Origin of the sequence: Streptosporangium sp. 'caverna', from assembly GCF_003203775.1 — a bacterium.
Classification (GTDB): Bacteria; Actinomycetota; Actinomycetes; order Streptosporangiales; family Streptosporangiaceae; genus Streptosporangium; species Streptosporangium subroseum.
In genome coordinates, this window is sequence record NZ_CP029711.1 from 8,358,002 (window position 1) to 8,471,008 (window position 113,007).

The 113,007-nt window shown below is 68.1% G+C and carries 107 protein-coding genes, 1 tRNA gene, 1 pseudogene and 1 riboswitch (2 of these 110 only partly in view); of the genes and pseudogenes, 53 read left to right on the top strand and 56 right to left on the bottom strand.

What is annotated here, in order from left to right:
- The 3 genes in view from DKM19_RS35950 to DKM19_RS35960 are tightly spaced (each overlapping or abutting the next) and all read right to left on the bottom strand, a layout consistent with a single transcriptional unit that may run on beyond the window.
- A protein-coding gene (locus tag DKM19_RS35950; RefSeq protein ID WP_110701984.1) for a CdaR family transcriptional regulator crosses the window boundary here: on the bottom strand, positions 1–942 show its 5' portion. Its footprint begins 213 nt before the window's first position; 942 of the gene's 1,155 nt are visible here — the first part of the coding sequence; it begins with the start codon at positions 940–942; the stop codon falls past the left edge of the window.
- Positions 942–1,742, bottom strand: a complete 801-nt coding sequence (locus DKM19_RS35955) for an ABC transporter permease subunit (RefSeq protein WP_110701987.1) — start codon at positions 1,740–1,742, stop codon at positions 942–944. Before DKM19_RS35955 ends, DKM19_RS35950 begins: the two co-directional genes overlap by 1 nt.
- Complete coding sequence (locus DKM19_RS35960; RefSeq protein WP_110701989.1) at positions 1,723–2,631, bottom strand: ABC transporter ATP-binding protein; 909 nt, start codon at positions 2,629–2,631, stop codon at positions 1,723–1,725. Before DKM19_RS35960 ends, DKM19_RS35955 begins: the two co-directional genes overlap by 20 nt.
- Positions 2,632–2,786: 155 nt before the next feature.
- On the opposite strand from DKM19_RS35960, the gene DKM19_RS35965 reads away from it, so the two are divergent.
- The 3 genes from DKM19_RS35965 (at position 2,787) to DKM19_RS35975 (ending at position 5,189) form a co-directional block, all read left to right on the top strand.
- Positions 2,787–3,620 (top strand): patatin-like phospholipase family protein, encoded by an 834-nt coding sequence (locus DKM19_RS35965; protein WP_110701991.1) that lies wholly within the window; start codon positions 2,787–2,789, stop codon positions 3,618–3,620.
- Positions 3,621–3,656: 36 nt separating this feature from the next.
- Complete coding sequence (locus DKM19_RS35970) at positions 3,657–4,691, top strand: 1-acyl-sn-glycerol-3-phosphate acyltransferase (RefSeq protein ID WP_110701993.1); 1,035 nt, start codon at positions 3,657–3,659, stop codon at positions 4,689–4,691.
- Between the two features lie 114 nt (positions 4,692–4,805).
- Complete coding sequence (locus DKM19_RS35975; RefSeq protein WP_239513764.1) at positions 4,806–5,189, top strand: VOC family protein; 384 nt, start codon at positions 4,806–4,808, stop codon at positions 5,187–5,189.
- 97 nt (positions 5,190–5,286) lie between these two features.
- Here DKM19_RS35975 and DKM19_RS35980 read toward each other — a convergent pair whose 3' ends face one another.
- Complete coding sequence (locus DKM19_RS35980; RefSeq protein WP_110701997.1) at positions 5,287–5,490, bottom strand: SHOCT domain-containing protein; 204 nt, start codon at positions 5,488–5,490, stop codon at positions 5,287–5,289.
- A 10-nt stretch (positions 5,491–5,500) separates the two neighbouring features.
- Positions 5,501–7,015 (bottom strand): cobyric acid synthase, encoded by a 1,515-nt coding sequence (locus DKM19_RS35985; RefSeq protein WP_110701998.1) that lies wholly within the window; start codon positions 7,013–7,015, stop codon positions 5,501–5,503.
- Positions 7,016–7,406: 391 nt separating this feature from the next.
- Between DKM19_RS35985 and DKM19_RS35990 the strand changes: the two genes are divergently transcribed.
- Complete coding sequence (locus tag DKM19_RS35990; protein WP_110702000.1) at positions 7,407–8,024, top strand: disulfide bond formation protein DsbA; 618 nt, start codon at positions 7,407–7,409, stop codon at positions 8,022–8,024.
- Positions 8,025–8,238: 214 nt separating this feature from the next.
- Here DKM19_RS35990 and DKM19_RS35995 read toward each other — a convergent pair whose 3' ends face one another.
- The gene (locus DKM19_RS35995) at positions 8,239–8,910 is read right to left on the bottom strand and encodes a DUF998 domain-containing protein (RefSeq protein ID WP_110702002.1); all 672 of its coding nucleotides are present in this window, start codon (positions 8,908–8,910) and stop codon (positions 8,239–8,241) included.
- A 345-nt stretch (positions 8,911–9,255) separates the two neighbouring features.
- Here DKM19_RS35995 and DKM19_RS36000 point away from each other — a divergent pair, with 345 nt between their 5' ends.
- Together DKM19_RS36000 and DKM19_RS52185 are read left to right on the top strand one after the other, a co-directional pair.
- A complete protein-coding gene (locus DKM19_RS36000; protein ID WP_110702004.1) occupies positions 9,256–9,588 on the top strand; it encodes a YciI family protein in 333 nt (110 codons plus the stop codon).
- Between the two features lie 270 nt (positions 9,589–9,858).
- Positions 9,859–12,042, top strand: a complete 2,184-nt coding sequence (locus DKM19_RS52185; protein ID WP_110706233.1) for a sigma-70 family RNA polymerase sigma factor — start codon at positions 9,859–9,861, stop codon at positions 12,040–12,042.
- Positions 12,043–12,159: 117 nt separating this feature from the next.
- Here DKM19_RS52185 and DKM19_RS36010 read toward each other — a convergent pair whose 3' ends face one another.
- The 5 genes from DKM19_RS36010 to DKM19_RS36030 form a co-directional block, all read right to left on the bottom strand.
- Entirely contained in the window at positions 12,160–13,176 is a 1,017-nt protein-coding gene (locus tag DKM19_RS36010; protein ID WP_110702006.1) for a cobalamin biosynthesis protein, read from the bottom strand.
- The gene (locus DKM19_RS36015; protein WP_110702008.1) at positions 13,160–13,960 is read right to left on the bottom strand and encodes a phosphotransferase enzyme family protein; all 801 of its coding nucleotides are present in this window, start codon (positions 13,958–13,960) and stop codon (positions 13,160–13,162) included. The genes DKM19_RS36010 and DKM19_RS36015 overlap by 17 nt, the downstream gene beginning before the upstream one ends.
- Positions 13,961–14,257: 297 nt before the next feature.
- Positions 14,258–15,079, bottom strand: coding sequence for an ABC transporter permease (locus DKM19_RS36020; protein ID WP_110702010.1), 822 nt, complete (start codon positions 15,077–15,079; stop codon positions 14,258–14,260).
- Complete coding sequence (locus DKM19_RS36025; protein WP_110702012.1) at positions 15,076–16,026, bottom strand: ATP-binding cassette domain-containing protein; 951 nt, start codon at positions 16,024–16,026, stop codon at positions 15,076–15,078. Before DKM19_RS36025 ends, DKM19_RS36020 begins: the two co-directional genes overlap by 4 nt.
- 292 nt (positions 16,027–16,318) lie before the next feature.
- A complete protein-coding gene (locus tag DKM19_RS36030; protein WP_110702014.1) occupies positions 16,319–16,960 on the bottom strand; it encodes a PadR family transcriptional regulator in 642 nt (213 codons plus the stop codon).
- 225 nt (positions 16,961–17,185) lie between these two features.
- Here DKM19_RS36030 and DKM19_RS36035 point away from each other — a divergent pair.
- Positions 17,186–17,259 (top strand) — tRNA-Arg (locus DKM19_RS36035).
- A gap of 761 nt (positions 17,260–18,020) precedes the next feature.
- On the opposite strand, the gene DKM19_RS36045 is transcribed toward DKM19_RS36035, so the two are convergent.
- Genes DKM19_RS36045 through DKM19_RS36050 form a run of 3 tightly spaced genes read right to left on the bottom strand, consistent with a single transcriptional unit; the run spans position 18,021 to position 19,617 of the window.
- Positions 18,021–19,076, bottom strand: a complete 1,056-nt coding sequence (locus DKM19_RS36045) for a tyrosine-type recombinase/integrase (RefSeq protein WP_110702016.1) — start codon at positions 19,074–19,076, stop codon at positions 18,021–18,023.
- On the bottom strand, positions 19,073–19,195 hold the full coding sequence (locus DKM19_RS52635; protein WP_255415457.1) for a hypothetical protein: 123 nt from the start codon (positions 19,193–19,195) through the stop codon (positions 19,073–19,075). The genes DKM19_RS36045 and DKM19_RS52635 overlap by 4 nt, the downstream gene beginning before the upstream one ends.
- Positions 19,192–19,617 (bottom strand): plasmid replication, integration and excision activator, encoded by a 426-nt coding sequence (locus tag DKM19_RS36050; protein ID WP_110702018.1) that lies wholly within the window; start codon positions 19,615–19,617, stop codon positions 19,192–19,194. The genes DKM19_RS52635 and DKM19_RS36050 overlap by 4 nt, the downstream gene beginning before the upstream one ends.
- Positions 19,618–19,873: 256 nt before the next feature.
- Between DKM19_RS36050 and DKM19_RS36055 the strand changes: the two genes are divergently transcribed.
- A complete protein-coding gene (locus tag DKM19_RS36055) occupies positions 19,874–20,674 on the top strand; it encodes a DUF4190 domain-containing protein (protein ID WP_110702020.1) in 801 nt (266 codons plus the stop codon).
- Here DKM19_RS36055 and DKM19_RS36060 read toward each other — a convergent pair.
- The 6 genes from DKM19_RS36060 to DKM19_RS50095 form a co-directional block, all read right to left on the bottom strand.
- Positions 20,656–21,477 (bottom strand): integrase, encoded by an 822-nt coding sequence (locus DKM19_RS36060; protein ID WP_110702022.1) that lies wholly within the window; start codon positions 21,475–21,477, stop codon positions 20,656–20,658. The two genes, DKM19_RS36055 and DKM19_RS36060, sit on opposite strands and share 19 nt — an antisense overlap.
- 1 nt (position 21,478) lies before the next feature.
- A complete protein-coding gene (locus DKM19_RS36065) occupies positions 21,479–22,321 on the bottom strand; it encodes a sigma factor-like helix-turn-helix DNA-binding protein (RefSeq protein WP_110706234.1) in 843 nt (280 codons plus the stop codon).
- Positions 22,322–22,733: 412 nt separating this feature from the next.
- Positions 22,734–23,141, bottom strand: a complete 408-nt coding sequence (locus DKM19_RS36070) for an ATP-binding protein (RefSeq protein ID WP_110702024.1) — start codon at positions 23,139–23,141, stop codon at positions 22,734–22,736.
- A 96-nt stretch (positions 23,142–23,237) separates the two neighbouring features.
- Complete coding sequence (locus tag DKM19_RS36075) at positions 23,238–24,077, bottom strand: helix-turn-helix transcriptional regulator (protein WP_162642017.1); 840 nt, start codon at positions 24,075–24,077, stop codon at positions 23,238–23,240.
- 251 nt (positions 24,078–24,328) lie between these two features.
- Positions 24,329–25,831, bottom strand: coding sequence for a TIR domain-containing protein (locus DKM19_RS36080; RefSeq protein WP_162642018.1), 1,503 nt, complete (start codon positions 25,829–25,831; stop codon positions 24,329–24,331).
- Positions 25,832–28,019: 2,188 nt separating this feature from the next.
- Positions 28,020–29,537 carry a HEPN domain-containing protein gene (locus tag DKM19_RS50095; RefSeq protein ID WP_162642019.1) on the bottom strand — a complete coding sequence of 506 codons (1,518 nt, stop codon included), beginning with the start codon at positions 29,535–29,537 and terminating at the stop codon, positions 28,020–28,022.
- A 936-nt stretch (positions 29,538–30,473) separates the two neighbouring features.
- On the opposite strand from DKM19_RS50095, the gene DKM19_RS36100 reads away from it, so the two are divergent.
- Positions 30,474–31,355 carry a hypothetical protein gene (locus DKM19_RS36100; RefSeq protein WP_162642021.1) on the top strand — a complete coding sequence of 294 codons (882 nt, stop codon included), beginning with the start codon at positions 30,474–30,476 and terminating at the stop codon, positions 31,353–31,355.
- Between the two features lie 271 nt (positions 31,356–31,626).
- Here the strand turns inward: DKM19_RS36100 and DKM19_RS50100 are convergent, their stop codons facing one another.
- The 4 genes from DKM19_RS50100 to DKM19_RS50105 form a co-directional block, all read right to left on the bottom strand.
- Positions 31,627–32,154 (bottom strand): hypothetical protein, encoded by a 528-nt coding sequence (locus tag DKM19_RS50100; protein ID WP_162642022.1) that lies wholly within the window; start codon positions 32,152–32,154, stop codon positions 31,627–31,629.
- A 42-nt stretch (positions 32,155–32,196) separates the two neighbouring features.
- Positions 32,197–32,820 (bottom strand): hypothetical protein, encoded by a 624-nt coding sequence (locus tag DKM19_RS36110; protein WP_110702040.1) that lies wholly within the window; start codon positions 32,818–32,820, stop codon positions 32,197–32,199.
- Between the two features lie 272 nt (positions 32,821–33,092).
- Positions 33,093–33,575 (bottom strand): lamin tail domain-containing protein, encoded by a 483-nt coding sequence (locus DKM19_RS36115; RefSeq protein WP_110702042.1) that lies wholly within the window; start codon positions 33,573–33,575, stop codon positions 33,093–33,095.
- A gap of 360 nt (positions 33,576–33,935) precedes the next feature.
- Positions 33,936–34,076, bottom strand: coding sequence for a hypothetical protein (locus tag DKM19_RS50105; RefSeq protein ID WP_162642024.1), 141 nt, complete (start codon positions 34,074–34,076; stop codon positions 33,936–33,938).
- Between the two features lie 226 nt (positions 34,077–34,302).
- Between DKM19_RS50105 and DKM19_RS36120 the strand changes: the two genes are divergently transcribed.
- Positions 34,303–35,133, top strand: coding sequence for a helix-turn-helix transcriptional regulator (locus tag DKM19_RS36120; protein ID WP_110702045.1), 831 nt, complete (start codon positions 34,303–34,305; stop codon positions 35,131–35,133).
- Between the two features lie 659 nt (positions 35,134–35,792).
- Here the strand turns inward: DKM19_RS36120 and DKM19_RS36125 are convergent.
- On the bottom strand, positions 35,793–36,398 hold the full coding sequence (locus tag DKM19_RS36125; protein ID WP_110702047.1) for a hypothetical protein: 606 nt from the start codon (positions 36,396–36,398) through the stop codon (positions 35,793–35,795).
- A gap of 583 nt (positions 36,399–36,981) precedes the next feature.
- Here DKM19_RS36125 and DKM19_RS36130 point away from each other — a divergent pair.
- Positions 36,982–37,503, top strand: coding sequence for an orotate phosphoribosyltransferase (locus DKM19_RS36130; protein WP_110702049.1), 522 nt, complete (start codon positions 36,982–36,984; stop codon positions 37,501–37,503).
- Positions 37,504–37,548: 45 nt separating this feature from the next.
- Here DKM19_RS36130 and DKM19_RS36135 read toward each other — a convergent pair whose 3' ends face one another.
- Positions 37,549–38,712, bottom strand: coding sequence for a MalY/PatB family protein (locus DKM19_RS36135; RefSeq protein WP_110702051.1), 1,164 nt, complete (start codon positions 38,710–38,712; stop codon positions 37,549–37,551).
- A gap of 436 nt (positions 38,713–39,148) precedes the next feature.
- Here DKM19_RS36135 and DKM19_RS36140 point away from each other — a divergent pair, with 436 nt between their 5' ends.
- Positions 39,149–40,204: an STM4015 family protein gene (locus DKM19_RS36140; RefSeq protein ID WP_239513767.1), complete on the top strand. Its 1,056-nt coding sequence runs from the start codon at positions 39,149–39,151 to the stop codon at positions 40,202–40,204.
- A gap of 165 nt (positions 40,205–40,369) precedes the next feature.
- On the opposite strand, the gene DKM19_RS36145 is transcribed toward DKM19_RS36140, so the two are convergent.
- The gene (locus tag DKM19_RS36145; RefSeq protein WP_110702053.1) at positions 40,370–40,900 is read right to left on the bottom strand and encodes a GNAT family N-acetyltransferase; all 531 of its coding nucleotides are present in this window, start codon (positions 40,898–40,900) and stop codon (positions 40,370–40,372) included.
- 195 nt (positions 40,901–41,095) lie between these two features.
- Positions 41,096–41,917, bottom strand: coding sequence for a helix-turn-helix domain-containing protein (locus tag DKM19_RS36150; RefSeq protein ID WP_110702055.1), 822 nt, complete (start codon positions 41,915–41,917; stop codon positions 41,096–41,098).
- A 339-nt stretch (positions 41,918–42,256) separates the two neighbouring features.
- Here DKM19_RS36150 and DKM19_RS36155 point away from each other — a divergent pair, with 339 nt between their 5' ends.
- Positions 42,257–42,958 carry a hemerythrin domain-containing protein gene (locus tag DKM19_RS36155; RefSeq protein WP_110702057.1) on the top strand — a complete coding sequence of 234 codons (702 nt, stop codon included), beginning with the start codon at positions 42,257–42,259 and terminating at the stop codon, positions 42,956–42,958.
- 199 nt (positions 42,959–43,157) lie between these two features.
- Complete coding sequence (locus DKM19_RS36160; RefSeq protein WP_110706236.1) at positions 43,158–44,066, top strand: TIGR03619 family F420-dependent LLM class oxidoreductase; 909 nt, start codon at positions 43,158–43,160, stop codon at positions 44,064–44,066.
- Positions 44,067–44,293: 227 nt separating this feature from the next.
- Here DKM19_RS36160 and DKM19_RS36165 read toward each other — a convergent pair whose 3' ends face one another.
- Positions 44,294–45,136 (bottom strand): LLM class flavin-dependent oxidoreductase, encoded by an 843-nt coding sequence (locus tag DKM19_RS36165; protein WP_239513768.1) that lies wholly within the window; start codon positions 45,134–45,136, stop codon positions 44,294–44,296.
- A gap of 246 nt (positions 45,137–45,382) precedes the next feature.
- A complete protein-coding gene (locus DKM19_RS36170; protein ID WP_110702060.1) occupies positions 45,383–46,402 on the bottom strand; it encodes an aldo/keto reductase in 1,020 nt (339 codons plus the stop codon).
- A gap of 163 nt (positions 46,403–46,565) precedes the next feature.
- On the opposite strand from DKM19_RS36170, the gene DKM19_RS36175 reads away from it, so the two are divergent.
- Positions 46,566–47,153, top strand: a complete 588-nt coding sequence (locus tag DKM19_RS36175) for a TetR/AcrR family transcriptional regulator (protein ID WP_110702062.1) — start codon at positions 46,566–46,568, stop codon at positions 47,151–47,153.
- Between the two features lie 62 nt (positions 47,154–47,215).
- A riboswitch (TPP riboswitch) is annotated at positions 47,216–47,314 on the top strand.
- A complete protein-coding gene (locus DKM19_RS36180; RefSeq protein WP_110702064.1) occupies positions 47,302–47,988 on the top strand; it encodes a TenA family protein in 687 nt (228 codons plus the stop codon). (Overlaps the previous riboswitch by 13 nt.)
- 261 nt (positions 47,989–48,249) lie before the next feature.
- On the opposite strand, the gene DKM19_RS36185 is transcribed toward DKM19_RS36180, so the two are convergent.
- Entirely contained in the window at positions 48,250–50,463 is a 2,214-nt protein-coding gene (locus DKM19_RS36185; protein WP_110702066.1) for a phosphocholine-specific phospholipase C, read from the bottom strand.
- Between the two features lie 424 nt (positions 50,464–50,887).
- Here DKM19_RS36185 and DKM19_RS36190 point away from each other — a divergent pair, with 424 nt between their 5' ends.
- Positions 50,888–51,325, top strand: coding sequence for a Fur family transcriptional regulator (locus DKM19_RS36190; protein WP_110702068.1), 438 nt, complete (start codon positions 50,888–50,890; stop codon positions 51,323–51,325).
- A gap of 33 nt (positions 51,326–51,358) precedes the next feature.
- Positions 51,359–53,590: a catalase/peroxidase HPI gene (katG, locus tag DKM19_RS36195; protein ID WP_110702070.1), complete on the top strand. Its 2,232-nt coding sequence runs from the start codon at positions 51,359–51,361 to the stop codon at positions 53,588–53,590.
- Positions 53,591–54,141: 551 nt separating this feature from the next.
- On the opposite strand, the gene DKM19_RS36200 is transcribed toward katG, so the two are convergent.
- On the bottom strand, positions 54,142–55,578 hold the full coding sequence (locus DKM19_RS36200; RefSeq protein ID WP_239513769.1) for a cell wall metabolism sensor histidine kinase WalK: 1,437 nt from the start codon (positions 55,576–55,578) through the stop codon (positions 54,142–54,144).
- A gap of 409 nt (positions 55,579–55,987) precedes the next feature.
- Complete coding sequence (locus tag DKM19_RS36205) at positions 55,988–56,851, bottom strand: aldo/keto reductase (RefSeq protein ID WP_110702072.1); 864 nt, start codon at positions 56,849–56,851, stop codon at positions 55,988–55,990.
- 248 nt (positions 56,852–57,099) lie between these two features.
- On the opposite strand from DKM19_RS36205, the gene DKM19_RS36210 reads away from it, so the two are divergent.
- A complete protein-coding gene (locus tag DKM19_RS36210; RefSeq protein ID WP_110702074.1) occupies positions 57,100–57,849 on the top strand; it encodes an SDR family oxidoreductase in 750 nt (249 codons plus the stop codon).
- 215 nt (positions 57,850–58,064) lie between these two features.
- Here the strand turns inward: DKM19_RS36210 and DKM19_RS36215 are convergent, their stop codons facing one another.
- The 4 genes from DKM19_RS36215 to DKM19_RS36230 form a co-directional block, all read right to left on the bottom strand.
- Complete coding sequence (locus DKM19_RS36215; RefSeq protein WP_110702076.1) at positions 58,065–58,442, bottom strand: barstar family protein; 378 nt, start codon at positions 58,440–58,442, stop codon at positions 58,065–58,067.
- A gap of 8 nt (positions 58,443–58,450) precedes the next feature.
- Complete coding sequence (locus DKM19_RS36220) at positions 58,451–58,864, bottom strand: ribonuclease domain-containing protein (protein ID WP_204358389.1); 414 nt, start codon at positions 58,862–58,864, stop codon at positions 58,451–58,453.
- A 149-nt stretch (positions 58,865–59,013) separates the two neighbouring features.
- The gene (locus tag DKM19_RS36225; protein ID WP_110702078.1) at positions 59,014–60,102 is read right to left on the bottom strand and encodes a transcriptional regulator; all 1,089 of its coding nucleotides are present in this window, start codon (positions 60,100–60,102) and stop codon (positions 59,014–59,016) included.
- Positions 60,103–60,382: 280 nt separating this feature from the next.
- Positions 60,383–61,105 (bottom strand): hypothetical protein, encoded by a 723-nt coding sequence (locus DKM19_RS36230; RefSeq protein WP_110702080.1) that lies wholly within the window; start codon positions 61,103–61,105, stop codon positions 60,383–60,385.
- A gap of 185 nt (positions 61,106–61,290) precedes the next feature.
- On the opposite strand from DKM19_RS36230, the gene DKM19_RS36235 reads away from it, so the two are divergent.
- The 3 genes from DKM19_RS36235 to DKM19_RS36245 all read left to right on the top strand — a co-directional run bounded on the left by DKM19_RS36235 (position 61,291) and on the right by DKM19_RS36245 (position 63,418).
- On the top strand, positions 61,291–61,890 hold the full coding sequence (locus DKM19_RS36235; RefSeq protein WP_110702082.1) for a DUF1707 domain-containing protein: 600 nt from the start codon (positions 61,291–61,293) through the stop codon (positions 61,888–61,890).
- A 237-nt stretch (positions 61,891–62,127) separates the two neighbouring features.
- Positions 62,128–62,844, top strand: a complete 717-nt coding sequence (locus DKM19_RS36240) for a polyprenol monophosphomannose synthase (RefSeq protein ID WP_089205772.1) — start codon at positions 62,128–62,130, stop codon at positions 62,842–62,844.
- A gap of 196 nt (positions 62,845–63,040) precedes the next feature.
- Positions 63,041–63,418 (top strand): VOC family protein, encoded by a 378-nt coding sequence (locus DKM19_RS36245; protein ID WP_110702084.1) that lies wholly within the window; start codon positions 63,041–63,043, stop codon positions 63,416–63,418.
- Between the two features lie 329 nt (positions 63,419–63,747).
- Here the strand turns inward: DKM19_RS36245 and DKM19_RS36250 are convergent, their stop codons facing one another.
- Positions 63,748–64,398, bottom strand: coding sequence for a TetR/AcrR family transcriptional regulator (locus DKM19_RS36250; RefSeq protein WP_110702086.1), 651 nt, complete (start codon positions 64,396–64,398; stop codon positions 63,748–63,750).
- A 97-nt stretch (positions 64,399–64,495) separates the two neighbouring features.
- On the opposite strand from DKM19_RS36250, the gene DKM19_RS36255 reads away from it, so the two are divergent.
- The gene (locus tag DKM19_RS36255) at positions 64,496–65,470 is read left to right on the top strand and encodes a zinc-binding dehydrogenase (protein ID WP_110702088.1); all 975 of its coding nucleotides are present in this window, start codon (positions 64,496–64,498) and stop codon (positions 65,468–65,470) included.
- Positions 65,471–65,979: 509 nt separating this feature from the next.
- Here DKM19_RS36255 and DKM19_RS36260 read toward each other — a convergent pair.
- Together DKM19_RS36260 and DKM19_RS36265 are read right to left on the bottom strand one after the other, a co-directional pair.
- A complete protein-coding gene (locus DKM19_RS36260; protein WP_110702090.1) occupies positions 65,980–67,050 on the bottom strand; it encodes a glycerophosphodiester phosphodiesterase family protein in 1,071 nt (356 codons plus the stop codon).
- A gap of 301 nt (positions 67,051–67,351) precedes the next feature.
- Positions 67,352–68,140 carry an inositol monophosphatase family protein gene (locus DKM19_RS36265; RefSeq protein WP_204358390.1) on the bottom strand — a complete coding sequence of 263 codons (789 nt, stop codon included), beginning with the start codon at positions 68,138–68,140 and terminating at the stop codon, positions 67,352–67,354.
- A gap of 64 nt (positions 68,141–68,204) precedes the next feature.
- On the opposite strand from DKM19_RS36265, the gene DKM19_RS36270 reads away from it, so the two are divergent.
- On the top strand, positions 68,205–68,654 hold the full coding sequence (locus DKM19_RS36270; RefSeq protein ID WP_110702094.1) for a helix-turn-helix domain-containing protein: 450 nt from the start codon (positions 68,205–68,207) through the stop codon (positions 68,652–68,654).
- A gap of 39 nt (positions 68,655–68,693) precedes the next feature.
- Entirely contained in the window at positions 68,694–69,122 is a 429-nt protein-coding gene (locus DKM19_RS36275) for a VOC family protein (protein ID WP_110702096.1), read from the top strand.
- A gap of 150 nt (positions 69,123–69,272) precedes the next feature.
- Here DKM19_RS36275 and DKM19_RS36280 read toward each other — a convergent pair whose 3' ends face one another.
- Complete coding sequence (locus DKM19_RS36280; RefSeq protein WP_204358391.1) at positions 69,273–70,328, bottom strand: hypothetical protein; 1,056 nt, start codon at positions 70,326–70,328, stop codon at positions 69,273–69,275.
- Between the two features lie 141 nt (positions 70,329–70,469).
- Between DKM19_RS36280 and DKM19_RS36285 the strand changes: the two genes are divergently transcribed.
- The 8 genes from DKM19_RS36285 to DKM19_RS36320 all read left to right on the top strand — a co-directional run bounded on the left by DKM19_RS36285 (position 70,470) and on the right by DKM19_RS36320 (position 81,982).
- Positions 70,470–71,588: a sensor histidine kinase gene (locus tag DKM19_RS36285; RefSeq protein ID WP_110702100.1), complete on the top strand. Its 1,119-nt coding sequence runs from the start codon at positions 70,470–70,472 to the stop codon at positions 71,586–71,588.
- Positions 71,585–72,220: a response regulator transcription factor gene (locus DKM19_RS36290; RefSeq protein WP_110702102.1), complete on the top strand. Its 636-nt coding sequence runs from the start codon at positions 71,585–71,587 to the stop codon at positions 72,218–72,220. The genes DKM19_RS36285 and DKM19_RS36290 overlap by 4 nt, the downstream gene beginning before the upstream one ends.
- A 289-nt stretch (positions 72,221–72,509) precedes the next feature.
- Complete coding sequence (locus DKM19_RS36295) at positions 72,510–72,992, top strand: hypothetical protein (RefSeq protein WP_110702104.1); 483 nt, start codon at positions 72,510–72,512, stop codon at positions 72,990–72,992.
- A 38-nt stretch (positions 72,993–73,030) separates the two neighbouring features.
- Positions 73,031–73,768: an aspartate/glutamate racemase family protein gene (locus DKM19_RS36300; protein WP_239513770.1), complete on the top strand. Its 738-nt coding sequence runs from the start codon at positions 73,031–73,033 to the stop codon at positions 73,766–73,768.
- 298 nt (positions 73,769–74,066) lie between these two features.
- A complete protein-coding gene (locus tag DKM19_RS36305; protein WP_162642025.1) occupies positions 74,067–77,057 on the top strand; it encodes a BTAD domain-containing putative transcriptional regulator in 2,991 nt (996 codons plus the stop codon).
- A 958-nt stretch (positions 77,058–78,015) separates the two neighbouring features.
- Complete coding sequence (locus DKM19_RS36310; RefSeq protein WP_110702108.1) at positions 78,016–79,371, top strand: MFS transporter; 1,356 nt, start codon at positions 78,016–78,018, stop codon at positions 79,369–79,371.
- 217 nt (positions 79,372–79,588) lie between these two features.
- Positions 79,589–80,812: an SfnB family sulfur acquisition oxidoreductase gene (locus tag DKM19_RS36315; protein WP_110702110.1), complete on the top strand. Its 1,224-nt coding sequence runs from the start codon at positions 79,589–79,591 to the stop codon at positions 80,810–80,812.
- A gap of 12 nt (positions 80,813–80,824) precedes the next feature.
- Complete coding sequence (locus tag DKM19_RS36320) at positions 80,825–81,982, top strand: LLM class flavin-dependent oxidoreductase (protein ID WP_110702112.1); 1,158 nt, start codon at positions 80,825–80,827, stop codon at positions 81,980–81,982.
- A 78-nt stretch (positions 81,983–82,060) separates the two neighbouring features.
- Here the strand turns inward: DKM19_RS36320 and DKM19_RS36325 are convergent, their stop codons facing one another.
- On the bottom strand, positions 82,061–82,606 hold the full coding sequence (locus tag DKM19_RS36325; protein WP_110702114.1) for a hypothetical protein: 546 nt from the start codon (positions 82,604–82,606) through the stop codon (positions 82,061–82,063).
- Positions 82,607–82,928: 322 nt separating this feature from the next.
- Complete coding sequence (locus DKM19_RS36330) at positions 82,929–83,126, bottom strand: hypothetical protein (RefSeq protein ID WP_110702116.1); 198 nt, start codon at positions 83,124–83,126, stop codon at positions 82,929–82,931.
- 199 nt (positions 83,127–83,325) lie between these two features.
- On the opposite strand from DKM19_RS36330, the gene DKM19_RS36335 reads away from it, so the two are divergent.
- Positions 83,326–84,342: an alpha/beta fold hydrolase gene (locus tag DKM19_RS36335; RefSeq protein WP_110702118.1), complete on the top strand. Its 1,017-nt coding sequence runs from the start codon at positions 83,326–83,328 to the stop codon at positions 84,340–84,342.
- Here DKM19_RS36335 and DKM19_RS36340 read toward each other — a convergent pair.
- Positions 84,339–86,687, bottom strand: a complete 2,349-nt coding sequence (locus DKM19_RS36340; RefSeq protein WP_110702120.1) for a family 2 encapsulin nanocompartment cargo protein terpene cyclase — start codon at positions 86,685–86,687, stop codon at positions 84,339–84,341. The two genes, DKM19_RS36335 and DKM19_RS36340, sit on opposite strands and share 4 nt — an antisense overlap.
- Before the next feature lie 210 nt (positions 86,688–86,897).
- Positions 86,898–87,821 carry a 4-hydroxy-3-methylbut-2-enyl diphosphate reductase gene (locus DKM19_RS36345; RefSeq protein ID WP_110702121.1) on the bottom strand — a complete coding sequence of 308 codons (924 nt, stop codon included), beginning with the start codon at positions 87,819–87,821 and terminating at the stop codon, positions 86,898–86,900.
- A 452-nt stretch (positions 87,822–88,273) separates the two neighbouring features.
- Here DKM19_RS36345 and DKM19_RS36350 point away from each other — a divergent pair, with 452 nt between their 5' ends.
- Positions 88,274–89,488, top strand: coding sequence for a cytochrome P450 (locus DKM19_RS36350; protein WP_110706240.1), 1,215 nt, complete (start codon positions 88,274–88,276; stop codon positions 89,486–89,488).
- A 140-nt stretch (positions 89,489–89,628) separates the two neighbouring features.
- On the opposite strand, the gene DKM19_RS36355 is transcribed toward DKM19_RS36350, so the two are convergent.
- From DKM19_RS36355 to DKM19_RS36365, 3 genes are all read right to left on the bottom strand, one after another.
- Positions 89,629–90,102, bottom strand: coding sequence for a hypothetical protein (locus DKM19_RS36355; RefSeq protein WP_204358392.1), 474 nt, complete (start codon positions 90,100–90,102; stop codon positions 89,629–89,631).
- Between the two features lie 23 nt (positions 90,103–90,125).
- Positions 90,126–90,803: a hypothetical protein gene (locus DKM19_RS36360; protein ID WP_110702123.1), complete on the bottom strand. Its 678-nt coding sequence runs from the start codon at positions 90,801–90,803 to the stop codon at positions 90,126–90,128.
- A gap of 144 nt (positions 90,804–90,947) precedes the next feature.
- On the bottom strand, positions 90,948–91,613 hold the full coding sequence (locus tag DKM19_RS36365) for a hypothetical protein (protein WP_162642027.1): 666 nt from the start codon (positions 91,611–91,613) through the stop codon (positions 90,948–90,950).
- Between the two features lie 91 nt (positions 91,614–91,704).
- Here DKM19_RS36365 and DKM19_RS36370 point away from each other — a divergent pair, with 91 nt between their 5' ends.
- Positions 91,705–91,917 (top strand): hypothetical protein, encoded by a 213-nt coding sequence (locus tag DKM19_RS36370; protein WP_110702127.1) that lies wholly within the window; start codon positions 91,705–91,707, stop codon positions 91,915–91,917.
- Positions 91,918–92,035: 118 nt separating this feature from the next.
- A complete protein-coding gene (locus DKM19_RS36375) occupies positions 92,036–92,320 on the top strand; it encodes a hypothetical protein (protein WP_239513771.1) in 285 nt (94 codons plus the stop codon).
- Positions 92,321–92,524: 204 nt separating this feature from the next.
- Here the strand turns inward: DKM19_RS36375 and DKM19_RS36380 are convergent, their stop codons facing one another.
- Positions 92,525–93,181, bottom strand: coding sequence for a uridine kinase (locus DKM19_RS36380; protein ID WP_239513772.1), 657 nt, complete (start codon positions 93,179–93,181; stop codon positions 92,525–92,527).
- 308 nt (positions 93,182–93,489) lie between these two features.
- Between DKM19_RS36380 and DKM19_RS36385 the strand changes: the two genes are divergently transcribed.
- Positions 93,490–93,897 carry an isoamylase early set domain-containing protein gene (locus DKM19_RS36385; protein ID WP_110702131.1) on the top strand — a complete coding sequence of 136 codons (408 nt, stop codon included), beginning with the start codon at positions 93,490–93,492 and terminating at the stop codon, positions 93,895–93,897.
- Positions 93,898–94,048: 151 nt separating this feature from the next.
- On the opposite strand, the gene DKM19_RS36390 is transcribed toward DKM19_RS36385, so the two are convergent.
- Complete coding sequence (locus DKM19_RS36390; RefSeq protein WP_110702133.1) at positions 94,049–95,179, bottom strand: acetate/propionate family kinase; 1,131 nt, start codon at positions 95,177–95,179, stop codon at positions 94,049–94,051.
- Positions 95,180–95,446: 267 nt separating this feature from the next.
- On the opposite strand from DKM19_RS36390, the gene DKM19_RS36395 reads away from it, so the two are divergent.
- The 4 genes from DKM19_RS36395 (at position 95,447) to DKM19_RS36410 (ending at position 100,872) form a co-directional block, all read left to right on the top strand.
- Positions 95,447–95,815, top strand: a complete 369-nt coding sequence (locus DKM19_RS36395; RefSeq protein ID WP_110702135.1) for an STAS domain-containing protein — start codon at positions 95,447–95,449, stop codon at positions 95,813–95,815.
- Between the two features lie 417 nt (positions 95,816–96,232).
- Positions 96,233–96,583, top strand: coding sequence for an STAS domain-containing protein (locus tag DKM19_RS36400; protein WP_162642028.1), 351 nt, complete (start codon positions 96,233–96,235; stop codon positions 96,581–96,583).
- A gap of 696 nt (positions 96,584–97,279) precedes the next feature.
- Complete coding sequence (locus tag DKM19_RS36405; protein WP_204358393.1) at positions 97,280–97,933, top strand: TetR/AcrR family transcriptional regulator; 654 nt, start codon at positions 97,280–97,282, stop codon at positions 97,931–97,933.
- A gap of 65 nt (positions 97,934–97,998) precedes the next feature.
- Positions 97,999–100,872: an AAA family ATPase gene (locus DKM19_RS36410; protein ID WP_110702141.1), complete on the top strand. Its 2,874-nt coding sequence runs from the start codon at positions 97,999–98,001 to the stop codon at positions 100,870–100,872.
- Positions 100,873–100,999: 127 nt separating this feature from the next.
- Here DKM19_RS36410 and DKM19_RS36415 read toward each other — a convergent pair whose 3' ends face one another.
- On the bottom strand, positions 101,000–101,209 hold the full coding sequence (locus DKM19_RS36415; protein WP_110702143.1) for an EF-hand domain-containing protein: 210 nt from the start codon (positions 101,207–101,209) through the stop codon (positions 101,000–101,002).
- A 155-nt stretch (positions 101,210–101,364) separates the two neighbouring features.
- Here DKM19_RS36415 and DKM19_RS36420 point away from each other — a divergent pair, with 155 nt between their 5' ends.
- The 3 genes from DKM19_RS36420 to DKM19_RS36430 all read left to right on the top strand — a co-directional run bounded on the left by DKM19_RS36420 (position 101,365) and on the right by DKM19_RS36430 (position 103,902).
- On the top strand, positions 101,365–101,847 hold the full coding sequence (locus tag DKM19_RS36420; protein WP_110702145.1) for a GNAT family N-acetyltransferase: 483 nt from the start codon (positions 101,365–101,367) through the stop codon (positions 101,845–101,847).
- Positions 101,848–102,189: 342 nt separating this feature from the next.
- The gene (locus tag DKM19_RS36425; protein ID WP_110702146.1) at positions 102,190–103,275 is read left to right on the top strand and encodes a lytic polysaccharide monooxygenase; all 1,086 of its coding nucleotides are present in this window, start codon (positions 102,190–102,192) and stop codon (positions 103,273–103,275) included.
- Between the two features lie 144 nt (positions 103,276–103,419).
- Complete coding sequence (locus DKM19_RS36430; RefSeq protein WP_239514512.1) at positions 103,420–103,902, top strand: cellulose binding domain-containing protein; 483 nt, start codon at positions 103,420–103,422, stop codon at positions 103,900–103,902.
- 303 nt (positions 103,903–104,205) lie between these two features.
- Here the strand turns inward: DKM19_RS36430 and rpmF are convergent, their stop codons facing one another.
- The 5 genes from rpmF to rpmG are packed head-to-tail and all read right to left on the bottom strand — an operon-like array spanning position 104,206 to position 105,358.
- A complete protein-coding gene (gene rpmF / locus DKM19_RS36435; RefSeq protein WP_110702150.1) occupies positions 104,206–104,364 on the bottom strand; it encodes a 50S ribosomal protein L32 in 159 nt (52 codons plus the stop codon).
- Positions 104,365–104,409: 45 nt separating this feature from the next.
- Positions 104,410–104,709 (bottom strand): 30S ribosomal protein S14, encoded by a 300-nt coding sequence (gene rpsN / locus DKM19_RS36440; protein WP_089205812.1) that lies wholly within the window; start codon positions 104,707–104,709, stop codon positions 104,410–104,412.
- Positions 104,709–104,945, bottom strand: coding sequence for a 50S ribosomal protein L28 (gene rpmB, locus DKM19_RS36445; protein ID WP_089205813.1), 237 nt, complete (start codon positions 104,943–104,945; stop codon positions 104,709–104,711). Before rpmB ends, rpsN begins: the two co-directional genes overlap by 1 nt.
- Positions 104,945–105,190, bottom strand: a complete 246-nt coding sequence (locus DKM19_RS36450) for a type B 50S ribosomal protein L31 (RefSeq protein WP_089205814.1) — start codon at positions 105,188–105,190, stop codon at positions 104,945–104,947. The genes rpmB and DKM19_RS36450 overlap by 1 nt, the downstream gene beginning before the upstream one ends.
- Before the next feature lie 3 nt (positions 105,191–105,193).
- Positions 105,194–105,358, bottom strand: a complete 165-nt coding sequence (rpmG, locus tag DKM19_RS36455) for a 50S ribosomal protein L33 (protein WP_110702151.1) — start codon at positions 105,356–105,358, stop codon at positions 105,194–105,196.
- An 84-nt stretch (positions 105,359–105,442) separates the two neighbouring features.
- Here rpmG and DKM19_RS36460 point away from each other — a divergent pair, with 84 nt between their 5' ends.
- The 8 genes and pseudogenes from DKM19_RS36460 to DKM19_RS36495 form a co-directional block, all read left to right on the top strand.
- Positions 105,443–106,594 carry a GTP-binding protein gene (locus DKM19_RS36460; RefSeq protein WP_110702153.1) on the top strand — a complete coding sequence of 384 codons (1,152 nt, stop codon included), beginning with the start codon at positions 105,443–105,445 and terminating at the stop codon, positions 106,592–106,594.
- Positions 106,591–106,815 carry a 30S ribosomal protein S18 gene (gene rpsR / locus DKM19_RS36465; protein WP_110702155.1) on the top strand — a complete coding sequence of 75 codons (225 nt, stop codon included), beginning with the start codon at positions 106,591–106,593 and terminating at the stop codon, positions 106,813–106,815. Before DKM19_RS36460 ends, rpsR begins: the two co-directional genes overlap by 4 nt.
- Before the next feature lie 159 nt (positions 106,816–106,974).
- Positions 106,975–107,499, top strand: a complete 525-nt coding sequence (locus DKM19_RS36470; RefSeq protein WP_239513774.1) for a hypothetical protein — start codon at positions 106,975–106,977, stop codon at positions 107,497–107,499.
- Between the two features lie 57 nt (positions 107,500–107,556).
- A complete protein-coding gene (locus tag DKM19_RS36475; RefSeq protein ID WP_110702160.1) occupies positions 107,557–108,402 on the top strand; it encodes a DUF4097 family beta strand repeat-containing protein in 846 nt (281 codons plus the stop codon).
- A gap of 212 nt (positions 108,403–108,614) precedes the next feature.
- Positions 108,615–108,824, top strand: coding sequence for a hypothetical protein (locus DKM19_RS36480; protein ID WP_110702162.1), 210 nt, complete (start codon positions 108,615–108,617; stop codon positions 108,822–108,824).
- Between the two features lie 415 nt (positions 108,825–109,239).
- Positions 109,240–110,961 (top strand): sialidase family protein, encoded by a 1,722-nt coding sequence (locus DKM19_RS36485; protein WP_162642032.1) that lies wholly within the window; start codon positions 109,240–109,242, stop codon positions 110,959–110,961.
- Between the two features lie 18 nt (positions 110,962–110,979).
- Positions 110,980–111,279: pseudogene (locus tag DKM19_RS36490) on the top strand (Ada metal-binding domain-containing protein); the annotation flags it as partial.
- 124 nt (positions 111,280–111,403) lie between these two features.
- Positions 111,404–113,007, top strand: the 5' portion of a protein-coding gene (locus tag DKM19_RS36495) for a Tex family protein (RefSeq protein WP_110702166.1). 778 nt of this gene lie beyond the right edge of the window; the window shows 1,604 of its 2,382 coding nt (coding positions 1–1,604); its start codon is at positions 111,404–111,406; its stop codon lies beyond the right edge, outside the window.

The following is a 113,007-nucleotide window of genomic DNA, read 5'->3' on the forward strand; positions in this document are numbered from 1 at the left end:
CAGCGGCCCGGGTCCGCCCCTCGCCTCCAGCAGCGAGCAGAGCACGGTCGTCACCAGATCCTCGATGGCCGCCCGATCGCGCAGCAGCACCGGGAACACCAGCAGGTCGGCGGCCTTGAGCACGGGTGCCCGCAGACCCAGCCGGTCACCGAACTCGATGGCGTTGGCGCCCTCCCTGTAGGAGGTGACCACCCCGCCGGGGCCTCGATGCGGCCGGCCGAGACCGATCCGCCAGCCGGGCGAGAACATCTGCCTCACGTGATGGGTGAACTCCCCGGTCGCGACGGCGAGACTGCCCGGTGCGACGCAGACGAGCATCCCGTCGCGGACGGCGATGAGCACGTTGTGCGAGCCGAACCGGGTGACCATCGCCTCCTCGATCCGCCGGGCCAGCGCCCCGTCGCCCTCCGCCGGCCGATCGTGCGCCGGACCGGCCGCCATCAGAGCATCGGCCATCGGACCGGCCCTCCCCCGACCGGCCGGCACCGAACCGGCCGTTCCCGGATCGGCCCTCCCCTGACCGGCCGGCACCGGGCCGGTCGTCATCGGACCGGCCGGGCGGGCGACCGCGACCACGTAGGTCTCGGCCAGCCGGAGGCCGAAGTGCTCGGCCCGCTCGGCCAGTCTGTCGGCCCTGCCCTGGAGCAGGTCGTTCACGAACTCCCTGCGCGCCTCCCCCTCGTGGCGCAGAGCCGATCTCTGGGCGTTCTCGTAGCCCTCCATCAGGGCGGAGACCGTACGCCTGAGGGCCGGGAGCGGAGCCGTACGCAGGGATTCGGCCATGACCAGGGCGGCCTCGACCAGGGCACGCACGGACAGACCCTGCTCGGCGGCTCGTGCGCCGGCGGCGCGGCAGTCGTCCAGCTCGGTCCGATCCGGCAGCCTGCCGGTGGCGGCCGCCTCCCGTAACGTCCGGAGGTGGCCCCCGAGGAGCTCGTCCATCAGACTCCTACGTCACGCCGATCGAAGGCGAGCATCGCGGTCAGCAGGAGCACGATCGTCGCACCCGCCAGAACAAGGTAGTCCCCGGTGGGAAATCCCTGGTAGACGGGCCTGCCGTCCAGGTAGTAGTGGAACGGCGAGAGCCAGCGCAGCCAGGAGATGGCCGCCACGTCACGGCCGAGGGTATCCACCACGTAACCTCCCACCGCCCAGGCCCCGGCGATCCCCATGGACAGGCTCTTGCGCCCCGTGGCCGCGCTCACGGTCACGGTCACGGTGCCGAAGAACAGCACCAGGAGATAGAGCCCGGTATGCGCGGCGACGATGTTGACGAGGGGAACGCCCATGTCGAGCGCCGAGGCCATCCCGGCAACGAGCACGAAGGTGATGAGCGCGATGCCGAGCAGGCCCAGGACCAGCGCGGCGAACCGCTCCAGAAGCAGCCTTCTCCGGTCGATCGGCAGCGCGAGGGTGAGTTCCAGCGTCCCCCGCTCCTCAGGCTGGGCGATCACCTGGTTGCCGAGGATGACCGCGCACATGGTGAACAGCAGCGGGCCGAACATCTGATAGGCCACGGCCTGGAGATACCCGGCACCGCTGGTGAAGTTGTCCAGTCCTCCCATCAGGTCCTTCAACGGCCCCGGGAACTTGGCCAGCGCGGCCGGGCCGTAGATCTCCGGATCCGCCACGATGGAGGAGTAGACCGACAGGTAGAGCAGCATGAAGGCGCTGATGCCGATGGTCCAGCCGATCAGCCCCCTGCGGTAGTCGCGCAGACTTTTAGACACCAGCGCGGGCATGACGCGCCTCCTCGTCGCTGTAGTAGGCCAGGAAGATCTCTTCGAGGTCGGGCTCGGCGCTGACCATGTGCACCACGGTGAACCGCGCCGCGGCCTTGATCAGCGCGTCCGGGCGGCCGTCGATGGTGCAGCTCACCGCGGCCCCTTCCACGCGCAGGTCCCGCACGCCGGGCAGGTTCTCGAACGCCTCGCGGGGCACCTGGGCGTCGAAGTGGAACTCCACCCGGTGCACCGCCTTCTCCCGCAGCGCGGAGATGTCCTCCACCGCGACCAGCCTGCCGGCGCGGACGATGCCGACCCGGTCGGAGACGTGCTCGACCTCGGCCAGCACGTGGGAGGACATCAGCACGGTCCGGCCCGAGGCCCGGACCTCACGGACCATCGCCAGGAACTCCTGCTGCACCAGCGGGTCCAGGCCGCCGGTCGGCTCGTCCAGGATCAGGAGCTCCGGCTCGTGCATGAACGCCTGGATCAGCCCGACCTTCTGCCTGTTGCCCTTGGAAAGCTTGCCCATCGGCACCGACAGGTCGGCTTCCAGCCGCTCGGCCAGCGCCCCGATCCGGGCCTTGGGCACGCCTCCGCGCATCTTGCCCAGGAAGGCGAGGTAGTCCCTCGCCCTCTCCCTGCCCTCCAGGAACAGATCTCCGGGCAGATAACCGATCCGGCTCCGCACGCTCGCGTCACGAGGGTCTGTCCCGAGCACGGTCATCCGGCCGCTGGTGGGCCGGATGACGTCCAGGAGCAGCCGGATCGTGGTCGTCTTTCCCGAACCGTTCGGGCCGAGATACCCGAACACCTCTCCGGGGTGGATCACGAGGCTGAGATCCTCGAGTCCCCGGCGCTTACCGTAGAACTTGGTAAGTCCCTCGGTCTCCACTACCGCTGTCATGCCTTCGATGGTGCCCGTTGCCCCTTTGCCGGGCCATGACCGAACCCTGACAGTTGAACGCCCCTTCGTTGCCAGAACCCGGAACCCGTCGCTCTCCCGCGGAGCGGGTCTTCCACCGTGACGCCAGGGTCCCCGATGCGGTCTATGGTGATCCCATGAGCGTGGACACGGCCTTCGTACTGGGCGGCGGGGGCGTCCTCGGCGCCCATGAGGTGGGCATGTTGCAGGCGCTGGACGAGGCGGGCATCAAGCCCGACCTGATCGTCGGCACGTCCGTGGGCGCGCTGAACGGCGTCATGCTCGCGGCCGCCCCGGGCGACGCCGTCTCACGCCTGACCTCACTGTGGAAGTCCGATGTGGTCCGTACGGCTTTCGCCGGTTCGTGGGTGACCCGCCTGTCCACCCTCGCCAAGACCGGCACCCATCTCCACTCCGCCGGCCCGTTGCGCGGCCTGCTGGCCGAGATGCTCCCGGTCGCCCGGATCGAGGACCTCTCCGTGCCGTTCCAGTGCGTGGCGGCCTCCGTCGAACGCGCCGCCGCACACTGGTTCACCAAGGGTCCGCTGGTCGACGCGGTCCTCGCCTCCTGTGCCGTCCCCGGCCTGCTGCCCCCGGTCCGCATCGGCGACGACCATTTCCTCGACGGCGGCCTGGTCCACAGCATCCCGGTCGGCCGCGCCGTCGCCCTCGGCGCACGCCGCGTCTACGTGCTGCACGTCGGCCGGATCGAACGTCCCCTGGTCGTGCCGCGGAAGCCGTGGGAGGTCGGCCTGATCGCCTTCGAGATCGCCCGCCGCCACCGTTTCACCGAGGAGATGGCCACGCTTCCCGCCGACATCGAGGTCCACGTCATGCCCGCGGGAAGCATCTCCCGCCCCGGAGTGGATCTCTCTCAGCTGCGCTATCGGGATTCATCGCATATATCTGGATATATAGAACGTGCTTATCAGGCCTCGTCCCACTACCTGGCTCAACGCTCGTCCACCTGACCAACCTGAGCCGCGCCATAAAGGCAGGAGTCACTTGTGCTCCCTCCTCGTTTCATCCGCCGACTGGTCCTCGCTCCCATGGTGCTCGTGCTCACCGTGGTGGCAGTGATCACCCTGCCGATCTGGCTGGTGGTGGTGACCGCCGCCTCGCTGCGCCTGCCGGTCCCGCAGCGGCGCGGCACCCGGCTGGTCTGGTTCGCGCTGGCGTGGCTGACCCTGGAGTCGATGGCGCTGGTCGCCTCCCTGGGACTCTGGGTGGCCGCCGGACTGGGCGGACGGCTCAACAAGGACGAATACCAGGAACGGCACTACGACCTGATCCAGTGGTTCCTGTCCAAGGTGTACACCGTGGCCGTACGGATCTTCCACCTGAGCGTCGAGATCGACGAGCCGACCCCGACCTCCGACGAGCTCTCCCGCCGCCTCACCCGCCCCGTCATCGTCCTGTCCCGCCACGCGGGCCCCGGTGACTCGTTCCTGCTCATCTACCACCTTCTCGCCCGGTACGGCCGGCGCCCGAGAATCGTGATGAAGGCGGCGCTGCAGTTCGACCCCTCACTGGACGTGGTGATCAACCGTCTTCCCAACGCCTTCGTCCCCCGCAAGACCGCCGAGAGCGGCATCATCGCCGAGATCAGCCGCCTGTCCTCCGACATGGACGCCGACGACGCCCTGGTGATCTTTCCCGAGGGAGGAAACTTCACCCCCAAGCGCCGCTGGCGGGCCATCCTGCGACTTCAGCAGAAGGGCCTGACCGAGGAGGCCTCCCGGGCCCGCAAGATGCACTACCTCCTCCCTCCCCGTCCGGGCGGGGCCATCGCCGCCATCGACGCCTGCCCGGCCGCGGACGTGGTCTTCGTCGCCCACACCGGCCTCGACGACCTGATCACCCTTGGAGACATCTGGCGCAGGCTGCCGGTGCGCGCCGAGATCAAGGCCAAATGGTGGCGCGTGCAGGCCGCCGACGTCCCCCGCGACCGCGAGACCCAGACCCGCTGGCTCTTCGACCAGTGGGAGGAGATCGACGCCTGGATCGCCGAGAACCGCCCCGCTCCGGCCGCCAGGACCTGAGGACGAGAGCCGCGGACCTCCCTGGTCGATCACGTCGTGACCCGGGGGCGTGCGCGCATCGCGGCATGGATGCGCTCCGTAGACGTGGCCGGACCGCCGCGACAATATACGAGCATGCGATCTCGAACGGCCGGCATGTGGTGGGGCACCGCTGTCGAAGCGCCCGACCCCGGCGCCCTGGCGCGCTTCTACTCCGAACTGCTCGGCTGGCCCATCGGACACGAGGAGCCGGGAACGGCGATCGTCGCGGCTCCCCAGGGAGCCGTCTATCTGGTGTTCCAGCAGGCCACCGATTACCGAGCCCCCGTCTGGCCGCCCGTCGACGGCGAACAGCGCCCGATGATGCACTTCGACTTCCAGGTCGGCGACCTCGACACCGCCGTTGCCGACGCGGTCGCCCTGGGAGCCTCGCTGGCCGCGGCCCAACCGCAAGAGAACGTCCGAGTGCTCCTCGACCCGGCCGGCCGCCCCTTCTGCCTCTGCCTCGACGAGGACTAGCCGGGCTTGGTCAGGCGGGGACGGCCTGGGCGTGCCTGAGCGACGCTCGGCGGCGGATGGGGACGGGCCGGCCCGGCAGGCCAGGAGCAGCCGGCGCCTACCAGTCCTGGGAGAGACCCGACATGCGGCGGAGGTATTCGTCCTCGTCGATCTCGCCGGCCGCGTAGCGGCGTTTGAGGATCTCACGGGGTTCTTCGAGAGCGGGTTTGACCGCCCTAGAGCCACGGCCCAGCAGAGCGACGCCGATGATCACCGCGGCGATCACAGCCATGATGAAGAAGACCAGCACGATCCGGCCCATCGTTCACCTCCTACGTTCCATTGTGCGAGAAATCGGGGGCTTCGCGCAGAGCCCCGCCGGGTGGCAACAGCGGCAGCCCCCGCGGGGCGCCTCCCTCAAGGAGCCTGAGCAGGGCGTCGGTGTCCACGTTCCGCTCGATCAGGTCGCCCAGGGCGTCCAGCCGCTCCTCGCGCATCGCGGCGAAGGAGACGTCGGGAGCGGGAGTGAAGTCGCGGCCGGAGACGGCCGCCACGTCGGCGAGGAACGCCCGGCGGAAGTCGTCGTTCTCCAGGGCGCCGTGCCAGGTCGTGCCCCAGACCGATCCGACGTGACAGCCGTCCAGGAAGGGCTCGCCGCCCTCGGCCGTCACGACGCCGTGGTGGATCTCGTAGGCCGCGACGCGGCAGCCGTACGCGGTGCCGACCGGACGCCCCAGCGTCTTCTCCGCCGCGAACTCCACCGTCGCGGGCAGCAGTCCGAGCCCCTCGACCCGGCCCGCCCCCGACTCGACGTCGTCGTGGATGGTTCCGGCGAGCATCTGGTAGCCCCCGCAGATACCCAGCACCGCCCGGCCGGGCAGGGCGTCGGCCAGACCGGTGACACGGAGCCACGCCAGGTCGGAGACCGTGGCCCGGGAGCCGGGCAGGACCACCAGGTCCGCGTCCTCAAGCTCGGCGGGAGAGGTCACGAAGCGGACCGTGACGCCGGGCTCGGAGGCCAGTGCGTCCACGTCGGTGAAGTTGGAGATGCGCGGCAGCCTGACCACCGCGACCCGCAGGGTCTGCCTGCCGTACGGCGTGCGCGTGCCGATCGTGGGCCGGTTGTCCAGGGCGAGGGAGTCCTCGACGTCCAGCCAGAGGCCGTCCAGCCAGGGCAGCACGCCGTACACCTCGCGGCCGGTCAGCTCCCTGATCATGTCGAGGCCGGGTTCGAGGAGTTCGGGCGCCCCCCGGAACTTGTTGACCACGAAACCGGCGATCAGGGCCTGGTCCGCGGGCTCCAGCAGGGCCACCGTCCCGTACAGCGCGGCGAAGACCCCGCCCCTGTCGATGTCGCCGACCACGATGACCGGCAGGTTCGCGGCGCGAGCCAGGCCCATGTTGGCGATGTCGCCCCTGCGCAGGTTGATCTCCGCCGGGCTGCCCGCACCCTCGCAGATCACCACGTCGTACGAGCTTCGCAACCGCTCCAGCGCATCCACCGCGACCTGGCGGAGCCGTTCCTTGACCTGCCAGTACTCCATCGCGTCGACCTCGGCCAGCGGCTTGCCCATGACCACGACCTGGCTGCGCCGGTCGCTGCCCGGCTTGAGCAGGATCGGGTTCATGTCCGCGCTGGGCTCCAGGCCGCACGCGGCGGCCTGCATCGCCTGGGCACGGCCGATCTCGGCGCCGTCGGCGGTGACGAAGGAGTTGAGCGACATGTTCTGCGCCTTGTACGGCGCGACCTTCACGCCCTGCCGGGCCAGCCAGCGGCAGATCCCGGCGGTGACGACGCTCTTACCCGCGTCGGAGGTGGTCCCTGCGACCAGCAGCGCCCCCCTCACGCTCTCACCGGGCACGACTCGACGAGCGGTCCGCCCACATGGGTAAGTGCTTCGGCACGGGCAGACGCTTCGGAACCGGCAAGCACTCCAGCGCGGGCGAACGCTCCGGCGCTGGTCACGACCGGCCCTGTGACACCGGGACCGGTCGAGACCACGGGTAGCTCTCGGGGGGAATCGACCATCATGGTGACCAGCATGACGCGCCGCATGCCGTACCGCTCACCGGGACCACCCCCGGCGGTGCCGGGAGCGAACGTGAGACGTGAGCACATCGGTCCAATCATTTTGACCCTCATTGGAACTTACGACCGGCCAATCCACCGCCGGACAATGGCTCTGCCCACCCTCTGCCGGGGCCTTGAACAGCGAATTCTCGTGAGGAGAGACTGATATGACGATCGCCCACATGTGGTTCGACCCCAAATGCCCCTGGGCCTGGATCACCTCCCGCTGGCTGCTCGAAGTGGAGCAGGTCCGCGACATGCGGGTGCGTTTCCACGTGCTGAGCCTGTCGGTGCTCAACAAGGACCGCGAAGGGCTGGAGGACTGGTACCGGCAGTGGCTGGACACCGGCTGGGGCCCGGCGCGGGTCGCGATCGCGGCCGAGCAGAAGTACGGCAACGAGGTGCTCCGCGATCTCTACACCGCGCTGGGCACCCGGATCCACCACCGGAAGACGCCGATCGACCGTGACCTGTACCTCGCCGCGCTGGCCGAGGCCGGCCTTTCGCCGGAGCTGGCCGACGCGGCCGAGTCCACCGACTACGACGAGGCGCTCCTGGCCGGAAACCAGGCGGGCCTGGCCCCGATCGGCGAGGATCTCGGCACTCCGGCGATCCACGTCCCCGGACCTGACGGCGAGTTCGTCGCCTTCTTCGGGCCGGTGGTGACACCGATCCCGCGCGGCGAGGCGGCCGGGAGGCTCTGGGACGGCGTGCTGCTGGTCGCCGGCACCGACGGGTTCTACGAGCTGAAGCGCAGCCGCACCCGCCGGCCGATCTTCGACTGAGGATGGGGCCGACACCGGAGGCGGCCGTGCCCGGTGTGAACGGATCCGGTCACGCCAGACACGCGTGACCGGATCCGGGTCGTGCTGGGGGTCGCCGACGCCCAACACGACCCGGCTCCGGTCATGGCCGGTCTTGGCCCAACGTCCGGAGTCCACCTCGCAACTGAAAGGGCCGGGCCCCCATCGCGAGGGGGCCCGGCCCGTAAGGGTGTCTCTAGCGGAGCGCGGCCCGTTTGTCCGCCGCCACCACGGCGACCCACACCATGGCGGTGATCGCGCCGACGCACAGGGTCAGGGACCCGGCGTATCCGCCCGACATCGCCCAGCCGTCGCCGAGGGCGAAGACCAGGCCGCTGAGCCGCGAGGCCACGGCGAAGCCTGCGCGGCCGGTGCGGGAGAAGTGGCGGCCCAGGATGAAGCAGGCGACGATGAGCGCGGTGAACCCAATGGACCCGGCGACCATGTGCATGAGGCCGTGCCAGCTCATCGCGGTCGGCTGGCCCAGAGGGGTGCCAACGGGGAAGCCGTCGCCCGGATCCATGACGAAGACCGCGGCGGCGGCCATCGCGACGCCGCTGACCAGGATCAACCGAGGCGCCCACGTGCCACCGGGGGTGCCGCGCATGACGCGGCGCAGACCGATCGCCCCGGCGACCGTCAGAGCGCCGCTGACCAGGAAGTTGGCCATCTGGAGCCAGCCGAGATCGCCGGTGCTCAGCATGCTCAGGGGGTGGCGCATCAGGTCGAAGCCCTCACGGGTGAAGGCCTGTGCCAGCGACACGACCGCGAAGAGGGGCGCGGAGATGACGGAGCCGGCGAGCAGGACGCGCGTCGCGGGGGTGGCGGAGCCGACGGGGGTGACGATGCCGGGCTGAACGGTGGTCATGGTCGTTTCCTTTCCGGTGCGACGGGATCCGTCGCCGGGTTGTGATGCGACGAAGGTCGCCGGGTTCTGGTGCGACGAAGGTTCGTCGCCGGGTGGGGGCCGCCGGGTTCGGCCGGCCTCGCTGACGCGTCGAACGAGGAGAGCCCGACTCGACATCGCCACGCCATCACGTCCCTGAGCTGCGAATATGCGAGCCGGCGCGCATTCCCTGTCACATCGCATTCCCTGTCACATCCGGCTGCCGCCCTGGTCAGGCGACGCGTGTCGATATCCGCCGGGTCCGTTCGACGCGTAGCCGGAGACCGGCGAGGATCGGTCATCCGACCACCGTGAGGAGACACCGAAATGCGATTCCTGATGACCACCAAGGGCGGCGACCTGGCACCCCCGACCGAGACGGTCATGGCCGAGATGGCCGCCTTCGTCGAGGAGATGACCCAGGCGGGGGTGCTGCTGGCGACCGGCGGCCTGGACCCTGCCGGCACCCATGTCTCGGCCTCCGGCGGCAAGCTCACCATCACCGACGGGCCGTTCACCGAGGCGAAGGAGGCGATCGTCAGCTTCGCGCTCATCGAGGCGCGCTCGAAGGAGGAGGCCGTCGAGCTGTCCCGGCGCTTCTGGAAGATCATCGGTGACGGCGAGGGCGACATCCAGCAGGTCTTCGGCCCGGAGAACTGATCGGACGCTCGCGCACCCGGCCAGGCGCCCTGCCCCATCGGGCCTTTGACCCGAAGAACCGCCTGAGCGCTCGCACACCCGGCCGGGCAGGCGCTCCGCTCCGACAGATCTTCGGTCCGAAGAGTTGACCGGGCACTCGCACACCGGGCCGAGTGCCCTGATCAAGGCCCGGAGAACTGATCGGGCGTTTGCATATCCGGCCGGGCGGATGCTCTGATCGAGCACGTGACATCCCAGGACACCCACCGCGCGGTCGACGCGGTCTGGAAGATGGAGTCGGCGAGGATCATCGCCGGACTCGTCCGGATGGTGGGCGACGTGGGACTGGCCGAGGAGCTCGCGCAGGACGCGCTGCTCTCCGCCCTCCAGCAGTGGCCGGAGTCGGGCGTGCCGGACAACCCGGGCGCCTGGCTCATGGCCGTCGCCAAGCGTCGCGCCGTCGACCACCTGCGGCGCGGCGAGCGGCTCGACCGCAGGCACGAGCAGCTCGCCCACGAGATCGCCACCCGGCAGGACACCTCCGAGGCCGACCTCGACGAGGCCCTCGACGACCTCGACGATGCGGTGGGCGACGACGTCCTGCGCCTGATGTTCGTCTCCTGCCACCCGGCTCTTCCCGCCGAGTCCCGGGTGGCTCTGACGTTGCGGCTGCTCGGCGGCCTGCGCACCGAGGAGATCGCACGCGCGTTCCTCGTCTCCGAGCCGACCGTCGCGCAGCGCGTCGTCCGGGCCAAACGCACCCTCGCCGCCCTCCGGATCCCCTTCGAGATCCCGGTGGGTCCGGACAGGGCGGCGCGTCTGTCGTCGGTTCTCGAGGTCATCTACCTGGTGTTCAACGAGGGGTACGCGGCGACCGCCGGTGACGGCTGGATGCGCCAGGACCTCTGCCACGAGGCGCTGCGCCTGGGCCGCCTGCTGGCCGGACTCGCGCCCGGCGAGGCCGAGGTGCACGGCCTGGTCGCGCTGATGGAGCTCCAGGCGTCACGGTCTGCCGCCCGGACAACGTCGTCGGGGCAGCCCATCGCGCTGCACGAGCAGAACCGCGGACGCTGGGACCAGCTCCTCATTCACCGCGGCTTCGCGGCCCTGCTGCGCGCCAGGCAGTGCGGCGGACCCCTCGGCCCCTACGTGCTGCAGGCCGCCATCGCCGTGTGTCACGCGCGGGCCCGTACGGCGCAGGAGACCGACTGGACGCAGATCGCCACCCTCTACGAGTCCCTCGCCAAGGTGCTGCCCACGCCCGTCGTGCAGCTCAACCGCGCGGTCGCGCTGGCCATGGCGTACGGACCCGAGGCGGGACTGGCACTCGCCGACACCCTGATCGCCGAACCGGCGCTCAAGGACTACCACCGCCTGCCCAGCGTGCGCGGCGACCTTCTGGCCAGGCTCGGTCGCCACGAGGAGGCCCGGCGGGAGTTCGAACGCGCAGCCGCCCTCACCCTCAACGGGCCCGAACGCACGATCCTCCTCGAACGCGCCGCGGCCTGCGCCGAGGCGGCTCCCCCGGGGACGGCCGTCACCCTGGCCGAAGCCGCGAGCGCCTTCCTCTCCCGTGACGATCTGGACGCCGCGACCGTCCGCTCCTACGGCCAGACCATGAGCCGGCTGCGCCGCGCTCTCGGCGACGGCATCCCGCTACCGGACGTGAGCGCCGCGCAGGTCGCCGACGTCTTCACCGCGGCGTGGGGCGGCGCCGCCCCCGCGACCTGGAACCGGCACCGCGCCGCCGTACGCTCCTTCTCCACCTGGGCCGCCACCCAGGGCCTGCTAACCGGTGCCCCGGCCAGTGCCCCGGCAGGCGACCCGGCCCGTGATCCAACTCGTGCCCCAACCCGCGACCTCCCCCGCGACCCGGCCCATGACCTAACCCGCGACCTGACCCGAGACCCGGCCCGTGACCTGACCCGAGACCCGGCCCGTGACCTGACCCGAGACCCGGCCCGTGATCTGACCCGTGACCCGGCCTGTGATCTGACCCGTGACCTGGCCGCCGGGCTCGGTCGGCGGCCCGAACCTCGGGGACGCACCCGCCCCATCGATCGGCCGCACATCGAGGCGCTGTGGCAGCGTCCGGACCTCGCCCTGCGCGAACGAACCCTGTGGCTGCTGCTCCACGAGAGCGCGGCCGGGGTCGGCTCGGCGCTGGCGCTCAACGTCGAGGACCTCGACCTGGCCGAAATGCGCGGGAGAGTGGCCGCGCGAGCGGGAAGGGAGTCCTCCGGGTCCCGCTGGATCCGGTGGCGGGCCGGCACCGCCGAGCTCATCCCCCGCCTCGTCGCGGGCCGCGGCCGCGGCCCCCTGTTCCTGTCCGACCGCAGGCCCGGCCCCGGCCGGCCCCCCGCCCCCGGCGACCTGTGCCCAGAGACCGGCCGCCGCAGACTCTCCTACGAACGGGCCGAGTATCTGTTCAAGCAGGCCACCGGCTACACCCTCGACCAACTCCGGACCAGGTAGGGGCCCGTGCCATACCGGCGGAGCACTTCATCGAAAGATCGGCGGCCGACACCTCGGCGGCGACAGGTCGGCCACGCTTGGTTCGGCCCCCGGTGCCCGTCGGTCCGGTCCCGGTAGCTATCGGCGGGTGCCCCGGAGCGCGGCGAGAACGGCCAGTCCGGCGGCGGCGAAGCCCACCGCCCGTGCGAGCCGTACGGACCTGCGGATGTCCTGGACCTCTGGTTTGGGTCCCCTGCCCATCTCCGGGCGGTGCTCCACGCGGGAGCCGTAGACGTTGGTGCCACCGAGCGTGACGTCCAGCGCCCCCGCGAAGGCCGCCTCGCACCGGCCCGCGTTCGGGCTCGGGTGGCGGTGGCCGTCCCTGCGCAGTACGGCCGCCGCCTCGCTGACCGAGCCCCCGGCCAGGGGGGCGGCGAGGACCGTGAGCAGTCCGGTGATCCGGGCCGGAACGAAGTTGGCCACGTCGTCGAGCCGGGCCGCGGCCCAGCCGAAGTGCTCGTAGCGCGCGTTGTGGTGGCCGACCATCGCGTCCAGCGTGTTGATCGCCCGATAGGCGAGCAGCCCGGGCACGCCGGCCACCGCGCCCCAGAACAGCGGCGCCACCACGGCGTCGGAGGTGTTCTCCGCGATCGACTCGACGGTGGCCCTGGCCAGCTCCGGCGCCTCAAGCCGGGACGGGTCTCGCCCGCACAGGTGGGACAGCCTCCCTCGCGCCCCCTCGAGGTCGCCGTCCTCCAGGAACTCCGCCATGGCCACGCCCTCGCGGCCCAGCGTCGTGCCGCCGAGGACCGACCAGGTCGTCACGGCGCTCAGCACGCCTCGCACCACCGGGTTTCCCCCTCGGGTCGCGGCGTATCCGAGCAGCGCCACCGGGCCGACGCACAGGCCCACGTAGAGCACTCCCCTGCTCCGGGCGTCGCCGTACACCCGCTTCTCCAGCGCGGCCGCGGCCGTCCCGAACAGTGCCACCGGATGCCCTCGCCGGGGGTCGGCGAACGCGGCGTCGATCGCGACCCCGGCGAGCATTCCCAGCGCCTCGGCCCACCTCGCCTCACGCCGCGCGGACTTCGACCGCCCAGACTTCGACCGTCCGGATAAGCCAGATGACCCGGACCGGCTAGATGAGATGCTCATGGAGCTCATCCTGGTGGGTCTCGAGCCAGGCGCTGGCCCGGCGGATGCGCGTGCCCGCCCCCCCGGCCCACATGCGGGCCCAGCCGCCGCCGATGGTGAGGGCGTTGTTGCGCATGGCGTGGTAGGAGCGGTCGAAACGGAGCCGGGCGAGATCCAGGAGGTGGCGGCGGTCACGGGGCGTGAGGCCGTACGCGTCGCAGAACAGGCGCAGTCGCGGGCCGATGTCCAGGCGGCGCTGGAGCGGCTCCAGATCGAGGGGGTCGGCGATCGGAGCCCAGTGGCGCAGGGTGGTCACGATGTCGAACAGCCGGGTCGTCGGCCGGGCCATGTCGAAGTCGATCAGCGCTGCGGGGAGCCCGTCGCGGAAGATCACGTTGTCGAGGTTGACGTCGCAGTGGCCGATCAGCTCCGGGGGCGCGTCGTCGTTGGACCCGGCCTCCCAGACGGCGTCCGGCGGCGGGACGAAGCTCGCCGAGGCGTCGTGGAAGCTCCGCATCAGGCGGGCCAGCGCGGCCAGGGACTCGTCGGTGAGCGCGTAGGCGGGCAGCGGCCTGAGCGCGGAGTCACCCTCGACGTAGGTCAGGGCCTCCCTGTCCCGCTCGTCCAGGCCCACCACGCGAGGCGCTCCGTCGAACCCCTCCGCCTCGAGGTGCCGCAGCAACGCGTGCACGGAGTGCGTGGAGGCCCTGACGGGTCTGCGGACGGTGTCGCCGACCCGCACCACCCCGTCGGTGACATCACCGCCCACCAGGGGGATCTCTTCCTGGAGTGTGACGACGAACATGGCACACGAGCCTAGACCGGTCCACCCACCGCACAGAACGGTTTCGGGTGGACCGGCCCGTACTCGAAGTGAACTCTCAGAGAGGGCGCCGACGGGACCGAGTGACGAAATCCCCGGTGGGAGCGCTCAGCGGGATCTTCCGGCAAGGCCCCTCAGGGAGCGCCGGCCGGCTCTCAGGAAGCGTCGGCCGAGCCCTCTCAGAGAGCGCCGGCCGGACTCTCTGGGAGGGAGGGTCAGCCGGACTCTTTCCGAGGGAACACCGGCAGAGCTCTCAGAGGCAGCACCGGCAGGGCTCTCTCAGAGGGAGCGCTGGTAGGAACCGAAGGCCCTCGTGCCCAGATATCCCAGGACGAGCGCAACCGCCGCCAGCCCTCCGAGATTCGCCCAGACCGTACCCCAGTCGGGCGAGGCCGCCAGGGACTCCCGGGCGGCGACGACCGCCCAGTTCACCGGGTTGTACGCGGAGGCCGTCTGGATCCACTCCGGGGCTGCCTCCTGAGCCATGATCGCGGTGGACAGGAACATCAGCGGCAGCGTCAGGAACTGGGACAGGCCGATCAACGCCTCGTTGGTACGCAGCAGCAGCGCGAGGGCGTTCGACATCGAGCAGAACCCCGCCGTCAGGAGCATGGCGGCCAGCAGGCTGGTCGCGATGCCCGGCAGGCCTCCCGGGTAGGTCGCCCCGGACAGCCGGCCCACCACGAACACGATGATCCCCTGGACCAGCAGGGAGAGCATGTTGTAGGAGAGCGAGCCGATGATGATCGCCCCTCGCCGCACCGGGGTGACCAGCACCCGGTCCATGATTCCCCGGTCCATCATCTCGATGAACCCGGTACCGCTCCACGCCCCGATGAAGAGCGCGTTCATGGCGACCACCCCGGGGACGAGGAAGTCGATGTAGTTGACGCCGCCGAAACCGGGCAGCTCGACGATCCGCTTGAACAGCTGCCCGAACAGCAGCAGCCAGACCATCGGCTGGACCAGCATGACCGCCACGTACAGCGGCTGCCGCCACAGGGCCCTGATCGACTGGAGGGTGAAGTAGGCGGAGTGTACGAGGAGCGAGCCCCTGTTCCTCCCCGCGCTCACGTCCGCGGGAATCGTGATGGTCGTCATGCCGCCACCTCCTCGAAGGTCCGTCCGGTGTGACGCAGGTAGACGTCGTCCAGGGACGGGCGGGCGACGGTGATCGCCCCCACCTTCACCCCGGCCGCGTCCAGGGCGGCCAGCACGGCCGGTACGGCCGCCGCGCCGTCGTCGACCCTGGCCCGGAGCACCCGCCCCGCCGTGGTGATCTCTCTGGCGCCGTGCACCCGGCGCAGGGCCTCCTCGGCCTGCGGGATCTTCTGGGAATCGACGAGCTCGGCGACGATCGCGTCACCGCGAAGCTGGCTCTTGAGCTCGTCCGGGCTACCGGTGGTCACGACCTTTCCCCTGTCCACGATGGCCAGGGCTCCGGCGAGCTTGTCGGCCTCCTCCAGGTAGTGCGTGGTGAGGAGGATGGTCAGCCCCTCCTCCGCGGCGAGCCTGGCGATCTCCGTCCACATCGCGGCCCTGGCCTCCGGGTCCAGGCCGGTGGTCGGCTCGTCGAGGAAGAGCACCCGGGGGCGGTGGATGAGGCCCATGGCGACGTCGAGCTTGCGCTGCATGCCGCCGGAGTAGGTGCGAGCCTGACGGTCGGCCGCCTCGACGAGGTCGAACCTGTCCATGAGCTCGCCTGCGCGGAGCCTGAGCTGCCGCCTGGACATCCCGTACAGGGCGCCGTGCAGGAGGAGGTTCTCCCGCCCGGTGGCCTGGGGGTCCACGCTGATCTTCTGGGTGACGCAGCCGATGGCCGCGCGCACCTGGTCCGGATTTTTCCGTACATCAATGCCCGCGACCCGGGCGTTCCCGGCGTCGGGCCGGGACAGGGTCGTCAGGATCTTGACCGCGGTCGACTTACCCGCGCCGTTGGGGCCGAGCAGGCCGAAGACCGTACCGGTCGGCACGCCGAAGCTGAGCTCGTCCAGCGCACGGACCTTCCCGTACGCCTTGACCAGGCGGTCTGCCTGGATGGATTCCATTTCGTTTCCTCCACAGGATTACGTGTGCGGAGGCATGACCTGGCGGCGTCACGGCGCTCGGCCGCGCACGCATCAGGAGCGGGCCGACGCGGAGCGGACCACGGGCGGCGAGTGGCGCTGTGGGGCGCAGCCGTACGAGAGCATGCGGCTCTCTCACCGAAGGTGCGTCGTTCTCCGCGGGCACGAACCCTTATCGTGGAACTGCCTTGTAGCAAGGCCAGGTTTCACCTCCACGCGAGACCTTCCGGTCCCCGGCACGGTGTTCCAGCACCCGCCGGGGACCACTTGCGTGTCAGGGGGTGGGCGCCTCCAGGTCGTCGAAGCCGGCCGGCAGACCGGCGGCGGACCGTTCATGCCAGAGCCGCCAGAGGTCGAGCCCGTCGAACGTGCCGGCGCGCAGCTCGTCGATCAGACCGTCCACCCAGGCGAGCTCGGAACGGCGGAGCATGTCGGTGTACTCCCACTCGATGAGCATCAACCGCGGCAGATCCTGCTTGGCGGTGAGCTCCCGGAGCGCGGCGTCCGCGTGCAGGCGCTGCTCCAGCTTGAGCCTGCGCTCCTCCAGGAGCCGGATCACCTCGTCGGGCGGGAGGACGGGGAGCAGTGACAGACCCGCTTCGAAGCCGGTGTACTCCCTGGTGGGAGTGCTGATCAGCTCGCTGAGCCAGTCGAACAGCTCCAGCTTGCCCGGCTCCGTGATCGCGTAGATCGTGCGCTCGGGCCTGTTGCCCTCGCGAACGGTCTCCACCGCCTTGATCAGCCCGCGCTTCTCCAGGCTCTCGACCACCGAGTAGAGCGAGCCGTAGTTGAGACGGATGCTCTCCTCCTTGCGCCGGGTGCGCATGGAGGAGGCCATCTCGTACGGGTGCATCGGGCGCTCGAACAGGAGGGCCATCACGGCCAGGGCGAGGGGGTTGCTCCGCCTGCGGGTCATGGGACATCCTCCGATTCGAATACTCGACTTCGAGTATTAGCCAACTCGCGATACATCGCAAGTATTTTTCCCGGATTGTCTCGGTCGAAGGGAGCTTTATCTGGGCCCGGACGTCCTCGCCGGCCCCTTCGGGCGGTCGGTGATCGACATCACAGGGTGATCCTCGCGACACAGGAGGAAAACCGATGCGTGGATGCTCCCAGGATCATGCACAATTAGGCGGGGGCACCCTTAGCTCAGCTGGATAGAGCATCGGACTTCTAATCCGACGGTCGCAGGTTCGAATCCTGCAGGGTGCACTGCCGAGGCCAGGTCATCCACGCGCTGACCTGGCCTTTTGCTTGCCTGCGGCCCACACCCCTCATGCAGCCGCAGGTGGCTGAAAACAGCCGCATGCCACTGCTCGCGGAACATACGCGGAATGGATCCAGCCCCGTTTTCCCAGGTGGGCCGGGAGCTCCGGAGGTTCGCGGAAGGATTCCGAGCGTTCCAGGGCACGCTGCGGGGTGGTTCGTGATGTCGAGGTCTGACACGATGCGCTTCATGACGACCCGAAAGGCCGATGCCGCGTAGGCGGCCGAGCATCCTCCGTGCGCAAGCGTGGGCAAATCGCTGACACTATCGCCCAGCCCCCAAGATTCCCGGCGTCTCCAGCCGGACCTGTGCGGCCATCGCGCGAATCGAACTCCAGCATTTGGGGCCTGGGGCCGTCGCCGAGGCTTTCGCCGACTACAAACGGTTCCTCCGGCAGCCCGGCCGCTATCTCTACCTACCTGAAGATGACTGCCCCTGCTGCGACCCGGCAGAGGCCCGGAACACGCTGGAATACGCTCTGCGACGCCTTCGATCCCCAGCCAAGGCAGAGCTTTCATGAATCGTGACGCGGCTGGACGAGGAGTTCTACCGCCGGACCATCCCCGACCCCTGGGCGCGTTATTACCCATGGCGCTTCGGCGGATGGTGGCATCAGCGTATTCACGAAAAATGATCACCTTCCTACATGGAGAAGGGTCCCGGTGTGAGCCGGGACCCTTCGTCGTCGTGGTGTTCTTACGATGTCTCACACAGTGAGCGCGGCCAGGATGCGCTGGTTGGCCACGTCCCGCTGTCCGTCGATGCACTTGGCGTAGACCTTGAGCAGCACGTCCACCCCGTGCCCCGCTCTCTCCGCCGCTTCCGGTGCGTGGACTCCGGCATTCAGCCAGAGGGAGACCGCCGCGTGCCGCAGGTCGTATGGCCTGCCCGCCAGAGGTGAGGCGACCTGATCGGGAGTGAAGGCATACAGCCGAGCCTCCTTCCAGACCTTGGCGTAGGCCGATCCGGAGATCAGGCCACCCGTGCGGGTGCGAAACAGCCGGCCATCGTCGGCGACGCCGTGAGTGTCGATGTGGTCGCGCAGCATGGTCACCGGCTCTGGCGGAATCGGCACCGGCCGTGTCTCCCTCTGGCCCCGGTGCTTGAGGCCGCGCTCGTCGTGGGTCTCCCCTGAGTCGGTGAACCGCTTGTTGCTCTGCGGCTTGGTCTTCTCCAGGGTGAGCAGCCCCCAACCGGTCGCCGGAAGGTGACAGTCCTTCTTCCGGAGCCCCGCCGCCTCCCCCGGACGCAGACCGCCGAAGTACATGCAGGCGAACAATGCCGCCAGCATCAGCCCTCTCGACCGGCCCACGTAGGTCACTGCGGTCAGCAGCTCACGGGCCTGAGCCGGGTTGACCACCGAGCGCCGATCGATCTCGCCATCGAACTTCGCCTTGCAGAGCTTGACCTTGTGCAGCGGATTTGCCGAAAGCTCCTCCAACTCCACCGCGTACTCCAGCACATGATGGAACACCGCCCGCTTGCGCCGGTAGGTCGAGGTGGCCGCCGCCTTGCCGTTCAGCATCAGCGCCAGAGCCTCCAGAGCCGCCCGCGTGTGCTTGGCCTCCTCCAGAGCGCTCAGGGGCAGTGAAGCCGCCTCCAGCCACCGCACAGCGCGAGCGATCTCCGGCGAGAGGACTGGGCGACGATCCTCCGGAAGGAAGGAGAACTCGCGTAGCGCCCGCCGGATGATCTCGTCATCAGGCCGGCCAGGCAGGTCGTTCATCAACACGGAAGTGATGTTCGCCAGTGTGTCGGTCATGCCCCCTCGGCGCCCAGCGCGCTGACCGACAGGTAGGGAGTACGGAACGAGGTGTCGAGCCGGGTGCCGTCCTCATCGAGCGTCACCACGGCACGGGTGTAGGGCAGGTGCTTTCTCACGCGGCCATGTCCTTACCGTTCGAAGCCTTGACCGGAACCGCGGTCGAACGGGGAGGGTGCATCGCCGTTGCCCGAATCGACCAGGCCAGCCGGCCGGTGTTCTGGCCGACGTAGGCGGTGGCGGTCATGCCGTCGAACTCCACCGGCACGAACGGCAGGCCGGGCAGCGCAGCCGGGACGATCGGCTGAACCGGGGACAGGATCTTGACCGCCACCGTCTTCTGTCCGGCCTTGACGGTGGGGTCGGCGTCCATGACGGCGACCTGCCAGATGAGTTCGCCGGTGTTCTTGTCCTTGGCGTAGACGGTGCGTCCCTTGTTGGAGGCGTCGAAGTCCTTGACCTGCTCGACCTCGCCGACGACGAAGCAGCCGTGTGGGAAGACCTGGTGGAAGTTGATCGGGATGGGGCCTTGGATGGCCATGAGATTTGCCTTTCGTCTATCCCCCTAGACAGTGACGGTGCTTCCGTCGAGATTGGCTGTCTAGGGGGCTATGCAAGCGAAGGTATCTGGAGTCTGCCCCAACTGTCTAGGGGGGTAAACGCGATTGGCAAGTTCGGTCTCGACTTGCCAGGCCCATAAAGAACAAAAGGGATTAGATGCTACAAAAGTTATGCGTGAGGAAATGTGACCCGGTAGTTATGGGAGGTGCATAAGCTGACGCCATTCGAACGGTCCAATGGGGGTCCGCGTGTACGACCAGCACTCTTCTGGCTATCAACAGCCATACGGTTACGGGCAAGGCGGATACCCAACCTACGCACCCCCACCAGTAGCCCCACGCACCAGTGGCCTGGCTGTCGCATCCTTGGTTTTCGGAATTCTCTGGATTTGCGGCGTGGGAAGTTTCGTCGCGATCATCTGCGGGCACATGGCGATCTCAAATATTCGGACAACCCGAGCCGGGGGTAAGGGGCTAGCCGTAGCGGGACTCGTCCTGGGCTACCTGGGCATAGCCTCGATTTCTCTCTTCTTCATCATTTCCGCGGCGGGACCCGGCTCAACCGGAACCGATTCAGCAGCGGTCGCCACCGAGGCCAGTAGCAGCGAGGATGGCGACGCTGAGGATGAGCCCGCACCCGCGCCTTCCCCGAAGAAGCCAGTCTTCAAGACTGAGGACTACAAGCAGCTCTCGACCAGAGGCTTCGCCAAGCTGACCAAAGACCCCGACGCCTACGCCGGGGAACATTTCATCCTCTATGGCGAAGTCACACAGTTCGACGCAGCCACGGGCGCTGATGGATTCCTCGCCGACACAGGTCCAACCAAGCAGCAGCCGGCTTACGGGATCGTGAACTTCGGGCAGAACGCCGCCTACGTCGGCTCGAAATCTCGACTCGCCGATGTGGTCGAGGACGACCTGTTCCAGGCGTACGTAACAGTGGTGGATAGCTACAGCTACGAGACGCAGATCGGTGGCAATACGACTGTGCCCCGTTTCAAGGTCGACCGCATCAAGGTCTACGGCAGCACCAAATAGGCAGCGGTCGCATCATCGAAGGTCTTGCCGCGTGGCCACCGTTCTCCCCCCGGATCCGAGTGTTCGGCTAGGCGCACTTGCCGAATCAACTCTTCGGGGCCGGAGTCATCGAGCAGGTCGAGGGCTCGCCGCCAGGTGGCCAGGCCGAATCGGTCGACGAGTCGGGATGCTCCGTCGCTCAGGATCGCGGTAGCGCGTACCAGGGCAGCCGGCACTGTTCCGGTCAACGCCTGTTCCGCGGCCAGGGGATCGACCGAGGCTACCCAGAATCCCCCGTCGACATTGCGGTGTGCGCGCATGGCCTCCATGTAGCGGCTCAGGGCCTGGAGGTGTTCCGGGCTTCCCCCGGCAGCGGCGTTCATCGGTCCCCGGTAGCGGTTACCGGTCAGGGCTTCCCTCTCGTCGCAGATGACCATGGGGTCGGCGTCGAGGAGATCGAGGACGAGCACGGAGTCAGCCAGCACGAGCCAGTCCAGGGTGTCGGCCGTACGACGGAGCATGACCACGGTGGCCGAGGGCGAGCCGGGATGGGAGAGATCGCAGCAGAAATCATGCATCGAGGCCGTGGCCTTGATCCCCGCGGCGAGGGTCGTGGTCAAGGAGTCGGCACTTTGGGTCATCCCGGCAAGGAGAGTTGAGCCGAGGGTGTGCGAATACCAGGCGACGCCGTGGGAGCAGCCCGATTTCAGATCCGCAGGGGTGCCGGCGCCGTCCAGGAGAACGATGGCATCGGGGGTGGCGCCGATGAAGTCTTCGTTGGGCCGGTCGGGATAGGCGGGTTCGGTGGCGAGGGTGAGCCGCATGTCAGTCGTCCTGGTGTCGATAGAGCGGACTGGCAAGTTGGGTTCGGGTTGGTTCCCCGCTGTCGGGGTCGTATTCCACGCTGACCACGGTGGAGAAGCGCTGGTCTGCGACCTGTCCCCAGATCGTGGCGATCTCGGAGGTGAGTAGGTCCACCACGCCGAGGGATCCGTTGGTGCGGATTCCGGCGATGGCCAGGAAGGTGCCGTTGCCATCCGGCCGGGGTAGACGGCCGAGGTATGCAGAGTCGGTCGGCTGCTCCGGGACGACCTGGGTGCCCGACCGGTAAGCGACACCGGTGCGGGTGTCGCGCAGCAGCCAGCCGAGGTCATCGCGTTCCCACCGGATGACGGGGTCGGTGTCGTAGGCCGTGTACATCGCTTCGGACATGCGGGGGCCGCAGACGACTACGAGGTTGGGCCGGTTGAGGTTGATCTGACCGTCGATGGTGACGTTGTCTGAGGCGATGGCGAGCCCGAAGGACTTGGCGAGCTCTTCCAGGCGCTGACCCGAGCGCATGTCGTCTAGGGCGAGGACGGGCCGTTTCTTCTCGGGGTCGAGCCGCAGGGGGGTGACCACGGTCACCATGCCGGTGCCGAGGAACGCGCCCTCCGGGGCCGGTCCGGTGTGCTTGATCTGGTGAATGCGCCCGCGTGAGAGTCCGGCTTGTTCGGCGATCTGTGCGTAGGAGACGCCTTGGGCGTGCAGTTCTTGAATCACTCGACGCCGTAGCCGGGCCAGTTCGGTGACCTCCTGTTGTGCGGCGCTCAGCCGCTCTGTTGCGGTCCGGATCAACAGGTACGGGTCGTCGATGGCGGAGATCCGCTCAAGGTCACTCGGTGGCACGGTGGTTCCCTTTCGGTGGTGCTCCACCGAGTCTAGACCCCTAGACGAAATGTCGTCTATCCCCCTTGACAGTACGGACTTAAGGGCTTCGCCTGTTTTCAGACTCACTGCCCGGATCGCTGAACGGCGCTTCGGTACTCCCCTGGTCATCGAGCGCGCCCCGTCAGCACCGCCGCCCACAGCTCTTGACCTTCGGCCATGCGGGTCCGGCCGGTTTCCTGGACGGCGCAGAGTGTTCCCTGCACGGTTCGGCGAAGGAAGACCTGGCCACCCGAGGCGCACAGCTCATAGACGACCGAGCGACAGTGGCAGGTCCAGGCGATCACTCGGCACCGTTCACCGAGCCGCGGGTCCATCCAGGCCAGCCGGGCGTGATCGGATTGGGGGACCGGAACGTGAGCGGCCAGGCAGCTCACTGCCGTACCGCCGGCTGGGGAAGCCGGTCCAGGACGGCCCACACGATGCGACCTTTGTCGTCGCCGGTCACGCCCCACTTCGTTGCGAGTTCGGTGACCAGCATCAGCCCTCGCCCGTCTTCCCCGTCGGTATGGGGCGGGAAGGCCCGAGGGGAGCGAGGGCCGCCTTCGTCCAGGACGCCGAGCCAGAGCCGATCGGCTTCGGTATGGATTGACACCGTGAACCGGCCCCCGAATCGACCGCTCTCGGAATGCCGGACGGCATTGGTGGCCAGCTCGCTGACGATCAGTTCGGCGTCTTCGGCTTCCGGCCAGCCGCTCAGCATGGCGGTGACGAAGCGGCGAGCTTCAACGATCGATCGAGGAGAACCGAGGAAGGTGCGGGAGATGCAGGGGAGCGACACGGCGGACTCCGATGTCTAGGGGGCTATACATCCATTCCGCCAGCGTATGAGTGAACCTACGAAGCACTCAAGGTATTCGACGCATAAATACGTCACTTATTCGAGGCGAGCCGCCAACTCCTGATACTCCATCCCGATCCGCCCCAGAAAATCCCGCAGCCCATCGCCATACACGGCGGCCGCCGCGAACGCCTCGAAGGTCTCCCCGTGCGCCGCAATTTCCTCTGACTCGCTCAGCGTGAGATCACCGGTCAGGCTCTCCACCACGCTCACCGACCCGTCATAGATCGTGAACCCGTGCAGCGGGAACCCCGGAGCCTCCACCGACCACGGCACTATCCCAAGCCCCACATGGGGAAGCGTCGAGACCTGAAGCAATCGATCAAGCTGCGCCCGCATCAACGCCGGCGACCCTGGCCACGTCCGAACCGCCCCCTCCGTCAGCACGAAGTAGAACTCACGCCCCGACTCGAACAGGACGGCTTGCGCCTCCACCCGAACCGCCGCAGCCTTGGCCGCATCCTCCTCATCGACCTCTCTGCCGAAAGCCAAGGCGAGCCGCGCGTACTCCGCTGTCTGAAGCAACGCCGGGATCATTGCCGATTGAAACGACACCACTCGCTGAGCCGATCGGAGCCGGGCAGCATTGGCCGCCTCCCGCCCGGCAAGCCCACCCTTGAGGCGGGAGACCTCATCGCGTAGCCGGATGAGCAGAGCATCCAGCTCCCCGCGGCCTACGTCGTCCAGGTCCAGCGCTTCAACAAGCCGATCAACCGTCTCCGGAACCGGAAGGAGCTGCCCCGTCTCGATCCGCGAGATCGTTGGCTGAGCCACTCCAGCCCGCAACGCCAGATCCTTACCGGTCAGCCCGGCGTCCTTACGTAGCCGACGCAGCAACTCGCCCAGCGCCCGAAGGCGATCCCGTCGATCCTCCACACCCAGCGTTCTACCACTCGCCCAAGTAGACCGGCCGAGGGACAACCTGGATCACTGCCGAATTGTTCTCATAGGTATCAAGCGGCGCGGCGCGGCCCTGCGCTCGGCCGCACGCTGCGCGTGCGGCCTGGGGGCCGTTCTCGCGCACGTCCGTGCTCGGGCCGCGGTTAGCGAGCGTCACGATGAGTGACCCAAGAGGGTCGGCGGCAGAATCGCAGCCCCGTGTGTTAGGCGCACGGCCAGGGGCTAGGTCATCCGTCGCCGCTTACCTTCCGAGCGATTTGCTCGGCGATCTCTGCTGCCTGCGTCTCAATGTTTTTTTGAGGATCGAAGATACAACCTCCTCGTGTTCTGGATTTATCCCAGACTGTTTCCGGAACGGCAGTCGACCAGATCGGGATAACGTGACCTTTATCGAATCTATCCTCGAAGATGCCGGATTCGAACCTGGTCCATCGTTTCAAACCGTAAGTAGGACCTAGAATTGCGACTACATAGTCTGCTTCCGCTTCATAGATCGGCCCGAAGAACTTCTCCAGATCTTCACCAAGAATACGTGCTTGCTCATTTAGGTCGTAGAAAACTACGACACCTAGCTCCTCTAGTTGCTCTTTTAAGACTTCCGCGAATTGTCGATCCTCTCCTGCAAAAGACAGGGCAACATCGTAACTTGTGGTAAAGGTGATCTTTCGGAATCCGATCTTTTTTCCCCATGCAGCCAAATCTAGGTTGCGAACATAGAAGGCCACCTGCGGATCTTCGATCGATAGAACATTCGTCACTGAATCTAGATGAAAAATGCTAGATATCTCTTCGTCGGAAACGAGTTTAGCCAAGTACCCGTTCTTAAGAACCACAGTTACGCTTGCTCTAGACTTTGGATCCAAGGCCATAGCCTCAAAAAGCGATATGGCCCAAGTCTGCTGCTGCTGCAGCCAGCGCAGGATGTACATGTATGGTGCGCGACCGCTGGGGCGGAACTTGTTACCGCGCGCAAACTTGGTAAGGACCCGTTCAAAGCGAGCTTGGTGTCGTTCAAGTATAAGACGCTTAATCCTAGAATACGGCGTTGTTACTTCTACGCTTTTTCTCTGAGCTCCAAATATATTGGAGTCTGAGCACATTTCATGGCAGAGCAGCTGGGCCAAGTAGAAGCTTCCGTGAACAGCTTCTATTATGTGATCACGGGCCTTTATTTTAATATTCAAATGTTTCTCGCCCAGAGATATCATTTCTGCGATCTTGGACGATGGTTCGGCATCGAACTTGATAACATCCAGGCGATTTACGACGTCAGGGGCATGCTCAACTAGGCGTTCCCCTGCTCGGTTAATACCGATGACGACAATCTTACTGGTGAGTTCTTCCGCATCGGCAAGAATCTTCAGTAGATCAGCTATTTGTGCGCGAACCTCATCCTTCAAAACATGAAAGTCGTCGATGACAACGAGGCCGAAATCTTCAATCAAAGGAAGGAACTCGATTAGTTCAAGATCCTTAGGCCGGCGGGCAGAGAGAACTTGCGCCCTTGACTCCCAGCCGAGTTCTTCTAGCGCTTTCTTAACGGCCGTGGTCTTCCCGATGCCGGATGGGCCCTCGATCACTAGACCGCGTCCCGGTGTTCGAAGGTTGGTTAGCAATGTGCCCCAGCGGCTCGGATGGACAAACGTGAACTCAGGGACACCTCCGATCTTAAAAACGCTTTCGAGTGTTGGCCCAGTCGGCTTCTCATTCGGGCGCCTGTTTGCTTTCACCGCTTCTCCAGCATCCTTAATATTGGTAGATGCATCCTACAGCAAGACATGATCGCATCGTTACATAACTTAAAATGTCATAGTATATAGGCGTTTTGCATTGCTTGTCCGAATTATTCCGCTTGAATCCCTTGAGGAAGCAACTGATCAACAAGGGATTTTTCTATTTAATGGCATTCGTTATCAATATGAACAGGTGGGCCATTAATAGACCTCCATAGAATAGCGTGAGCGTAAAAGACCAAATGGATCGAGAGTAGCTGATTTTGCTACGGTAAGTGTGCAAATCCATGCTGAAGGGTTCGACGGAGGAATTTGGCCTGCGAGCGTCATTGTAGAGACCTCGAAATAGTCTCTCTTGTCGCAGGAAATAGCTATCCAATAACCAGAAGGCGACAAGCGGGACGAAAGACGTCAGAGCAATATGCCAATTCGAGCTGGAAGTAGCAAACGCTAGTAAAGCGCTGGTTACAGTTAGCGTCCAGCCTTTTATTAGGAAAGAGTTTCCGCTTATTCTATTTATGGTCGCCTGTATAAATTCCAGATGCTTGACTTGGTCTTGGCTCAGGTGTCTGGTTGTGGTCGTCACTTTACCTCTTGGCTGATAATGGCGGAATAGCATTCCGCGTCGGTTGACCGCGATAGTAGATCATAGGACTTCGCTGGCTGATGTCTCGGTAGTGATGTTTCAGTGACTGAAGTGCAACTGCGCCCGCGCTGCAGCTCACAGAATGTCATGATTTTCCTGCTCACTGAAGCAGCAACGTACCGTCAGAAAATCTCCGTTGAGAGCCTTGGGCTCCGGGAAGGCCGCGACAAGTACCAGGTAATCAGTGGCTGAAGTGGGCCGGAGCTTCCTGTCACCGCTGCCCAGGACAAGCTGAGCAGGCCAAGGGGCGGAGGCGATGGGAAGATCTAGCCGATGTAACTGCGCCCTTACGATCGCCTCCATGTGGCTAGTCGGCGTAGATGGCTGGGGGCGATCGACGGTCCGGGACTTCGTTCCTCAGCCCCGTCCCACCGAGCAACGTGGCTAGCCACGGTTCATCCTGACGGAGCAGTGGGAACACTGACCAATCGAAGATCGCAGCAGGCGAGTCGGATTCCAAGATCCGGAATATAAGCAGATCGCTTAGCCCCGCAGAGGACTAGGCGAAATCTAAAACATCAGGTCAGAGCGCTGCCAGTAAGAAGCTCCTTCCGGTTCAACCCGTAGGTTCTGGATCCGGGAGCCCTGATGGCATGCCCGATGAGACGGGGGAGCAAAGGGGAACGGGAGTCGCGGAGAAGACAATTAGTGTACTGAGCGGTATCTTCGCAGGTCGAGCAAGATCGGTATCCGTTTTTACGGGCAGGGATTTAAGGGTTTTATTTGCAATGATCCCAAGATCATTTATGATCTAACTAGCACATGGTGCTTTGGCAAGGTGCGATGTACCTACTCTCTGACCGAGCAATAGTGGCGGCACGGCCACTAGGTAGAGATGGCAGTTCGGCGGATGGTCAGCTCATGGCTGGATTATGCGGCTCGAATGAGACGCGCACGGGAAAATCATGCCGACGTCGGAGGAACTCTCCTTGCGGTGATCACCGAGGCCAGGTGATTCGCCATAGCAAACGGGGGAGCCCCGCAAGCTCAAGGGCAGCCGCGCCGCTCAACACCGTAGATAAGACGATCATTGAACTAGCCGTTGACGCAACGAGAGCTGGCTGGCCAACCGCTGTCGCTAAGCAAGGATCCGATCTCCTTGGTAAGAAGCTTTGGAGCGAGGTACAGGCCTCCGAGCGCTCTGGTTGTGCACCGCTTGCCGCGGCTGCGCGCCGGCTCCTGGAGGCGAAGGAGCAAGCTCACGAACTCGTTGCCGATGTACTGGTAGGTCAGTCGTCTGCCGACCGCGCGGGGCAATGCCTGGTAGAGATCCTCCGCAATTATGCGAAGAAGATTCCCATCCCAGGTGAGGAGGTGCTGGAGATGTCAGCCCAAGCGCTCCGGATCATGGGGATCTACCTCTGCACAGTCGCAGGCATTCTAGACCAATGTGAGTGTCTTGACGATCTTGCGGAGAGCGTGGGGAAAGCCAGGTTGCAAGAGGTGTTGGCCGCTGGCCTGGATGACTGGGCTGACAAGGTCTCACCCGGGCTGACTGTCAACCAGAGAGCCTGATCAAGTTGCAGACCTGGCCCCCTGTCACGTCGCGACCGACTCGGACCGCGTTAGCCCCAGTTGAGCCCTAACGCTTCTCAGCGCGGCCTGGACCCGAGCCTTCTGCCATGTCATCGCATTTGAGTTCGCCTTGGATGCGAGGGCATCTAGGGGTGCGCCGCATTCTAGAAGCATGCATATGCGGAGAACCGAGTAGACAGACTCGGAAAGGAAGTACAGATCGCTACCCTTAAGTGCGACCGTCTCGTCACCTAAGTGAGTAAGCTCATTACGCACGTATGAAATCGTCTGTGCCCAAGTACCTTCGCTGCCGATTAGATATCGCGTCACGGGCTTGGATTTCGCAGCCAGCTTCCTCAATCTCTTGACGAGAGGAGCATCGTTGCCATATTGAAGGCGATCGCTCAACCAACGCTGATGAGCTTCTGGCGTCAAGCTTGCATAGGCGGAGAACAGTTCACGAAATTCATCCTCCTCCATGTAGGTCCCACCCTGCGTTATGCGATGGAACGCCTCGGCCGCGAAGGTAATATTAAGGAATCTATTTTCCGTATACATGCGCTCTGCATACCGCGTACTCATGACAGAATTAAGCGCTCTTTTAAATTTCTGAACACCATCTATCCAGCGCGCAATCGCCTCAACTCCCCCGATTTCATCGAAAGATATAAGCATATCGTGATAGCCGATACTCTTTCGACTATCTGTCGGCGTATGGCGAAGTCGAGGAGCTCGAAATTCGACTTGTTGTGGATAGCCGGAATCTTCGCCAGACAGCATCTTGGAATGCACATCCGGCCTCGTCAAGGTAAGTCGATCCATATCCGTTGGCGCATCGACGCACAGACAAAGCAGGTCTTCGATTCGCCCGACATCCCGCTTGATCTCATCGAAGTCGATTAGAGCGTCATAGTCGATCTGAACGTACGGCCAGTGCTCAAGAATGGCCTCCCGTCGAAGATCTCCATGCTGTCTCCACCCATAGCCGATAGTGATGCGACCACGCGAGAATGTTGCTGACTCCGCCTCCACAGGAGTGAGCGTAATTTCGGAGACTGGTGTACCATCCAAAACGCGGCTTGCAGCGTGGTCGCGTATACCGGTGCGCCCCACCCATGATACAAGCTGACTAAACTCTACTCTAGCAGACTTGAATTGCAGATCCTCCGGGTTGACATGATAGCCAAGAAAGAGTTGATTCGCACGAATACGCTGCTCTATTACCCCAGGTGAACGCACCTTACTCTGGGCAGAGTGCCATTCAAGGAGAGTCACCTCTTTTGAGCCGACCCAGCCTATTATGGGTACACTGCTATTCTTAGCAGATGTAAATACTTCCCCAGTTTTTGATGAGGTCTTCTTGACACCTTGATATTCGACTTGTTCGTCTGGGACTTCGTCTTCATCGACCTGCGAATCATTGAAGCGTCCAACCACTGAAAGACTTATTCCTTCTCGCACATCGAAGGTAAGTTGTCCTGTCAGCTGATCATCTTCATTGCCTTGAAGCCAAAAGACACCTAGAGCGTCTAGTTTTTCCATAGCCTCCACCTTATTTCGGGAGCCGGTCTTAACTCGGTGCCTCTATAGGAGCAGTGCCCTGTCAGACGCTTCGCTTTCAGCCGCCATGGCTGGCCTTCCAAGACTTTGGATTAGCACGATACGCCCTCCCAGGGATTCACGCACCCCTATATCCAAACCCCATCACAAACTACGTCCAATATGGGCATTGCGAGGATTGATACGCTCGCGGCAGCGCGAAAGTCGCAATCCACGCCCCTACGGCACGAGCGATCGCCTGTGTTGGCTACCTGTCCTCGGCGGCTGGGGTACTCGGTGAGGGCCGGATGGGGCTCCCTAACCCAAGCAGGCCGATAACAAGATCCGGAACATATGCGGAACGTCAACTTCTATCAAGGATGATCACATACGTTGACCGCAGGTCAGAGAACCACCCAATCAAGAAGCGACGTTCCACTTCTAATCCGACGGTCGCAGGTTCGAATCCTGCAGGGTGCACAGCTCGTGAGCAGCCAAGAGGGCCCGTGACCAGCAGCGATGCCGGGGGGTGGGCCCTCTCGCAATGTCCGGTGGTGTACGGCTGACATCGGTGGATTGCGGTTGATCATTCCCAATCCGTTCCCACGGAGCACACCAGCGAGCGTTGCCCCGCCACGGATGGGATCGGCGCAACTCACAGATCAGCGCCTTGATCCGCGCCAGTGCCTGTATCCACCCGATGAAAGCGATCGGCCGGCGTACTCAGCACGCCCTCTCGACATCGGTCACCCCGGACTGGACAACACCTCGATCACCCGCGCGACAGAGGGAATCCCTCATCCTTCAAATGCCAGCGCGACCCCACCACGCATGCTCAAAGCACCTCGCCCTTGATCGTCTTTCTCAGTGAACCAGCAAGAACGGATGACATTTCCCGAATAGGGTGCGGCGGTGCATCCTATTCGCATTGTCCTCATCATGCTCGTTGTCGCGGTTCTCGCCGGATGCGACCACGCCGCAGACAGGACCGCGCGACTGGATCATGTCGTCGGCGCTTCCTGCCCGAAGGGACCGCAGCCGGACCTGTCCCTGCCACGCCAAGTGCTTCCCCAGGATTTCGTGCCGGTCCAGGTGATCCGCTGCCGTTGGGACTCCCGCTACCTGCCTGGCAAGGGTCTCTGGGAGGTCGTGATCGAAGAGCACACCGACGGTCCTGCCGGCGAGCTGATGATCGAATTACGCCACCCGTCCGAGAGATCAATATTTGGCCAGAACTGCACGTTGGAGCTGATCCTGGTCGACTACTTCGTCGTGGTGGACTCCGCGGGCAGAGCGGTGCTGCCGGACCTGCCGACCACTGTGTGCGGGAAACCGTTTCGTTCCGCCCTGGACGCCCTCCGCCGTCTGCCGTACCGGGTCGACGAACAGATCCCCACCCGCAGGGTCGAGAGCGAAAAGGCCTTCCGAGCCGGCTGCGGCGACAAGTACACGGACGTGATCCTCACCGTCTCCCATCTGCGGGCGGGGACGACGCAACCGCAGCAGGCGCGTCCGATGTGGAATCCCGCGCCGAAAGGACTGCGCGTGTGCGTCTACCGCACCCTGGACAAGTCCTCGGACATGGTCGGGGGAAGCTTCGAATCCGTGCGCATCCTCAAGGGCCGCAGCCTGCGCACCCTGCTCACCGCCCTGGACAGTGCGCCGGCCACCGACTGCCCGAGCGACCACACCCGGTTCGCGGTACTGAGCACCGGCTCCCGGGAGGCCTACGCCGAGCTTGACGGCTGCCGCAACCTCATGCGCCCCGACGGCACTCTCGGCCGGCTCACTCCCAATGCCGCGGCGCTCCTCGCCGATTGACCCCACCTGCCAGAAGCTTTGCGACCAGGCATCGAAGCAGAGGCGAAGATAGTCCCGTTGCATTGCTGAATTGTCCTCATAGGTATCGAGGCGGCGCCCTGCGTCGGCCGCACCCGACTCTCTGCCGCACGCCGTCCGGGCGTGCGGCGTGGGCCCCGGACGCGGCGGCCTGCGCCGCACCCGCACTACGCAATCGCCGTACCCAAGGCACACACTGGCCCCTGCGACGCACCGCCGTGCTGCTTTCTCCCTCAGGGTCGCCTGACTACGCCTAGTCACTGTGCTTGGTGTATGCGATCGACAGACCAAGGCTTCGTTTTTCCCATAATCTCTCCCCTTGCCGTATCTGGCAGCGAGGTGAGTGCGGAGAATTCTGGTAAGCGGGGGCGGGCAGGGAATTCCGTGTGTGTCCGTCTGGGCGGTGCTTGAGTGCGCGTTCCTCGCGGAGCGTGCCGCTATCGGTCCACTCACGGCCGGCGAACGGGGCCGCGACGGCGAAGTGCGGCTCTCCCCAGTCACCTGCCGGCTCCTCCCTCTCGCCGGTGTCCTCGTTCTGCACGAAATCGGGAAGGGTGACGTTGCGGTCACGCAGATCGACTACTTCTTCGGGAGGTAGCCCGGCGTAGTACATCACTGCGAAGAACGCCACGAGCCGCGGGCCGCTACGTGCCTGCTTTCCCATCGCATCCAGCAGCACCCGCGCTTGAGCGTGATTGACGACGCCGCGCCGGTCTACCTCGTAGGTTGTCTTGGGCGCTTCGAGGAACTGTCCTACCTGGAACGCCTCAGGTAGAAACAACGAAGCCCCGCCTCTCAGAGAGGCGGGGCCGCCCTGCCCGGCCTAGCTGCGGACGATCGACCACGCCCCGTCGGCCTTGACCGTCGCGTACCGGGTGCCCGGGGGCAGCAAGACGGTTCCGCTGTATGAGCCGACCTTGTTCACCGCCAAGTTGTTGAGCCTGCCGTTCGCGTCCAGCGTCCACACTGCGAAGTGGCCTTCGCCGGTGTGGCGGATCTTCATCCGGTGCAGGCCGCGGCTGGTGCTGCTCAACCGGAGCGCGTCGTCGCCTGTTCCTCGGCTGGTGATCGACCACGAGCGGGTTTTGCTCAGAGGGAGGACCTGCAGGGTCCAGGCGCCGTCGGCTTTGATGCTGAATGCGCCGGTCTTGTTCGAGGTGCTGGTGTTGAACGCCTTGGTGCCTTTGTAAGCGCCGATCTGGTTGGCCAGAAGGTCGTCTTCTTTGCCTGATGGGGTGAGAGCCCAGACTGCGAAGTGCCCCTCCCCGTTGTGGGTGATCTTCACGATGCCCGGTTTGGTGGTGGCCCGGATGCGAACCAGATCATCACCCTCGCCCCTGTAGGTGGTTACGGCCGACACGGGGGTGACCGCAGCATGGGCTGGCGGGGCGAGGAGTACGGCCGATGCCAGTGCCGCGAGGGCGGCGAAGATGCGAAGAGAGCGCATGGTGTGACTCCAGGGGCAAGGGATACGGGCGAGAGGAGACGCAGCTGGATATGCCCTGGTTGTCCAATCATGCCCAGCGGGTTGGGTTACGCGAGCACATAGCAATGCCCGCCTTTCCGCTTCACAGGCTGGGGGTCTGTGGTCATCGAACCAGCGTGACACCGCGTTCAGTGATTCCCTACGGATACGACCGAGGCCGGGAGCAGCTGACCGCACCTGGACATGACGACGCCCCCACCCGGTAAGGGCAGGGGCAGCGTTGCGTCGTACGGCTACAAGCAGCTCTTGGATGCGGCCCGGGAGCTGTTGTACGAGCAGGAGTCGATCAGCTTGCCGGACGCGTTCCTCACGTACGCTGCGTCCGACGCCTGGTTCCAGATGTAGTTGAAGGTTCCCTGGCCGCCCCTGCCCCAGTAGAGGTTGGTGGTGGTGTTCGTGCCCTTGCCGGTCCGTATGGTGACGGTCTTTCCCGCGCCGAGGGTGAACGTCCCGAACGTGTAGATGTGATCCGCCGCCCTCGTCTTGTCGCGGAGGGTCCAGCCCTTGAGGTTGACGGCCTTCCGGGTGGTGTTCTTGATCTGCGCGTACTCGCCGTTCAGGCTGATGTTCGCGCCGTTGTCCGGCGACCCGGGCGAGTTGTAGTAGATCTTCACGAGCTGAATCGCGGGGAGCGCGGCGGCGTGCGCCGGCACCACGGGAACAAGCACCGAGGCCGCGACTGCGGCAGCGGACAGAGCCAGGGGGAGAACGCGCACTGGTGGATCCTTCAGCGTGTGAGAAGTGGGGCGCATGTGAGATAGCTGGCCAACGGTACAGGTTTGCCGTTGAGCGTCGTTCTGTTGGCATACCAGGACATGGCAGCGCCCCCACCCGATCGAGGGATGAGGGCGTCAGCGCATGTCCACGGCTACTACTCGGCTGAGTTTCGCGACTTTAGTGACACCCTTACGTGTTCGCGTGAGGGTCCGATGAGATGACGGTGGCCCCGCTCCACCCTCCAAGGGAAGCGGGGCCACCATTTCCGCCCGGACCCCCGGTAATGCGGGGTGCGTGCGCCCGGGCGGAAGATCAGACTCGGCGACACGAGATGGGGGCCCGCGTGCCGCCGAGCTAGCTCATGAAGTGCTGGGGATCCTGGCCCATTCCTCATCAGTCACCCGGGGCACGCCGAGCGCGTCGGCTGCGAGGTCCAGGTCTTCCCGGGTCAGGTTCCAGCGGCGGACGAGAGAGAGCGCCAGCTTTTCCCGCTCACTCATCGGGGGCCTTCTGCCTGGCTTGGAGCCGCTTCACGGTGGCCACGATCCGGTCGAGTGCGGCCTCGATGTCGAGAGTGACCTGGGTGCCGTCTGGCCAGCACCAACATGGTCAGGCCAGGGACAGCATGTCCCTGCCCGCAGCCCACCGAACTGGCCCGGACCCCTGGTCAAGGGTGGGGGTGATACTCCCACCCTTGTCGGCAAGGTTCCGACATATGGTGATGAAATGGGCGGTGACAAGCTCCTCGGTGAGTTCCTGCGCGCTCGGCGTGAGGTCACCGCCCCCGCACAGGTGGGGCTGCTAGACGCTGGCTCCCGCAGGACCCCGGGGTTACGCCGGGAAGAGGTGGCGATGCTGGCCGGGGTCAGCACCGACTACTACGTCCGCCTGGAACAGGGGCGCGAATGCCATCCGTCTGGGCAGGTGCTCGATGCCCTGGCGCGGGCGTTGGATCTCGGCCCCGACGCCGCGGCGCACCTGTATGAACTCACCCGCCCCAGGTCGCGGCAGCAGCACGGAACGACCCGCCGGACCGAGCAGGTCAATCCGGACCTGCTCCGGCTGATGTACCGCTGGTCGCACACCCCGGCGGTGGTGGTCAATCGCTGGATGGACGTATTGGCCATGAACCCGCTGAGCACCGCCCTCCACAGTGGCCTGGGAGACATGGACAACATGCTCCGGGTGGCCTTCCTGAACCCCGCCGCGCGAAAGTTCTACCGATGCTGGGAACAGCATGCCCGCTTCCGGATAGCTAATCTGCGCGCCGCCGTGGGAGCGGACCTCGACGACCCGGACCTGACCGAGCTGGTCGATGAACTCTCGTGCAAAAGCGCGGACTTCCGCCGGATGTGGGCCCGCCACGACATATTTTGGGCAACCCAAGAGGCCAATTCCCTTTGCCACCATGAGGTTGGTGACCTGACCCTTACCTGTGAGGTGCTTAGCGTCGCCGGCGCCCCTGGCCAGCAATTGGTCATCCTGCATGCCGATCCTGGCAGCCCCTCCGAGCACGCCTTGACTCGGCTGGGCAGCCTCGCTGACATGGTGTCGTGACGGCCCCTCCAGACGAGTCCGTGCCGCCAATCTTGAAGTAGCTGGGAGCCAAGCCCATCGATGTGATCATTTGCCAGGGTCGCTGGCGGTGAGCATTGTGTGGCTCCTGGCGATCATTGACGGGCAGCTCATCGAGTTCGGTTTGCGAAGACGGCGTGACGCGAGGCCTCCGGGTGAACCACCTTCGTTTCGACCGTGGTGGTTCTGCTGACGTCTCGTCGACAGCTGGAGGTGGCGAAGGCGGCTCTGCCCGGACAGGGCGGCGGAGGTTGCGGAAGGTCCGGGTCGTGCGTCGGGGAACGTCAGAAGGTCGTGACGGGATAGGGGCGTCCGGCGGGGGTGCGTCGTCTGCCGGGCCTTCGACGGGGGCATGTTCGGACGGTACGCACGGAATGTCGCTGTGTCACGGGAATGCGAGCCCGAAGTTGAGGAGCAGCAGTACAGATCCCTCCACTCGGGGTGTCGGTAGGACTCGTGCAGCCAGGTACACGCGATTGAGTTCGCCCAGGTCAGCGGTGGCTCTACTGATCGGTGGGGAGATGGCTCACGGCGTCTTCGAGGTCGGCGTGGGTAGGCGTCCTCCTCACCGGTAGCCCCGGTGCATTGCTGCGCCAGGGCCCCCTCAGAGCTGTGCGTGCCACTCGTCGCGGCACATGGCCTCAGGAGTCGAACGGCGTCCCGCCGTGCTCGTTCAGTGGTGTGCCGTCGGTGGCGGTGGAGGTCAGCGTGAGCCTCAACATGATCCGGACCTCTTTGAAGAACGGCATGCGCATGAATTCGAAGAGGACGAACCCTAATCGCCCCTTGATCAGCACGGAATTGGACAGTGGGCGATGGTTGAGGGCGTCGTAAAGGTGGCGGTACAGGCTGTGCGCGTCCTCCTCCTGCCAGCCCTTCAGGGCCGCCGCATGCACTCCCAGAGCGAGCATCTCGGCCAGATACTCCGGGTCGAGGATGGATTCGACATGGATCGAGAGCTCCTGGAACATGTAGTCGCTGTCGAACCGCCAGGCCGCTCGCACACTGGGCCTCGATTCCCCCGAGGGATCCGCACTGAGGGGCCAGATCTGATTTCTCATCCATGGGATGCGACTGGTGTTCCACCACCACTCACTGTCCTGCTCCAGGAACGCGGTAGAAACCGGCTCTTCGGGAAACTCCGCCCAGACGATCTCAGGGCAGTTCCAGTCCGCGATCCATGATCGAACTTGAGCTTCGTTGGCGAGGGACCTCGCCCGTAGTTCGCCCTCGTCCGGCTGCCTCATGCCGACACCTCCTCGGGGGCCCGAGCCGCCCTCACCGGCATTGTGGAGGCTGGAGGCGGAAAGCGGAATTGTCCGGCCGAAAGCCGATCTCCCCCGGCCGGGGCCGACAACACGGTGACGGTCAGGCGTCGCGCACGTTGGGGTGTTGTTAAGAGTCGTGTCATCAAGTACACGCGATCGTGTTGACCCTGGTGGCAGCCCTCGCAGTTGGTCCGGGCTCCCTCGCCAAGGCGCTTATTTTGTTCCATTTATCCAGTTCGCTGACCTGGGCTAATGCAATCGCGTGTACCTGATGACACGACTCTTAACGACACGTCGGCCGTGAGTTCAGCCAGACTGAAGGACTTTCATCGCGAACATGCTCCAGTTCGATTGGTGAGGACTGAAAACGCGGAGAGTTCGTCAGAGCCCCCGGAGGCACCGCTCCAAAGAGATCACTGCGATCGCTATCTGGGGTTGTCAAGCGAACCGGCTGGTCAGTCGCTTGAAGGTCCGTCAGGCATGTCAGTCACGTAGGCAACCGCGACTGCCGCGCTGGTGGACCGTGGAGAGGTCCGTTCAGGCGGTCTGCCATGCTCGTGTTGTGACTGATGTGGATCTCGCCCGTCGGGTTCGTGACCGTAGCCGGTTGAGTGGCCGGTTCGTGTTGCGTTCGGGACGAGTGGCCGAGGAATACTTCGACAAGTACCAGTTCGAGGCCGATCCGGCCCTTCTGGATGAGTTGGCGTCGGGGATGGTGTCACTGGTTCCCGAGGGGACCGAGGTGTTGGCCGGCCTGGAGATGGGCGGCATCGCGGTGGTCACGGCGCTGGGGCGACGCACCGGCTTGCCATGCGCGTTCGTGCGCAAGACAGCGAAGTCCTATGGCACTGCTCGACTGGCCGAGGGTGCCGACGTCAAGGGACGGCGCGTCCTGGTCGTTGAGGACGTGGTGACCTCGGGTGGGCAGATCGCGATCTCCACTGGTCAGTTGCGTGATCTAGGGGCTCAGATCGACCACGCGTTGTGCGTCATCGATCGGCAGGAAGGCGGTGCCGAGGCCTTGGCCGCGGATGGGATCCGACTCCTTGCGCTGCTGAAGCGCGAGGATCTCGAGCGAGACTAAGAGTCGCTCAAGATAACTGGGACACCCGGTCGAGTTCTGAGCGGGTTATCCGCCGGACGCCTGTTCGACGGCATCGCGCATGCGGCGCAGAATCTCCGCGAGGATCGGCTCGGAGGTGGCGAAGTTGAGCCTTGCGAAGCCGTCCGAACCCAGGCCGAAGCCGGGGCCGCCGCTGAGCATGACGCCCGCCCGTTCCAGGAAGAACGCCGCCGGGTCGGTGCCGAGACCCAGGCCGCGGCAGTCGAGCCAGGCCAGGTAAGTCGCCTCGGGCAGGTGGTGACGCACCCCGGCGGGCAGTGATGCGGCGATCAGTTCGCGGTTTCTGGCGAGGGTGGCGCGCACCTCGGCGAGGTAGCCGTCGCCGTCCTTCCAGGCGGCCACCGTGGCCAGCACGCCCAGGGAGCTCACCTCGCCGAACATCAGCGGCGGCTGGGCGGCCAGCGCCCGGCGGACGCGGGCGTCGCCGACGTGCGCGACGGAGCAGCGCAGCCCGGCAAGGTTGAACGCCTTGCTCGCCGAGGTCAGCGTCACCGTGCGGGCGGCGGCCTCCGGCCCCAGCGTGGCGAACGGGATGTGGCGGTGCGGGTCGTGTACGAGGTCGGAGTGGATCTCGTCGGAGATGACGAGCAGGTCGTGCCGGTCGGCGATCTCCGCGATCCTGGTGAGCTCGTCGCGGTCGAACGCCCGGCCGGTGGGATTGTGCGGGTTGACCAGGATGATTGCCCGGCACCCGTGCCGCGCGACATCCTCGGCCAGCCGGTCGGCGTCGAAGCGCCAGCCCTGGCCGTCGTCGACCATGGGGATGGGGACGAGCCGGCGATTCATGTCCGTCAGCGTCTTGATGAACGGCGGGTAGGCGGGCAGGTGCATGGCCACGGCGTCGCCGGGCTGGGTCGTGATGTGCAGCAGGACCTGCAGGGCCTGGATCAGCTCCGTGAAGTGATGGATGTGCGACGGGTCCGGAGACCAGTCATGGAGCCGCTTCATCCGTTCGGCGAAGGCCTCGTTGAGCGGGTTCGCCCCTGGCTGGTCGTCCCAGGCGGGGTAGCCCAGATCGACCTCGATGGCGTGCGCCAGCGCTTCGCGCACCGGGGGCGGCACGGGGAAGTCCATGTCGGCGATCCAGGCGGGCAGTACACCCGGCCCGGCTTGTGCCCACTTCACACCCGGACGCCGACGCAGGGCTTCGAGGTCGAGATCGTCGAACATGGGGCTCCATTCGCTCGTCTATGGTCCCGTTTTGGGCTGATATTAGACCATTGGTGAACGGTGTGCTGTCCAGGCGCCGGCAGGTCCGCGGCCTGCTCGCCGACGTCATCGGCGGCGGAGGTTGCCGGTGTGCCACCCCGGTGGGCGACGGGGAGAGAGGAGTCGTCGGCCCACGCCCAAGGCTCCAGCCGCGGCACCACCCCTCGGCGCCCCGCCGCAGTCAGAGATCAAGCCCGGCATCGGTCATCCCGCTGGAAGTTCTCAGCTTCGTTTTCAACCAGGTGACGGGTGGTCCTCGACGCGGAACGGCCACCGGGCGATGCCCCGAGGGTTGTGCCCACGGAAGTGGTGTACGAGTCGAATGCGGGTGATCACTTCCGGAACCGTCGCCCGCACCTGGTAATACATAAGCCCGCCCCCCGACCGAGGACGCCGCATGTTCATCGATGGCAACGAGATGTATGTCGACGACAACGAGTACGACAGATATCTCGACGCGCTCTACCCCGGGATGAGAGCGGCCGACCCGCGCGACCCCGGCGAGACGTTCTTCCATGAGGACGGGGTCTACCGCTGGGACAGGATGGGCGGCCACCGTGAAACCTACGCCGGGCTGCCCGTCGCCGATTTTCGTATGCTCAACGGCCACGGCGATCCCGACCCCTCACACTTCGCCTGGCCCCTGCACGGCAGCGAGCTGTACGAGGAGGCCGACGGCCCCGGGTTCACCGCGGGGCTGGAGAAACTGCTCGCCACCGTCGACGGTTCCGGGATCCAGGCCATCGTGGTCGCCGGGATCAGTGCGCGCGACGCTCCCGCCGTGCTCGCCGCCAACGCCCACCGGCTGCCCCGGCTGCGCTCGCTGTTCCTCGGCTTCATCGAGCCCGACTATCAGATCTCCTGGATCCAGCAGGGGGACATCACCCCGGTCCTGGAGGCGTTCCCCCACCTGGAGCGGCTGGACGTGCGCGGCAGCGAAGGCCTGCGACTCCGTCCCATCAGGCACGGGTCCCTCAAGGTCCTGCGGTTCGAGACCGGTGGGCTGCCCGGCGACGTCGTGCGCGCGCTCGGGCGGTGCGACCTGCCCGCGCTGGAACATCTGGAGCTGTGGCTCGGCGTCGCCGAGTACGGCGGCGACGCCACGGTGAACGACCTCGAAGGCGTCCTGTCGGGGACGGGCCTGCCCTCGCTGCGCCGGCTCGGCCTGCGCGACAGCGAGATTCAGGACGAGGTGGCCGCCGCCGTCGCCGCGGCACCGGTCGTCGCCCGGCTGGAGGCGCTCAGCATGGCCATGGGCGAGCTGAGCGACATCGGAGCCGAGGCCCTGCTGAGCGGCCGGCCCCTCACCCACCTGCGCCACCTCGACCTGCACCACCACTTCCTCACCGCGCCCATGGCCATACGCATCCGGCACGCCCTGCCCAACGTTGAGATCGACCTCTCCGAACCTCAGGAGCGTCTGAGCGGGCGCTACGTCGCCGTCTCGGAGTAAACCGCCGTCGGACAGCCGTCCGTCATGTCCGGCGACACATCTGTGGCCTGGCCGAACTCTTACACCACCTCCGTGGACGCAACCCGCCGCCCGGCCCTGCGCCTGCCGACACATGCGTCCTGGGCTGGGGGCCGGTCCCGGTGCGGCAGGGCCACGGGGGCTGCGTCATCTTCCCGCCGGCTGGTGGCCTCTGTTCGCTGCCAGGCTGTGCAGGGCTTCTCCGTCAAGTCTCAGGATCGCTATCTCGTCGAGCTCGCGAGCGTGCAGGCGACCGTAGAAGCGCAGGGCCGGCTCATTGGTGCGCAGCACCCACCACTCAAAGCGGGCACAGCCCCGCCGCACCGCCAGTTCGGCAAGGTGAGCGAGCAGTGCCTGCCCCAGTCCGCTCCCCCGGTGCTCAGGACGGACGTACAGGTCTTCGAGATGGATGCCTGCCCGGCCGCGCACGGTGCTGTAGGTGGAGTAGAAAAGGGCGAACGCGACCGGCTGCCCGTCGATCGTCGCCAACAGGGCTTCCGCCAGCGGGTGCGGACCGAACAGTGCCTCTGCCACATCTCGTGGCCGGGCGGTGACCGGCTCGGGATGCTCTTCCACTTCCGCGAGTTCGACGATGAACCGGTGCAGCACGTCGACATCACCCGGCTCTGCCGGACGGATAATCAGTTCGGGAGCTGGGGGCGTTTCTGGGCGATTCATCCAGGTATTGTGCCTGCTCCGTTCCGCCATACGCACGCCACGGCGCACCTACGCCATCCGCCGCTCTCTGGTCGCACCGCCGCTCAGATGCAGTACAACGATCGTCACGGGCGACCGATGTCTGCTTCTGCTGCGGTCGGTGCGTAAGCGTCGGATACCAGGCGGCCACCGACAACGGCGGTGCGACCGGCTGTGTCAGCCTGCCTGACCCGTCCTCACCAGTGACGCCAGCGCGCCCTCGGACAGGCTGCCCGGCTCGGGCTCCGCGACGAAGATGCTCAGGCCGGGCACGCTCTCGAAGTGCAACGTCTCATGCCACAGGGTCAGGTCGCCGACGCCGGAGTGACGCAACCGTATGGGGGTCTGCCTCGGCTCCCCCACATCGTGGCGAGCCCATATCCGGCGGAACTCCATACTCTCCGCCGACAGCTCGTTGATGAGCTCCCCGATGAAGGGCTCGTCGCGGTCGTTGCCGACGGCGGCCCGGAAGTGGGCCACGTTGAGCTGGGCTTCCTTATCCCATTCCCGGCAGAGCTCTTCTGCGGTGGGATCGAGAAAGAGCAGCCGCATCACGTTGTCGTTGTACGTCAATCCGTCGAGGAGGGCGGTGGCCACCCGGTTCTTCGCCAGAATGTCCTGCCGCTCGTTCACCACAAAAGCCACCGCGCGATCCCATCTCTCGATCAGCCGCACCACTTTCGCGGGCACCTGGTCGCCGAACCGTCCTTCGCGCGGGCGCCGGCGGGGGCTGACGAGATCGTAAAGATGCTCGGTGGCCACGGCGTCGAGCTGGAAGACCCGTGCCAGCGCCGCGAGCACCTGAATCGACGGCTGGCGCTCCCTCCCCTGCTCCAGCCTGGCGTAGTACCCCGGGCTGACGCCGGACAGCATGGCCACCTCCTCACGGCGCAGTCCCGATGTCCGACGGCGACCGTCGCACGTGAGTTCCACCTGTTCGAGGGTCGTCCTGGTGCGCCGCGCGTAAAGGAACTCCCCAAGATGGTTTCTCGTGTGCATCTCGTCAACCTAGGCCGTCATCGAGGAGAGAGGGTGGCCGTGTCACTCCTACGACAGCCATGGGTAGGAGAACGGCGTCCACCAGCGCTGTGGCGACTCTCGGACCTTTCGCAGCCGTCGGGTGACGGCCGACGATGGTTCCGCGGGCCTCATCTCACCAGGCGGCAACGGTGAGAGGACCGCGCACCACGACACAGACGGAACCGCGATGACGTGTCCACCCGCCGGCGAGACCGGCCGGTCACCGGGCCGGTCGCTCCAGGGTGCTTCCTCTCAGGGGAGGCTCCGGGGTGGTCGGGACGCGCGGACCGGCGAGGACCATTTTGTAAGGAGCATGCAGTGACGAGCCCTGAAACGCCTGCCGACACCCGAGACATGTACATGGTGCACGCCATGTTCCGGCGCGAGTTCGCCGCACTGCCGGCGCTCGTGCGCGACGTCGCAGCGGGAGACACCGAACGCGCGCACCTGCTCGCCGAGCACATCGGTTTCCTGACGGCTGTGCTGGAGGCGCATCACCGTGCCGAGGACATTCACCTGTGGCCCAAGCTCCTGGACCGCGGCAGCGAAGAGGTCGGCCCTGTCGTCCAGATGATGGAAGGCCACCACGAGCGCATCGAACAACTCACCGTGCAGTCCGTCGCGGCGCTGGGCGAGTGGCGTCAGGATGCGGCCGCGGAGCGGGGCAAGCTGCTGGCCGACGTTCTGGACGGCTTGTACGGAGTGCTTTATGAGCACATGGGCCTGGAAGAACAGCACATCCTGCCGTTGGCGGAGAAATATGTCACCGCTACCGAGTGGCATGCCATGGCCGGTTCCACCGGGGCCGCGCTGCCGCCGGGGAAAATGCCTCTGGTCTTCGGCATGACCTTGTACGAAGCAAATCCCGAGGTGATTGAGAACACCCTGTCCTCGTTGCCGTCCGAGGTGCGGACGATGCTTGAGGAACAGGGACCCCGGGATTTTGCCGCCCATTCCGAACGCGTCCACGGCACACCTACGCCTCACCGCAGCGCCCCGCTCAAACCCTCTCAGAGGTGAACTTAGGGAGTTCGCATCCTCTCAGGGGCCACCCAAGCCAGGCCATGCAGCTCGGGTCGGCGTGCTCATCGTTGTCCTCGGGCGAGGGGCACCATCCCGGATCTGCCGGACCCGAGGATCTGCCGCCCGCGGCACCGAGAACATGCTTGTTCTTGATGTCCGCAGCGCCCTGAACTATCTGGACGAAATGGAGAGCATCGTGCGTATCGGATTCACGCTTCCGCAGCTGGGAGCTCTGGCACACTACCCGCGAGAGGTCACGCGCTTCGCCCGGCAGGCCGAGCAACTGGGCGCGGACAGCCTGTGGGTGGGTGACCGGCTGCTGGCTCCGGTGAACCCGACCGTGGGCTACGGAAGCGACGGCACCATCCCCCGCGCTTTCCACGCGCGCCTGGATCCTTTTGTTCTCCTGTCGATCGCGGCTGTCTCCACCGAACATGTCCAGATCGGCACGAATGTCCTCAACGCCCCCTGGTATCCCCCGGCCGTGCTGGCCCGCTCGCTGACCAGTATCGACCTGGTCAGCGGCGGACGGCTCATCCCGGGCCTGGGGGTGGGATGGTCACCGGAGGAATACCTTGCCGTCGGCGTCCCCATGGCGCAGCGAGGGGCGCGCCTGGATGAATGCCTCGATGCTCTGGAGGCCTACTGGTCGGACAATCCCGTCGAGTACCACGGCGCATACTGGACCATCCCGGCGACCTATACCGATCTCAAGCCCGCCCAGCACCCCCGTCCGCCGATCTACCTGGGGGGATACTCCCCGGCAGCGATGCGCCGGGCCGCCCGGCGGGCCGATGGCTGGCTGCCGGTCGTGCGGCCGGGCTCCGCGGCATGGGAGTTCTCCCCCGCCGCCGTCAACGACCCCGTCGACCGGCTCAGGAACATGGCGACGGAGCAAGGCCGGGACCCCTCCCAGCTCGATCTCATCCTTCGCGTCTACCCGACGGCGGAGGGCACCGTCGATCAGGTTGTCGACGCCATCACCGGGGCGGAACAGCACACCCCCGTAGAGCACGCGTTCGTCGACCTGATGGAAATCGCCGAAGACGTCGATCACGCACTCGAGATCGTCAACCAGGTCCTGGAACGGTCACGCAACACGTGACCGGCCGCGCCACGGACACTCGTCCCGCTGCTTGGTGTTGAAGCCCCAGCGGCGCATGGCCGTACGGAGTCCGAGGTCGTCTGGCTCACCTAGGACACTCGGCTGCCCCCGACAGGTAGACGCCCCATGGAATCAGCCGGACATGCCGATGAGCGTGTGTCGATCTCTCCATCTCCCTGCGACGACCACGAAGACGCGATGCGGAGATTCCCTCTACGGGTGGAGCTCTAGACCGACGTGGTGATGAGCTTGTCGGTGACCCATCGGGCGACGTCGGCGGGGTAGGGAGCTGACAGCCCGAGGACGATGTGCCGGAAACCGGTGGCGGTCGCCTCGCCGATCGCGTCCCGGGTGATGCCGGGCTGGTCGTAGGAGACCGGCAGGTGGATCGAGCGGGTGATCGAGGCGGGGTCGCGGCCGATCTCGGTGCAGTAGCGGTCCAGCAGTGCGCTGCGGCCGATGGCGTCGTCGATGTCGCCGCCGGGGATGTTCCACAGGTCGGCGTGCTCGGCGACCACGCGGAGCACGGGGGCCGAGCGTCCGCCGATGAGGATCGGCGGGTGGGGGCGCTGGACGGGTTTGGGATTGCAGAACGCTCCGGTGAGCTGGACGTAGGTGCCATTGAAATCGAACGGTTCGGTCTCGGTCCACAGCCGCCGGATGATCGTGCACGCCTCGGCGAGGCTCCCCACGGCGTGGGCGGAGTCGTGGAAGGGCAGGCCGTGTGCCTCATACTCGCGCCGGGCCAGAGGGTGGCCGGGTCGTGAGCCCGCGCCGATGCCGAAGTCGAGCCGTCCACCGGAGACGATGTCGACGGTCGCGGCGATCTTGGCCAGCATCGCGGGCGGCCGGAAGCGGTTGCTGGTCACGAGCAGACCGAGACGCAGTCGCTGGGTCTGTGCCGCGAGGGCCGAGAGCAGCGTCCAGCCTTCGTGGGTCGGTCCGCTCGGGTCGCCGCCGATCGGCATGAGGTGATCGAACAGCCACGCGTGCTCGATCTCCGGGATGGTGTCCGCCTCGCGCCAGACCCGCAGGATGTCGCGGTAGTCGACCTGCGATGGGGCGGTCATGATCCCGAAACGAGGCCGGGGTGTTTGCGGCATGGGCGGTCGGTCCTTTCAACATGGGTGGGACATGCTCCGGTTCGGAAGCAGGCAGGGGCTCGAGCCTTTGAAGACCTTCCCTTGCGACACGCCAGGCGGCAGGGGCGCGCAAGTCACTGCCCGCCTGCCCTTGCGACGCGTCAGGCGGCAGACGTGTCAGGCGGCGGGGGGTGCGCAGGCTACTTGCCGCCTGGTGACCGACGTGATGAGCGATCAGCGACGTCGCCGCGCCGCGTCAAGCAGGGCGGGCGGCGTGTCGAACTTCTCGTGTGCGGCGAGGTCGACGCCCGGCGCGACGATCGTGTCGATCTCGTCGAGCACGTCGGCGGAGAGCACGGTGTCCGCGGCGGCGAGCTGCGAATGCAGGTGGTCCATGGTGCGGGGACCGATGATCGCGCTGGTCACGGCGGGGTGCGCGGTGACGAAGCCGAGCGCGAGCTGGATCATCGTCAGACCGGCCTCGTCGGCGACCTTCGCCAGCCGCTCGACGGCGTCGAGCCTGGCCCGGTTGGAGGGGATGGCGGTGTCGAAGCGCTGCGGCATGAGCGTCGAGCGGCTGGTGGTGATCGCCCGGCCCTCGCGGACCGCGCCCGACAGCCAGCCCGAGGCCAGCGGGCTCCACGCCAGCACGCCGAGTCCGTACTGCTCGGTCACGGGCAGGACGTGGGTCTCGATCCCGCGCTGCAGGATCGAGTAGCTGGGCTGTTCGGTGACGTACCGGCTCAGGTGGTGTTCCCGGGCGGCCCACTCGGCCTGCACGATGCGGTACGCGGGGAACGTCGAGGAGCCGAAGTAGCGGATCTTTCCCGCGCGCCGCAGGTCGGTCAGGGCCGACAGCGTCTCCTCGTCGCCGGTGCTCGGATCCCACCGGTGGATCTGGTAGAGATCGACATGGTCGACGCCCAGACGGCGCAGGCTGTTGTCCAACGCGGTGACCAACCAGCGGCGCGAGGCGCCCTGATGGTTGCGCCCGTCGCCCATCGGCATGCTCGCCTTCGTGGCCAGCACGATGTCGTCGCGGCGGCCGGCGATGGCCTTGCCGACCATCTCCTCCGACTCGCCCTGGCTGTACATGTCGGCGGTGTCGATGAGGTTGATTCCCCCCTCCAGGGCGGCGTCGACCATGGCGGTGACCTCGTCCTGGGTGGTGTGTCCCAGACCGCCGAAGTTCATCGCGCCGAGCACGAGTGTGCTGACCTGCACACCGGTGCGGCCCAAGGTGCGGTACTGCATGGCTGTTCCCCCTGAGAGGTGTTAGGTGCGTGGCTTGGTTCCGGCCCACTTGCTCTGACATCCTGAACAAACGGATCGTTGTTCCGCTAAACGACAAGCGGAACCGTGTTCCGCTAATAAATATACGGAACGCTGTTCCGTTTGCCAAGTGGAGTGACGCGCAGTGGCCGACATCGACGGTGGATCAGGGGCATCAGCCCCGCGGAAGCGGGCCGACGCCCGGCGTAACGAGGAGACGCTGCTGGGCGTGGCCGCCGCGGCTTTCATCACTTCCGGCGTCGACGTGCCCGTACGCGACATCGCCGCCAAGGCCGGCGTGGGCGTGGGCACGATCTACCGCCACTTCCCGACGCGAGCCGATCTCATCGTCGCCGTCTACCGGCACCAGGTCGAGGCATGCGCCGAGGCCGGTCCGGCACTGCTGGCGAGCAGCAGCACACCGCACACCGCCCTGGCGCTGTGGATCGACCTCTTCGTCGACTTCCTGGTCACCAAGCACGGCCTCGCCGAGGCGTTGCAGTCCGACGATGCCGCCTTCGAGACTCTGCACGCCTATTTCCTCGACCGCCTCGTCCCCGTGTGCGACCAACTGCTCGACGCCGCCGCCGCGGCGGGCGAGATCTCCCCCGGCATGGAGGCCTACCAACTGCTGCGCGGCGTCGGCAATCTCTGCATCGGCGCGGGCAGCAACCCCCGCTACGACGCGCGTCGCATGGTCGGGCTCCTCATCACAGGACTGCGCCTCCGCTAGGGAGCGCCGGCCGCGGGTTCCTCACGGGGCAGCGTCCGGCGGATGAGCGGGCTGTTACCCTTGTTCGCGACGCGGGGTGCCCCGGAATGTCCGGGGCTGAGAGCACACCCGTCGAACCTGATCTAGTTCGAACTAGCGAAGGGACGTCATGTTCTGCGACGACGTCTGGGCACGTTCCGCCACACTGCTGCAAGCCATCCATCAGCACCCCTTCAATACCGCACTCGGCGAGGGCACACTCGACCGCCGGCGGTTCGCCTTCTACATCGTGCAGGACGCCAGATACCTCGAGGCGTTCTCCAAGGCGCTCGCCACCGCCTCGGTGCGGGCCGGCGATTCCCAGGAGGCCGCGTTCTGGTCGCGCAGCGCGCACGCCGCGCTGGACGCCGAGCGGACCCTGCACGAGGGCTACATCGAGGAGTACGGCCTGACCGCCGCCGATCTCTCCGGCATCCGGACCTCGCCCACCTGCCTCGGCTACTCCTCCTTTCTGCAGGCCACCGCGCTCGCCGCGCCGTACCCGGTGCTCGTGGCCGCCGTTCTGCCGTGTTTCTGGGTCTACCAGGATGTGGGTGCGGCGCTTCTGAAGCAGACCGGCGACGTCACCGACCACCCCTACCGGGCATGGATCTCCACCTATGCCGATCCGGACTTCGCCAAGTCGGTCGAGCAGGCCAAAGAGATCGCCGACCGGCTGGCGGCCGCGGCGGACGACGCGACCCGCGCGGCCATGACCGAGGCGTTCGTCCAGGCCACAGAGTACGAGTGGATGTTCTGGGACAGCGCGTGGCACCGGGAGGCGTGGCCCACGGCGCAGTGGCTGCCCGGCGACTGACACCGGCCGAACTCGGCCGAGTAGGCCTTCACCGCCTCGAGGAACTCCTTGGGTGCCAGATCTCCATGATCTGGCACCCAAGGAGTTCGCACTTCGGCGGGCAGGTGTCGCGCCGTGACCACCTTGGACCGCTGATCGGCGAATACCAGCAGGTCGCGTAAGGTCGCCGAGTTTGTGACACCCATGGGGCCCGGCCCTGCCCGCGAGGTGCTCGTGGTCCGGGCATGGCGGGCAGGGCCGAGCCCTCGGTGCGGTGACGGATCAGCCGGTGATGCTGGCCTCTCCGGTCTCGAGGTGGCCGGTGAACCGCTGCGACCAGGCTTCGTCGCAGTCGGCCGTGACGGTCACGTCGTACCAGCCGTCACTGACCTTCAGCGGGCTCACCGCCCACGACTCCTCGCCGTGCGCGCCGACCTTCACGGTCTGCGGCCTGCCCGAGATGTAGTTGTTGTGCGTGATCGTGAACCTCACGCGCGAGTTCCCGCGGTTGCGCAGCGACAGCTTCAGCTTCGGTTCCCCGGTCGCCCTGCCCTCGTAGTAGGTCGCCTCGACGACGAGGTCCTTGCCGGCGGTGGCGAGGTCACCGACGAACCGGCGCAGGAACCGGTTCGGCCCGGTGACGGTGAGGTCGTACGCGGTGTCGCCGGCGGAGACGCCCACGGCGCCGGTTCCGGACGCCGTCGCCCGGGCCGCGACGGTGTACTGGCCCGGGAACGTGGCCGGGTACTGCGCCAGGGCCGGGGACCCGGCCCGGTTGTTGTACACGGCGAAGTGGCTCGCCTTGGTCACGAACGGGGCCACGTTGCTGAACGTCAGGTTCGCCACGACGCCGGACGGCCCGCCGGTGAACCTGGTCAGGTTGGCGTTCGGCTGGTACGGCAGCGGGCGGGCCCGCTTGGTCCCCGCCTCCTGGGTCGGCATCGTGTTGTCACCCGGCAGCGGGGTGTACCGGACCTCCGGGATGAGCTCCCCGGTGTCCGGAAGGTGAGGCAGGCCGTAGACCGGCTTGGTGAAGTCGAAGGCGCCCGTCAGGTCGCCGCAGACCTTGCGCCGCCAGTCGCTGATGTTGGGCGAGATGGCCGGCGTGCCGTTCGCGGTCGTCCACTTCTCGATGAACTGGATGACCGAGGTGTGGTCGGAGACCTCCGAGGTCACCCAGCCGCCGCGCGTCCAGGGCGAGACGAGGATGAGCGGTACGCGGAAGCCGAGCCCGACCGGGAGAGGAGCGACGACACCGTACTGACCCATGGTGCCGGAGACGAACTCGTCCTCCTCGCCCGGCGCCGGCATGGGCGGCGGGACGTGGTCGAACTGGCCGTCGTTCTCGTCGTAGTTGATGATCACCAGCGTCGAGTTGAACACGTCCGGGTCGGCGTTGAGGGCCTCCAGGAGGCCGCGGAGGAAGTACGCGCCGTTGCTCGGGGCCGTGACCGGGTGCTCGGAGAAGAACTGGTTGTTCACGACCCAGCTCACCTGCGGCAGCGTGCCGTTGAGCACGTCGGCGCGGATCGCGGCGTTGAGGTTGTCGGCGTTGCCCGACAGCCCGGTGACCGGCTCGGGGACGTTCTTCACGCCGTTGTCGTAGTAGACGTCGCCCGGAGCGGCCGTCCCGCCCTGGGTGGGGTCGAGCTTGGCGAAGGTGTTGAAGTACTCCAGGCCGTTGTCGCCGTAGTCGTCGGCGCACTGGTAGACCCGCCAGTCGACGCCCGCCGCCTGGAGCGTCTCGGCGTAGGACTCCCAGGGCAGGAACTTGCCGCGCTCGTCGCCGCCGTCGTTGGCGGTGAAGCTGCCGTGCTTCTTGTTCGCGTTGATCGTTCCGCCCCACAGGTAGGTGCGGTTCGGCCCGGTCGCGCTGAGCACGGAGCAGTGGTACGCGTCGCCGACCGTGTAGGCGTCGGCGAGGGCGTGGTGGAACGGCAGGTCGCGACGGTCCAGATAACCCAGCGTGGTCGGGCCGCCCTTGGCGAAGTACCAGCCGTTCATCAGCCCGCCGTACCAGGCGCCGTGCTGGTCGGTCCAGCCGTGACCGGTGCCGCCGTAGTTGGCGGCGCCGAGCTCGGCGCTCGGCGGCGTCGCCCCACTCCAGGTCTTCGCCCCGCTCAGCCGCCAGGGGTACTGCGTGGCTGCCCCGACCGTCGGCGTCACCGGCTGCTCCCAGACGGTCGTGCCACCCGGGAGCAGGATGGTCGAGCGGTCACCGAACCCGCGCACCCCCTTGAGGGTGCCGAAGTAGTGATCAAAGCTCCGGTTCTCCTGCATGACCACGACGACATGCTTGATGTCACGGATGTCTCCGTGCGTATGACCGTGTTCGTGGCCGTGCCCATGTTCATGATCGTGCTCATGCTCATGGCCGTGCTCATGGCCGGACGAGGCAGCGGCAGCGCTCGTGCTGGGCAACGCGGCGCCGACGGCGGCCGCTCCGGTGATGGCGGCGGCGGTGCCGAGGAAATTTCTGCGGGACAGTTCAGACACGGCTCAAGACCTCCGAGTGCGGGGACGTGCCAGGAGACGCTAGCCCCGCGACCTTGCTCCCAAGCGACGGGAAACCGAAGCCGGAATTGCCGGTTGGGGCCGTCTGTATAGCGCCGTATAGCGCCGCATAACCCCGAGTACAGCCAGGGGAGCGAACGACGGCGGACCTCAGCGGACAGCACGTCTCCGGGCCGGCGCCTCACTGCCGGCCGATGCCTCCACGGCAGTCGCCGCCCCTCTTCGTCGACCTCGCGTACACGTGCTCGCTCCGCTGCCAAAGACCGCCCGGCCGTGACGCTCCCACCGGCCCGCCGACCGGATGGCACGCCACTCCACGGCGGGACTAACATCGCCTGGCACGGCCCTAGACTTGCGTCATTCGTTGTCTTGGATAGTTCGTGTTTATGAAGGTAGGTCTGGCGCGATGACCGCACCCAAGGCTCCGACCACAGCCGAGGAGCTACGCGGGGCGGGTCTGCGGGTGACGGCCGCCCGCGTCGCACTGCTCGAGACCGTCCGGGACGGTGATCACCTCGGCGTCGAGGCGCTCGCCTCCGGGGTGCGCGATCGCGTGGGCCATATCTCCCTTCAAGCCGTGTACGAGGCCCTCCACGCGCTCACCGCGGCGGGACTCGTACGCCGCATCGAACCGGCCGGCAGCTCGGCCCGGTTCGAGGGACGCGTCGGGGACAACCATCACCACATCGTGTGCCGGTCGTGCGGTGCCGTCGTCGACGTCGACTGCGCGGTCGGCGAGGCGCCCTGCCTGACCACGTCCGACGACCACGGGTTCTCGATCGAAGAGGCCGAGGTCATCTACTGGGGCCTGTGCCCCGCCTGTTCCACCACTCGCAGTTCCTGAGCACCATGATCCCCTTGATCCAGAAGGATTTCCATGTCTGAGAACCATGATGCAATCGTCGTAGACGCGAAGGCGGAGGACGGAGGCGGCTGCCCGGTCGCGCACGAGCGCGTCCCGCACCCGACCCAGGGTGGCGGAAACCGCCAGTGGTGGCCGGAGCGGCTCAACCTGAAGATCCTCGCCAAGAACCCCGCCGTGGCCAACCCCCTCGGCGAGGAGTTCGACTACGCCGAGGCGTTCAACTCCCTCGACCTCGCGGCCGTGAAGCGGGACATCGCGGAGGTGCTGACGACCTCGCAGGACTGGTGGCCGGCCGACTTCGGCAACTACGGCCCGCTCATGGTCCGGATGGCATGGCACAGCGCGGGCACCTACCGCATCAGTGACGGCCGTGGCGGCGCCGGGGCCGGCCAGCAGCGCTTCGCCCCCCTCAACAGCTGGCCGGACAACGGAAACCTGGACAAGGCCCGCCGCCTGCTGTGGCCGGTCAAGAAGAAGTACGGCCAGAAGCTCTCGTGGGCCGACCTCATGATCCTCACCGGCAACGTCGCCCTGGAGTCGATGGGTTTCAAGACCTTCGGCTACGCCGGCGGCCGTGCGGACGTCTGGGAGCCCGAGGAGGAGGTCTACTGGGGCCCCGAGTCCACCTGGCTCGACGACGAGCGCTACACCGGCGACCGTGAGCTCGAGAACCCCCTCGCCGCTGTCCAGATGGGCCTCATCTACGTCAACCCGGAGGGCCCGAACGGCAACCCGGACCCGCTCGGCTCGGCTCGCGACATCCGTGAGACGTTCCGCCGGATGGCGATGAACGACGAGGAGACGGTCGCCCTGATCGCGGGCGGTCACACCTTCGGCAAGACCCACGGCGCGGGCCCGGCGGACAGCGTCGGCGACGATCCCGAGGCCGCCTCGATCGAGCAGCAGGGCCTCGGCTGGAAGAACACCCACGGCACCGGCAAGGGCGGCGACACGATCACCAGCGGCCTCGAGGGCATCTGGACGAGCACCCCGGTGAAGTGGAGCAACGGCTTCTTCGAGAACCTCTTCGGCTACGAGTGGGAGCTGTTCCAGAGCCCCGCCGGCGCGAACCAGTGGCGGCCGAAGGACGGCGCCGGAGCGGGCACCGTGCCGGACGCCCACGACCCGTCGAAGCGCCACGCCCCGACGATGCTGACGGCCGACCTCGCGCTCCGCGTCGACCCGGTCTACGAGCAGATCTCGCGGCGCTTCTACGAGAACCCCGACGAGTTCGCGGACGCCTTCGCCCGGGCGTGGTTCAAGCTGACCCACCGCGACCTGGGCCCGGTCGTGCGTTACCTCGGCCCGGAGGTCCCGACCGAGACGCTGCTGTGGCAGGACCCCATCCCCGCGGTGACGCACGAGCTCGTCGACGCCGAGGACATCGCCTCCCTCAAGGGCCAGATCCTCGCCTCGGGTCTGTCGGTGTCCCAGCTCGTGTCCACCGCGTGGGCATCGGCCTCGTCCTTCCGCGGCGGAGACAAGCGCGGCGGCGCCAACGGTGCCCGCATCCGCCTCGAGCCGCAGAGCGGGTGGGAGGTCAACGAGCCCGACCAGCTGGCGACGGTGCTGCGCACCCTTGAGGGAATCCAGCAGTCCTTCAACGCCGCTCAGAACGGCGGCAAGCAGATCTCGATCGCCGACCTGATCGTGCTCGCCGGTGGCGCGGCCGTCGAGCAGGCCGCCAAGGACGCCGGCGTCGACGTCAAGGTCCCCTTCACCCCGGGCCGCGCGGACGCGTCGCAGGAGCAGACCGACGTGGAGTCGTTCGCCCCGCTCGAGCCGTCCGTCGACGGGTTCCGCAACTACCTCGGGAAGGGCAGCCGGCTGCCGGCCGAATATCTGCTGATCGACCGGGCGAACCTGCTGACCCTGAGCGCCCCCGAGCTGACGGTCCTCGTCGGCGGCCTCCGCGTCCTGGGCGCGAACTACCAGCAGTCGCCGCTCGGCGTCTTCACCACGACCCCCGGGTCTCTGACCAACGACTTCTTCGTCAACCTGCTCGACGTGGGCACGACGTGGAAGGCGACGTCCGAGGACGCGAGCACGTTCGAGGGTCGCGACGCCGCCACGGGCGAGGTCAAGTGGGCCGGCACCCGCGCCGACCTCGTCTTCGGCTCGAACTCCGAGCTGCGTGCGCTCGCGGAGGTCTACGCGAGCGATGACGCGAAGGAGAAGTTCGTGAAGGACTTCGTCGCGGCGTGGGACAAGGTGATGAACCTCGACCGGTTCGACCTCGTCTGATCATGATGTCCGGGTCGGCCCGCGCGGGCCGACCCGGGCGTCCCCGGTCCGACCGATCTCGGCATCGTCCGCCTCCGGCGCGACGTCGAGAGGGTCATGATCGGGCAGGGGCCGAGCCGGTGAGCGTGCCCGTGCGGCCGACCGGCATCGCGGGCACGGTCCCCAGAACGTGACATCGGCCTCGTCTCACGCCCCGCCAGGTGAAGAACACGGCGAGCACGGAGATGGCGAACGCCGCCCATTCGGGCGCGACGATGCCACCACCCATTAGGGCAGTGGCATCGTCGTGCTAAGGCTATCGGGAGACCTCTCCCTTTCCGCCACAGCACCCGCACGCGCCGTACGTTTGATCGTTCCAGGATGAGATCTTCCGGACCGGTCCGGCCCAGGGCGCTCACGGAGCGTCTCCACGCCCTTGCCCTACGGGGCGAAGGAGGCCGTCCCCCGGTCCTCGGTGCAGCCGGGTGTCCCCGGGCGAAGGCCCGGCCGCCAGGCGTCCCGCGGGCACACGACCGCCTTGACGTCGAGATCATCGAGTCCGCCGGCACAGACTACGAGGCCCTGCCCCCGCGCGCGTTCGAAATCGTCCAGCTCCCCCGTGCGGGTGGTCCCGGACGATTCTCCTCGTCGTCGGCGCCCGCGCTCGGAGATCGTGTCTCAGAGGAACCGTCCGGGTCGGCGGCCGGCGGGGGATCGCATACGGGAAGGCGCAGGACGAAGCGCGCTCCTCGTTCGCTGTCCTCGATGGTCAAGGTGCCGTCGTGTGCTTCGGCGATCTCCCGGGCGATCGCCAGCCCCAGACCGGTCCCTCCCGCGTCCCGGTCGCGTGAGGCGTCCAGCCGGGTGAAGCGGTCGAAGACCATCTCCCGGTGTTCGACGGCGATTCCGGCGCCGTCGTCGACGACCTCCAGGATCGCCGTCTGCCCGTCGGCTCGTACGCTGACGGTGATCTGCGAGGTGGCGTGGCGTTCGGCGTTGTCGAGCAGGTTGACCAGCACCCGGGTGATCCGCAGCCGGTCACAGCAGATGAAGACGTTCCGCCCCAGGTCCTTGACGATCTTCACCCGGTAGGTTCGGCGGGACAGCTCGGCGCCGACCAGCCGGCCCAGATCGGTCGCATCGCGCAGAAGGGGGGCGCCCGCGTCCAGCCGGGCGAGGGCCAGCAGGTCGGTCACGATCGCCTGAAGCCGCTCGACCCCGGTGAGGACCGCCTCGGTCATCTTCGGCCAGTCGGTGTCCCGCGGATACATGAGCGCCTCCTCCAGCTGAGCCCGCATGGCGGTGATCGGGCTGCGCAGGTCGTGGGAGGCGTCCGAGGTGAAGCGTCGTAGCTGCTGGTAGGCGCCCTCAAGGCGGTCCAGGGTGTCGTTCACCGTTTCGGCCAGGCATTTGATCTCTTCGTACTTCCCGGGCACCGGGACCCGGCGGTGGAGGCCGGTGGCGGTGATCTCCGCCAGTTCCTTCCGGATGGCGTTCACCGGCAGCAGGGCCTTGGTGAGATCACGGAACGTCCAGGCGGTCATCATCGTGATCACCAGCAGGGACACGCCGATCGCCAGGAACAGCGCCGTGGAGTCCCCGTACCAGGGAACCAGCGGAACAGCCAGGTAGAGCAGCCAGACCCCGTCCAGCTGATAGACCTTGTACGAGACGACGGTCATGCAGCCCTTCAGCCCGGCCGGAGGGCACAGCACCCGTGCGGCGCGCACGTCCTCGCTGGTCGAACGGAAGGTGGCCATCGGCGGCTTGCCGACGAGTTGCCGGGTCGCCGAAACCACCTGGTCGTGTGCGTCCAGGACCTGAATCGCCACGCCCTTGCCGTCCCGCAGCACCGACGGGAGGGGGCCCTGCCTGATGAGGGGCACCACCCGGTTCCAGGTCCCGGTCGCCAGAGCCTGGGAGTGGTCGGCCTCCTTACCGCCCGCGAACATGAGGAAGAGCAGACTGACCCCGATGCACACCAGCGCCGTGACAACGCCGGTCGCCAAAGTCCTCCGCGCCCGAAACGATGATGGGTACCAGTTCAACGTCCGCTCCTCCGAACTCACCTCCTATACAAGTAAAAGAACCGCGATATCTGGCAATAACGTCCCGAAGCAAGGCAAAGCTTTGGGCGGACCGGGAAGGGTCAGCAGTCTTCGGCAGGGCGCTGACCTGGTGTGACGTAGATCTCGGGGCCTGCCGGGCCCTTCCATGGAGGCACGCGTCCGGCGTGACACGCCGCCGAGAACAAGATCCGGAATATACGCGGAACGACCGATGAGGCGAGGACCATGGCCGCCGCGGGCGGGTGAGGGCGGCGCCGCTCACAGATCCGGCGCCGGCTCTCCTTACGGTGAGCCGGCGCCGGATCGATGCGGGGTCCGAGCGCTCCGCGCGCGGTGGGTGAGCCGATTGTCAGGCGGTGGTCTTGCTGAGCGCCTCGACCTCATCGGGGCTCAGGGTGATGCCGGCCGGGGCGATGTTGGTTTCGAGGTGTGCGACCGAGCCGGTGCCGGGGATGGGGAGGATGGAGGGGGAACGGGCCAGCAACCAGGCGAGCACGATCTGCCGGGGCGTGGCATTGTGACGCTCGGCCACCTGCTGCACCGTCTGGCTGTGGTCCAGGTCCTGCAGCGGCGCCCAGGGCAGGAAGACCATGCTCTCCTGCTCGCACAGGTCGATCAGCGACTCCGAGACTCGATCGCCGAGGTTGTAGCGGTTCTGGATCGATACGACCGGCGTCAGGCGCTGAGCCTTCCGCAGCTGCTCCTCGGTCACGTTGGAGAGCCCGATGTGGCGGATCTTGCCCTGCTCCTTGAGCTCGACCAAGGCGCCCACGGATTCTTCGTAGGGCACCGCGGGGTCGGGGCGGTGGAGCTGGTAGAGCGGGATCTGCTCCAGCTTCAACCGCCGCAGGCTAGCCTCGCAGACCTCCTTCAGGTGCTCGGGCCGGCCGTTGACGGGCCACTGCCCCGGCCCGGTCCGCTCCAGTCCGCCCTTGGTCGCGATCACCAGGTCCTCGGGATACGGATACAGCGCCTCGGCGATCAGTATCTCGCTGACATGAGGGCCGTAGGAGTCAGCGGTGTCGATGAAGTTGACGCCGAGCTCAACGGCCTTGCGAAGCACCGCTTTGGCTTCGTCACGGTCGGCGGGCTCGCCCCAGATCCCATCCCCGGTGATCCGCATGGCACCGTAGCCAAGGCGGTTGACCGTGAGATCGCCACCGATGTCGATCGTGCCGGCGGCGGTTGCGCTCACGGGTGTCTGATCAGCCATGATTCGGACTCCTTAGAAGGGTCACATCCAGCGGAGTGGTGTACGAGTTGATCTCCGCGTGATCCTATTTCTGCAGATTAAGCGGTGAGTGTCGGCGGAAGCAGGTTCTACTGCGGTGTGTCGCCACAGATCACCCGTAGTCGGGTTACAACGGATGGGAGCTTAGCTCCCGCCGGGAGTGCCGGAGACCGTTTGACAACACCAAAACGACCGGTCATATTTGTCCAAAATAGGAGAAGGAGTGCACTATGTCCGGTTTGCTCGACGATCGGGTCGCGGTCATCACCGGTGGCGGCACCGGCATCGGACTGGCAACCGCTATCCGATTCGTCGCGGAAGGTGCATCCGTGGTCATCGCGGGTCGGCGCCAGGCAGAACTCGACAAGGCTGTCGCCGTACTGGGCGGGGACACCCTCGCCGTGCGGGCCGACGTCTCCCGGCTGGACGACCTCGACCGTCTCTACGCCCGCGTCGCCGAAGAGAGGGGCAGGGTGGACATCCTGTTCGCGAACGCCGCGGTCGTAGCGCCGGAGGCGCTCGGCAACCTGACCGAAGAGGCCGTCGATCGCATTCTGAACATCAACATCAAGGGATTGATCTTCACGGTCCAGAAGGCGCTGCCCCTCTTCACCGACGGCGGATCGATCATCCTGAACGCGTCCGTCGACGCGTCCAAGGGCGGACCCGGTCGCAGCGTCTACGCGGCGACGAAGGCCGCGACCCGCAATCTCGCGCGCAGCTGGCTCGAGGAGCTCAGCGGCAGGAAGATCCGGGTCAACGTCGTGAGCCCCGGGTCGACGGAGACGCCGGGGCTGGCCGACCTCGCGGGCGACGGGGACGTTGACGGGCTCTTCGCCGTTCTCGCCGCCCGGATCCCCCTCGGCCGAAACGCCCGGGCCGAAGAAGTCGCCGCCGCGGTCGCATTCCTCGCCTCAAAGGACGCCGGCTTCATCAACGGGGTCGATCTGCAGATCGACGGCGGATTCGCCCAGATCTGATTCATTCTTCGCCCGGAGCGCCGACACCCTGGGCACGGCAGGCGGCGAATCACCCCTCGGACGCCGACGGTCGACGTCCTTCCGCGCGACAGACGGGGAAAGCCGTCTCGCCGTGAGACGGAGGCCGGAAGCATCCGGCTCGCAGTCACCCCCCTGAACGACCCGGAGGACACCGCCTCGCCAGGCCCGCCTGTCAGCCGAGCCCGTGCCGCCGATCAGACCAGGGCGGTGGCGACCCGCAGGCGGAGCGGGGCTTCGTGGCCGGGGTCGGTGCGCAGCGTCACGGTCAGCCCGGCGTCGGCCGCGCCCGCCAGGACGCTCAGCAGGGTGGCGAACTGTTCGGGGGGCTCGGCGCCGAGCAGTTCCTCGGCGTGCTCCACGATCAGGGTGACGTTCCCGGTGGCGGTCGTATCACGCAGGGAGTCGGCGAGTGCGTCCCAGTTGCGGCCGAAGTAGCCGGGGAGGCGCAGAACCCGCGCCACCTCCTCGAAGAAGGCGGCGCGAGTCTTGCATGCGCGTCCGTCGACGACCGCCGGTGCGGGGCTGGTGGACACCGTCAGCCATTGCGGCAGCGGGCGTGCGGCGGATGCCATGGGAGTTCCTAGAGCCTGTAGAAGTCGAGGTAGTGGTTCGGCGAGAACCAGGTCACGCCGGTGCTGCGGTTGACGACGATCCGGTACGCGTCACGTGCGGCACCGCGCGTCCGGGAGTACACGTCGTACTCGTAGTAGGTGCCCCCGCTGGGAAGCTGACCCTCGCGGTTCTGGAAGCGTCCGCCAGTGTAGTTGTACTTGCCGCCCGACCAGGTGTACCAACCGGCGGTGGTGGGATAGCCCTTGGAAGCCCAGGTCGAGTTGGCCGAGCGCGCGTCGGCGCACCGGGAGATGGTGCAGGAGTTGATGACCGAGGCGTTGGCGGGGGTGATGCCGACCACACCGGTCAGGGACGTGATGGCGGCGAGCATGACGATGAGCCGTGCCAGCCAGAGAGATCGGGGGCGTTGCAGGGTATGCACGAGGCCTCCATGCGAGGGGGGAACGCGGGGACGGACACCAGTCAGGATCACAGTCAAACCGAGTCAAATAAAGGCAAAGATCGCCAAAGGTCCGGTGAACTCTTCGTGGCACCGAGCCGACGCCGAGATCTCGGGTGACGGCTTCGGGATTACGGCGCGAGCGCCTGCCGGTGTTTCCAGGCGAGCTCCAGCACGGCCGCCCCGGCCGCCTGCATCGGCTCGTCGTGAACGTAACGGGCCACCTGGTCGGCGCGGAAAGGGATGCCCGTGGCCCCGACCACCCGTCCCTCCTCGTTGTTCTCCACGATGTCTCCGAGGATCGTGTCGAACGTCTCCGCCTCGATCACCGTCACGGCCAGGAGGTCCGTCGCGAACGTCAGCGGATCGACCCCCAGCCCGAGCGCGAACGACCGGAGCCGGCCATCGGCGCGGGCCTGCTCCAGCCGCTGGTAGAAAGGCCAGGAGTCGTAGGTGAACGCTTCGTCGTACAGCTCGGAGCGGCCGAGAAACTCCTCGCCGTACTCCCGCACGACACACTTCCAGAGGTCGAAATCCTCCACCTCGGTCGCCTCGCTCACCGGCTGGAAGATTCCCACCGGCATGACCTGGTAGAGCCCGCCTCCGTGCGCGACCCGCGCCGGGTCGCGCCAGTGGAGGACAAACGTCATCTCACCCGTACGACCGTCGCGGCGCAGGGTCAGCATCGACACGGCGGGCAGGGCGGCCCGTCTGCTCAGGTCGGTGGGATCCCCGATGAGGGACCGGAAGGGAAGCCCGTCGGCCTGCGACAGGCGGGTCGTCGCCAGCTCGTGCGCCACGGCCTCTCCGACGTTGACACCGTCGAAGTAGGACCCGCGGGTGAAACTCAGCCCCGGCCATCCCACGTCGAGCAACCGGTAGCACGGGCGGTTCTCGAACAGGCCGGGCCTGCCGTGGTTCATCATGGTCGCGGCATAGGTGGTGCTGCCCTCCAGGAGGGCCGGCCGGACCTCCCGCTCATCGCCCGTCACGGCCGGCGGAGGAGCGGAGTCGGTCCATTTCAGCGCGATGCGATCGAGTGCGAGCGGCTCGCTCAGCCGCCAGTCGTCGCGGGTCAGCAGAGGCGTCGACCCCACCCGCTCGTGGTCGGGGTAGAGCCGGTCGGCGATACGGGCGAGATCGTGACGATGACCGTTCAGATAGTGGCGTATCCCCTGCCATGTCAGGCGGGCATCGTTCGGCTGCGCGTTCGCACTCATCGAGGCCCCGAAACAAGAGACGGCGTTGCCTACGACACCCTACGACGGCGGCGAAAGTCCCCCCGGCGTCTCCAGCCGGGAGCGAGTCACCCGGCGGAGCCACCCCGTCCGACGACACCGTGCCCGCCGTCGCCCGGCCCCGTCCGGTGCGCCCCCGTCCTCACGCCGTTGAGCGAAGGCCGTTGAGCGAAAGCCGCCGTCCTCACGCCGTTGAGCGAAGGCCGTTGAGCGAAAGCCGGCAACCTCGTGAGCCGGCGGTGGACACGCCGTCGCCCGGTCGTCACTCGAACACGATGTCGTCGAGGTCGATGGACACGACCAGCGGTTCCGGCATCACGTTGCCGTCCTCGCCGATCAGGTGGACCCGGCGCCTGGTCGGGACGACGATCCCGTCGAACTCCTTGTGCTCCGAGGAGTAGTGCGCCGCCGGACCGGTGGAACCGATCACTTCGGAGACGTAGTTGTGCCGCCTGATGAGCCCGTCGGCGTCGATGTAGTAGGTCTGTTCCTTGCTGTGGGTCGCGATGTGGCCGGGGTAGGTCACCTTCAGCCGGCGCCAGGTCTGACCGTCCTCCTGCCAGGGCGACAGCTCTTCGGTCCGGAACCCCGGATCCGCGAACGAGAACGGCGCGGTCAGGTAGGTCCACATCGCGTATCCGGCGAAGTAGGCCAGGTGCAGCCTGTCCCACGGCGTCTCGACGGTGTGGCCGGCGAACGCGTCCCGGGGATCGAGCCGCTCCTCGACCACTTCCCCCGTATCGCTTTCGATGGCGACGCGATCCGCGGTGAAGGCGCTGCGCAGCCCCGGTCGGCCGAACGGGAAGTGACTGGCGAACTGGCGGTGGAGGTCGACGCGCACCGTCGCGTCCCCGATGACGCCCTCCTGCCCCTTCATCGCCCAGAGCGCGCCGCTGTTGACAAGGTGCGCCCTGACGGACGTGAGCTCATTCCACCGGTCCAGGCCACCGTGTACGGCGATCACACGATCTCTCAGTTCGCTCATTTCAGGCTCTCGCATCTCTTTGTTGTCGATATGACCGGTCGTGTCGATCCGGCACGGCCGGGCACTGCTCCGTCTTCAATATGACCGGTCGTCTTAATCGTGTCAAGCGAGCCCGTGATCCTGCCGTTCAGTTCGCATTTTCGGCGCAGCCGCACATATCCCCGTGTCTCCGTATCATCGACTACATGACCGCTGAGTCCCCGGACCCCTCCCACCGCGGCGAGCTGCGCGTCTCCCATGCCGACCGCGAAGCGGTGGTGGAGCTGCTGAGCAAGGCGGCGGCCGAGGGCCGCATCGATCTCACCGAGCTGGATGAGAGGCTGGAGCAGGCGCTGACCGCCAGGACCTACGCCGACCTGAAACCCCTCACCGCCGACCTGCCGTCCGAAGTTCCGCCGAACGCCGGGAAACCGCTGGTCCTGAAGGGCGGCCTCCACGGCGTGGCGCGCGTCGGGCGCTGGCAGGTCCCCGCGAAAATCACCGCGTACGGCGGCATGGCGGGCGTCAAGCTCGATTTCACCCGGACCGACTGCCGTCTACCCGAGGTCGAGATCGAAGTACACGGCCAGATGGCCGGTGTTGTCATCGTCATCCCCGACGGCTGGACCGCGGATACCGGCGAAGTGGATCCGGGCATGGGCGGTCTGAAGGACAGGACCACTTCCGACCGGCTCCCGGGCACACCCCTGATCCGTCTCACCGGCACCGGCGGCGCGGCGGGGGTCGTCATCCGCCACCCCAACGGCCTCGAACGCCGCAAGTTGAGGCGCGAGCAGCCGCGGTGAGCTCCGGCGTCAGGAGCGCACGGATGTGGTTTCAGCACGGACCACACCCGCCTCGGTGAGGGGCCCCTCTTCTTCGGGCGGTCGGCGGCGGGAGCCCCCGGCATCGGTGTTCTCCCGGCCGCTAGCATGGGGTGCCCTTGGTGACTTCCGGTATTCGAGATCAACCGGGCGGGAACGCCTCGCAGTCCCGCGACAAGAACATCCGACCATCGATCCCGGAAGGCCCTGACCCCGAACATGGCCATCGTCACCGTCGTGATCCCGACGTTCAACGAGGTGGACAACCTTCCGCTGATCGCGGAGGCCCTGCTCGCGTTGCCGCTTGACGGCCTTCGGCTCCTGGTCGTCGACGACAATTCCCCGGACGGCACGGGGAAGGTGGCCGACGGGCTGGCCGCCGCGCATCCCGGCCGGGTCAGCGTGGTGCACCGGCAGGTCAGAGAAGGGCTCGGACGCGCTTACATCGAAGGCATGGAGACCGCGCTCTCGGCCGGAGCGGAGTTCGTGGTGCAGATGGACGCCGACTTCTCCCATCCCGTTGACGCCGTTCCGCGGCTGCTCGGGACCGCGGAGGCGACGGGGGCGGCGTGCGTGATCGGCAGCCGGTACGTCCCGGGCGGGACGCTGGCCGCCGAGTGGAGCCGGCGGCGGCGGGCCCTGTCCGCGTGGGCGAACTTCTACGTCCGCACCATCCTGCGCATCAGGTTGCGGGACGTGACCGCCGGGTTCAAGATCTGGCGGGCCGAAAGCCTCGCGGCGCTGGACCTCGGCGGGATCTCCTCGGGTGGCTACAGCTTCCAGGTGGAGATGCACTACCGGGCGACCAGGGCGGGGATGACGATCATCGAGATTCCCATTCACTTCTCCGACCGCCGGGCGGGCAGTTCGAAGATGAGCCTGCGGGTGCAACTGGAGTCGGCGCTGATGCCGTGGCGGCTGAGGTTCAGGCGCTGAGGTTCGGACGTCCGAGGGCAGACGTCCGGGGCTGTGAACGATCCCCGGGCGGTGTCCCTCTGCTCCGCGGGTTCGGGGGCTCCCGGCTCGCCTCCGCGGCGGGACGGCGTCGACCGGGAAGGCCGGCGCAGGGGCTCGCGACCACGGCCGATCTGTGAGAAGAATGAGCTCTGCCAAGAACACCGCAGGAGGCGATATGCGCCAGAGACCACGGATGACGCTGACAGCCACGGTGCTTGACGCACCCGACCCTCACGCGCTGGCGGACTTCTACCATCAGCTGTTCGGCTGGAAGGTGGAGCAGGACGAGCCCGACTGGGTGACGCTCCGCGCGCCCGGCGGCGGACCGGGGCTGTCGTTCCAGACCGAGGCGGCCTACGTCAGGCCGACCTGGCCCGCCGGCCCCGGCGATCAGCAGATGATGACGCACCTGGACATCGAGGTGGACGATCTCGACGCCGCCGGAGCGCACGCGGTCGCCGCGGGGGCGACCCTCGCCGAGTATCAGCCCCAGGACGACGTGCGGGTCTATCTCGATCCCGCCGGGCACCCGTTCTGCCTGTGGACACGGTAGAGAGCACAGCGGATCGCCTTTCCCGGTGAGCCGGAGACCTGTCCTGGACAGGCGGTCGGTCATCGAAGTACGGTCCCGCCGCGCTGTCACCTCGCGCCGACCACCGGCCCCTACTGCGGAGTGCGGAATGATCCTTCATTCTGCTTCCGGCGAGGGTACGGAGACCATGGCGAAAACGGGGCTTCCCCGCCGGTTCACCTGACCGCTGCTTTCCCGGCGGGCACTGAGCCTTTCCCGGTAAGTGGCCAGTCCCTGTCGCGACAGGCTAAACGTGGCATATGCCGCGCGGTAGCGATCGGGGAGACGTATGGCTTCTCGGCCGGTTCGCCTCAGGAGGGGGCAGGGGCCGCGAGCATCCCGGCGGCCATGACGCGCAGCGATGCGGCCAGCCGCGGCGCCTCTCCGCGCTCCAGCAGCCGCAGGACCGGTTCGCTGTGAAGGCTGCCCAGCAGGATGTGCGCCAGCAGCTCTCCATCCAGGTCGGGGCGCCGCGCGGCGATCAGTGCGCTGGTGTGGTCGTGCCAGAAACGGTAGACGGGATGGTCGTCCCGAGAGTCCGGAGCGCGGTCACCGCCTCCATCCCGATGCTCGCTCTGCTCCTTCCACTCCGGCCTGGACGACGCCGTGGCGGCGTGGCCGAGCGCCGCGAGAAGTCCCTTGTTTCGGCCGACGACGTCGACGATCGCGTCCAGGAAGGCCGTCAGCCGCTCCTCGGGCGGGGCGCCGGGCCCCAGTGGCGGAGGTGCGCTCGCTACGGCCTCCTCCAGGGCGTGGGCCCGCTCCTGCATCAGCGCGACCATCAGCCCCATCCGGCTGCCGAAACGATGGAACACCGTGCCCTTACCGACCCCGGCCGCGGCGGCGACCTGTTCCATGGAGATCTGCTCGGGCCGGTGCCGGCCGAGAAGTTCCTCGGTCGCCCGCAGGATGGCGCGACGGTTGCGTGCCGCATCAGCGCGTTCGCGACGCTCCTCGATCATCGGCTCCTCTTTCCCGTCGACAACTGGACCAGCGGTCAAGTACGCTCGCACCGAACTTGACCACAGGTCCACTTTATCTTCGATTCAGGAGGACGGCATGCGCCGAATCCGCTACCACACCTATGGCGGACCCGAAGTGCTCACCATGGAAGAGGTGGAGATCCCCAGCCCGGGCCCGGGTCAGGTACGCATCCGCGCCGAGGCGATCGGCGCCAACTTCGTCGACGTGAAGTTCCGCCAGGGGCCGGAGATCGGCGGGATCTACCGGCGCGACCTGCCCGCCGTGCTCACCGGCGACGTGGTCGGCACGGTCGACGCGGTGGGGCCCGGCGTCGACCCCGGCCTCACCGGCCGACGGGTCGCCGCGCTGGCCGAGGACGCCTTCGCCGACCACGTCCTCGCCGACGCCGAATGGCTCGCGCCCGTGCCAGAGGGGATCGACGACGCCACCGCGAGCATGCTGCCGATGGGCGCCCCCGTGGCGCTGGGCACGTTGCGCGCCGCCCGACTGTCGCCCGGCGAGACCGTGCTCATTCACGCCGCCGCGGGAGGCATCGGCCACCTGGCCGTGCAACTCGCCAAGATCGCCGGCGCCGGCACCGTGATCGCCGCAGCAGGCTCCCCCGCCAAGCTGGACTTCACCCGCACGCTCGGCGCCGACGTGGCCGTCGACTACTCCGCGAAGGACTGGCCCGAACGGGTGCGCGAGGCCGCACCAGAAGGAGTCGACGTCGTCCTGGACTCCGTCGGCGGCCGTATCCTGCTGCGCAGCCTCGACCTCCTGGCACCGTTCGGCCGGGCCGTCGTCTACGGAGCGGCCGGCGGCGAGGCAACCGACATCCCGCTGACCAGCCTCTTCGCGATGAGATCGGTAGCCGGGTTCTCGCTGATCGCTTGGCGCGCCGCCGCACCGAAACAAGCACGCGAGGACATGGACCAGGTCACACGGCACGCGGTCGAGGGAAGACTACGCGCCAGGCTGCACGCCCGGCTTCCGCTCGACAAGGCAGCCGAGGCGCATCGGATCATGGAGAGCCGCTCCCAACTCGGCCGCGTCCTCCTCGTGCCCTGAGTCCACCAAGAACTCCCGGCTCAATCATCGACGCGTACCAAGCCCGGAGCCGTGCGGGGTGCGGCGGCGGGGCCGTTCGCTTACGACCCGAGGGCGGCGCTGCCGCTCCACCTTCGGCAGCAGCTGCTCGATCCGCTCCCACAACTCGTGCGGCACGATCCACGGCGGCTGTTCACCCTTACGCGCAGATCGACGTTCGCCAGCCTGCCCGGGTACGGGCAGAGATCATTTGTTGGGACCTCTTAAGGGCTTCCCGAGACGCCCACCGCACCCACGCGAGCTGAATGCTCCGTGACGAGACATCACCGAGAAGGGGTCACTGCCCGCACCGCATGTCTCCGCGCTTGGACGGTATCTCGAAACGAAACTAGTGAAAGCGCATTCAGCCAAAAGATGGTGCTTCCCCAAGCCAAGGCGGCATGACCCGTATGACGAAGGGTCCCGGTGCGCACCGGGACCCTTCGGTGCCGGGCGGCCGCGGAGGCCGCGCAGGCGTGCGGGAAAGACGATCAGCCCCGTGCGCGGCGATACTGCTTGGGCAGCTTGAAGCCCCGCGAGGCGAGCACCGTACGCAGGCGGTCGGGGTAGTCGGTGATGAGGCCGTCGACACCGTCGTCGATGAGCTTGTTCATGGTGGGCTCGTCGTCGACGGTCCACGGGATCACCTTGATCCCGAGGCGGTGCGCCTCGTCGACCATCGTCTTGGTGACGTAGGGCTGGTAGCCGGGATCGGTCACCTTCCCGTTCTGGGGGAATCCGTGCACCGGCGAGAACGCGCCGGCTCCGAAGGACTTGACGGCCTTCAGCGGGTCACCGCCGAAGTCGTCGATGTCGATCCCGCCCAGCCACGGCGACGCGCCTGGCTGTCCCGTCTGGAGGAAGGTGAAGTCGGTGAGCGCCACGAGCGGCAGCCGCGGCTCTACCTGGCGCATCCGCATGAGGGAACCCCAGTCGAAGCTCTGGATCGTCACCTGCCTCATCATGCGGGCCCGCCGGATCTCCCTGGCGGCCACCTGGACGAACTGCTCACGAGGCGCGGTCTCGCTCGGCGCGCCCGCCTCCACCTTGGTCTCGACGTTCAGCATGACGTCGTCCGCACGGTAGCTCTTGACCAGGTCGAACACCTCGCTGAGCAGCGGCATGCGGGCGCCGGGCGCCGGGCGCTGTGCCGGGAAGTCCGGCAACGTCCTGGAGCCGCAGTCGAGGGTCCTGACCTGCGCGAGGGTGAGGGTGTTGATGTACTTGCCGACGTAGGGGTAGCCGGCGTCGTCGGCGGACACGGGGCCGGTGTCCTGGCACTTCTTGCCGTCCACCTTGCGGTCGTGGGTGACGACCGCCTTGCCGTCCTTGGTGATCTGGATGTCCAGTTCGAGCGTGCTGACGCCCACCTTCAGGCCGTTGGTGAAGGAGTCGATGGTGCTCTCCACCACCAGGCCGAGCCCGCCCCGGTGAGCCTGCAGGTCAAAGGCGTCGTGGCCCCTGCCGGGCCTGCCGTGGTCGGCGAAGGCCATGCCGGGGGCGGCCGCGACGGCTACTCCGGAGAGGACGGCGACCAGGGCGGCCGTACGGAGTCTGATCATCGTGAGACTTCCCGTTCTACGCGTCGATCGTGCGGGTCCGCAGGAGAAGGCACAGCGACGGACAGGATGACGGCGGTCACCGGCGCTTCCCGGCACCGATCGGCTGCGCCACTCACCAACCTGTCGATCTTTCATGACCTGCAGTGAAATCCCCGGCAAAGCCACGGAGACGTCTCGGTACCGTGAGCTTTCCGGCCCGCGCCGTACACCGGGCCCGGTCGACGCAGCCACGGAGACGCCCTGACCCCGTACGGGGCCGCCGCCGGCCCCGTGGGCTCTCCCGTCCCGTACGGACCACCGTTCAGAGAAGCAGGGCGAGGGCGGCCCGATGGAGATCATCCGATCGGGAGAACAGCGCGGTCCCCTCCACCGGATGACCTTCCCCGCCCACCCCGCCGAACCTGCCGCCGGCCTCTTCGACGATCAACGACAGCGGAGCGTAGTCCCACACCTTGCCGCCCACCTGCACCGCCAGGTCAAGCTCGCCCGCGGCCACCAGGAGAGCGGCATGCGCCCACTCCCATTCACGGGGACGAGCGGCCGAGGCGAGGCCCTCGATGAGATCGCGGCGTGCCGCCGGTAGCGACTCGACCGGCGGCACGATCCCGAGCCCGCTCCCGGACAACCCCTCCCGACTGTCGCGGACCGCCAGGCGACGCGCCTCCCCCAGCACGGCGCCGTCGAAGTCGGCGACGAACGCCCCGGCTCCGCGCCGCGCCCACCACATCTGCCCCCGGGCGGGAAGCACCGCGACGCCCACGGTGATCCGGCCGTCCTCCTCCAGCGCGATGAGCGTCTGCCAGCGCCGGTCGCCCTGGACGAACACCGCCGTGCCGTCGATCCCGTCCAGGATCCAGCGCCGGCGCCCCCGTCCGTGCTCGCCGGTCTCCTCCCCCAGGAACGCGTCCTCGGGCCGCGCGTCGAGCAGGACCCGGCGAACCTCGTGCTCGACCGTGCGATCGGCCTCCGTCACCACCGAGCCGTCGGCTTTCAGCTCCTGCGGCAGGCCGCGCACGTGCGCGAAGTATCGTAGGCCGATCTCCGCGCCCACCAGAGCCGCACGCTGGGCAAGTTCAAGGTCATCGATCACCCCCGTATCCTGTCCCATCACGGAATCCCGGTCGTCGCATACCCTCATATGCGTGACAGGGACGATGACTCGAGCCGTAACCGTCGAACTGCTCCCTCACCTCCGCCGGGCGCGTGATCACATCGACCGTCACTACCAGCGGGCGTTGAACCTCGACCAGCTCGCGGCGGTCGCGGGGGTGTCCAAGTTCCACTTCGCCCGCAGCTTCGAGGCGGCATACGGGGAGACCCCGATCCGCTATCTCACCCGCCGCCGCATCGAGCGCGCCCAGGACCTGCTTCGGGTCGCCAACCTGACGGTGACCGAGGTGTGCATGCTGGTCGGGTTCGCCAGCCTCGGGTCGTTCTCGTCGCGGTTCGCCCAGCTGGTGGGCGAGAGTCCCACCGCGTACCGCAACCGCTGGGCCGCCCGGGGCGGCCCGCACATCCCCGGGTGCTTCCTGTTCATGCGTGGAGCGCTGGATCCCCGTGGCACGACGGGGCCCATCGCCGATGAGCCGGATCGCGCAATCTGAGAGAAGCACCGGCCGGGCGACGTCGCCTACGGTGTTCACATGATTACGAACATCTCACTGGTCACCGTCTACTGCCTCGACCAGGACAAGACGCGAGACTTCTACGTTGAGAACCTGGGCTTCGAACCCCGCTCCGACGTCACGATGGGCGGGGATTTTCGCTGGGTCACCATCGGCCACCCCAGTCAGCCCGAGATCGAGGTCACCCTGGCGACGCCCGGGCCGCCGCTTGACGCCGAGGCCGCGGCCTTCGTCCGGCGTCAGCTGGAGAAGGGCGAGATGGGCGGCCTCGGACTCCGGGTCGACGACTGCCGCAAGACCTACGAGGAGCTGAACGCCAAGGGCGTGACCTTCCTGCAGGAGCCGTCGGACCGGCCGTACGGCGTCGAGGCCGTCATGCGCGACAACACGGGAAACTGGCTGGTCCTGGTCGAGCCCAAGCAGTTCACTCCCGAGGACTTCGCCTGAGACCTCGCCCGAGCCGGGCCCGCCTGGACGGTCCGGTCTGGACGGCCTGATCCGGACGGTCCGTTGCGCTCCGGATTCCCCGGCGGCGCCGCCGAATACCGCCGAGGCGAGTTCGGCGGTATTCGGCGGCGCCGCAGCCGGGCTCGACGCTCAGACCAGCCCGCAGTAGTGGCACCTGCCCCGCCTGCGCAGGTAGTAGGCCAGCGTCGCCACGCCGAGCGCCACGGCCCAGATCGGCCAGTACGCCATCGGGCTGCTCAGCCAGGCCGCCGGGTCGGTCCAGTCCGTTGTGCGCACGGCCTGCATGCCCGCCGACAGCAGCACGGCGGTGACGACCGACGCGAGGGTGATCGGAAGGGCGGGCGGCACCCGCCTGCCCGCCAGGCCGATCATCCAGCGGGGCCAGACCTCGCCCCAGCGGTGCACCAGCCCGAGCGTGAGCACTCCGCCGACCGCCGCGAACGTCGCCAGCCCCGCCCCTCCCCACACCAGACCCGATTCGTGCAGCCAGCGCAGATCCTCCTTGGAGAACAGCAGCGGGATGTTGAGCGCCCACGCCCAGCGGACCACGGCGTAGAAGAGCGGGATGGCGAAGGCCGTATAGGCCGCCCAGCGCCCCCACCTGGCCGCCGAGGCGGGGGCCGTCCAGGTGGCGGTCCCGCGCTCCGAACGGCCGCAGCCGCCGCAGGAGTCACCGGTACGTCGCTGGAAGGCCAGCGCCGCGCCCGTCCACAGCAGCCCTCCGCCCAGGCAGACGATCAGATTCAGCACCGGCCACGGCAGCGCGAGCCCGAAGTAGTCGACGTCCGGCCAGCCGAACGGCAGCCCGACCAGAAAGATCGGAGCGTAGCCGACCGCGATCATGATTCGGCCGTCGGGGATGAGCGCCACGAGCGTCCACGCGGCGAGCCAGGCCGTCGCGAGCACCGCGGCGCGGGCCGCGCCGCGCAGCCGTACCCGGGCCATGACCAGCGCGAGCACCGCGCCCGCGAACCCGAGTGCCGCGATGACCGGCGCGGTGCCCGCGGCCGTCGCGCCGCCCAGCAGCGACTCCGCCCTCGCGTCGGGGATGTCGCCCTCGCCGAAGGGGAAACCCGCGCCGCCCAGCGCCCAGTAGAGCCCGAGCCCGCCGTAGACCAGCGACCACGCGCCTGCCGCGTACGCCGCCCAGCGTGGCCATCGGGCGGTCGCCTTCCGATCGTCCATCGTCGTTTCCATGGCTCAAGCGTTGAGCGGCGGAGGGTGCCGGGCCCATCTGCCGTTCGGTGGATCCCGCCCGGCGGGCACCGCGATCCGTCCCCCTTTTGGTGGATTTCCCGTGGCAGGGCATCCCCATAGAGTCGATCCATGCACCTGGTCGCCGTACTCCTGGCGCTCGCCGCGATGATCGTGGCATTCGTGCCGCGCGTACCGCCCTCGTGGCCGGCCGCCGCGGCCGGGACCGTCTCGATCGCGATCACCGTCGCGCATCCGCTGGGTGGATGGCAGGACGACACCGCCCCCTGGATGCTGGTCGAGGCACCACCCCTGCTCGTGCTGACGTTCGTGGCCGTCAGGCGCGCGCCGGCCCCCCAGGCCGTCGTCTCCGCCGGACTCGCGGGAGGCGCGGTCGCGCTGATGCTCGTGCGCGCGCTCTGGCCCGGCGACCTCATGACCGCCATCGGAGCCTGCGCGGGCTGGTCCCTCCTCTCGATCGCGGCGACGGGGACCGGTCTCTACGCCCGCTTCCTGGACGACGGCCGCCGCCGCGCGGTGGCCGACGCCAGGCGGACCCAGCGGCTCGTGCTCGCCCGCGACCTGCACGACTTCGTCGCCCACGACGTGAGCGGGATCCTCGTGCAGGCGCAGGCCGCCCAGCTTGTGCCGGGACCGCTCCCGCCGCAGGTGGCCGACGCGTTACGGCGCATCGAGGAGGCCGGTCAACGCGCTCTGGCCGCCATGGATCGGACCGTCCAGATGCTCCACGGAGCCGACGAGACCGGATCGGGCGTGGCGGAGCCGCTGCCCGGAGTCGACGGCCTGGCCCGGCTCGTCGGCGGCTACTCCCCGTCGGTGCGGGTGGACCTCTCGGTCGAGCCCGGCCTGGAGCGGCACCTCTCCAAGGAGACCTCCGCCACCGTCTATCGGGTCGTGACGGAGGCGCTCACCAACGTGCGCCGCCACGCCTGTGAGGCGACCTCCGTCGGGGTCACCGTCGCTCGCGTGGAGGAGTCGGTCCGCGTACTGGTCACCGACGACGGCGGCGGCTACTCGAAGGCGGCCGGGCGCGGCGGCTTCGGCCTGGTCGGGCTCACCGAGCGGGTCGAGATACTCGGCGGCTCGCTGTCGTCCGGGGCCGAGCCGGGCGGCTGGCGGGTCGAGGCGCTTCTGCCCCTCCGTCCACTTCCCGTCCGCCCGCGCCGGGAGTCCCGGCGCGGCGGCGCACCCGTGAGCCGTCCGGCCGCCGACCGTGGGGAGCCCGCATGACCACCCGGATCCTGATCGCCGACGACCAGGAGGACGTACGGATCGGGTTCCGGCTCATCCTCGACTCCCAGCCCGACATGACCGTGGTGGGAGAGGCCGCCGACGGCCGCGCCGCCGTCGACCTGGCCCGGCATCTGCGGCCCGACGTGGTGCTCGCCGACATCCGCATGCCGAAACTCGACGGGCTGGAGGTCACCCGGCTGCTGTCCGGGCAGACCCGGGTGATCGTCGTGACGACCTTCGACCTTGACGAGTACGTGCACGCGGCGCTGCGCAACGGTGCCTGCGGTTTCCTGCTCAAACGGTCGGGCCCGGCACTGCTGATCGAGGCCGTCCGTGCGGCGATGGCCGGTGACACGCTGATCAGCCCGCAGGTCACCGTCCGCCTGCTGGCCCACCTGCGCGTGCCCGCCGCTCCGTCCCCACTCACCGAACCGCTGACGGATCGAGAGCTGGAGGTCACCCGCCTGGTCGCCCACGGCCGTACCAACGCCGAGATCGCCGCCGAGCTGTTCATCGGCCCCGGCACGGTGAAGACCCACGTCGCGAACGTCCAGCGCAAGCTCGGCGCGGCCAACCGGGTCGGCATCGCGGCCTGGGCGTGGAGCCGCGGCGCCGTCACCGACTCCTAGACACCGGCCCGGCCGGTGATACGGCTCATCAGACCATGGATACGCGAGGCTCCCGACAGTAGACGCCGGCCCGGCCGGTGAGACGGCTCGCCAGAACCCGGATGCACGAGATCCCCGCCCGCTGTCGGATCGGCGGTAGCCGAGCGCCGGAGAGGGCGAAGACCGGGATCCGTTCCGGGGGCTCGTCGACCTCGATGCTCTGGCCACCGACGTGGTCACGGCATGGCGGCTGTCCGCTACTGTCGCCCGGATTGATCTGTTTTCGGGGGACGAAGGCAGAAAGGACACCATGGCTCAGACACTGGGGGCGCGATCCCCGCTGGCGGAGGCGCTCCGCTTCGGCGCGGTCCTGGCCGCCTCGGGGCCGGTGATCCTGAGCTCCTTCGGGGTCGGCAGGGAGAGCTTCGGATATACCTGCTACGCGTCGTACGCCGGCCCCTCCGCCCTGGAGAGCACCTCGAGGGACCTGTTGTTCTGCGCCACGCTCCTGCTGCCGGTCGTCCTGGCCGGGCTCCTGCTGCGCGGGCCCCGCAGGGCCACGACCACGGCCGTCTCGGCGGTCGGCGCCGTACTGGCATGCGGGTTGTTCGTGGCGATTTACATGCCCGGCACCCATCCGTGCACCGGGGAGGCCTTCCCCGTCAGGGTGCCCTGGTATCTGGTCGCCTGCTACGTCGTCGCCCTGGTGTCACTGGTCCTGGCGGCGGTCCTCGTCCTGCCGGCAACCTGGCGACAGGCGAGGGCGAGCGGGCGGCTCAAGCCCATGCCGTGAGTATTGTTCCGGTATCACCAAGAAGGGCGGGTTCACCCATGGACTCAGGCAACGGTCACCACGGGCCCGTGATGCGGAACATCGGCCTGATCGGCGGCATGAGCTGGGAGTCCTCGGCCGAGTACTACCGATTGCTCAACGAGGAGACCCGGCGGCGCCTCGGCGGCCACCACTGCGCCCGGAGCCTGCTGCTCACCGTGGACTTCGCCGAGATCGAGGCCCTGCAGCGCGCGGGCGACTGGGAGACCGCGGGACGGCTGCTGGCCGAGGCCGCAGGGACCCTCGAACGGGCAGGGGCGGAGATGGTCCTGCTCTGCACCAACACCATGCACCTGGTCGCCGGGGTGATCGAGGCCGGAATCGGCGTGCCCTTCATCCACATCGTCGACAGCACGGCGGAGCGGATCACCGCGGCCGGCCTCACGACCGTCGGACTCCTGGGCACCCGGTTCACGATGGAGATGGACTTCTACCGGTCCCGGATGCGCGAGCACGGCCTGGAGGTGCTGGTGCCGGCCGAGCCCGACCGCACGCTGGTGCACGACGTCATCTACCGGGAGCTCACCCAGGGCCGGGTCGAGGACTCCTCCCGCACCGCCTACCGGCGGATCATCGCCGACCTGGCCGAGCGCGGCGCCCAGGGGGTCATCCTCGGCTGCACCGAGATCACCCTGCTCGTCGGCCCCCAGGACAGCCCGGTTCCCGTGTTCGACTCCACCCGCATTCACGTCGAGCACGCACTCGACCTGGCCCTGAGCACCCCCGTCGCCCGATAGCGGACGGGGCGGATCACTCGGCCGCGCCCTCCTTCGGCGGGAAGCACGGCGCACGGCCGATCCGCCACCGCGCCTCCATCCCCCGAACGGCTCGGTGCCCTCAACCGGTCGAAGGGGCTGCCACGGTGTCTTCACGCCGCCATCCCCGTCGATGCCGGCCGGGCGATGTTCTGCGGATTTCCGGCGCCTCCGACGACAACAGCCCGGTATGCCCTTTTCGTCGAGGGGCTCTTCCGCGAAGATAATGATCGTTGCGGCATTCGTGATGCCGTCGGGTGGTCCGGGGCGGAGAGACATCGTGCGATTCACGATCCTCGGCCCGGTCAGGGTGCGGCACAACAACGACGTACGCACGCTCGGCCGGTCCCAGCGGCGGGGGCTGCTCGGCTTCCTGCTGCTCAACGCCGGTCGGGTCGTCCCATCGGAGGCGATGATCGACGCCCTCTGGGACGGCGCGCCTCCGTCCTCGGCCCGCGCCCAGATCTACTCGGGCATCCACGCGATCCGCAGCGAGCTGCGGACTCTCGGCCTCGAAACGGTGACCTCGGTCCGAGGCGGCTACGCGCTGCAGGCGGGCACCGAGGATCTGGACCTCGCCCTGTTCGAAGCCTGCGAGAGACAGGCCCGGTCACAGCAGGATCCCGAGCACGTCGTCCGGCTGCTCCGTCAAGGTCTCGGGCTCTGGAACGGCCCGGCGCTGAGTGACGCCTCCGGAGCATACGTGGAGTCGGTCCGGGCCCATCTCGAGGAGAAGCGGCTCGCCTGCGTGGAGGGGCTGATCGACGCCGAACTGGCCCTGGGACGGCACGGCACGGTGATCAGCGAGTTTCAGGGGTTGGTGGGCAGCCACCCGCTGCGGGAACGGCTGCGCGCGCAGCTCATGCTGGCCCTCTACCGGAGCGGCCGCCGGATCGACGCCCTCGATCTCGCCCGCAACCTGCGCCGGACGCTCGTCGAACAGCACGGCCTGGACCCCGGCCACGCGGTGGTCGAGCTGGAGCAGGCCATCCTGCGGGCCGATCCGTCGCTGGACCTCTCCGCGCCCCAGGTCACGGTGGGCGCCCGCAGGGCGTCACCGGGCGAGGCGCCCGCTCAGCTTCCGGCCGATACCGCCGATTTCACCGGACGGGATCAGGAACTCGCCGTCGCCCTGCGGACCCTGACCGGTGTGCCGGAGGCCGTACCGCGGATCTGTGCGGTCACCGGTCCACCGGGCGTCGGAAAGACCGTCTTCGCGGTGCATGTCGCGCACCGGGTCCGCGAGCACTACCCGGACTGCCAGCTCTTCGTCGACCTACGTGGCGCGGACACACACCCGGCGGACCCCGGGGAGGTGCTCGCCGGTTTCCTGCGCGCGCTGGGTGTCGACCCCGGGACGATCCCGGAGAGCTGTGACGAGCGCTCCGCGCTCTACCGGACCCTGCTCGCCAACCGGCGCGCGCTCGTGGTGCTCGACAACGCGATGGACGAGACTCAGGTGCGACCCCTGCTGCCCGGTGCCGCCACCTGCGCCGTTCTGGTGACCGGCCGCAGACGGCTGACCGGTCTCGGGGCGCAACCTCCGATCGGCCTGCGCCCGTTCGACGACGAGGAGTCGGTCACGCTGCTGAGCCGGATCGCCGGAGCCGGCCTCGTCGCGGCCGATGACGCCGGAAGCCGCGAGGTGGCGAGGCTCTGCGGCGGGCTGCCGCTCGCGCTGCGCATCGCGGGGGCGCGTCTCGCCGCGCGACCGCATCACGGCATCGGCGAACTGGCCAAGCGGCTCACCGACGAGCATCGCCGCTTGGACGAGCTCACCTACTCCGGTCTCGCCGTCCGGGCCAGCCTCGACCTGAGCTACCAGGGCCTGAGCGAGCCGGAGCGGCGGCTGCTCCGGCGGCTGGCCTTTCTCGACGTTCCCGAGGCCACGCCCTGGCTGGCCGTCGCGGTCGGAGGTGAGGACCGGGCCGACGCCGAGGAGATGCTGGAGAGCCTGACCGACATCCATCTGATGCAGGTCATCGGGGTGGATCGCACCGGGCAGGTCCGGTACGGCCTGCACGATCTCGTGCGCGCCTACTGCAGGGAGCGGATGGCCGATGAGGAGAGCGCCGCCGACGCGGTCTCCACGGTCGCCTCGGCCGCCCGGCATCTGCTCCGGCTGGCCACCGAGGCTCGCGCCGCCAACTGGGGCCGCGACTACCATGCCCGCCTCGCCGGGGAGCTGACCGTCGAGGTCGACGAAACGAGCCTGGCCCGTGCCGCCGGCCACGCGGTGACCTGGCTCGGGGTGGAGCGGGCGACACTTGCCGGCGTCATACGGCAGACGTCGGAGCTCGGCCTCTTCAACGAGTGCTGGCGGATCGCCATGGTGGGGAGCTGGCTCTATGACGTCCAGTCCTACACGGGCGAATACCGGGCGATGCTCTCGATCGCCCGCCAGGCCACGCGGAAGTCGGGCGACAGACGAGCCGAGGCGCTCGTCATGGCGGCCTCCGGCGAGCTGCGCGTATTCCTCGGCGCCGTGGACGAGGGCGAACCGATGCTCAGGGAGGCCGAACAGATCTTCGCCGAGCTCGGGGACGAACACGGACTGGCCGACGTCGGGCAGAAATTCGGGACCCTGGAGCGCCTGCGCGGTGAGCACGCCGCCGCCCTTCGGCGCTATCAGCGGTTGCACGAGTTCTTCCAGACGGTGGGAGACCACGATGGAGTGGCCTTGGCCCTGCGCTGCATCGGTCAGATCCATCTGGCCGAGCGGCGCCCCGGTGAGGCTCTGCCGTACCTGGAGGAGGCTCTCGCCGTGGCGGCGGAAGGCCAGAATGAATGGCGGCGGCTGACCGTGCTGCTCTGGCTCGGTGAGGTCTACCGGAAACTGGGGCGACCGGATGAGGCGCGAGCCGCGTTCCTGCCGGTCGCCCAGATGGTGGAGCACGTGGGGGACGCCTCGGGAGGAACGCTCGCCCGGCTCGGCCTGGCGGAGGTGGCCATCGACGCGGGCGACCACGGGGAGGCCCGCGCCCAGCTCGTCCTCGCGTCCGAGCACGCCGCCCGCTGCGGGATCCTGCCGATGATCTGCAAGGTCCGCGTGGCGGTCGCCCGGGCGCGGCTACGCGCCGGAGATCTCGCCGAAGCCGCGGAGACGATCGAACACGTCCTGCCGTTGATCGTCGGGATGACCGCTCTGCCGCTGCGGACCGAGGTCATGGAGCTGCTGGCGGAGGTCCGCGAGCAGCTGGGCGATCCCGTTGGCGCAGCCCGGATCCATGCCGAGATCCAACGAGACCGCGCGGACCTGGAGCGACGCTAAAACGCATAGACCGCGTATAGCTCGTGTATCAATCCGAACTGGCAGAAATAAGGAGTCAGCGCCTCACCGGGGCACGCATACGAGCGCTGGACGACTTTGCACGGGGAAGCCACCGCATCGCACCGTGGGCACGGTGATCGGCGTTGACCGACCGGGACGGGGAGGTAAAAACCATGCGCACCACTGACTGGCTGTGAACGAGTGAAGCCGTCGGCGCAATCCTTTCAGGAACGGGAGGAGGCAACCATGCGCGACAACGACTGGCGATGAACGGGTGAAACGATCGGCGCGATCCGGCTCGGACGGGGAGGAGATGCCCGTACGCGGGCCGGAGGGGGTGATCGGGGCGGGGTGGCCGGCGGGGGCCGGCCGAAACGGGGAGCCGGAACGGGGAGGAGACATAACCATGCGCGGTCACGACTGGACGTAAACGCGTGGACCGACCGGGACGGGGAGGAGGCGGCCGTGCGCGACTTCAACTGGGGTTGACCAGGCGAAACGACCGGCGCGATCCGGCTCGGACGGGAGGAGGCAGAACCATGCGCGGAACCGATTGGAACTGATCGGGTGAGACCGTCGAGGTCGATCACGGGAGTGCGAACGGGTGAGGTGATCGGCTTCGTCGATCGAGACGGGGAGGAGACAGCCATGCGCGACATCGTCTGGCAGTAACCGAACGAGGCAACCGGCCTGATCCGGCTCAGATGGGAGGAGGCAGGACCATGCGCGGAAACGAATGGATGTAAACGGGTGAGGTAACCGGCGTAATCCGGCTCGGACGGGAGGAGGCAGAACCATGCGCGGAAACGAATGGGGCTAACCGAACGAAACGACCGGCGCAATACAGCTCGGACGGGGAGGAGACAGAAGCATGCGCGGAAGCGAATGGCACTGATCGGGTGAGACTGCCGGGGTCGGTCACCGGGGTGTGAACGGGCGATGGAGCCCACGTGACCTGATGCGTATCCGATCCCCCGTGCTGGTCGGCGGTGAACCCCGCGGGGCACCGCCGACCCCCGCGTGTGACGACATCATGGAGGTGGCAATGGATGCCGACGGCAACAAGGGAGCCTTCACGCAGGCCTTCGCCGTGGCCGAGTTCCGGGCGCTGTGGGCGGCCGTAGCGGTCGTGCGGACCGGCACCCAACTGGGGCGGGTGGCTCTGGCGGTGCTCGCCTACGAGCGCACCGGCTCGGCGGCCGTGACGGCGCTCGTCTACGCCTTCACCCTGCTTCCGTCGCTGATCGGCGGACCGCTGCTGGGCGGCCTGGCCGACCGCTACCCGCGTCAGCGGCTGATCATCGTGTGCGTGCTGATCCGAGCCGTGCTGATCGCGCTGGTCGCCGTTCCGGCGATCCCGCTCCCGGTGCTGTGCGCGCTGCTCTTCGCCTCGCAACTACTCGAAGCGCCCACGTCGGCCGCCCAGATGGCGATGACCCCCGACATCCTTCCCCGCGAGGTCTACCAGGCCGGCATCGCGATCCAGCACCTCACCTCGCAGATCCTCTCGCTGGCCGGTTTCGCGGTCGGGGGCGTACTGGTGGCGACGGTGGGCACGACCGGGTCGCTCGCCCTCAACGCCGCGGCCTTCGCGCTGGCGGCGCTGATCGTGTTCCGGGGCGTTCGTTTCAGGCCCGCCGTCCGAGCCCGCGACGCCGATGGCCGGGTGCGGCGGAACGGGCCGATGACCGGGCTGCGCCTGCTCGTCGGCGACCGCCGTCTGCGGAGCCTGCTGGCGCTCGCCATGCTCGCCGGTTTCTACGTCATTCCGGAGGCACTGGCCGCCCCGTACGCCGCCGAACTCCACGAGGGCACCGCGACGGTGGGCCTGCTCATGGCCGCGATGCCGGTGGGCAGCGTGCTCGGAGTCTTCCTCTTCACCCGGTTCGTGTCCACTCCGGCCCGTTTACGGCTGCTCGGACCGCTCGCGCTCGCCACGAGCCTCCCGCTGCTGGCGTCGGCGTTCTTCCCGGGCGTCGTCGCGTCGCTGTTGTTATGGACCCTGGTCGGAATGCTGAGCGCCTATCAGGTCACCGCGAACGCGGAGTTCGTCCGGATCACCCCCACCGAGCGGCGTGGCCAGGTGCTGGGTCTCGCATCGTCGATGCTGGTGGCGATCCAGGGGCTGGGCATCATCGTGGGCGGGCTGCTCGCCACCCACCTGGGAGTGATGGGGGCCCTCGCCGTCGCGGGAGCGGGCGGGCTGGTGGTCGGCGCACCGGCCGCTCTGGCCTGGCATCGGGCCCGCGTCCGATCGGAGGCCGCGCCCACCGTCCACACGGCAGGCGGCCCGCTGCCGAGCAGCAGCCCTTGACCGAGACGGATCAGACCGGCTCGTGCTCAGCTCCGGTACCGCATCAGCCGATCCGGGTTCGACTTTTCTCCGCGATGGACCGCCCCGAGGCCGGTAGGCAATCTTGCCTCAAGGCCGAGGCGTAGCCCGGCGTAAGCGAAATAAAGTACATATTGCCTACCGTCTTTGCAGGGATTACGGTGAACCGTAACGTCACACGCAGAAACGGACGGCATCCATGAGCATCGACAGCGCGCCCCTCCCCGCCCCAGGCAGGCCGGTGGCGCACGTGATCGCGGACGATGCCGAGGCACTGGCCGTGGCACGTGACCTGGCGGCGGAGTTCGCCGTGGAGGCGGCCGAGCGTGACGCGAAGCGCCGCCTGCCCGGTCCGGAGCTGGACCGGCTGTCGGCCAGCGGTCTGCTCGCGATCACGGTGCCGCGTGAGTACGGCGGAGCCGAGGTCGGCGCGCGGACCGTCGCGGAGGTGTTCCGGCTGCTGGCCGTCGCCGACCCGAACATCGCGCAGATCCCGCAGAGCCACATCGTCTACGTCAACGTGCTCCTCCAGCAGGGCACCGCGGAGCAGCGCGAGTTCTTCCTCGGCGAGGTGCTGGCGGGCAGGAGGTTTGGCAACGCCCAGTCGGAGACCGGTACGAAGCACGTCCAGGACTACAGGACCCGGCTGGTCCCCTCCGCGAACGGCGATTTCATGCTGCGCGGGACCAAGCAGTACAGCACCGGCGCGCTGTTCGCGGACTGGATCCCGGTCCTGGCCCGGCATCAGGACGACACCCTGCACGTCGCCTACGTGCCCCGCGACGCCCCCGGGCTGACCGTGATCGACGACTGGGCCGGCATGGGGCAGCGCACCACGGCCAGCGGCACCGTACGCCTTGACGACGTGCCCGTGCCCGCCTCCCGGGTGGTTCCCCACCACCTGACCTTCACCGGACCGCAGCTGCACGGGGCGCTCGCGCAGCTGCTGCACGCCGCGATCGACGTGGGCATCGCCGGCGGCGCGCTGGAGGAGGCGGCCGAGTTCGTGCGGACCAAGGCCAGGCCCTGGTTCGAGAGCGGTCTGGCGAACGCCGCCGACGATCCCCTGGTCATCCAGCGGGTCGGTGAGCTCGCCGTCAAGGTCCGCGCCGCCGAGGCGCTGCTGGACGCGGCGGGCAGGGCGATCGACGCGGCCCGCGCGGACCTGACCGACACCTCGGCCGGCGCCGCCTCGATCGCGGTGGCCACCGCGAAGGCGTACGTCGACCCGGTCGCGGTCGAGCTGGGCAACGCCATCTTCGAGCTGGGCGGCACCCGTTCCAGCCTGGAGGAGCTCAACCTGAACCGGTACTGGCGCAACGCCCGCACCCACACCCTGCACGATCCGGCCCGCTGGAAGATCCAGCACATCGGGCGGTACGTCCTCAACGGCCAGCTGCCGCCCCGGCACGGCCTCCTCTAAAGGGGAATCACGATGACTCTGACGTTCCACTGGTTCCTGCCCACGTACGGCGACAGCCGCGACATCGTCGGCGGCGGCCACGGGCTGCCCGCGGGATCGGCCGGAGGCGCCCGTCCCGCCACCCTGTCCTACCTGCGCCAGATCGTGCAGACGGCCGAGCAGCTCGGCTTCGTCGGCGCGCTGACCCCCACCGGCGCCTGGTGCGAGGACGCCTGGCTGACGACCGCGATGCTCGCCGCGAGCACCGAGCGGCTGAAGTTCCTCGTCGCGTTCCGGCCGGGATTCGTCACCCCGACCCTCGCGGCCCAGATGGCCGCCACCTTCCAGCGGCACTCCGAGGGGCGGCTGCTGCTCAACGTCGTCACCGGCGGGGAGAGCCACGAGCAGCGCGCGTACGGCGACTTCCTGGAGAAGGACGCGCGGTACGCGCGAGCCGACGAGTTCCTGCACATCGTCCGGGCTCTGTGGCGGGGCGAGACGGTCGACTTCGAGGGCGAGCACCTGCGGGTCGAGGGCGCGCGGCTGAACCGCCTGCCCGACCCGGTGCCCGACGTCTACTTCGGCGGCTCCTCCGCCGCGGCGGGCGGGGTCGCGGCCCGCCACGTCGACGCCTACCTCACCTGGGGCGAGCCTCCCTCCGCGGTCGCCAAGAAGATCGCCTGGGTGAACGAGCTGGCCGCGGCCGAGGGCCGTACCCTCAGGCAGGGCATCCGGCTGCACGTGATCACCAGGGACACCGCCGAGCAGGCGTGGGCCCAGGCCGGCAGGCTCCTCGACGGCATCGACGCGGCCACCCTCGAGAACGTGCAGGCCGGTCTCGCCCGCAGCGAGTCGGAAGGCCAGAAGCGGATGCTCGCCCTGCACGGCGGCAGCCGCGACAAGCTGGAGATCTACCCCAACCTCTGGGCGGGGGTCGGCCTGGTCCGGGGAGGAGCGGGCACCGCGCTCGTGGGCAGCCACACCGAGGTCGCCGACCTCATCGAGGAGTATCACCGCCTGGGCATCACCGAGTTCATCCTCTCCGGTCACCCGCACGTCGAGGAGGCGTACTGGTTCGGCGAGGGCGTCCTGCCGATCCTGCGCGGCCGCGGGCTCTGGCAGCACCCGCAGGCGTCGCAGGTTGCCGACGAACCGGCCTCCATCCCGTTCGCCTCGGCCTCCGCCCGGTGAGCGACCCTCGACCGCGATCGGACCCTCCAAGGCCCGAACACCCGCCCGGGACCGGCCGGGAGCCGGCGAACGGCCGATCTATCGGCCGCCTTCTCCGATCTGCAGGGCTCCGGCCTGGACCGGCGCGACGTCGGCCAGTCTGACCCGCCAGCCCAGCAGGAACACGGCGGCGCTGGCGAGGAGGGTCATCCGCAGCGCGTTGCCGACCTCCCAGATCACCAGGGTCGCGCGGATGGCGTCAATGGTCGCGGTGGGGTCATGGAAGGCCGGATTGACGGTGGTGACCAGGATCGCCGTGGTGATCCCGGCCAGGGTGACCAGCAGCGCGGCTCCCCGGACCGACCTCACCGAGCCGGGCATGATCCTGTCGGCGCCGCCCCTGATCAGGCGGATCACCAGGACCCAGACGAGCACGAGAAGGAAGATCACGACCGGGAGGAAGTAGAACAGCGGGCTGCCGATCTCCAACTGCCCCGCCATCGAGCCGGGGGGCAGGGTGGCCAGCCACGGAATGACCGTCACGGCCTCGTAAAGGTTGCCGAACCCCCACCATGCCATCAGCAGCAACACCAGGCCGGCATGCCCGCGGTAATGGCGCCTCAGGTCGGCGACGGAACTCGTCATCGTCCTTCCTCCATCCCGAACGTCTGCACGTGCTGGGGTGGGAAACCGCTGTTTTGTCGGAGATTCCCCTCACGACGTACGGCATCACCTGCTTTTTGCCGAAATTCTGAACGGCATCATCCCGTCCGTAGCCGGCTCAACCCCCGGCCGGCGTTCGCGCACTTCTCAAGTTTCGAAGTATATGCGGATCGACCTCGCGCCTCCCTGGAGATCATCCACCTCGGAGGCGGCTCGGTGTCCTGCCCGCCGGAGGCCTCCGGCCGCCCCGTGACACGCGAAAGCCCTCGACGCCCGGGGCGTTCGAGGGCCGATGACTCCACGATCAACACATCTGATGCACACCGGCCCGCGCCTCGGCCATGCCGAGACGCGGCGTGCCGGCCACGAGGTCACGGAGCTGGTCGGCGAACGCGAGCGCCTGCTCAGGGGTCATGCGGGGCTCGGGGCCGACGTAGAAGACCACGATGTCGCCATTCGGGGACGTCGTGGCAGTGAACGGAAGAGGCGGGAGGATAACCATGATGAGGTCATCCTCTCCTGTCCCACCGACAATTCGCAGGTCCTTTAATCCCGGGCTCCGGCCGCGACGGTGCGAGGAGCCTCCGAGCGGCCGGGCCGAGGCGGCCCCGGGCTCGTTCGACGGCGAGATTAATGTGGATCGAGAAGCGAGACGGGAGGAATCGGACGGTCCGAACCGACGGCCGAAAAGGAGGCCTCCGATGGATTACGACATCTTCGACCTGGGCGATGTCCGGCTGCAGCACGGCGCCACGCTGCGCGGCGCCACGCTGGCGTACAAGACCTACGGCGAGCTCAACGCCGGCAGGAGCAACGCGATCGTCTATCCGACGTGGTTCTCGGGTCAGCACCAGGACAACGAATGGCTCATCGGTGAGGGCATGGCGCTCGACCCGTCGAGATACTTCATCGTCATCCCGAACATGATCGGCAACGGACTCTCCTCGTCACCGAGCAACACCCCTCCGCCGCACGACCGGGCACGGTTTCCACGGGTGACGATGTACGACAACGTCGAACTGCAGCATCGCCTGATCACCGAACGGTTCGGCATCGAGCGCCTGGAGCTCGTCACGGGCTGGTCGATGGGGGCCGGGCAGACCTACCAGTGGGCGGTCAGTCACCCGGACATGGTCCGGCGGATACTTCCCTTCTGCGGCGCGGCGAAGACCAGCCTTCACAACATCGTCTTCCTCGAGGGCGTCAAGGCCGCGATCACCGCCGACGCGGGGTGGAACAACGGCTGGTACCGCGAGCAACCGGCGATCGGACTGCGGGCGATGTCCCGCGTCTACGCGGGCTGGGGCCTCTCCCAGCAGTTCTACCGGGAGAGGACCTACGAACGCGAGCCACTCGGCTACGGCTCCCTCGAGGACTTCCTCGTCGGTTACTGGGAGGGGTTGTTCCTCAAACGCGACGCGAACAACCTGCTCGCCATGCTCTGGACCTGGCAGAACGCGGACCTGGGCAGAACTCCGGGGTTCGGCGGCGTCGAGGAGGCGCTCGCCGCGATCCGTGCGCCGGCGATCATCATGCCGGCGCAGCAGGACCTCTACTTCCCGCCCGAGGACAACGCGTGGGAGGTCACCCACATGCCGAGGGCGGAACTGCGGGTCATCCCCGGCGCGTGGGGTCACTTCGCCGGGGGCGGCGAGAATCCGGTGGACACGAAATTCATCGACGACTCGCTCAAGGAACTGCTCGCGGAGGAACCCTAGATCGCCGGCACCGCCATGCCCCGCGTCGTCGGCAGCGCCGCCCCCTGCGTCGCAGGCAGCGCTTCCCGCGCCGTCCCCTGCATCGCCGGCACTGCCGCTCCCTGCGGGGAGCCTCCGGCGCGGAGAAGCGATCCGAGGTGCGCGGCCGCGGTCCCCAGCCCGGTGGGGCCGCCGACCGGTCGCGCCACCGTGAGCGGATAGCTCAGTTCGGCCTCGTCGTAGCGCCGGCACTCCCTGTGCCACAGCAGGATGCCTGCCATCCAGTCCTGGAGCTCCGCCACGTATCCGTTCAGCACGTCCCGGGCGCTCTCGTCCAGGTTGAAATCCTCGAAGAGGACGGGAAGCTCGTCGGCGACGATGTGCTGGAACTGGCGGATCCGAGCCGTCATCAGGTCGTTGACGATGTCGACGGCCTGCCGCAGGTCACAGTCCAGGAAGCTCTGGACGACCAGAACGCAGTTGTGGAGCTCGCCCTCGAACTGTATTTCCTTCTGGTAGGAGAAGATGTCGTTGGTCAGGCAGGCGTAGTCGGCGGCCGAGTTGTCCAGCGCGCGCATCGTGCTCGTCTGGTAGATCTCGGGCGGGACCGCGTCGCCGTGGGCCAGCCGGGACAGGCTCATCGTGAGGTCCGAGCCGAAGGTCTTGCGACGCATCTCGATGTAGTCGACCGGGTCGGGAATCCGGTTCTGGATGTGGTTGGCGAGCTCCCACAACCAGCTCTCCGTCATGTCCTCGACGGCCTGGCGGAACCGGCTCCGCGCCGACATCTGCATGGGGGCCGCCGTACGGAGCCACAGGTCTGCCAGGCCGCGTTCTATCGGGTTCGTCGGGGCCGGGGTGGCGCCGAGGTCCAGCGGCATGAACGCCGACAGCCGCCCGTTGAACACCTTCGCGCCGATCAGGTCGCGGCGGGGCCCGAAGACCACGGGGAAGTAGTCGTCGGCGTAGGTCCCCCAGGCGAGCCAGCACGTCGACAGGTCGAGCTGGGGACCGGGCGCGTCCGGATCGAGCGCCCCCGAGCAGATGGCGAAGTCGTAGGTGTCGAGCTTGTGCTCGGTCCAGACGGCCAGCCCGGGAAAGCCCGGCAGCGATTCGAACATCCCCATCTCGCGCACCCATTTCACGGTGTTGCGGCGTGCGGTGTCCACGTGGGGGTTCATCCGGGCGGGGAACGGCATGTGGAACTCGGGCAGCGGCACCGGCCCCACCTGCCTGTACGGAACGTGGGTGTGGCTCCTGACGCCCCCCGGGCCCGTCACACCGGGGGACAGCCTGATGCGCGCCGCCGAGGTGCCCAGCCCCGTGGGACCGCCGAGACCGGGAACGTTCCACGCGGACGGGGAGGCCTCGGCGCCGCCGTTCATGTAACGGCTGGAGCGCATGTGCCACTCGTGGCCGCCCGACTGCCAGTCCTGGAGTCCCTTGACGTACGCGAAAACGTCCAGGCGGGCCTTCAGGTCCAGGCCGTACTCCTCGAAGAGCATGGGCAGCTCGGTGAGGGCGGTGTTCTCGAACTGGTGCAGCCGGGAGGTGATCAGGTCGTTGACGGCGTCGGCGGCCTGCTGGGTGTCGTAGCCGAGGAAGCGCTCGAAGACCAGCACGCCGTTGCTGAGCTCGCCTTCGTCCTCGACCTCTCGCTGGTAGGAGAAGAGGTCGTTACGCAGGTGCACCGCGTCGGAGAAGGTGTCTCTCAGCACGCGCATCGACCGGGTGCCGGCGATGGGGGCGGGCACCTCGGCGCCGGCGGCGTGTTCGATCAGGTTGGCGGACCAGGGGGCTCCGCCGACCTTGCGCCGCATCTCGATGTATTCGATCGGATTGGAGACCCGGCCCTCGTTGATGTTGGCGAGCTCCCACAGGGATTCGTTGAGGAGGTTCTTGGTGCTCTCGACGAACCGGATCCGCCAGACCTCCGACATCGCCGGGATCGTGCGGGCCCACAGGTCCGCCAGGCCGCGCTCCACCGGATTCTCCGGCTCTCCGGGAGGCCCGGTGGGGTGCACCGGCATGAACGCGGCCAGCCTGTCGAGGTATTTCTTGCTTCCGGCCAGGTCACCGCTCCGTTTGAAGATCTCCAGGAAATGGTCGTCGAAGAAGAACACCCACACGTACCAGTCGGTGATCAGGTCGAGTTCGGGGGCGTCGGCGTCGGGATGGGTGTAGGCGCACAGCAGGCCGTAGTCCATGGCCTCGAGCTTCCGTTCGTCCCAGACGCCGAGATCGGGGTCGAGCATGCCCATGTCGTGGGCCCAGGCCCTGGTGTGATCGCGCGCGGTCTCCAGGTTGGGGTTCAGCCTGGCCGGATACGGCAGGTAGAAGTCGGGGAGCTCAAAGGGTTGTTTCATGTTCCGCCCTTCTCTGTCTGGTCGTCTCTGTGTCTGGTCGTCGCCGGATCGCGCACGGCATCCGCGCCGAGGTCCGATCGCCCCTGATCATGCGAGACGGACGACTCGGTCATGACGATCTCTCCGGGTGGGCACCGGCGACCTCTCGGTGGGCTCTCTCCGGGCAAGCCGGGCGAGCCCCGATGGCCTCTCGGCGGGCCACCGGTGCCGCTACCGGAGTTCCTGGGGCAGGGAGAACGTCAGGGTCTCCTCCGCCAGCGTCACCGACTCCGTGTCGGAGTAGCCGCGGGCGGCGAGCCAGTCCAGCAGTTCCGCGACCAGGTGGTCGGGGACGGAGGCCCCGGAGCTGACGCCGACCGTCTCCACGCCGTCGAGCCAGCGTTCGTCGGCGTCGGCGGCTCGATCCACCAGGTAGGAGGAGCGGGCACCCGCCCCCAGGGCGACCTCGACCAGCCGCTGGGAGTTGGAGGAGTTGGACGACCCGACCACGACGACAAGGTCGCAGTGCGGGGCGATCCTGGCCACGGCCTCCTGCCGGTTCTGGCTGGCGTAGCAGATGTCGTCACTCGGCGGATCGACCAGGCCGGGAAAGCGCTCACGGAGCCGCCTGACGGCGGTCATGGTCTCGTCGACCGACAGGGTGGTCTGGGAGAGCCAGCTCACCGGCGTGTCATCCGGCAGGTGGAGGTCGTCGGGGCGGGCGGGGTCGACGACGTGCATGTGGTCGGGAGCCTCACCCAGGGTGCCCTCCACCTCCTCGTGATCGGCATGGCCGATGAGGACGATCTCGTAGCCCACCTCGGCGAACCGTACGGCCTCCTTGTGGACCTTGGTGACCAGCGGGCAGGTCGCGTCGATGGTCCGCAGGCCGCGCTCCCGGGCCTGCTCCTTGACCGCCGGGGAGACGCCGTGGGCGGAGAAGATGACGAGCGCGTCGTCGGGCACCTCGTCGAGCTCGTCGACGAACACCGCGCCGCGCCGGGTGAGATCTCCCACCACGAAGGTGTTGTGCACGATCTGCTTGCGGACGTACACCGGCGGGCCGTACCGCCGCAGTGCCTCCTCCACGGTGACGATGGCCCGTTCGACGCCCGCGCAGTATCCACGCGGAGCTGCCAGCATTACGCGTCCCATCAGTGGTTCCCCCTGGTCGAATGCGGTGGGTGAGAAGTGGTCGGCCGATCGTGAGCATCTCGGGATCTGCGACAGGGACGATCTGCCCTTCTGGAAGCACTGACATGCGGAACGTTATGAAACGGCCACACAGAGTAGAGGAATCGATTTCGAAGGGCAGGGCGCCCGGCGCACCGGCTCGCCTGCCACGACCACGCCCGGACAGGGGATCCGGGCCCGGCGCATCCGGCAAGCGGCCAGGGCGACGGCGTCTCGCTCCGAATCCGCATGGCTCCGGAGTGTAATCACTAATCCCACGGGATAGTCAAGACCACGAATGATTTCGGGCACGCGCCGTACAGCGGAGACGGGCGCGCGGGTACGGGCCCGCGGCCTGTCACTTGCCGAACACGCCCGCGGGTGGCACGTTCGAGAGTGCCCTTGACGTCGAGCCTCAGGAGGTGTCCCCGGCCATGGACGACCGCAGCGCCGACCGCAGTGACCCCGCCGACCCCGCCGACCTGCCGAGACTGCCCTTCGAGCGGAGCAGTCCGCTCGACGTGCCGGAGATGTACCGCACGCTGCGGACCACCGAGCCGGTGACCCGGGTCCGCACCCAGGCGGGTGACTTCGCCTGGCTGGTCTCCGGCTACGAGGAGGCGAGGCAGGCCTTCGCCGACCCGCGCCTCGGCCGCTCGGCCCCCGATCCGGAGCGCGCCCCGCGAATCTCCGACTCGGTGCTGATCGGCGGCCCGCGCGGCGACGTCGAGACCGAGAAGGCCGAGCACGAGCGGATGCGCAGGATGCTCGTCCCCGCCTTCTCCGCCCGCCGGATGAGCGCCCTCGGGCCCCACGTCCAGGAGCTCGTCGACGGCCTGCTCGACCGCATGGCCGAGCAGGCGCCCCCGGTGGACCTGCGGGAGGCGTTCTCCCTGCCGCTGCCCGTGCTGGTGATCTGCGAGCTGCTCGGCGTGCCGTACGACGACCGCGCGTACTTCAGGAAACTGGCCGACGCGATGACGGACCTGGCCGATCGGGAGCGGGCCGGGGCCGCGAAGGCCGAGCTGACCGGCTACACCCGCGAGATCCTGGCCGGCAAGCGGGCCGACCCGGCCGACGACGTGTTCTCCGACATGGCCACCATGGAGGCGTCCGACGACGAGATCGCCTCACTCGCCGCGGGGCTTCTGTTCGCCGGCCACGAGACGACGGTCAACCGGATCGACTACGGCGTGCTGCTGATGCTCTCCAACCCCTCGCAGCGCGACGCCCTGATCGCCGACCCTTCGCTGACGGACGCGGCGGTGGAGGAGATCCTGCGGATGGCCGCGCCGGGCAACCACGGCCTGCCCCGATACGCCCACGAGGACGTGACCATCGGCGGTGTGACGATCAGGCGCGGCGAGGCGGTGATCATCGTCACGATGTCGGCCAACCGCGACGAGCGGATCTTCCCCGAGCCCGACCGGTTCGACATCGGCCGCCGGTTCGGCGAACAGCAGCTCTCGTTCGGTTACGCGGCCAGATACTGCATCGGGGCGAGTCTGGCCAGGGTGGAACTACGGTCGGTGTTCACCACCCTGTTCCGCCGCTTTCCCACCCTGGCCCTCGCCGTCCCCGTCGAAGAGCTGGTGGAGCGCGAGGCGTCCCTGACCGGGGGGTTCACCCGCATCCCGGTCACCTGGTAGCGGGCGGCCCGGCCGCCGGAGGTCTCCCCGGCGGCCGCGGATCACATGACGCACCCGATCGAGCGCGCCTCGCAGCCCGCCGGCGTGCTCGCCGTCCCGGGCGCCGGGTGGCTCGCCCCGGGCACTTCGATCGGTGCTCGTCATCCGGCGGGCGCCGGGGTCGGGGCGGGGGTCATCCTGTGGTCCTTCAGGTGGAGGTCGCCGCCGAGCTCCTTGCGCAGCTCGTCCAGCACCTTCCGGCTCCCGAGCACGGTCCAGAGGTTGCCGACGAGGTGGGGGTTGTACTCCGGCGCCGCGTCCATCCACTGGTCCTTGCCACTCTGCGTGACGAAGGTCGTCACGAAGAACTGGCCGACGGGGGTCTTGCAGTACCCCTGCCGCATGTCAACGACGTCGACCTGGATGGCGGGCTTGCAGTCCACCTTGTCCGCCAGCTCCTCGACGGTGGGCGGCGGGCCGGACGGCACGGCCGCCGGGATCACGTTCCCGGCGGCTTCGGGCGCGCCGGGGTCCTGGTTTCCGCTACAGGCGAGGGAGAACGAGAGGGCGAGGGTCACCACGGTGATCGCCCGGAGGTTCCGTGCGACACCGGCCTGGCGTGAATGTGTCAACATCCTCGAGGTACGGCCGGCCGCTCTCATCGGTTCACCGCCAGTCCGTTCTGACCGGATATTTCCTCGGCCGCCCCGGCGGAGTCCGCGCGGCGGGTCAGCATTCCCCGCACGATGTCGCAGAGCTCGCCCGTCTCCCTCGGCGACAGGACCTGGCTGAGCCGGTGCTCGACGACGCCCCCGTCCAGGATCGGCGGGGCCTTCGTCACGTTGAGATAGCCGGACAGGAACGCTATCCGGAACAGCTTCTCCTGCGAGTGCGACTCGGCGGTGGCGGGACCGATATCGGAGCCGTCGCCCAGCCGGGTCGCGGGCACGTCCTCCTCGGTCCGGGGCCGGGCCAGCCCGGGAAGCAGCAGGTGGGCGGCGGCCCTCCGCAGGGCCAGGCCGTACGCGCGCATGGACTCGTCCGGCGAGAAGGCGACGATCGAGCGCCCGAGGGCCTCGGCCGAGTGCGGCGGCAGGTCCGCGATGGTGGACTCCCCGCCCATGCAGGTGTAGACCCGTACGACCCGCTCTCCGACGTAGCCCGGCTGCAGGTGCTGGGAGAGCGTGATCACCACGGTGGATCCATCGGCGTTCTCCAGCTCGGCGACATCGGCCGTGTGGGTGACGTAGGTGGTGGAATGCTCGCGCTCGCACCACGACGGGCACGAGGCGGCGGCGGGGCGGAGAGTCCTCACGGAGGCCGTGACGTTGTTCATGGTTCTCCTCTGAGCTCGCGTTCAGGCGGAGATACGCACTGCCGACGTGCCGGGTTCAGCGCCGGACCTCCGGCTCCGCCGCACGCTCACTCGGCGCCGAGCATCCGGACCCGTCCGGATGCTCGGCGGGAGCCGCTCACGCGGTCAGCGCCGCCGCAGCCGGTAGGCCATGACCGCGAGGACGACGAGCCCCAGGAGCGCCACCGGCGTGTACTGCGGGCGCCACCAGGAGTCCGCCTCCACGACCGCGACCGTGGTCGTCTCGAGGGGCGCCGACAGGGCGGCGGCGGGCTGGGGAGTCGCGGACGGCGACGTGACGGTCTGGGGAGTGGCGGTGCCGAGAGGGAAGCCCGGCGGGCGGATCTCGCCCCAGTAGTCCTGCTGCGGCGCCTGTGCGGCGATCGCCTGCTTGAGGTCTTCCGGAAGGGGGGCGAGCTTCAGGTCTCCCGGCAGGGTGAGGGTGCCGATCTTGTAGGGCGAGAACCAGCCCTGGACACCCTCCACCTGCCAGGTGCCCGGGGGCAGGGAGATCGCCGCGGCGTAGTGGGCCGGTTCCTTCAGCGGCACGCCGGGAAACAGGATGCGCTTCTTTCCGCTGGTGAACTCCAGCCCGACCTCGCCCAGGTTGGCGCCCTCGTAGGGGTGCGTGCCGTGCTGGAGCAGCCAGAAGCCGAGCGTGTAGGTCGTGTTGGGGCGCATTCCTGCCGGAGCCGGGTCCATGAAGGTGGCCGCCCAGCCACCCGCCCGCGCCGGCGCCGCGAGGGCCAGCAGGGGAACAATGATCATCAGGAGCAGCGGGATTCGTCTCATGCGGGAGTTACACCGGCCGGACCGGTTCGGTTCCGGCAGATGTGGCTGGACGCCCGTGAGTCGGGGCCGAAGGCAGGGGTATGGACTCCGGATGAGTACTCAGGAAGAACTCCAGCAGGTTGATGAGGACCTGGCGAGACTTCGTGCCGAAGCCGCCGAGCTGCGCCGCCAGGTCGGCGAGATGGGTCCGACGGACGCCACCGAGCGATCATCATTGATCAACATGGCCGATCAGCAGGAAGCCCTCAGCGCCGAGCTGGAGGCCCGGCGGGAGGAGCTTCTCAAGCGCCTCGGGGAGGAGTGAGCACACCGTCTCATCCAAGTCGGACGCCGCCACCTGCAGTCCGTCTCATCCGGTTACGTGGCATATCGCGAGGGTAACGATAAGAACGAACCATCATCGGGGGGATGAAATGATCAGCATGCTTCACAAAATGGGCGTGAGGTCCAACGCCATGTACGCGGCCGGCCTCGCGTCGATCGGCCTTTCGGTCGCGTCGTGGCTGACCTCGGAGACGTTGGAGGACGCCGGTAGGGATCGAGCGGACCGGTGGGGAATCTTCATCGGCCAGTGGGCGCCGACCTTCTTCGCGGTGGGAATCGCGCTGCGGATCGAGGAGACCCACACGGACAAGCGGTCCATGGAGCAGGAGACGATCAGCGAGTCCTACAGCGAGGGCAGAATGCCGTCGCGCGCCGGAGTGTAGGCACCGCGGAGAGACGCTCACGGACGGGACGCGTCCCGGCGGACGCGTCCCGTCTCCCGGCAGGCGTCCACTCCCCCGTCCCCGAGATCCGGCCGCCTCGCCGCCAGGGTCTCGGCAGGCGTCCGCTCGCCCCCCGGGATCCGGCCGCCTCGCTCCCGGGCCCAGGCGGATGTCCGCTCTCCCCGGGATCCGGCCTCCTCACCCTCACCGCCGGGTGACCACCGCCGGATGTCTCAGGTCGTCGACCCTGACGACCACGTCGGCGACGCCCGCCGGTGCGACCTCCTCCTCGTATCGCGCGTAGGCGGGCAGCGTCCACCGCTGTTCCGCGGCGGTCCGCCGGGCGAGCGCGCCCGGTGAGAGCCGCAGATGCACGGTCAGGTCGAACGGAAGTCCCCGTCCGAGCAGCAGGAATCCGTCCAGCAGGAGGACCCCGCCCTCGGGCAGGGTGACATAGGGCGCGCGAGTGGCCCTGTCGACGGCGCTGTCCCACAACGTGGGCAGGATCTTTCCCGACCGGCCGGGATCAAGCGGCCCCAGGACCTCGCGCACCAGGGCTCCGGAGTCGAGCCAGTCCGTGTAGAAGGCGTCCGGATCGGTCTTGCCGTACTCGAAACGCAGCGACGCCGGGCGCAGGAAGTCGTCCGCGGACACCCGGAGAACCTCGCGGCCACGGAGGCGGAGCGGGCCCGCCAGCGCGTCCGCGAGCTCGTCGGGTCGCGCCGCCGGCGCGCCGTCGAACGCGACCCGCACCCAGGACTCCCGGGGTGCGGAGGCTATCCGGTCGGCGAGTTCCTCGACCAGCAGCGACGGGGAGATCGGCCGTACGTCCACCCCACCATTTTGGCGGACGGCGACCATGTGGCCGACCCCATCACACTTCCGGTGAAAGGCTCCCGCTCCTCGCCTTGAACCCGTTAACGATCACAACCTGGTCAAGGTCGGACGTACTACTGATCAAAAGTTGGTTTGCCCGGGTTGTCCCGCCGTAGCTGACGGTAACGATCCCTGTGGATCGATCGACGGCTCGGCCGTGACCGAACGTCGGCCTCCCGATCGCGACCCGTCGTGGAGGGCGTGATTCGGGCAGTTGACGTGATCTTCACGTCTTTCCGTCAACAAGATCACGGCGAGCTATCCATGGAGGCAGTCATGTCAGGAGGATTTCAGTGATCAAGCGCGGCAAGCCCACGAAAGACGGGCAGGTCAAAATCACCTTCACCGTACCGAACGACCAGCCTGTGGGCGGAATTTCCCTGGTCGGCAACTTCAACAACTGGGACCCCTACGCCCATCCGATGGAGCGTAAGAACAACGGCACGTACCAGGTGAGTCTCACCGTTCCGTCGCGGGAACCCATCCTCTTCCGCTATCTGGCGGACGGGGGCGTGTGGTTCGACGACGCCGACGCCGACCACCACGACGAGCACGGCGGCCGTCTCAATCCGATGGTCATTGAGCACTCCCCGGTCGAGAACGGCGCGGCCGACGCCATCAAGAAGGCGGTACGGCGAACGGCCGCGCCCAGGCCCGCGAACGGGATGCCCTCGAACGGAACCCGGATGTCGGCCTCGTAGGGCAGAATCCGCCGTCTCCACGATCACCATCCGTGAGGGCGGCCTCCCCCCTCCTCGCCTCCAAGGCACAGGCTCCGGCGGGATCTCCGATCCGAGTTGTGTTCACGGTTCACGGCGGCGCGACCGTCACGCCCCGTCCTTCACCGGGCTCTCAGGAGGGCACCGGGCTCTCGGGAGGGCGGCCGAGCGCGCCGAGCGTGTCACGGGCGAGCTGCAGTTCCTCGCGCGGCCGGACGGTCAGCACGGGCACGATCGCGCCGGGCGCGCTGATCGTCCCGTCGGTGTCGAGATCGGTGCGAACGGGGGGTTCGATCCCGAGAAGCGCGAGCCTGCGGCAGACGGCGTCACGGACCTCCGGCTGGTCCCAGCCGATCTCCCCGGTGAACACCAGCGCGTCCAGCCGTCCCAGGCTGGTCGCGGCGGCGGCGATCTCCCGGCTCACCCGGTGGACGAACACCTCCAGCGCCAGCGCGGAGGCGGGGTCACCGGCCGCCACCAGCTCTCTCGTATCGCCCGACCTGCCGTCCGACAGCCCGAGCAGCCCCGACCGATGCTCCAGCCCTTCGCGCAGCTCCTCGATCGAGAGCCGGGAGCCGGACAACAGCCACAGCAGCATGCCGGGGTCCACGCTGCCCGACCGCTTGCTCATGGGAACCCCCTCCAGCGGGGTGAACCCCATCGAGGTGTCCACGCTGCGGCCCTGGCGGACCGCGCACACCGAGGAACCTCCGCCGAGATGGGTGAGGACGACCTGCAGGGACGCGGCGGACCGTCCCAGAAGCTCCGCCGTCCGCCCCAGCGCCCAGGTGTAGGACAGTCCGTGAAAGCCGTAGCGGCGCAGGCCGTACCGGCGCCTCCACTCCGACGGCAGCGCGTAGGTCGCGGCGCTCTCGGGAAGGGTGACGTGGAAGGCGGTGTCCGGGCAGAGCACGTGCGGGACGCCGGGCAGCCGCCTCCGTGCGGCGTCGACGAGCGCGAGCGCGGGCGGTACGTGCAGCGGGGCGAGGTCCGCGTACTCACGCACCGCGGCCAGCACCGCGTCGTCGGCGACCGTCGGTCTCCGTACGGCCTCACCCCCGTGCACGAGGCGATGGCCGACCGCCACGACGTCACATTCCGGCGCGGCGTCGAGGAAGGCGGAGACGACCTGCTCCGCCGCCTCGGGATCGGGGCTCCGCTCGCTGTGCTCGGTGCCCAGGACCCGACCGTCCCGGACGAGATGGAGCTGAAGGCTCGATGATCCCGCGTTGACGGTGAGCACCGCCGAACCAGTGGTTCCCATGATCTCCGCGTGCCCCCGGCGGCGGCGGGCAAACGAGCCCGCGGGGCGGTGTCGTCACCGTCCGTCGCTCCGCCGGACCACGGAGTCAAGCGGGCGGATATCCCCCGCCGGGGGTTCACCTCACCCGTTGAACTGTCGCGAGCCGCAGGCGTACGGTGGTAATGATTTCCGTCCTTGCGCGCTCCCGTACGGGCGCTGTCTCCAAAACAGCGGTAGACAGCGAAGCATCATGATTCGGCTTTCCGTCACCGTAGACAGCGGGGAAGCATGAACCGACTTTCCGTCATCGTGAGAGATCACCCCCGGTTTTCAGTGGTTTCCCTCGTGGGCGATCTGGACAAACTCTCGGTTCCGCAGTTGGAGGAAGATCTCACGGAGTTGATGGAGCGGGGCCGCGTCTGTCTCATCATTGACGCAACGGATCTGGATTTTTGCGACTCCACGGGCATATGGGTGCTTTTGGCAACTCTGCGTCGCGCCTACGAACGGAACGGCTGGCTGCGCCTCGTCGGTGTTCACGGGTTCCTCGACCGCCTGCTGGAGGTGACCAAGCTGAGGGGGGCGTTCCCCATCGACTCCGATCTCGGCCAGTCGCTGCGGGCGGTCTCCGATCGGAGCATCTCGGCGCTCCAATGAGCCTCCGGGCGGGAATCGACCGCGCGGGGCGGGCTCGACGGGCCGCGCCCCGCCCCGCTTCCGGCCCCGATCCCGCTCCCGTCTCCGGGCTCCTCCCCGGCTCCGGCGCCGCCCCCGGCGAACCTCGGGGACGCCTCCGCTCCAAGGTCGCCGTGACGGCCGAGGGAGAATACCGGCGTGTCGGTGACATCACCGGACCATGGTCGCGTTGTACACTGCGTAATCAGGATGTACACTATGTAGTCAAAGCAGTCAGCCAGCAACGGCACCCCGGACCTTGTGGACGAGAACCGCTCGGTCGAGATTCGGTGGAAGGCCTGGCCTGTCGGCTCGACTCGCCCTAACGGACGCGCAGGTAACGGCTGGTTTCAGCCGGTGGTCTCCGTCCATTGATTGGAGGTCCTGATGGACCTTTCCATGGAAAACAGACTCGACTGGACGATCTGCCGCGTCGCCGGAGAGATCGACATCTTTTCGGCCCACACACTCCGCGAGCACCTTCTCGCCGCCCTGGACCGTCCGGGCAGCCGCCTGCTCCTCGACCTGTCGCGGGTGACCCTCATGGACACCAGCGGCGTGGCCGTCCTGATCTCCACCCTGCGCAGAGCCGCACAGCGCGGTGGCACGCTGCGACTGCTCGCACCGTCTCCGGCCGTCTGCATGGTGTTGAGGGCCACCGGACTGCTCGCCAAGTTCGCCGTCAGCTCCGACCTGACCGGCGCACGGACCGCCGAACCCCTGCCGAACATGCGCCTGATGGCGTCCTGACCCCGCCGTTGACGCTCTAGGATCACGGCTTCAAGGATCCGCACCGATGGCGGGATCCTTGAACCCGGGTTCGGCGGCGGCGTCGCCACCGGCCCGCCCGTCCATCCCGCGCCCCGTCCAGCCTCCGCTCCGCCTCACCCGCGCTCCGCCTCGCCGAATCCCGGCCACGTGACATCCGGCCACGCGGCGCGCGTTCACCGTCTCCGGCCTGCGAACACCGCCCCGGACGACCTCCGCCGGCGACTTTCGGCCCGTAACCGGCGTTCCCGTACGGAACGACACCGGCTCCGCACCTCCGTCGAAGCATCCGGCCGCCGCGTCCCCGTATCCGGCGACGAGAAAAATCGACGCGACAACACGGTGGCGGGCGCCACCGGATCCGGTAGGAGCCTCCGGATCCCGTAAGGCCCGACGAGTGCGCTCCGTTGATCCCATGAGGCCCGATGAGGGCGCCCCGTCCGGTCCGGCGGCGAAATTCACTTTCCCGATCATTGGATTTGATCGGTTTTTAGCTGGATGGCTGTACAGTCAACATTGCATCACCGATGGCTCCCCGATCGTGTCCGTCAACTGGAAAGAAGGTTTATGGCCGGCTACTCGCCACTGAGCCCCCGGCCGGGTGCTGCACGCGAGAATGGCTTCAGGGCGGCTCTCGCCTCGTACGAGCCATGACGCGAGCCAGTGAGGTGGGTAAGAGTGTCGCCACGATCAGCGCAGGCCAACGAAGTGATGCGCGAGCAGTCAAGGGAGAGGATCCTCTCCGCCGCGCTGGAGGTCTTCAGCGAGAAGGGCTACCACAATGCCACGATCTCCGACATCACCGCCCGTGCCGGAGTCTCTCGCGGTCTGATCACCTACTACTTCCCAGGCAAGCAGAATCTCGTGGACAACCTTCTGGATCGTTACATCGACAGCGTGACCGCCATCCTGGCCGTGACGGGCACGCCCGACGAGCGGCTGGCCGCCATCATCGACGGCGTCCTGCTCACGGTGGCCCAGTCCCTGCCCGTGCAGCAGATGACCCTCAGTCTGGTGATCCATCCCTCGACGCACCCGCTCTTCGCGCAGGCGGAGGCCAGGAAGGAAGACGCGGTGCGTCGCCTCGAGGACGGGCTGCGCGAGATGTTCGCGGCCCGTGGCGCGGCCGATCCGGCCCTCGAAGAGGTGATGCTCCGCAGCGTCCTGGAAGGCGTCATCTTCAAGGCCTCCGTCTACCAGGACCAGTACCCCCTCGAACGCGTGCGCCGCCGCCTGTACGAGATGTACGGACTCCCCTCCCCGGACACCTCGGCCGTCCAGGACGACCCCCCGCCGGTCGGCCGCATGCGCGCCCTCCGATCCGGCGAGTAACCGCCCCGCTCCGTACGTGGCGGGACGGCCATCTCCCCTCCCCATCACGTATGGAGATCTGAGCCATGGACGTGCGCTCGCTCAGGGCCCGGCCGACCGGCCCGGGCGGATCCGCCGCGGGCCGGACCGGCAGGACGGCCGACGTCCTGCCCGGCCGCGGCGCCGAACTGACACAGTTGCGGAAGCTGCTGGCCGGCGGACGACCGGCCTTCGTGGTGGTGAACGGAGAGCCGGGCATCGGCAAATCCCGGCTCCTGTCCGCGTTCTCCGCCGCCGCGGCGGCCGACGGCGTCCCGGTGCTCTCGGGCCGGGCCGCGGAGATGGAGGGCGGTGCGCCGTGGGCGCTGGTCCTGGACGCCCTGGACGACGCCGGGAGCCATCCGGAGCTGGCCGCGTACGCCGACTGGCTGCGTGTCAGGCTCGTCGCGCGCACCCCGTCGGTCCAGGACGGTGACCAGATCATCGGCGTGGAGCGGCACAGGGCGCACCGTCAGGCCCGTGCCCTGCTGGAGGCACGGGCCCTGCCGTCCGGCCTGCTGCTCCTGCTCGACGACGTGCACTGGGCCGACGCGGCGTCCGCCGAGCTGATCGACCATCTGGTACGGCACCCGCCCCGGGCGACCGTCACCGTCCTCACCTCCCTCGCGGGGCTCCTGCCACCGGTGCTGGAGCGTTCGCTGGCGAGCTCCCCCGCCCCGGTGACGCGGATGTCCCTGGGGCCGCTGTCACCGGACGACTCCGAATCGCTGCTGCCTGGGAAGCGGCCCGCCTACCGGCGCCGCCTGTACGAGATCGGCAGGGGCAACCCGCTCTACCTGGAGATCCTGAGCCGGCTGCCCGAGCGTACGGTCAACGAGCTGCGCAACGCCTCGGGGGGCGAGGACTGCGGGCGGACGGAGCTCGACGCCCTGATCGCCAGAGAGCTCGAAACGCTCGGAACGGCTCTGGCCACGGTGGTCCAGGCCGCTTCCATCACCGCCGACGCGCTCGATCCGGCGCTGGTCGCGTCCATTGCCGAGATGCCGGAGGACGACGTCCGGGTGGCGCTGGACGGGCTCGTGGCACGAGATGTGCTACGCGTCACCGCCGGGCGGTTACGGTTTCGCCACCCCCTGATCCGAGCCGCCGCGTACCGCATGGCGGGGCCGTCCTGGCGGATCGCCGCCCATCGCCGCGCGGCCGACCACCTGGCCCGGCAGGGCGCGCCGCTGTCGCTACGCGCCGAACACCTGCTGCACGGGGTACGGCCGGGCGACGCCACCGGGGCCGACCTGCTCGCCGCGGCCGCGCTGAACTCCGTGGACATCGCCCCCACGACCGCGGCCCGCTGGCTGCGCGCCGCCCTGCGGGCGCTGCTCGACGACCCCGAGCTCGCGGAACGGCGGGCCGGGCTACGGCTGGAGCTGGCGAAGGCGCTCAGGCTGTCGGGCCGGTTCAACGAGGCGCGGACGATCCTGCACGAGCTCGCCACCGGTGACGGCGCGCACCGGTACACCGCCCTGGAACGGCTGGGCGCCACGGAGCGGGCACTCGGCCGCCTGCCCGAGGCCCGCGCCCTGCTCGGCTCCGAGCTGGACAGGACGCCCGGCGCAGGGCCCGGTGTACGGAGCGCCCTGCTGGTGGAACTCGCCGCCGTCGACATGCTGCGGGGAGACTGGCGCACCGGGGCGGAGCTGGCCTCCGAGGCGCTCAGGTCGGCCGGCTCCGGTGGCCGGAGCGGGCTCGCCGTCGTCTCGATCGCGCTGCTGGCACTCGCCGAGCTGTACCGGTGCCGGTTCGGCAAGGGCCGCACGCTGCTGGAGGAGGCGCGTCGGCGCGCCGACGCGCTGACCGACCCGGAACTCCGCGCCGACCTGGGGCTGATGCCTCCGCTGGCCTGGGCCGAGTTCCTGGTGGACGAGCATCACGACGCGCTCCGCCACGTGGAGCGCGGGCTGCGAATCGCACGCCGGCACGGGCATGACGACGTGGTGCCGCAGCTCTACGCGGTGCGGTCCGTCGTGCACGCCCGGCTGGGAATGGCTCCCCAGGCGCTGGCCGACGCCGAGGACGGGGAGGAGATCGCCCGGCATCTCGACAGCGCGGAGATGCACGCCTTCGTCCTGGCGCTCAAGTCCCGGCCGCTGCTGTGGCGGGCCGGCCCCGCCGAGGCCCTTCCGCTGGTGACGGACCTGCGGGACCGGCACACCCTGCGCTCCATGTGGTGGCGGAACATCGCCGACCACGCCATGGCGGAGGTGCTTCTCCTCGCCGGTGACCCCGCCGGATGCCGGGACCTGCTGGCGGCGAGGCTCAGTCCCGACCCCGAGGGGCTCGGACCCCATGCCCCTTCGGTGTACGCGCTGCGGTCACAGGCCGAGGTCGCCTGCGGCGACCTGGTCGGCGGCTGGGAGTGGTACGCGCGGGCGGCGGCGGTCGCGGAGAGAGGCGCGCCGCGCGCCCAGCTGGGCTCCGTGGCCCGCGCCAGGGCCGTCATCGCGCAGGCCCGCGGTGATCATCCGGCGGCGACGGCCGCGGCCCGGTACGCGGTGGACTGCTTCGCCGCGGAGACCCTGCCGATCGACGAGGGCCTGGCGCGGATACTCCTCGCGGAACTCACCGCGCTACTCGGCGACACCCGCGCCGCGCAGCGCCAGCTCGGCAGGGCCGGGGAGCTGTTCGCCGGGTGCGGCGCGCCGTGGCTGGCGGACCGCGTCGGGCGCGAGCAGCGCCGGGCCGGTGCCCGCAGGACACGCCGGCCCGAGCAGGAGACAGGACTGTCCGGCCGCGAACGGGAGATCGCCGAACTCGCCACGCAGGGGCTGACCAACCGGCAGATCGCGGAGCGGCTCTTCCTCAGCCCCCGCACGGTGGAGACCCACCTCGCCCGGGTGTTCCAGAAGCTGGGTGTGAGCACCAGTACCGCGCTGGCGTACCGGATGGCCGAGGTCTCGAGATGAACGCGTCCGCACCACGTGTACGGGTGACGGCCGGGCCGCCACCCGCACGTTCTCCGTGACACCGCGTTCTCGCCGGGTCCCGCCGAACGGGCCCACGCGCGTCACGCCGTCAAACGGCAAAGGGTCCTCAGGAGACGAGCCGGACGAACTCCTCGAAGGAGAAGCGCCCGTCGTTGTCGGAATCAGCCCTGTTCAGCGACCCGACGGCGTCGGCCGGCAGGTCGGGGAAGTGATCGGCGAACTCCTTCTCGGTGATGAAACCATCACCGTCGGTGTCAAGGGCGGCGAATGCCTGCCTGAGCTCCGTCAACCGCTCACCGGTGGGTTCCGTCGACATGATGATCCGCCTTCCTCAGCAATCCGCACTCGATCAACAGATAACCTACGGCAGCCATCACCTTTGCGGCCATATAACCATGACCAGGGACTTTTCATGGCAAACGGGGCTTTCGCCTGCGCGGCCCATCGACCCCGAGTGCCTAGACTTCGAGCATGATTCGCCCCGCAACGCCGGACGACGTCCCGGCGATCATCGACATGATTCGTGGACTCGCGGAGTACGAGAAGGCCCTGGACAAGGTCGAGACCACGGCGGAACAGCTCCACGACGCGCTGTTCGGCGCCTCCCCCGCCGTGTTCTGCCACATCGCCACCGACGGGGACAGGGTCGCGGGGTACGCGCTCTGGTTCGTCTCCTATTCCACCTGGCGCGGCAAACACGGAATCTATCTCGAAGATCTCTTCGTTCACCCCGATCACCGGGGACGCGGGCACGGCAAGGAACTGCTCATCGAACTCGCCGGCATCTGCGTGGAACGTGATTACGGCCGGTTCGAATGGGCGGTTCTCAACTGGAACACCCCGGCCATCGAGTTCTACCGCTCTCTCGGTGCGGCGCCCCTCGATGAATGGATCACATACCGGATCACCGGATCGGCGCTTGATAAACTCGCCGCCGCGGAGAGCACCCGGTAGACCCGGCCGCAGGCGGGGGGTCGACCCCGCGACGACTTCATACAGGACCAGCCCAGGCACCGTTTGGGCCGGTCCTTTTTCTTTTCCGTACGGCCCACTCCTCCCCCTGCCGCACCGGGGGATCCGGACGCCCGTCGACCGTGAATCTTTCATCTCCCACAGCCGCGTCAAACCCTTTCTGAACTGCGCCGACGGCCCGGATAATCCTCCCGCGAAAAGCGTGCCGTTTACACCCGGAGAGCGGCAATCTAGAGTCCGTCTCGCGTGAGCGCTTCACTGCCATTGATCAGCAATTCGTCATACCTCGAAAGGGAAGTCAATTCTGTGAGAAAATGGCGAAGGATGGCTGTCACCGGTGCGGTCGCGTTTATGACCGCGCTGCTCGCCGTCGTCCTCATTCCTAATTCGGCTTCGGCGCACGGCGCCATGATGACGCCCGGCAGCCGGACCTTTTTCTGCTGGCAGGACGGTCTCTCGCCACAGGGCAACATCGTTCCCATCAACCAGGCGTGCTCGGCGGCCGTGGCCCAGAGCGGGGCCAACTCCCTGTACAACTGGTTCAGCGTGCTGCGGTCCGACGGCGCCGGGCGGACCACCGGGTTCATCCCCGACGGCCAGGCGTGCAGCGGCGGCAACCCCGGCTACAGCGGGTTCGACCTTCCGAGTTCGAACTGGCCGGTGACCCACCTCACCTCCGGGGCGAACATCCAGTTCAAATACAACAAGTGGGCCGCCCACCCCGGCTGGTTCTACCTCTACATCACCAAGGACGGCTGGAACCCCAACCGGGCGCTCACCTGGGGCGACCTCGAGACTCAGCCCTTCCACACGGCCGATCACCCGCAGAGTGTCGGCAACCCGGGCACCAACGACGCCAACTACTACTGGAACGCCACCCTGCCCTCGGGCAAGTCCGGCCGCCACATCATCTACTCGGTGTGGAAGCGGTCCGACAGCGCCGAGACGTTCTACAACTGCTCCGACGTCGTCTTCGACGGCGGCAGCGGCCAGGTGACCGGCGTCGGCCGAGGGGGAACCACCACGCCCCCGCCCACCACCCCGACTCCGACCCCGCCCACCACCCCGACCCCGACTCCGACTCCGACCGTCACCCCGCCCCCGACCGGCGGCGGCGGATGCACCGCCACCTACCGGACCACCGGCTCCTGGTCGGGAGGCTTCCAGGCCGAGGTGACGGTGAGCAACCCCAGCTCCTCCAGCATCAACGGCTGGACGGCCAAGTGGACGCTCGGCAGCGGTAGTGCCATCAACAGCCTGTGGAACGGCACCTTCACCGCGTCGGGAGCCAACGTCACCGCCAAGAACGCCGACTGGAACCGGACCTTGGCGGGTGGTGGTTCGACCACATTCGGATTCACCGCCTCGGGGACCAGCGGGTCTCCGACCGTCACCTGTACCAGCCCCTAGGAACCTCCGGTCTCGGCCGGTGCCCGCCTGGCACCGGCCGAGACCACCGTCGTGTCACCCGTCGTGTCCTCGCGGAAGGGAACCCCGGTGCCGTCCGGAAAGAAGATCGCGCCACTGCTGGGCCTCGTGTCACTCGGGGCGGCGGTGGCCCTCATCGCGGCGGCATGTGTCGGCCAGGGACCGCAGGTCCGGCACGGCGGGACGCATCCGGCGGCACTCGCCACCGCCCACCCGGCCCACCCGGCCGGCTCCCCCCTCCCCACGGCCTCCGCCCCTCCGGCCGCCTCGGCTCACTCCACGGCCTCTTCGGCCGCCTCCGGATCCGGATCCAGATGTAAGGCCACGGTCACCCTGGTCGAGTCCTGGCCGGGCGGTTACCGGGGCTCGGCGACGATCAGCAACACCACCGACCGGCCGATGCAGGGCTGGTACATCCAGTGGGTCCAGCCGATGGAAGCGACCTTCACCCAGGCCTGGAACGGCACCCACATGCAGAGCGGCCCCATCGCGATGATCCACGCTCCCCCCGAGAAGCCCTCCCTGCCCGCGGGAGCGACCGTCTCCGACATCGGCTTCGTGGGCGCCGCCGCCACGCCCCCGACCTTCACCGAGATCACCTGCGGCTAGTGGAGCGTCTCCGAGCCTTGGCCGGGTTGTTTCGGGGGCAGGTGCCGTTGCGGGTCACGGGGAAACCCGGTCAACGTTGTGCGCAGCGCCACCGGGTCCACCCGCCAGATGTCTGCGACCGGCCCGAATCGATGGTGTCCGAGCCGCTGTCAGCGGCGTTCGGCCTTCGCACGGATCCGTGCGCGAGCGCCCCCGGGACGAAGGCCTCCGCGCGGGCCGTACAGGGAACGACCTCCGGACAGAGGCATCCCCGCGCCCGATGATCGGACGCGGGGATCGCATGTGGGCGGGAAGGCCCGGCCGTCAGATGAGACCGCGATGGTAAGCGCGGATGAGCGGACGCGGGACGAGAAGCCGCTGTCCGTTCACGACGATCGGGACGAGGTCGGGGACCTTCGCCTTCCACTGGGACCTGCGGTGGCGCGTGTTACTGCGGGAGGTCTTCCGCTTGGGAACTGCCATGTCGTGCTCCTACCAGCCGGACGTGGGGACTGCCATGCCGTGCTCCTACCAGCTGGACTTGGTGACGCCGGGAAGCTCGCCCCGATGGGCCATCTCGCGGAAGCGGATCCGGGAGAGCCCGAACTTGCGCAGATGCCCGCGGGGCCGGCCGTCGGTGGAGTCGCGGTTGCGGACGCGGGTGGGGCTGGCGTCGCGTGGCTGACGGCCCAGCTCCTTCGCGGCTCGCGCCTTCTCCTCCGGCGTGCCGGTCCTGAGGGTCTCCTTGAGCTCGGCCCGGCGCCCGGCGTGGCGGGCCACGACGATCTTCCTGCGCTCGTTGGCCACGATCTTGCTCTTCTTGGCCATCAGACCCTCTCCCCCCGCGCCCGCATGCGGGCCATGGCGGCGTCGATGCCGATCCTGTCGATGGTCTTGATCCCACGGGCGCTCAGCGTCAGCCGTACCGAGCGCCCTTCGGTGGGCACCCAGTACCGCCGGGACTGGATGTTGGGGTCGAACCGGCGCCGGGTGCGCCGGTGGGAGTGCGAGATGCGGTTGCCGAAAACCGGCGCGACCCCGGTGAGCTGACAGTGGGCGGACATCAACGGCTTCCGTAGCGCTGCTTGAAGCGCTCGACGCGACCGGCGGTGTCGAGGACGCGGCCCCGTCCGGTGTAGAAGGGGTGACTCGCCGAGGACACGTCCACGTCGACCAGCGGGTAGACGTTGCCGTCCTCCCACTCGATGGTCTTGTCACTCGTGACGGTCGAGCGGGACAGGAAGGCGAAGTCCGCACTCGGGTCGCGGAAGACGACCGGGCGGTAATCGGGGTGAATGTTCTTCTGCATGAGTTATCGGTCCTCTCGGAACAGAACGTGCTGGCGGGTGATCGGGTCGTACTTGGTGAGGGTGAGCCGGTCCGGGTCGTTGCGCCGGTTCTTACGGGTCACGTAGGTGTAGCCGGTGCCTGCGGTCGACCGCAGTTTGACCACGGGGCGGAGCTCGTTTCCGGCCAAGATCTGTTCCTCTCGGGGTTGCCTGCTGTGCAATGATACCGATAACGGTTTTCATACTTGCAACATTCCCGCTAGGAGGCCCCCGTGTCCACTCCCGTCGTTCTCGTCGCGGGCCTGCACGCTCAGGCCCGCACCACCGTCGTTGACAGGCTCCTGAAGGACCATCCGGGCGCCGTGTCCATCCACCACGACCTCCGCGAGGTCACCCGGGGCCGCGTCGAACGCGTCACCCGCGACGCCTCCGGCGTCGTCGACCGTGCGGAGGTACGGCTGGCGCACGGCTGCGTGACCTGCACGGTCCGCGAGGACCTCGTGCCCGAGCTGCTACGGCACGCGGCGACCGCGCCGCTGCTGATCGCCGAGCTGTGGGACTCGGTCGAGCCCCGCTCGGTGGCCGAGGCCCTGGACGGAGAGGAGATCCACGGCACCCTGCGGCTGACCTCCGTACTGACCGCCCTGGACGCCGAGCACATGCCGGTCGACATCTGCCGCGGCGACAGGCTCGCCGAGACGGGCAGGCGGGCGGCCTCGGGCGACGACCGCTACCTGGCCGAGGTCCTGGCCAGGCAGATCGAGTACGCCACCGGGCTGCTGATCCACGTGGGGGACGGCGACGACGAGGACGTCGAGCTCTCCCGCGCGGTGCTCGGCCACCTCGCGCCGACCACCCCGGCCTCCCTCACGCACGAGACCCCGCCGGCCGTCACCGGGCCCGCGCTCTGCGTCGACGAGCTCGCCGCCCGCGTCGACCCGGCCACCGCCCAGCTGCCCTGTGACTCCCAGACCGGGGAGATCAGCACGGTCGTGTGGCACCGGCTGCGCCCCCTGCACCCGGGACGCCTGTTCGAGGCCGTCGACGAGCTGGTCACCGAGTCGGTCCGCAGCCGCGGCCGGTTCTGGCTGGCCAACCGGCACACGAACATGCTCGCATGGGACGCCGTCGCCGGGATCGTCTCGGTCGAGGACGCGGGTCCCTGGCTGGCCGCCCTGCCCGAGGCCGCCTGGGAGATGATCTCCCCCGCGCGCCAGATGGCCGCCTCCCTCGACTGGTCGCCGATCATCGGGGACCGGGTCCAGCACCTGGTCTTCACCGGTCCCGAGCTCGACCGCGACCGCATCCACTCGCTGCTCGACTCCTGCCTGCTCACCCCGGAGGAGTCCGTCGCCGGCTCCGACGCCTGGAACGGCTACGACGATCCGTTCGCCCACATCCTCGACCTCAAGGAGACCGCGTGAAGTCCCTCCGCACCCCGCGCAAGAAGGCCAACCCCCTCCGGGGAGTGAGCTACATCGACTACAAGGACGTCGATCTGCTGCGGAAGTTCATCTCCGATCGCGGCAAGATCCGCAGCCGCCGCGTCACCGGCGTCACCGTCCAGCAGCAGAGGCGGCTCGCCACGGCCATCAAGAACGCCCGCGAGATGGCCCTGCTCCCCTACTCCTCCCGATCCAGATGAGCGAGTGTCCCTCCCGGACCAGACGAGCGAGGTGAGACACCGGACGGCGGGCGGCAGGAGCCTCTCCGAGCCACACCCGCCATCCACCTTCAACCCATCTTTCCCATTTTGACGTCATAAGGGTTGCCATGACGTCAAAATGACGTCATAGTAATGCCTATGGACGTCACGCCCTTTGTCGAGAATCTCCGCCGCGCACTGGCCGCGGCGGCGGCGGTCGCCGATTCCGAAACCCGTGCCGCCGTCGAGAACCTCACGACGGCACTGGACTCCGCCGTCCGCCTCACGCTCATCGACGCGCTCTCCGCGGCGGCCGACGAGGTCACCAGGGAGCTCGCCCCGGGCTCCGTGGAGGTACGGATCCGCAACCGCGAGCTTGAGTTCGTGGTGACGCCGCCGCCGAGCACGTCCGACACCTTCGCACCGGCGCCTCCGCTCCCGCCGATGCCGCCCGCTCCCCCCGAGCCGCCCCCGCTCCCCGGCGACGCGGGCACCGCGCGCATCACGCTGCGACTGCCCGAGCCGCTCAAGGGCCGCATCGAGGAGGCCTCGAGCCTGGAGGGCGTCTCGGTCAACGCCTGGCTCGTGCGGGCGGTGTCCACGGCCCTGGCTCAGCCCCCCCGCGACACCCGTGCCCCCCGCCCGCCCGTCATCGGAAAGCGCATCAGCGGCTGGGCCCGCTGACCTCCGCTCTTCCCACAATCCGCACGTCCCCCCGCAACCCGCAAGGGAGAGTTCGCCATGCCCGTCTTCCAGACTCCGGGACCCGTCGCCCTCCAGGTGAAGTTTCCCGCAGGCAATCTGCGGATCACCGCCACGCCGCGAGAGGACACCGTGGTCGAGGTACGACCCGCCAACCCGTCCAGATCCGCCGACGTCGAGGGCGCGGAGCAGATCCGCGTCGAACACCTTGACGGCACGATCTTCGTCACGGCGCCCGAGCAGCACCTGTCACGGGGCCCCGGCTCGAACCTGGAGATTCTCATCGGCCTGCCGGAGGGATCCCGGGTGGACTTCACCACCGCGTCCGTGGATGTCCGGATGACCGGGCGCCTGGGCGAGGTCACGGCCAAGAGCGCCTCCGGCGACACGTGGATCGACTGCTGCACCGGCCTCTCCGCCAATGCGGCCAGCGGTGACGTCACCTGTGACGTCACCGAGGGCGACGCCTGGGTGAAAACCGCCTCCGGAGACGTCAGCCTGCGGGACGTCCACGGTGAAGCGACGGTCACCACCGCCTCGGGCAGGTCCGAGCTCGGCACGGTCGGCGGCGCCGCCACCATCCGGACCGCCTCCGGGCGCTCCCGTATCCGGGCGGCCGGGGACTCCGTCCAGGCCAAAAGCGCCTCGGCCGACGTCACCGTCGAGTCCGTCATCCGTGGAAGCGTCGCAATCAACACCATCTCGGGCAACGTCGAGATCGGCGTCGTCCCGGGGACCAGCGCGTGGCTTGACGTCTCGTCGATGTCGGGCGGTGTCGGCTCCTCCCTCGACCAGGCCGACCAGCCGACCGACAGCGGAGAGCAGGTCGAGATCCACGCCCACACCCTGAGCGGCGACATCTCCATCATCCGCGCGCGCTCCTGACACGAACGGCGACATCTCCATCATCCGCGCGCGCTCCTGACACGAACGGCGACATCTCCATCATCCGCGCGCGCTCCTGACACGAACGGCGACATCTCCATCGTCCGCCCCCGTTCCCGACACCGAACGGCGACACCTCTTCACCGCCCGCGTTCCCAGCACGAACAGCGACGCCCCTCATCCAGCCGCATTCCCCAAAGAGGAGACCCACGATGAACGACATACAGGCCTACGCCCTCCACCAGCAGAAGCACACCGAGATGATCGCCGAGGCGGAGGCCCGGCGCGTGACGCCCAGACGCTCCGGCACCTCCCGCCGGCTGGCGGCCCGGGCCCTTCACCAGCTCGCCGACCGGATCAGCCCGGAGCCCTCCCGCGGCCACGGCCATCGTCCCGTCCCCCGCGTACCGACGACGGTGTAGCTCCGCCCCCACATACCGGCGAAGGTACGGCTCCGCCCTCGCGAACCGACGACGATATGGCTTCACCCCCGGCGCCGACGGCGGTACGGCTCCGCCTCTGCTGACCGACGAAGGCGCAGTTGCGCCTCTGCTGACCGATGACGGTGCAGCTTCGCCCCACGGACCGACGACCGTACGGCTCCGCCTCTGCGGACCGACGAAGGTACAGTTTCGCCTCTGCTGACCGATGACCGATGACCGTACAGCTTCGCCCCGGCACCGATGGCAGTGCCGCTTCGCCCGCTGGGACCTTCCGCTCCGCGCGGGCCGGGATGTTCCGAACCCCGTACGACGGACGCGTGAGCGCCATCCTCCGGCAACCTCCCGTCCATCTCCCACCGGTTCGCTGTGATCCATGTCATGGCCGGATAGCGATGTGGTCGGATCGGACGTCACTCTCCCCTTCACCGTCTACGGCAAGGTGGACAGAGGGCCGGGCGGCGAGCTCGCCCACGAGGGAAACCGGGTCCCCGACATCGTCGCCCTGGACGACCGGCGGCTGGTGGTCGGCTGGCGAGCCGGGGTTCGGGACGAACGAGACTCCGCGCCGACGGACCAGGGCTCCATCATGTGCGCCCGATCGGGCGACGGCGGCAAGAGCTGGACCGTGAGCACGCTCGCCGCGGCCACCGCCACCCATCGCTACCACTATGTGATCTTCCTCAACGACGCGGGCACCCTCTACGCGCTGCTCGGCCAGATCGTGATCGACCGGGACCGGGACCGGGAAGGCGGCGTCGACGGCTTCCCCACCTCGATGGTGGTCAGGAGGAGCACCGACGACGGCCGCACATGGACCGACTTCCCCGTCACCGTCGACGTGCCGGACAACGGCCGGGGAGTGGTCGTCGCCGGGAAACCGGTGAGATCCGGCGGCCTGTGGCTGGTGCCGTACTGGCGGCACTCCGGCACCACGACCAGGGCGGGCGTGCTGCGCTCTGCCGACCTCCGCACCTGGACCTCCGGCGGCCTCGCGGAGAACCCGCCGGGCGTGGCGATCGAGGAGCCGCAGCTCGCCGTCTCCCAGGACGACCCCGGGACGCTGGTCATGGTGACCCGGACGCTGAACCTGACCCAGGGCACCTCGGCCGCCGCACGCGACGCCTACTACCGGGCCAACGCGGCCCACTGCGCCACGGCGACCAGCACCGACGCCGGGCTGACCTGGTCACCGATGACGCTGGACGAGAACCTGCCCAACTACTACGTCAAGACGTTCTTCACCCGGGACACGGCCGGCCGCTACCTGGCGATCTTCAACACCCTGGCGGGGCCCTTCACCGGCGCCTCGGCGAGCAAACCCGACCAGTACCGCGAGGTCCTCTACTACAAGGTCAGGCGGCCCGGCGAACCCTGGGAGCCGGGGCGGCTCTTCGCCGACGGCGCCCGGCTGACGAGCGGCGCCGCGCGGGGCTGGGACGTTTATGCCAGCGCCGACGAATACGAACCGGGCCGGTTCTTCGTCGTCTGGGAGCACAACCAGACCAATATCAAGGTCGCCAGGCTCGACATCTCCCAGCCCATCAATGACGCCCCCCTCGCCGAGGGCGACTGGACCACCGGCGGCGCGACCACGGACGGCTGGGTGCTGAGCGGCGGCGCGCGGGTCACCGGCGGCGGGCTCCGCCTCAGGAGCGCCGGGGCCGGATCCTGCAGCGCGTCGTTCGGTCTCGACGTCTCCAGGGGCTGCGACTTCACCCTGGAGTTCCGGGGCCGGGTGAACGACGACAGCGCGCTGGACCCGCGCACCGGCAGCGGCGTCTGCTCTGGTGTGAAGGTGTCCAACGGCGCCAGGCGGCTCATGCTGACGGTCCAGAAGAGCGGCGTCTGGAGCATGTGCAAGGGCTCCGCCGTCTGGGAGAAGATCTACTCGTCGAGTACGGCGGGGCAGCCCGCGACCTGGAAGGTGCGGGTGGACAGCTCCGGGGTGGCCCGCCTGTTCCGCGACGACACCGACACCGGGGCGACCTGGGTGATCCAGGACAGCAGGGAGAGGCCGCAGCTCACGCACTGGGTGACCGGCACCCCCGGCGGCAACGCCGCCGAGGCCACCCTCGAATGGACCCGTCTCACACCCGCTCTGGACGAGACCCGGTAGCACTTCCGCATGACCGGCATGCGTATCGATGTGGACCGCTGCGTGCGGGCCGTTCACTCCAGAGACGCCCGGTTTGACGGCTGGTTCTTCACCGCGGTGGTGACCACTCGGATCTACTGTCGGCCGAGCTGCCCGGGAGTACCGCCGAAAGTGGAGAACATGCGGTTCTATCCCAGTGCCGCCGCCGCGCAGCAGGCCGGGTTCCGAGCGTGCGAACGGTGCCGGCCCGATGCCGGCCCGGGATCGCCGCAGTGGAACACGCGCGCCGACGTGGTGGCGCGGGCGATACGGCTGATCGCCGACGGGGTCGTCGACCGCCTGCCGCCCGCCACCGTGGCCTGACCTCCTTGCTCTCCGACCGGCCCGATGTCGGGGCGACGCGGTAGCTTGGTGGCTCTCACCAAGGCTGCGTGACAGCCGCCACCGCAGAGGAAGCAGGATCGTGACGACGTCTATTCATCAGCGGATCGCCGAAGAGCTCGGTGTGCGCGAGCGACAGGTGCAGGCGGCGGTGGATCTGCTCGACGGCGGGTCCACCGTGCCGTTCATCGCCCGCTACCGCAAGGAAGCCACCGAGATGCTCGACGACACGCAGTTGCGCACGCTCGAGGAGCGGCTGCGCTATCTGCGGGAGCTTGAGGAACGGCGCACCGCGATCCTGGAGTCGATCCGCGGTCAGGGCAAGCTCGACGACGTCCTGGAAGCCCAGATCATGGCGGCCGACTCCAAGGCCCGGCTGGAGGACATCTACCTTCCCTTCAAGCCCAAGCGGCGGACCAAGGCGCAGATCGCCAGGGAGGCGGGGCTCGAACCTCTCGCCGACGGTCTCCTCGCCGACCCGTCGGTCGACCCGCAGGCCGCGGCGGCCGCCTTCGTCGGCGAGGAGGTCGCCGACGCCGCGGCCGCGCTGGACGGAGCGCGGGCGATCCTGGTCGAGCGGTTCGGCGAGGACGCCGACCTGGTCGGGGAGCTGCGCGAGCGGATGTGGACGAAGGGCCGCCTGCTCTCGGCGGTCCGCGAGGGCAAGGAGGCGGAGGGGGCCAAGTTCTCCGACTACTTCGACTTCGCCGAGCCGTTCGCCAAGCTGCCCTCCCACCGGATCCTGGCGATGTTCCGGGGCGAGAAGGAGGAGATCCTCACTCTCACCCTGGAGCCCGAGGCGGAGCCCACCGGCACCTACGAGGGGCGCATCGCCTACCGCTTCGGCATCGCGGACCAGGGACGGCCCGCCGACAAGTGGCTGACCGACACGGTCCGCTGGGCCTGGCGCACCCGCATCCTCGTGCATCTCGGCATCGACCTGCGGATGCGGATGTGGCAGGCCGCCGAGGACGAGGCGGTGCGCGTGTTCGCCGCCAACCTGCGCGACCTGCTGCTCGCCGCCCCCGCCGGAAGCCGCACGACCATGGGGCTGGACCCCGGCCTGCGCACCGGGGTGAAGGTGGCGGTGGTCGACGCGACCGGAAAGGTGCTGGGCACCGACACGATCTACCCTCACGAGCCGCGCCGGCGCTGGGACGAGTCGCTCGCCACGCTGGCCGCTCTCGCCAAGACCCACAACGTGGAGCTGGTCTCGATCGGCAACGGCACCGCGTCGCGGGAGACCGACAAGCTCGCGGGCGAGCTGGTGAAGCTGGTCCCCGGACTGACCAAGATCGTGGTGTCGGAGGCCGGGGCCTCGGTCTACTCCGCCTCGGCCTTCGCCTCGCAGGAACTGCCCGGCATGGACGTGTCGCTGCGCGGGGCCGTCTCGATCGCCCGGCGGCTCCAGGACCCGCTGGCCGAGCTCGTCAAGATCGACCCCAAGTCGATCGGCGTCGGCCAGTACCAGCACGACCTCGCCGAGACCAAGCTCTCCCGCTCGCTCGACGCCGTGGTGGAAGACTGTGTGAACGCGGTGGGCGTCGACGTCAACACCGCCTCCGCCCCGCTGCTCACCCGGGTGTCGGGCATCGGCTCGGGCCTCGCGGAGAACATCGTCCAGCACCGCGACACCAACGGCCCGTTCCGTTCCCGCAAGGCGCTCAAGGACGTGGCCAGGCTCGG

Excerpts from the sequence above, each read along its gene's own strand:
- DKM19_RS36345 (WP_110702121.1), bottom strand. The coding sequence starts at position 87,821 with ATGGGACGCGTAATGCTGGCAGCTCCGCGTGGATACTGCGCGGGCGTC.
- DKM19_RS36425 (WP_110702146.1), top strand. The coding sequence starts at position 102,190 with ATGGCTGTCACCGGTGCGGTCGCGTTTATGACCGCGCTGCTCGCCGTC.
- DKM19_RS36325 (WP_110702114.1), bottom strand. The coding sequence starts at position 82,606 with ATGACGAGTTCCGTCGCCGACCTGAGGCGCCATTACCGCGGGCATGCC.
- DKM19_RS36295 (WP_110702104.1), top strand. The coding sequence starts at position 72,510 with ATGGCTCAGACACTGGGGGCGCGATCCCCGCTGGCGGAGGCGCTCCGC.
- DKM19_RS50105 (WP_162642024.1), bottom strand. The coding sequence starts at position 34,076 with ATGAGTGAGCGGGAAAAGCTGGCGCTCTCTCTCGTCCGCCGCTGGAAC.
- DKM19_RS36205 (WP_110702072.1), bottom strand. The coding sequence starts at position 56,851 with ATGGCTGATCAGACACCCGTGAGCGCAACCGCCGCCGGCACGATCGAC.
- DKM19_RS36240 (WP_089205772.1), top strand. The coding sequence starts at position 62,128 with ATGGCCATCGTCACCGTCGTGATCCCGACGTTCAACGAGGTGGACAAC.
- DKM19_RS36280 (WP_204358391.1), bottom strand. The coding sequence starts at position 70,328 with ATGGACGATCGGAAGGCGACCGCCCGATGGCCACGCTGGGCGGCGTAC.
- DKM19_RS36410 (WP_110702141.1), top strand. The coding sequence starts at position 97,999 with ATGGACGTGCGCTCGCTCAGGGCCCGGCCGACCGGCCCGGGCGGATCC.
- DKM19_RS35990 (WP_110702000.1), top strand. The coding sequence starts at position 7,407 with ATGACGATCGCCCACATGTGGTTCGACCCCAAATGCCCCTGGGCCTGG.
- DKM19_RS36050 (WP_110702018.1), bottom strand. The coding sequence starts at position 19,617 with ATGGCCATCCAAGGCCCCATCCCGATCAACTTCCACCAGGTCTTCCCA.
- DKM19_RS36210 (WP_110702074.1), top strand. The coding sequence starts at position 57,100 with ATGTCCGGTTTGCTCGACGATCGGGTCGCGGTCATCACCGGTGGCGGC.
- DKM19_RS36470 (WP_239513774.1), top strand. The coding sequence starts at position 106,975 with ATGGACGTCACGCCCTTTGTCGAGAATCTCCGCCGCGCACTGGCCGCG.
- DKM19_RS36000 (WP_110702004.1), top strand. The coding sequence starts at position 9,256 with ATGCGATTCCTGATGACCACCAAGGGCGGCGACCTGGCACCCCCGACC.
- DKM19_RS36120 (WP_110702045.1), top strand. The coding sequence starts at position 34,303 with ATGGGCGGTGACAAGCTCCTCGGTGAGTTCCTGCGCGCTCGGCGTGAG.
- DKM19_RS35995 (WP_110702002.1), bottom strand. The coding sequence starts at position 8,910 with ATGACCACCGTTCAGCCCGGCATCGTCACCCCCGTCGGCTCCGCCACC.
- DKM19_RS36420 (WP_110702145.1), top strand. The coding sequence starts at position 101,365 with ATGATTCGCCCCGCAACGCCGGACGACGTCCCGGCGATCATCGACATG.
- DKM19_RS36250 (WP_110702086.1), bottom strand. The coding sequence starts at position 64,398 with ATGATCGAGGAGCGTCGCGAACGCGCTGATGCGGCACGCAACCGTCGC.
- DKM19_RS36030 (WP_110702014.1), bottom strand. The coding sequence starts at position 16,960 with ATGACCCGCAGGCGGAGCAACCCCCTCGCCCTGGCCGTGATGGCCCTC.
- DKM19_RS36390 (WP_110702133.1), bottom strand. The coding sequence starts at position 95,179 with ATGGGAACCACTGGTTCGGCGGTGCTCACCGTCAACGCGGGATCATCG.
- DKM19_RS35955 (WP_110701987.1), bottom strand. The coding sequence starts at position 1,742 with ATGCCCGCGCTGGTGTCTAAAAGTCTGCGCGACTACCGCAGGGGGCTG.
- DKM19_RS36340 (WP_110702120.1), bottom strand. The coding sequence starts at position 86,687 with ATGAAACAACCCTTTGAGCTCCCCGACTTCTACCTGCCGTATCCGGCC.
- DKM19_RS36180 (WP_110702064.1), top strand. The coding sequence starts at position 47,302 with ATGTTCTGCGACGACGTCTGGGCACGTTCCGCCACACTGCTGCAAGCC.
- DKM19_RS36260 (WP_110702090.1), bottom strand. The coding sequence starts at position 67,050 with ATGATCAGACTCCGTACGGCCGCCCTGGTCGCCGTCCTCTCCGGAGTA.
- DKM19_RS36145 (WP_110702053.1), bottom strand. The coding sequence starts at position 40,900 with ATGAATCGCCCAGAAACGCCCCCAGCTCCCGAACTGATTATCCGTCCG.
- rpmF (WP_110702150.1), bottom strand. The coding sequence starts at position 104,364 with ATGGCAGTTCCCAAGCGGAAGACCTCCCGCAGTAACACGCGCCACCGC.
- DKM19_RS36290 (WP_110702102.1), top strand. The coding sequence starts at position 71,585 with ATGACCACCCGGATCCTGATCGCCGACGACCAGGAGGACGTACGGATC.
- DKM19_RS36110 (WP_110702040.1), bottom strand. The coding sequence starts at position 32,820 with ATGCGCTCTCTTCGCATCTTCGCCGCCCTCGCGGCACTGGCATCGGCC.
- DKM19_RS36475 (WP_110702160.1), top strand. The coding sequence starts at position 107,557 with ATGCCCGTCTTCCAGACTCCGGGACCCGTCGCCCTCCAGGTGAAGTTT.
- rpsN (WP_089205812.1), bottom strand. The coding sequence starts at position 104,709 with ATGGCCAAGAAGAGCAAGATCGTGGCCAACGAGCGCAGGAAGATCGTC.
- DKM19_RS36245 (WP_110702084.1), top strand. The coding sequence starts at position 63,041 with ATGCGCCAGAGACCACGGATGACGCTGACAGCCACGGTGCTTGACGCA.
- DKM19_RS35960 (WP_110701989.1), bottom strand. The coding sequence starts at position 2,631 with ATGACAGCGGTAGTGGAGACCGAGGGACTTACCAAGTTCTACGGTAAG.
- DKM19_RS36055 (WP_110702020.1), top strand. The coding sequence starts at position 19,874 with ATGGGGGTCCGCGTGTACGACCAGCACTCTTCTGGCTATCAACAGCCA.
- DKM19_RS36380 (WP_239513772.1), bottom strand. The coding sequence starts at position 93,181 with ATGGTCGCCGTCCGCCAAAATGGTGGGGTGGACGTACGGCCGATCTCC.
- DKM19_RS36045 (WP_110702016.1), bottom strand. The coding sequence starts at position 19,076 with ATGACCGACACACTGGCGAACATCACTTCCGTGTTGATGAACGACCTG.
- DKM19_RS36360 (WP_110702123.1), bottom strand. The coding sequence starts at position 90,803 with ATGAACAACGTCACGGCCTCCGTGAGGACTCTCCGCCCCGCCGCCGCC.
- DKM19_RS36370 (WP_110702127.1), top strand. The coding sequence starts at position 91,705 with ATGAGTACTCAGGAAGAACTCCAGCAGGTTGATGAGGACCTGGCGAGA.
- DKM19_RS36315 (WP_110702110.1), top strand. The coding sequence starts at position 79,589 with ATGAGCATCGACAGCGCGCCCCTCCCCGCCCCAGGCAGGCCGGTGGCG.
- DKM19_RS36395 (WP_110702135.1), top strand. The coding sequence starts at position 95,447 with ATGAACCGACTTTCCGTCATCGTGAGAGATCACCCCCGGTTTTCAGTG.
- DKM19_RS36015 (WP_110702008.1), bottom strand. The coding sequence starts at position 13,960 with ATGTTCGTCGTCACACTCCAGGAAGAGATCCCCCTGGTGGGCGGTGAT.
- DKM19_RS36335 (WP_110702118.1), top strand. The coding sequence starts at position 83,326 with ATGGATTACGACATCTTCGACCTGGGCGATGTCCGGCTGCAGCACGGC.
- DKM19_RS36365 (WP_162642027.1), bottom strand. The coding sequence starts at position 91,613 with ATGAGACGAATCCCGCTGCTCCTGATGATCATTGTTCCCCTGCTGGCC.
- DKM19_RS36060 (WP_110702022.1), bottom strand. The coding sequence starts at position 21,477 with ATGCGGCTCACCCTCGCCACCGAACCCGCCTATCCCGACCGGCCCAAC.
- DKM19_RS36025 (WP_110702012.1), bottom strand. The coding sequence starts at position 16,026 with ATGGAATCCATCCAGGCAGACCGCCTGGTCAAGGCGTACGGGAAGGTC.
- DKM19_RS36170 (WP_110702060.1), bottom strand. The coding sequence starts at position 46,402 with ATGCAGTACCGCACCTTGGGCCGCACCGGTGTGCAGGTCAGCACACTC.
- DKM19_RS36225 (WP_110702078.1), bottom strand. The coding sequence starts at position 60,102 with ATGAGTGCGAACGCGCAGCCGAACGATGCCCGCCTGACATGGCAGGGG.
- DKM19_RS36100 (WP_162642021.1), top strand. The coding sequence starts at position 30,474 with ATGCTCGTTGTCGCGGTTCTCGCCGGATGCGACCACGCCGCAGACAGG.
- DKM19_RS36375 (WP_239513771.1), top strand. The coding sequence starts at position 92,036 with ATGCTTCACAAAATGGGCGTGAGGTCCAACGCCATGTACGCGGCCGGC.
- DKM19_RS36275 (WP_110702096.1), top strand. The coding sequence starts at position 68,694 with ATGATTACGAACATCTCACTGGTCACCGTCTACTGCCTCGACCAGGAC.
- DKM19_RS36300 (WP_239513770.1), top strand. The coding sequence starts at position 73,031 with ATGGACTCAGGCAACGGTCACCACGGGCCCGTGATGCGGAACATCGGC.
- DKM19_RS36165 (WP_239513768.1), bottom strand. The coding sequence starts at position 45,136 with ATGACCGCCCCATCGCAGGTCGACTACCGCGACATCCTGCGGGTCTGG.
- DKM19_RS36415 (WP_110702143.1), bottom strand. The coding sequence starts at position 101,209 with ATGTCGACGGAACCCACCGGTGAGCGGTTGACGGAGCTCAGGCAGGCA.
- DKM19_RS50095 (WP_162642019.1), bottom strand. The coding sequence starts at position 29,537 with ATGGAAAAACTAGACGCTCTAGGTGTCTTTTGGCTTCAAGGCAATGAA.
- DKM19_RS35965 (WP_110701991.1), top strand. The coding sequence starts at position 2,787 with ATGAGCGTGGACACGGCCTTCGTACTGGGCGGCGGGGGCGTCCTCGGC.
- DKM19_RS36480 (WP_110702162.1), top strand. The coding sequence starts at position 108,615 with ATGAACGACATACAGGCCTACGCCCTCCACCAGCAGAAGCACACCGAG.
- DKM19_RS36010 (WP_110702006.1), bottom strand. The coding sequence starts at position 13,176 with ATGAGCATCTCATCTAGCCGGTCCGGGTCATCTGGCTTATCCGGACGG.
- DKM19_RS36020 (WP_110702010.1), bottom strand. The coding sequence starts at position 15,079 with ATGACGACCATCACGATTCCCGCGGACGTGAGCGCGGGGAGGAACAGG.
- DKM19_RS36230 (WP_110702080.1), bottom strand. The coding sequence starts at position 61,105 with ATGAGCGAACTGAGAGATCGTGTGATCGCCGTACACGGTGGCCTGGAC.
- DKM19_RS36285 (WP_110702100.1), top strand. The coding sequence starts at position 70,470 with ATGCACCTGGTCGCCGTACTCCTGGCGCTCGCCGCGATGATCGTGGCA.
- DKM19_RS36270 (WP_110702094.1), top strand. The coding sequence starts at position 68,205 with ATGACTCGAGCCGTAACCGTCGAACTGCTCCCTCACCTCCGCCGGGCG.
- DKM19_RS36350 (WP_110706240.1), top strand. The coding sequence starts at position 88,274 with ATGGACGACCGCAGCGCCGACCGCAGTGACCCCGCCGACCCCGCCGAC.
- DKM19_RS36320 (WP_110702112.1), top strand. The coding sequence starts at position 80,825 with ATGACTCTGACGTTCCACTGGTTCCTGCCCACGTACGGCGACAGCCGC.
- DKM19_RS35980 (WP_110701997.1), bottom strand. The coding sequence starts at position 5,490 with ATGGGCCGGATCGTGCTGGTCTTCTTCATCATGGCTGTGATCGCCGCG.
- DKM19_RS36255 (WP_110702088.1), top strand. The coding sequence starts at position 64,496 with ATGCGCCGAATCCGCTACCACACCTATGGCGGACCCGAAGTGCTCACC.
- rpmB (WP_089205813.1), bottom strand. The coding sequence starts at position 104,945 with ATGTCCGCCCACTGTCAGCTCACCGGGGTCGCGCCGGTTTTCGGCAAC.
- DKM19_RS52185 (WP_110706233.1), top strand. The coding sequence starts at position 9,859 with ATGGAGTCGGCGAGGATCATCGCCGGACTCGTCCGGATGGTGGGCGAC.
- DKM19_RS36150 (WP_110702055.1), bottom strand. The coding sequence starts at position 41,917 with ATGCACACGAGAAACCATCTTGGGGAGTTCCTTTACGCGCGGCGCACC.
- DKM19_RS36125 (WP_110702047.1), bottom strand. The coding sequence starts at position 36,398 with ATGAGGCAGCCGGACGAGGGCGAACTACGGGCGAGGTCCCTCGCCAAC.
- DKM19_RS36135 (WP_110702051.1), bottom strand. The coding sequence starts at position 38,712 with ATGTTCGACGATCTCGACCTCGAAGCCCTGCGTCGGCGTCCGGGTGTG.
- katG (WP_110702070.1), top strand. The coding sequence starts at position 51,359 with ATGTCTGAGAACCATGATGCAATCGTCGTAGACGCGAAGGCGGAGGAC.
- DKM19_RS35975 (WP_239513764.1), top strand. The coding sequence starts at position 4,806 with ATGCGATCTCGAACGGCCGGCATGTGGTGGGGCACCGCTGTCGAAGCG.
- DKM19_RS36450 (WP_089205814.1), bottom strand. The coding sequence starts at position 105,190 with ATGCAGAAGAACATTCACCCCGATTACCGCCCGGTCGTCTTCCGCGAC.
- DKM19_RS36235 (WP_110702082.1), top strand. The coding sequence starts at position 61,291 with ATGACCGCTGAGTCCCCGGACCCCTCCCACCGCGGCGAGCTGCGCGTC.
- DKM19_RS36400 (WP_162642028.1), top strand. The coding sequence starts at position 96,233 with ATGGAAAACAGACTCGACTGGACGATCTGCCGCGTCGCCGGAGAGATC.
- DKM19_RS36310 (WP_110702108.1), top strand. The coding sequence starts at position 78,016 with ATGCGTATCCGATCCCCCGTGCTGGTCGGCGGTGAACCCCGCGGGGCA.
- DKM19_RS36190 (WP_110702068.1), top strand. The coding sequence starts at position 50,888 with ATGACCGCACCCAAGGCTCCGACCACAGCCGAGGAGCTACGCGGGGCG.
- DKM19_RS36330 (WP_110702116.1), bottom strand. The coding sequence starts at position 83,126 with ATGGTTATCCTCCCGCCTCTTCCGTTCACTGCCACGACGTCCCCGAAT.
- DKM19_RS36355 (WP_204358392.1), bottom strand. The coding sequence starts at position 90,102 with ATGTTGACACATTCACGCCAGGCCGGTGTCGCACGGAACCTCCGGGCG.
- DKM19_RS36215 (WP_110702076.1), bottom strand. The coding sequence starts at position 58,442 with ATGGCATCCGCCGCACGCCCGCTGCCGCAATGGCTGACGGTGTCCACC.
- DKM19_RS36140 (WP_239513767.1), top strand. The coding sequence starts at position 39,149 with ATGTTCATCGATGGCAACGAGATGTATGTCGACGACAACGAGTACGAC.